Origin of the sequence: Polynucleobacter sp. MWH-Aus1W21, assembly GCF_018687275.1 — a bacterium.
Taxonomy (GTDB): Bacteria; Pseudomonadota; Gammaproteobacteria; order Burkholderiales; family Burkholderiaceae; genus Polynucleobacter.
The window spans coordinates 687,360-802,702 of the sequence record NZ_CP061287.1 but is presented as its reverse complement, the minus strand read 5'-3'; the positions used below and the strand labels follow the sequence as shown (position 1 = coordinate 802,702).

At 46.1% G+C, this 115,343-nt stretch carries 107 protein-coding genes, 1 tRNA gene, 1 other RNA gene and 1 pseudogene (2 of these 110 cut by a window edge); 30 read left to right on the top strand and 80 right to left on the bottom strand.

Translation table 11 applies throughout. The features are described from left to right. From trpB to ICW03_RS04080, 16 genes are all read right to left on the bottom strand, one after another. Nucleotides 1-360: the start of a tryptophan synthase subunit beta gene (gene trpB / locus ICW03_RS04155; RefSeq protein ID WP_068321388.1), read on the bottom strand. It extends 834 nt beyond the left edge of the window; 360 of the gene's 1,194 nt are visible here — the first part of the coding sequence; it begins with the start codon at nucleotides 358-360; its stop codon lies off the left edge, out of view. Between the two features lie 30 nt (nucleotides 361-390). Next, the gene (locus ICW03_RS04150) at nucleotides 391-1,068 is read right to left on the bottom strand and encodes a phosphoribosylanthranilate isomerase (protein WP_215349344.1); all 678 of its coding nucleotides are present in this window, start codon (nucleotides 1,066-1,068) and stop codon (nucleotides 391-393) included. Nucleotides 1,069-1,094: 26 nt separating this feature from the next. Continuing rightward, the gene (gene truA, locus ICW03_RS04145) at nucleotides 1,095-1,958 is read right to left on the bottom strand and encodes a tRNA pseudouridine(38-40) synthase TruA (RefSeq protein ID WP_215349341.1); all 864 of its coding nucleotides are present in this window, start codon (nucleotides 1,956-1,958) and stop codon (nucleotides 1,095-1,097) included. 3 nt (nucleotides 1,959-1,961) lie between these two features. Further along, the gene (locus ICW03_RS04140; RefSeq protein WP_251374463.1) at nucleotides 1,962-3,407 is read right to left on the bottom strand and encodes a FimV/HubP family polar landmark protein; all 1,446 of its coding nucleotides are present in this window, start codon (nucleotides 3,405-3,407) and stop codon (nucleotides 1,962-1,964) included. Further along, complete coding sequence (gene asd, locus ICW03_RS04135) at nucleotides 3,397-4,554, bottom strand: aspartate-semialdehyde dehydrogenase (RefSeq protein ID WP_215349338.1); 1,158 nt, start codon at nucleotides 4,552-4,554, stop codon at nucleotides 3,397-3,399. Before asd ends, ICW03_RS04140 begins: the two co-directional genes overlap by 11 nt. 59 nt (nucleotides 4,555-4,613) lie before the next feature. Further along, on the bottom strand, nucleotides 4,614-5,684 hold the full coding sequence (gene leuB, locus ICW03_RS04130; RefSeq protein ID WP_215349336.1) for a 3-isopropylmalate dehydrogenase: 1,071 nt from the start codon (nucleotides 5,682-5,684) through the stop codon (nucleotides 4,614-4,616). A 23-nt stretch (nucleotides 5,685-5,707) separates the two neighbouring features. Continuing rightward, nucleotides 5,708-6,355, bottom strand: a complete 648-nt coding sequence (gene leuD / locus ICW03_RS04125) for a 3-isopropylmalate dehydratase small subunit (protein WP_215349333.1) — start codon at nucleotides 6,353-6,355, stop codon at nucleotides 5,708-5,710. Nucleotides 6,356-6,379: 24 nt separating this feature from the next. Then, the gene (locus tag ICW03_RS04120) at nucleotides 6,380-6,586 is read right to left on the bottom strand and encodes a hypothetical protein (protein ID WP_215349330.1); all 207 of its coding nucleotides are present in this window, start codon (nucleotides 6,584-6,586) and stop codon (nucleotides 6,380-6,382) included. Nucleotides 6,587-6,599: 13 nt separating this feature from the next. Beyond that, nucleotides 6,600-8,009: a 3-isopropylmalate dehydratase large subunit gene (gene leuC, locus ICW03_RS04115; RefSeq protein WP_215349328.1), complete on the bottom strand. Its 1,410-nt coding sequence runs from the start codon at nucleotides 8,007-8,009 to the stop codon at nucleotides 6,600-6,602. A 17-nt stretch (nucleotides 8,010-8,026) separates the two neighbouring features. After that, a complete protein-coding gene (gene gltA / locus ICW03_RS04110; RefSeq protein WP_215349325.1) occupies nucleotides 8,027-9,340 on the bottom strand; it encodes a citrate synthase in 1,314 nt (437 codons plus the stop codon). Between the two features lie 82 nt (nucleotides 9,341-9,422). Beyond that, nucleotides 9,423-9,692, bottom strand: a complete 270-nt coding sequence (locus ICW03_RS04105; protein ID WP_215349323.1) for a succinate dehydrogenase assembly factor 2 — start codon at nucleotides 9,690-9,692, stop codon at nucleotides 9,423-9,425. Further along, nucleotides 9,689-10,393 (bottom strand): succinate dehydrogenase iron-sulfur subunit, encoded by a 705-nt coding sequence (locus tag ICW03_RS04100; protein ID WP_087909832.1) that lies wholly within the window; start codon nucleotides 10,391-10,393, stop codon nucleotides 9,689-9,691. The genes ICW03_RS04105 and ICW03_RS04100 overlap by 4 nt, the downstream gene beginning before the upstream one ends. Before the next feature lie 17 nt (nucleotides 10,394-10,410). After that, on the bottom strand, nucleotides 10,411-12,189 hold the full coding sequence (gene sdhA, locus ICW03_RS04095; protein ID WP_215349321.1) for a succinate dehydrogenase flavoprotein subunit: 1,779 nt from the start codon (nucleotides 12,187-12,189) through the stop codon (nucleotides 10,411-10,413). A 4-nt stretch (nucleotides 12,190-12,193) separates the two neighbouring features. Continuing rightward, nucleotides 12,194-12,559, bottom strand: a complete 366-nt coding sequence (gene sdhD / locus ICW03_RS04090; RefSeq protein ID WP_068321349.1) for a succinate dehydrogenase, hydrophobic membrane anchor protein — start codon at nucleotides 12,557-12,559, stop codon at nucleotides 12,194-12,196. 24 nt (nucleotides 12,560-12,583) lie between these two features. Further along, the gene (sdhC, locus tag ICW03_RS04085; protein WP_215349319.1) at nucleotides 12,584-13,003 is read right to left on the bottom strand and encodes a succinate dehydrogenase, cytochrome b556 subunit; all 420 of its coding nucleotides are present in this window, start codon (nucleotides 13,001-13,003) and stop codon (nucleotides 12,584-12,586) included. 144 nt (nucleotides 13,004-13,147) lie between these two features. Next, the gene (locus ICW03_RS04080) at nucleotides 13,148-13,876 is read right to left on the bottom strand and encodes a GntR family transcriptional regulator (protein ID WP_251374489.1); all 729 of its coding nucleotides are present in this window, start codon (nucleotides 13,874-13,876) and stop codon (nucleotides 13,148-13,150) included. A gap of 167 nt (nucleotides 13,877-14,043) precedes the next feature. On the opposite strand from ICW03_RS04080, the gene ICW03_RS04075 reads away from it, so the two are divergent. Both ICW03_RS04075 and ICW03_RS04070 read left to right on the top strand, forming a co-directional pair. Continuing rightward, a complete protein-coding gene (locus ICW03_RS04075; RefSeq protein ID WP_215349315.1) occupies nucleotides 14,044-15,033 on the top strand; it encodes a malate dehydrogenase in 990 nt (329 codons plus the stop codon). A 13-nt stretch (nucleotides 15,034-15,046) separates the two neighbouring features. Next, nucleotides 15,047-15,421: a hypothetical protein gene (locus tag ICW03_RS04070; protein ID WP_215349313.1), complete on the top strand. Its 375-nt coding sequence runs from the start codon at nucleotides 15,047-15,049 to the stop codon at nucleotides 15,419-15,421. Nucleotides 15,422-15,524: 103 nt separating this feature from the next. Here ICW03_RS04070 and ICW03_RS04065 read toward each other — a convergent pair whose 3' ends face one another. Both ICW03_RS04065 and yaaA read right to left on the bottom strand, forming a co-directional pair. Continuing rightward, nucleotides 15,525-16,736: a DUF2863 family protein gene (locus ICW03_RS04065; RefSeq protein ID WP_215349311.1), complete on the bottom strand. Its 1,212-nt coding sequence runs from the start codon at nucleotides 16,734-16,736 to the stop codon at nucleotides 15,525-15,527. After that, nucleotides 16,736-17,512 carry a peroxide stress protein YaaA gene (gene yaaA / locus ICW03_RS04060; RefSeq protein WP_215349309.1) on the bottom strand — a complete coding sequence of 259 codons (777 nt, stop codon included), beginning with the start codon at nucleotides 17,510-17,512 and terminating at the stop codon, nucleotides 16,736-16,738. The genes ICW03_RS04065 and yaaA overlap by 1 nt, the downstream gene beginning before the upstream one ends. Before the next feature lie 85 nt (nucleotides 17,513-17,597). On the opposite strand from yaaA, the gene ICW03_RS04055 reads away from it, so the two are divergent. The 13 genes from ICW03_RS04055 (at nucleotide 17,598) to ICW03_RS03995 (ending at nucleotide 29,391) form a co-directional block, all read left to right on the top strand. Further along, nucleotides 17,598-18,794, top strand: coding sequence for a pyridoxal phosphate-dependent aminotransferase (locus ICW03_RS04055; RefSeq protein ID WP_215349307.1), 1,197 nt, complete (start codon nucleotides 17,598-17,600; stop codon nucleotides 18,792-18,794). 8 nt (nucleotides 18,795-18,802) lie between these two features. Further along, on the top strand, nucleotides 18,803-19,531 hold the full coding sequence (locus tag ICW03_RS04050; protein WP_215349304.1) for a glutathione binding-like protein: 729 nt from the start codon (nucleotides 18,803-18,805) through the stop codon (nucleotides 19,529-19,531). Nucleotide 19,532: 1 nt separating this feature from the next. Continuing rightward, a complete protein-coding gene (locus ICW03_RS04045; RefSeq protein ID WP_215349301.1) occupies nucleotides 19,533-20,387 on the top strand; it encodes a 3-hydroxybutyryl-CoA dehydrogenase in 855 nt (284 codons plus the stop codon). 31 nt (nucleotides 20,388-20,418) lie between these two features. Further along, the gene (locus ICW03_RS04040; protein WP_251374462.1) at nucleotides 20,419-20,898 is read left to right on the top strand and encodes a DUF3429 domain-containing protein; all 480 of its coding nucleotides are present in this window, start codon (nucleotides 20,419-20,421) and stop codon (nucleotides 20,896-20,898) included. 4 nt (nucleotides 20,899-20,902) lie between these two features. Next, nucleotides 20,903-22,216: a replication-associated recombination protein A gene (locus ICW03_RS04035; RefSeq protein ID WP_215349298.1), complete on the top strand. Its 1,314-nt coding sequence runs from the start codon at nucleotides 20,903-20,905 to the stop codon at nucleotides 22,214-22,216. A 6-nt stretch (nucleotides 22,217-22,222) separates the two neighbouring features. After that, entirely contained in the window at nucleotides 22,223-22,849 is a 627-nt protein-coding gene (locus tag ICW03_RS04030; protein ID WP_215349295.1) for a 2-hydroxychromene-2-carboxylate isomerase, read from the top strand. An 82-nt stretch (nucleotides 22,850-22,931) separates the two neighbouring features. Continuing rightward, on the top strand, nucleotides 22,932-23,507 hold the full coding sequence (locus tag ICW03_RS04025) for a peptidylprolyl isomerase (protein WP_215349293.1): 576 nt from the start codon (nucleotides 22,932-22,934) through the stop codon (nucleotides 23,505-23,507). 24 nt (nucleotides 23,508-23,531) lie between these two features. After that, on the top strand, nucleotides 23,532-25,358 hold the full coding sequence (locus ICW03_RS04020; protein ID WP_215349291.1) for a bifunctional chorismate-binding protein/class IV aminotransferase: 1,827 nt from the start codon (nucleotides 23,532-23,534) through the stop codon (nucleotides 25,356-25,358). Between the two features lie 9 nt (nucleotides 25,359-25,367). Beyond that, entirely contained in the window at nucleotides 25,368-25,928 is a 561-nt protein-coding gene (locus ICW03_RS04015) for an NUDIX hydrolase (protein ID WP_215349288.1), read from the top strand. A gap of 9 nt (nucleotides 25,929-25,937) precedes the next feature. Beyond that, on the top strand, nucleotides 25,938-26,675 hold the full coding sequence (gene aat / locus ICW03_RS04010; protein WP_215349285.1) for a leucyl/phenylalanyl-tRNA--protein transferase: 738 nt from the start codon (nucleotides 25,938-25,940) through the stop codon (nucleotides 26,673-26,675). Next, nucleotides 26,672-27,418, top strand: coding sequence for an arginyltransferase (locus ICW03_RS04005; protein WP_215349282.1), 747 nt, complete (start codon nucleotides 26,672-26,674; stop codon nucleotides 27,416-27,418). The genes aat and ICW03_RS04005 overlap by 4 nt, the downstream gene beginning before the upstream one ends. A gap of 9 nt (nucleotides 27,419-27,427) precedes the next feature. Continuing rightward, on the top strand, nucleotides 27,428-28,462 hold the full coding sequence (locus tag ICW03_RS04000; RefSeq protein ID WP_215349280.1) for a quinone-dependent dihydroorotate dehydrogenase: 1,035 nt from the start codon (nucleotides 27,428-27,430) through the stop codon (nucleotides 28,460-28,462). Nucleotides 28,463-28,566: 104 nt separating this feature from the next. Continuing rightward, the gene (locus ICW03_RS03995; protein ID WP_215349277.1) at nucleotides 28,567-29,391 is read left to right on the top strand and encodes an IclR family transcriptional regulator; all 825 of its coding nucleotides are present in this window, start codon (nucleotides 28,567-28,569) and stop codon (nucleotides 29,389-29,391) included. A 2-nt stretch (nucleotides 29,392-29,393) separates the two neighbouring features. Here ICW03_RS03995 and ICW03_RS03990 read toward each other — a convergent pair whose 3' ends face one another. Together ICW03_RS03990 and ICW03_RS03985 are read right to left on the bottom strand one after the other, a co-directional pair. Continuing rightward, the gene (locus tag ICW03_RS03990; protein ID WP_215349274.1) at nucleotides 29,394-30,410 is read right to left on the bottom strand and encodes a serine hydrolase; all 1,017 of its coding nucleotides are present in this window, start codon (nucleotides 30,408-30,410) and stop codon (nucleotides 29,394-29,396) included. 121 nt (nucleotides 30,411-30,531) lie between these two features. After that, on the bottom strand, nucleotides 30,532-31,419 hold the full coding sequence (locus ICW03_RS03985; RefSeq protein ID WP_215349271.1) for a DMT family transporter: 888 nt from the start codon (nucleotides 31,417-31,419) through the stop codon (nucleotides 30,532-30,534). Between the two features lie 197 nt (nucleotides 31,420-31,616). Between ICW03_RS03985 and ICW03_RS03980 the strand changes: the two genes are divergently transcribed. Beyond that, complete coding sequence (locus ICW03_RS03980) at nucleotides 31,617-32,171, top strand: phasin family protein (RefSeq protein WP_215349269.1); 555 nt, start codon at nucleotides 31,617-31,619, stop codon at nucleotides 32,169-32,171. Between the two features lie 80 nt (nucleotides 32,172-32,251). Here ICW03_RS03980 and ICW03_RS03975 read toward each other — a convergent pair whose 3' ends face one another. From ICW03_RS03975 to ICW03_RS03950, 6 genes are all read right to left on the bottom strand, one after another. Further along, nucleotides 32,252-33,235, bottom strand: a complete 984-nt coding sequence (locus tag ICW03_RS03975; RefSeq protein ID WP_215349266.1) for a tripartite tricarboxylate transporter substrate binding protein — start codon at nucleotides 33,233-33,235, stop codon at nucleotides 32,252-32,254. An 8-nt stretch (nucleotides 33,236-33,243) separates the two neighbouring features. After that, nucleotides 33,244-33,918, bottom strand: coding sequence for an RraA family protein (locus tag ICW03_RS03970; RefSeq protein WP_215349263.1), 675 nt, complete (start codon nucleotides 33,916-33,918; stop codon nucleotides 33,244-33,246). Between the two features lie 8 nt (nucleotides 33,919-33,926). Next, nucleotides 33,927-34,946 carry an amidohydrolase family protein gene (locus ICW03_RS03965; protein WP_215349260.1) on the bottom strand — a complete coding sequence of 340 codons (1,020 nt, stop codon included), beginning with the start codon at nucleotides 34,944-34,946 and terminating at the stop codon, nucleotides 33,927-33,929. A 132-nt stretch (nucleotides 34,947-35,078) separates the two neighbouring features. After that, nucleotides 35,079-36,029: a tripartite tricarboxylate transporter substrate binding protein gene (locus ICW03_RS03960; protein WP_215349257.1), complete on the bottom strand. Its 951-nt coding sequence runs from the start codon at nucleotides 36,027-36,029 to the stop codon at nucleotides 35,079-35,081. Further along, entirely contained in the window at nucleotides 36,026-36,691 is a 666-nt protein-coding gene (locus tag ICW03_RS03955; RefSeq protein WP_215349254.1) for an RraA family protein, read from the bottom strand. Before ICW03_RS03955 ends, ICW03_RS03960 begins: the two co-directional genes overlap by 4 nt. A 21-nt stretch (nucleotides 36,692-36,712) precedes the next feature. Continuing rightward, nucleotides 36,713-37,681, bottom strand: a complete 969-nt coding sequence (locus ICW03_RS03950; protein ID WP_215349252.1) for a tripartite tricarboxylate transporter substrate binding protein — start codon at nucleotides 37,679-37,681, stop codon at nucleotides 36,713-36,715. A 142-nt stretch (nucleotides 37,682-37,823) separates the two neighbouring features. Here ICW03_RS03950 and ICW03_RS03945 point away from each other — a divergent pair, with 142 nt between their 5' ends. Continuing rightward, nucleotides 37,824-38,162, top strand: coding sequence for a hypothetical protein (locus ICW03_RS03945; protein ID WP_215349249.1), 339 nt, complete (start codon nucleotides 37,824-37,826; stop codon nucleotides 38,160-38,162). 83 nt (nucleotides 38,163-38,245) lie between these two features. Here the strand turns inward: ICW03_RS03945 and lpdA are convergent, their stop codons facing one another. Genes lpdA through aceE form a run of 3 tightly spaced genes read right to left on the bottom strand, consistent with a single transcriptional unit; the run spans nucleotide 38,246 to nucleotide 44,359 of the window. Further along, on the bottom strand, nucleotides 38,246-40,030 hold the full coding sequence (gene lpdA / locus ICW03_RS03940; RefSeq protein ID WP_215349246.1) for a dihydrolipoyl dehydrogenase: 1,785 nt from the start codon (nucleotides 40,028-40,030) through the stop codon (nucleotides 38,246-38,248). Between the two features lie 9 nt (nucleotides 40,031-40,039). Further along, nucleotides 40,040-41,647 carry a dihydrolipoyllysine-residue acetyltransferase gene (gene aceF / locus ICW03_RS03935; protein ID WP_215349243.1) on the bottom strand — a complete coding sequence of 536 codons (1,608 nt, stop codon included), beginning with the start codon at nucleotides 41,645-41,647 and terminating at the stop codon, nucleotides 40,040-40,042. 15 nt (nucleotides 41,648-41,662) lie between these two features. Then, on the bottom strand, nucleotides 41,663-44,359 hold the full coding sequence (aceE, locus tag ICW03_RS03930; RefSeq protein WP_215349241.1) for a pyruvate dehydrogenase (acetyl-transferring), homodimeric type: 2,697 nt from the start codon (nucleotides 44,357-44,359) through the stop codon (nucleotides 41,663-41,665). A gap of 205 nt (nucleotides 44,360-44,564) precedes the next feature. On the opposite strand from aceE, the gene ICW03_RS03925 reads away from it, so the two are divergent. From ICW03_RS03925 to ICW03_RS03910, 4 genes are read left to right on the top strand one after another with little or no spacing between them, the layout of a single operon-like run. Further along, the gene (locus ICW03_RS03925; RefSeq protein WP_215349238.1) at nucleotides 44,565-47,090 is read left to right on the top strand and encodes a PAS domain S-box protein; all 2,526 of its coding nucleotides are present in this window, start codon (nucleotides 44,565-44,567) and stop codon (nucleotides 47,088-47,090) included. Nucleotides 47,091-47,125: 35 nt separating this feature from the next. Then, entirely contained in the window at nucleotides 47,126-47,773 is a 648-nt protein-coding gene (locus ICW03_RS03920) for a response regulator transcription factor (RefSeq protein ID WP_215349235.1), read from the top strand. Nucleotides 47,774-47,788: 15 nt separating this feature from the next. Further along, nucleotides 47,789-48,643: a bifunctional methylenetetrahydrofolate dehydrogenase/methenyltetrahydrofolate cyclohydrolase FolD gene (gene folD, locus ICW03_RS03915; RefSeq protein WP_215349232.1), complete on the top strand. Its 855-nt coding sequence runs from the start codon at nucleotides 47,789-47,791 to the stop codon at nucleotides 48,641-48,643. 53 nt (nucleotides 48,644-48,696) lie between these two features. Beyond that, complete coding sequence (locus ICW03_RS03910; protein ID WP_215349229.1) at nucleotides 48,697-50,823, top strand: M3 family metallopeptidase; 2,127 nt, start codon at nucleotides 48,697-48,699, stop codon at nucleotides 50,821-50,823. Between the two features lie 114 nt (nucleotides 50,824-50,937). Here ICW03_RS03910 and ICW03_RS03905 read toward each other — a convergent pair whose 3' ends face one another. Further along, nucleotides 50,938-52,242: a lipase family protein gene (locus tag ICW03_RS03905; protein WP_215349226.1), complete on the bottom strand. Its 1,305-nt coding sequence runs from the start codon at nucleotides 52,240-52,242 to the stop codon at nucleotides 50,938-50,940. Nucleotides 52,243-52,456: 214 nt separating this feature from the next. Between ICW03_RS03905 and ICW03_RS03900 the strand changes: the two genes are divergently transcribed. Then, complete coding sequence (locus tag ICW03_RS03900; protein ID WP_215349225.1) at nucleotides 52,457-53,251, top strand: DUF4239 domain-containing protein; 795 nt, start codon at nucleotides 52,457-52,459, stop codon at nucleotides 53,249-53,251. Here the strand turns inward: ICW03_RS03900 and xth are convergent. From xth to hrpA, 10 genes are all read right to left on the bottom strand, one after another. Further along, nucleotides 53,248-54,096, bottom strand: a complete 849-nt coding sequence (xth, locus tag ICW03_RS03895; RefSeq protein WP_215349222.1) for an exodeoxyribonuclease III — start codon at nucleotides 54,094-54,096, stop codon at nucleotides 53,248-53,250. The two genes, ICW03_RS03900 and xth, sit on opposite strands and share 4 nt — an antisense overlap. Next, nucleotides 54,089-55,540 (bottom strand): nitrogen regulation protein NR(I), encoded by a 1,452-nt coding sequence (gene ntrC, locus ICW03_RS03890; RefSeq protein ID WP_215349219.1) that lies wholly within the window; start codon nucleotides 55,538-55,540, stop codon nucleotides 54,089-54,091. Before ntrC ends, xth begins: the two co-directional genes overlap by 8 nt. After that, on the bottom strand, nucleotides 55,537-56,658 hold the full coding sequence (gene glnL / locus ICW03_RS03885) for a nitrogen regulation protein NR(II) (protein ID WP_371819921.1): 1,122 nt from the start codon (nucleotides 56,656-56,658) through the stop codon (nucleotides 55,537-55,539). Before glnL ends, ntrC begins: the two co-directional genes overlap by 4 nt. Before the next feature lie 26 nt (nucleotides 56,659-56,684). Then, nucleotides 56,685-58,100 carry a type I glutamate--ammonia ligase gene (gene glnA / locus ICW03_RS03880; protein WP_215349213.1) on the bottom strand — a complete coding sequence of 472 codons (1,416 nt, stop codon included), beginning with the start codon at nucleotides 58,098-58,100 and terminating at the stop codon, nucleotides 56,685-56,687. Nucleotides 58,101-58,305: 205 nt separating this feature from the next. Further along, nucleotides 58,306-59,160 (bottom strand): molybdopterin-binding protein, encoded by an 855-nt coding sequence (locus ICW03_RS03875; RefSeq protein WP_215350174.1) that lies wholly within the window; start codon nucleotides 59,158-59,160, stop codon nucleotides 58,306-58,308. Between the two features lie 28 nt (nucleotides 59,161-59,188). Continuing rightward, nucleotides 59,189-60,058, bottom strand: coding sequence for an EI24 domain-containing protein (locus tag ICW03_RS03870; protein ID WP_215349210.1), 870 nt, complete (start codon nucleotides 60,056-60,058; stop codon nucleotides 59,189-59,191). Nucleotides 60,059-60,087: 29 nt separating this feature from the next. After that, complete coding sequence (locus ICW03_RS03865; RefSeq protein WP_215349207.1) at nucleotides 60,088-61,059, bottom strand: sterol desaturase family protein; 972 nt, start codon at nucleotides 61,057-61,059, stop codon at nucleotides 60,088-60,090. A 3-nt stretch (nucleotides 61,060-61,062) separates the two neighbouring features. Then, nucleotides 61,063-61,869 (bottom strand): polysaccharide deacetylase family protein, encoded by an 807-nt coding sequence (locus ICW03_RS03860; RefSeq protein WP_251374461.1) that lies wholly within the window; start codon nucleotides 61,867-61,869, stop codon nucleotides 61,063-61,065. Continuing rightward, on the bottom strand, nucleotides 61,860-62,894 hold the full coding sequence (locus tag ICW03_RS03855) for a cytochrome D1 domain-containing protein (protein WP_251374460.1): 1,035 nt from the start codon (nucleotides 62,892-62,894) through the stop codon (nucleotides 61,860-61,862). Before ICW03_RS03855 ends, ICW03_RS03860 begins: the two co-directional genes overlap by 10 nt. 59 nt (nucleotides 62,895-62,953) lie before the next feature. Beyond that, a complete protein-coding gene (hrpA, locus tag ICW03_RS03850; RefSeq protein ID WP_215349204.1) occupies nucleotides 62,954-66,988 on the bottom strand; it encodes an ATP-dependent RNA helicase HrpA in 4,035 nt (1,344 codons plus the stop codon). 65 nt (nucleotides 66,989-67,053) lie between these two features. On the opposite strand from hrpA, the gene argA reads away from it, so the two are divergent. Next, entirely contained in the window at nucleotides 67,054-68,418 is a 1,365-nt protein-coding gene (gene argA, locus ICW03_RS03845) for an amino-acid N-acetyltransferase (RefSeq protein WP_215349203.1), read from the top strand. Between the two features lie 32 nt (nucleotides 68,419-68,450). Next, nucleotides 68,451-68,723: an oxidative damage protection protein gene (locus ICW03_RS03840; RefSeq protein ID WP_068321192.1), complete on the top strand. Its 273-nt coding sequence runs from the start codon at nucleotides 68,451-68,453 to the stop codon at nucleotides 68,721-68,723. 235 nt (nucleotides 68,724-68,958) lie between these two features. Here ICW03_RS03840 and rpiA read toward each other — a convergent pair whose 3' ends face one another. Then, entirely contained in the window at nucleotides 68,959-69,669 is a 711-nt protein-coding gene (rpiA, locus tag ICW03_RS03835; protein WP_215349200.1) for a ribose-5-phosphate isomerase RpiA, read from the bottom strand. A gap of 93 nt (nucleotides 69,670-69,762) precedes the next feature. Between rpiA and tal the strand changes: the two genes are divergently transcribed. Continuing rightward, nucleotides 69,763-70,740 carry a transaldolase gene (gene tal, locus ICW03_RS03830; RefSeq protein WP_215349198.1) on the top strand — a complete coding sequence of 326 codons (978 nt, stop codon included), beginning with the start codon at nucleotides 69,763-69,765 and terminating at the stop codon, nucleotides 70,738-70,740. Between the two features lie 19 nt (nucleotides 70,741-70,759). Here tal and ICW03_RS03825 read toward each other — a convergent pair whose 3' ends face one another. The 4 genes from ICW03_RS03825 to rnr all read right to left on the bottom strand — a co-directional run bounded on the left by ICW03_RS03825 (nucleotide 70,760) and on the right by rnr (nucleotide 75,090). Further along, nucleotides 70,760-71,623, bottom strand: a complete 864-nt coding sequence (locus ICW03_RS03825) for a carotenoid biosynthesis protein (RefSeq protein WP_215349195.1) — start codon at nucleotides 71,621-71,623, stop codon at nucleotides 70,760-70,762. A gap of 83 nt (nucleotides 71,624-71,706) precedes the next feature. Beyond that, on the bottom strand, nucleotides 71,707-71,892 hold the full coding sequence (locus ICW03_RS03820) for a DUF2892 domain-containing protein (RefSeq protein ID WP_068321183.1): 186 nt from the start codon (nucleotides 71,890-71,892) through the stop codon (nucleotides 71,707-71,709). 15 nt (nucleotides 71,893-71,907) lie between these two features. Next, the gene (rlmB, locus tag ICW03_RS03815; RefSeq protein WP_068321181.1) at nucleotides 71,908-72,675 is read right to left on the bottom strand and encodes a 23S rRNA (guanosine(2251)-2'-O)-methyltransferase RlmB; all 768 of its coding nucleotides are present in this window, start codon (nucleotides 72,673-72,675) and stop codon (nucleotides 71,908-71,910) included. A gap of 33 nt (nucleotides 72,676-72,708) precedes the next feature. Beyond that, nucleotides 72,709-75,090: a ribonuclease R gene (gene rnr / locus ICW03_RS03810; RefSeq protein WP_215349192.1), complete on the bottom strand. Its 2,382-nt coding sequence runs from the start codon at nucleotides 75,088-75,090 to the stop codon at nucleotides 72,709-72,711. 157 nt (nucleotides 75,091-75,247) lie between these two features. On the opposite strand from rnr, the gene ICW03_RS03805 reads away from it, so the two are divergent. Beyond that, nucleotides 75,248-75,334 (top strand) — tRNA-Leu (locus tag ICW03_RS03805). Between the two features lie 87 nt (nucleotides 75,335-75,421). Beyond that, nucleotides 75,422-76,717, top strand: coding sequence for an APC family permease (locus tag ICW03_RS03800; protein WP_215349189.1), 1,296 nt, complete (start codon nucleotides 75,422-75,424; stop codon nucleotides 76,715-76,717). Here ICW03_RS03800 and ICW03_RS03795 read toward each other — a convergent pair whose 3' ends face one another. The 4 genes from ICW03_RS03795 to ICW03_RS03780 form a co-directional block, all read right to left on the bottom strand. Beyond that, nucleotides 76,718-77,218: a hypothetical protein gene (locus ICW03_RS03795; protein WP_215349187.1), complete on the bottom strand. Its 501-nt coding sequence runs from the start codon at nucleotides 77,216-77,218 to the stop codon at nucleotides 76,718-76,720. Nucleotides 77,219-77,235: 17 nt separating this feature from the next. After that, nucleotides 77,236-77,949: a DUF4239 domain-containing protein gene (locus ICW03_RS03790; protein WP_215349184.1), complete on the bottom strand. Its 714-nt coding sequence runs from the start codon at nucleotides 77,947-77,949 to the stop codon at nucleotides 77,236-77,238. A 98-nt stretch (nucleotides 77,950-78,047) separates the two neighbouring features. Continuing rightward, a complete protein-coding gene (locus ICW03_RS03785; RefSeq protein ID WP_215349181.1) occupies nucleotides 78,048-78,734 on the bottom strand; it encodes a dienelactone hydrolase family protein in 687 nt (228 codons plus the stop codon). Nucleotides 78,735-78,744: 10 nt separating this feature from the next. Next, complete coding sequence (locus ICW03_RS03780) at nucleotides 78,745-79,977, bottom strand: MFS transporter (RefSeq protein WP_215349178.1); 1,233 nt, start codon at nucleotides 79,975-79,977, stop codon at nucleotides 78,745-78,747. 92 nt (nucleotides 79,978-80,069) lie between these two features. Between ICW03_RS03780 and ICW03_RS03775 the strand changes: the two genes are divergently transcribed. Continuing rightward, nucleotides 80,070-80,585: a hypothetical protein gene (locus ICW03_RS03775; RefSeq protein ID WP_215349176.1), complete on the top strand. Its 516-nt coding sequence runs from the start codon at nucleotides 80,070-80,072 to the stop codon at nucleotides 80,583-80,585. Here the strand turns inward: ICW03_RS03775 and ICW03_RS03770 are convergent. From ICW03_RS03770 to ndk, 15 genes are all read right to left on the bottom strand, one after another. Beyond that, nucleotides 80,572-81,066 carry a hypothetical protein gene (locus tag ICW03_RS03770; RefSeq protein WP_215349173.1) on the bottom strand — a complete coding sequence of 165 codons (495 nt, stop codon included), beginning with the start codon at nucleotides 81,064-81,066 and terminating at the stop codon, nucleotides 80,572-80,574. The genes ICW03_RS03775 and ICW03_RS03770 overlap by 14 nt on opposite strands. 72 nt (nucleotides 81,067-81,138) lie before the next feature. Further along, nucleotides 81,139-83,352, bottom strand: coding sequence for a malate synthase G (locus ICW03_RS03765; RefSeq protein WP_215349170.1), 2,214 nt, complete (start codon nucleotides 83,350-83,352; stop codon nucleotides 81,139-81,141). A gap of 55 nt (nucleotides 83,353-83,407) precedes the next feature. After that, entirely contained in the window at nucleotides 83,408-84,748 is a 1,341-nt protein-coding gene (locus ICW03_RS03760; RefSeq protein ID WP_215349167.1) for an adenylosuccinate synthase, read from the bottom strand. A 65-nt stretch (nucleotides 84,749-84,813) separates the two neighbouring features. Next, nucleotides 84,814-85,977: an ATP phosphoribosyltransferase regulatory subunit gene (locus tag ICW03_RS03755; RefSeq protein WP_215349164.1), complete on the bottom strand. Its 1,164-nt coding sequence runs from the start codon at nucleotides 85,975-85,977 to the stop codon at nucleotides 84,814-84,816. Between the two features lie 20 nt (nucleotides 85,978-85,997). Continuing rightward, nucleotides 85,998-86,867, bottom strand: coding sequence for a protease modulator HflC (hflC, locus tag ICW03_RS03750; RefSeq protein ID WP_215349161.1), 870 nt, complete (start codon nucleotides 86,865-86,867; stop codon nucleotides 85,998-86,000). After that, on the bottom strand, nucleotides 86,867-88,345 hold the full coding sequence (gene hflK, locus ICW03_RS03745; protein ID WP_215349159.1) for an FtsH protease activity modulator HflK: 1,479 nt from the start codon (nucleotides 88,343-88,345) through the stop codon (nucleotides 86,867-86,869). Before hflK ends, hflC begins: the two co-directional genes overlap by 1 nt. Further along, nucleotides 88,335-89,540, bottom strand: coding sequence for a GTPase HflX (gene hflX, locus ICW03_RS03740; RefSeq protein WP_215350168.1), 1,206 nt, complete (start codon nucleotides 89,538-89,540; stop codon nucleotides 88,335-88,337). The genes hflK and hflX overlap by 11 nt, the downstream gene beginning before the upstream one ends. Nucleotides 89,541-89,568: 28 nt before the next feature. After that, a complete protein-coding gene (gene hfq / locus ICW03_RS03735; protein WP_011903125.1) occupies nucleotides 89,569-89,811 on the bottom strand; it encodes an RNA chaperone Hfq in 243 nt (80 codons plus the stop codon). Nucleotides 89,812-89,972: 161 nt separating this feature from the next. Then, nucleotides 89,973-91,337 carry a ribosome biogenesis GTPase Der gene (gene der / locus ICW03_RS03730; protein WP_215349156.1) on the bottom strand — a complete coding sequence of 455 codons (1,365 nt, stop codon included), beginning with the start codon at nucleotides 91,335-91,337 and terminating at the stop codon, nucleotides 89,973-89,975. Next, the gene (gene bamB / locus ICW03_RS03725; protein WP_215350166.1) at nucleotides 91,334-92,491 is read right to left on the bottom strand and encodes an outer membrane protein assembly factor BamB; all 1,158 of its coding nucleotides are present in this window, start codon (nucleotides 92,489-92,491) and stop codon (nucleotides 91,334-91,336) included. The genes der and bamB overlap by 4 nt, the downstream gene beginning before the upstream one ends. Then, a complete protein-coding gene (locus ICW03_RS03720; protein ID WP_215349154.1) occupies nucleotides 92,491-93,150 on the bottom strand; it encodes a tetratricopeptide repeat protein in 660 nt (219 codons plus the stop codon). The genes bamB and ICW03_RS03720 overlap by 1 nt, the downstream gene beginning before the upstream one ends. A 47-nt stretch (nucleotides 93,151-93,197) precedes the next feature. Next, complete coding sequence (gene hisS / locus ICW03_RS03715; protein ID WP_215349151.1) at nucleotides 93,198-94,526, bottom strand: histidine--tRNA ligase; 1,329 nt, start codon at nucleotides 94,524-94,526, stop codon at nucleotides 93,198-93,200. Nucleotides 94,527-94,564: 38 nt separating this feature from the next. After that, nucleotides 94,565-95,833, bottom strand: a complete 1,269-nt coding sequence (ispG, locus tag ICW03_RS03710; RefSeq protein ID WP_215349148.1) for a flavodoxin-dependent (E)-4-hydroxy-3-methylbut-2-enyl-diphosphate synthase — start codon at nucleotides 95,831-95,833, stop codon at nucleotides 94,565-94,567. Nucleotides 95,834-95,859: 26 nt separating this feature from the next. Beyond that, complete coding sequence (gene rlmN / locus ICW03_RS03705; protein WP_215349145.1) at nucleotides 95,860-97,068, bottom strand: 23S rRNA (adenine(2503)-C(2))-methyltransferase RlmN; 1,209 nt, start codon at nucleotides 97,066-97,068, stop codon at nucleotides 95,860-95,862. Between the two features lie 42 nt (nucleotides 97,069-97,110). Beyond that, complete coding sequence (gene ndk / locus ICW03_RS03700) at nucleotides 97,111-97,536, bottom strand: nucleoside-diphosphate kinase (RefSeq protein ID WP_068948326.1); 426 nt, start codon at nucleotides 97,534-97,536, stop codon at nucleotides 97,111-97,113. 260 nt (nucleotides 97,537-97,796) lie between these two features. Here ndk and ICW03_RS03695 point away from each other — a divergent pair, with 260 nt between their 5' ends. Next, nucleotides 97,797-98,498: a Bax inhibitor-1 family protein gene (locus ICW03_RS03695; RefSeq protein ID WP_215349142.1), complete on the top strand. Its 702-nt coding sequence runs from the start codon at nucleotides 97,797-97,799 to the stop codon at nucleotides 98,496-98,498. A 356-nt stretch (nucleotides 98,499-98,854) separates the two neighbouring features. Here the strand turns inward: ICW03_RS03695 and rlmD are convergent, their stop codons facing one another. The 15 genes and pseudogenes from rlmD to dnaX all read right to left on the bottom strand — a co-directional run bounded on the left by rlmD (nucleotide 98,855) and on the right by dnaX (nucleotide 114,853). Beyond that, on the bottom strand, nucleotides 98,855-100,282 hold the full coding sequence (rlmD, locus tag ICW03_RS03690; RefSeq protein ID WP_215350164.1) for a 23S rRNA (uracil(1939)-C(5))-methyltransferase RlmD: 1,428 nt from the start codon (nucleotides 100,280-100,282) through the stop codon (nucleotides 98,855-98,857). Further along, entirely contained in the window at nucleotides 100,275-101,096 is an 822-nt protein-coding gene (locus tag ICW03_RS03685) for a 3'-5' exonuclease (RefSeq protein ID WP_215349139.1), read from the bottom strand. Before ICW03_RS03685 ends, rlmD begins: the two co-directional genes overlap by 8 nt. A gap of 17 nt (nucleotides 101,097-101,113) precedes the next feature. After that, nucleotides 101,114-101,842 (bottom strand): peptidoglycan DD-metalloendopeptidase family protein, encoded by a 729-nt coding sequence (locus ICW03_RS03680; protein ID WP_251374458.1) that lies wholly within the window; start codon nucleotides 101,840-101,842, stop codon nucleotides 101,114-101,116. Between the two features lie 76 nt (nucleotides 101,843-101,918). Beyond that, nucleotides 101,919-102,542 (bottom strand): annotated as a pseudogene (locus ICW03_RS03675) (protein-L-isoaspartate(D-aspartate) O-methyltransferase); the annotation flags it as partial. A gap of 29 nt (nucleotides 102,543-102,571) precedes the next feature. Next, entirely contained in the window at nucleotides 102,572-103,366 is a 795-nt protein-coding gene (gene surE, locus ICW03_RS03670) for a 5'/3'-nucleotidase SurE (protein WP_215349131.1), read from the bottom strand. A gap of 41 nt (nucleotides 103,367-103,407) precedes the next feature. Further along, entirely contained in the window at nucleotides 103,408-106,485 is a 3,078-nt protein-coding gene (locus ICW03_RS03665; protein ID WP_215349128.1) for an efflux RND transporter permease subunit, read from the bottom strand. Further along, the gene (locus ICW03_RS03660) at nucleotides 106,486-107,757 is read right to left on the bottom strand and encodes an efflux RND transporter periplasmic adaptor subunit (RefSeq protein ID WP_251374457.1); all 1,272 of its coding nucleotides are present in this window, start codon (nucleotides 107,755-107,757) and stop codon (nucleotides 106,486-106,488) included. A gap of 9 nt (nucleotides 107,758-107,766) precedes the next feature. Next, the gene (locus tag ICW03_RS03655) at nucleotides 107,767-109,317 is read right to left on the bottom strand and encodes a TolC family protein (RefSeq protein WP_251374456.1); all 1,551 of its coding nucleotides are present in this window, start codon (nucleotides 109,315-109,317) and stop codon (nucleotides 107,767-107,769) included. A 185-nt stretch (nucleotides 109,318-109,502) separates the two neighbouring features. After that, nucleotides 109,503-110,918: a carbohydrate porin gene (locus tag ICW03_RS03650; RefSeq protein WP_215349125.1), complete on the bottom strand. Its 1,416-nt coding sequence runs from the start codon at nucleotides 110,916-110,918 to the stop codon at nucleotides 109,503-109,505. Between the two features lie 209 nt (nucleotides 110,919-111,127). Next, nucleotides 111,128-111,412 (bottom strand): type II toxin-antitoxin system YafQ family toxin, encoded by a 285-nt coding sequence (locus tag ICW03_RS03645; protein WP_215349123.1) that lies wholly within the window; start codon nucleotides 111,410-111,412, stop codon nucleotides 111,128-111,130. Next, nucleotides 111,399-111,665: a type II toxin-antitoxin system RelB/DinJ family antitoxin gene (locus ICW03_RS03640; RefSeq protein WP_068321091.1), complete on the bottom strand. Its 267-nt coding sequence runs from the start codon at nucleotides 111,663-111,665 to the stop codon at nucleotides 111,399-111,401. The genes ICW03_RS03645 and ICW03_RS03640 overlap by 14 nt, the downstream gene beginning before the upstream one ends. 256 nt (nucleotides 111,666-111,921) lie before the next feature. After that, nucleotides 111,922-112,140 (bottom strand): ParD-like family protein, encoded by a 219-nt coding sequence (locus ICW03_RS03635; protein ID WP_215349120.1) that lies wholly within the window; start codon nucleotides 112,138-112,140, stop codon nucleotides 111,922-111,924. Further along, the gene (gene recR, locus ICW03_RS03630) at nucleotides 112,141-112,755 is read right to left on the bottom strand and encodes a recombination mediator RecR (RefSeq protein WP_215349117.1); all 615 of its coding nucleotides are present in this window, start codon (nucleotides 112,753-112,755) and stop codon (nucleotides 112,141-112,143) included. It abuts the gene before it with no gap. A 24-nt stretch (nucleotides 112,756-112,779) separates the two neighbouring features. After that, nucleotides 112,780-113,103, bottom strand: a complete 324-nt coding sequence (locus ICW03_RS03625) for a YbaB/EbfC family nucleoid-associated protein (RefSeq protein ID WP_215349115.1) — start codon at nucleotides 113,101-113,103, stop codon at nucleotides 112,780-112,782. 67 nt (nucleotides 113,104-113,170) lie between these two features. Beyond that, on the bottom strand, nucleotides 113,171-114,853 hold the full coding sequence (dnaX, locus tag ICW03_RS03620; protein WP_215349112.1) for a DNA polymerase III subunit gamma/tau: 1,683 nt from the start codon (nucleotides 114,851-114,853) through the stop codon (nucleotides 113,171-113,173). Nucleotides 114,854-114,885: 32 nt separating this feature from the next. On the opposite strand from dnaX, the gene ffs reads away from it, so the two are divergent. Next, an RNA gene (gene ffs, locus ICW03_RS03615) (signal recognition particle sRNA small type) lies at nucleotides 114,886-114,984 on the top strand. Nucleotides 114,985-114,990: 6 nt separating this feature from the next. Here ffs and ICW03_RS03610 read toward each other — a convergent pair. Then, a protein-coding gene (locus tag ICW03_RS03610) for a linear amide C-N hydrolase (protein ID WP_215349110.1) crosses the window boundary here: on the bottom strand, nucleotides 114,991-115,343 show its final stretch. It continues 757 nt past the right edge of the window; 353 of the gene's 1,110 nt are visible here — the last part of the coding sequence; its start codon lies off the right edge, out of view; its stop codon occupies nucleotides 114,991-114,993.

Genomic DNA, 115,343 nt, shown 5'->3' with positions numbered 1-115,343 from the left:
AACGCCATGCTGCCCCGCCCCAGTCTCAGCAATGATGCGAGGTTTACCCATGCGCTTAGCCAACATAGCCTGACCAATCACGTTATTAATCTTGTGGGCACCTGTGTGATTTAGATCTTCGCGCTTAAGATAGATCTGCGCCCCACCGAGCATTTCGCTCCAACGCTTAGCGTGATAGACCGGAGATGGTCTGCCTACAAAGTGCTTGAGTTCGTAATGAAACTCTTCAATGAATTCAGGATCGTGTTGATATTTTGCATAGGCTTCTTTCAGCTCATCCAATGCATACATCAATGTCTCAGAAACAAATACGCCACCATAGGGACCAAAGTGTCCTCGTGCATCTGGCTTATCGTACATAACTACCTCTTTTGATTTGGTTACAGCAAATTATTGGGATGATGTTTTGGCATCTGCTGCGCGCACTGCTTGGATAAATTGAGCCATGAGCGCAGGATCTTTGACACCCCTGCTGCTTTCTACGCCACTGCTGACGTCAACTGCGCAAGGATGCAGACGTGCAATCGCCTCGCCCACGTTGTGCGCGTTCAATCCACCACTCAAAACGACCCGAGGCGCGTTTTCGCTTACCCATGTCTGTGGAATTCCTTGCCAATCAAAAGGAACGCCTCCGCCACCATATCCCTCAACGAGGGCATCTAGCAGAAAAGCATTTGCATCCCCATATTGTAGGGAAAAATCGTCAAAAGCGAAGCCAACTCCCACACGGGCAGCCTTCATCCAAGGCTCGCCTGCAGCAAGCTGAGCACAGCGTTCTGGGGTCTCATCCCCATGAAACTGCCATAAGGTAATCGAAGCAGCAGCCCGAATTGCGGCAAATTGCTCATCTGTAGCGTTTACAACGAGTCCAACGGCATCTACCCCTGCTGGGAGTCTAGAAATGAGCTGGGCAGCGATATTAGGACTTACAGCGCGCACACTTGGTGGGTAGAAGACGAAGCCAACTGCATCTACCCCTGCAGAAACTGCGGAATCGATATCAGCAGCAGTCTTTAAACCGCAGATTTTGACCCTAGTACGGCCCGGAGAATATGTCAGTAAGCCCATAAATGAATGATAAGGCCTAGGGCCTATTATTTCTTTTGCTCTTTATTTTGATCTTTAACTTGCTTCTCGATGACCTGAGCTGGTAGCCAAGAGTTTTCTAACCAAGGCCGTGGGATGGCAAATTCTTCCGGGTAGGTAATTTTGGCTAAATACAAGCCATCCGCCATAAAAGTAGGAGCGGCGGCTTGCCTATTTTTGGCAGCTAAGACTTCAGCCATCCAATCCGGCTTTTGTCTGCCCTGACCAATTTGCAAAAGACAACCGACAACATTGCGGATCATATGATGCAAAAAGGCATTCCCCCGAATACGAAAATATACCCACGGTTGATCGGAAATAATCTCAACGGAATAAAGCGTTTTAATCGGCGTCTTGCTCTGGCATTCGGATGAACGGAAGGAACTAAAGTCGTGTTCACCAATTAAGCACTCGGCAGATTTTTTAATTGCCTCAACATCAAGCCATTGATTTGGAGGCAGCATCAAATAACCAGCACGAGAATGCGACATCGGCGAGCGACATGGCCCAGCCTGCAATGCGTAAATATATTCACGCTCATAAGCAGAGAAGCGAGCACTAAATTCATTGCTAACTGGCTTTGCCCAATTCACCACAATCGATGGCGGCAGAAATGAATTCACCCCCCTCACCCACGAAAAGTCTTCACGCTCGACATTGACATCAAAATGCACAACCTGCCCTAAGGCATGGACTCCGGTATCAGTTCTGCCTGCGGTGATCGTTTGTATGGGTTGAGTTGCGCAGGCTTGCTCGCCAACAAAGGCACGAATGGCTTTTTCTAATTCGTCTTGTACCGTATTGTGATTGACCTGAGTTTGCCAGCCAGAATAAGGGCTGCCGTCGTACTGAAGGCCAAGGGCTATACGCATAGTTTAGGTATTGCGATGCGAAATCTCTGCCAACAAACCCTGTGCTTCAACGGTGATGACTGAATCAACCGATTTACTGATACGCAGCACCTCCTCAATCGATTTTTTAGCGGCAGAAAAGTCCTCAATGGTAATGTAAGCACGGGCTAAATTCAGCTTGACACGCAATGTATCTGTGTCTACAGGGGAAGGAGAAGCTGGAGCGCTCGCCACCGATGGCACTTCATTCGCAGACTTTGAAAGATCAAGATTGATTCCATCAAACAATGCTTTAGCACGAACAGGCATTTCAAAATGATGTGTTGTTCCCACTTTCTCATCTTTATCTAGATGCTTGTCCGCATCTTGATCCAGCGTAGTGTGATTTGGTGAAGCATCAAAGCCTGAAACTTCAGGTCGCCGGGCATTGCGAGCCAACCACCAGAGTAATAAAGCAGTTATGGCAATTAAAACTGCGGCTAATATAGTCGTAGCAAAACCACCTAAACCAAAATGTTTGCCTACCACCTTCTTCTCAACAGGCTGATCCAGAAGTTTTTGTAGGTCAGCAATATTCTTTTCTAATTCGGCAACACGCGCTTTAGTTTGCTCCAGCATCTTTTCTTGAGCAACCAATTCCTCTGTTTGGCGAAGTTTTTGGTCAGCACCATCAGCATTAGAGCCAATTTTTAAGATATCTTTTGGTGATGATTCGGTGACTTTAGGGTTAGCAGACTTTACAGGGTCAACAACACCGCTCTGTTTATCGGCATGATCTTGACGCCACTGCTCATTAGCCTCTGCAACAAACTGGTTTGCTTCAGCAGGACTGATTGAACGCAACAGAGCCTGACTCGGCTTAGATAATTCAACACCTGCAGCCAAGAGATTAATGTTGCCACTTGCAAAAGCATCAGGATTTGCTTTGTATAAAGCCATCATCGTCTGATCTAAAGTGGCACCATCCAACTCAGGCGCCATGAGGGCGGCGATCTCAGACAATGTTTGCCCAGGGCCCACCAAGACTTTTTGTGTGTCGCCCAGCAAGATCGTAAAGGCCTTATTCAGACTTCCGCTGGACCAATTGAGGTTAACCAAAATATCCAAGAATGGGTCATCAGTCATAGGGACAGAATTAACCGTCTCGACCAAGACCATTAATTGCTCTTGGCGATTGCGATACACCATTGCTTGCGGGTTAAGCTCCAGAATCTTTTGAGAGATTCCCAGGCGTTCATAAGTTGCCTTGTTAGGCATAACTACATTCAGGCTCGATAAAGCACTCTCCTCATCCGCTCCAACTCGAATAGGAATTTCAACGCGTAGTGGCTCGCCAGGGCGGGACTGTAGCTGGGGAGCGCCTAAAGAAATAGCACCGACCATAGTTGACCAGCTGAGCAGAACTAAGCTCAGTAGCGTTAGAAAGCCTGACTGACTCATACGAAACATAGAAAATGAATTAGTTCTCAAGAAGAATTCGCAGCATGCGGCGCAATGGCTCAGCAGCACCCCACAAGAGTTGATCGCCAACCGTGAAAGCACCTAAGTACTCTGGGCCCATCGCCATCTTATGCAAACGGCCAATAGGAACTGTCAAAGTGCCGCTGATCGCTGCTGGAGATAGATCACGCTCAGTAGTTTCGCGATCGTTAGGCACCACTTTGACCCACTGATTATCAGCAGCCAAAATTGCCTCGATCTCTTTGAGAGGAATGTCTTTTTTGAGTTTTACAGTCAAACCTTGTGAGTGGCAGCGCATCGCACCAACACGAACACATAAACCATCAATTGGAATACTGCCTGGTGTACGGAATGCGGGACGACCCAAGATCTTATTGAACTCAGCGCCACCCTTCCACTCTTCTTTAGTTTGACCGTTCTCAACAGGCACGTCGATCCAAGGAATCAAGCTACCTGCTAATGCGGTATTGCGGAAGTTCTTCTTCGGAAAATCTGATGAACGCAATGTTTCAGTAACCTTACGATCGATATCCAAAATCCAGGAAGATGGATCAGCTAACTCGGTAGCTACGCTATCGCGCAATGCGCCCATCTGCAAAAGTAGTTCGCGCATGTTTTGCGCACCAGCACCAGAGGCTGCCTGGTAAGTCATGGCGCTAATCCATTCAACCATGTCGGCCTTAACCAAGCCACCCATAGCCATCATCATCAAACTCACAGTGCAATTGGCACCAATCCAATTCTTACCACCGGCAGCCAAAGCTTTGTCAATAACTGGGCGATTGACCGGATCTAAGACCAATACGGCGTCATCTTTCATGCGCAATGCGCTAGCAGCATCAATCCAATGTCCATTCCACCCTGCTGCACGCAGCTTGGGGAAAATATCATTGGTGTAGTCGCCACCTTGGCAAGTCAGGATGATGTCGCAGCGTGACAATGCTTTGATGTCATTGGCATCTTGCAAAGTGCTTTCACTCTTAGTAACTTTTTTACCGTTAAGAAGTGGCACTTCGCCACCGGCTTGGCTGGTGCTAAAAAATACAGGCTCAATTAGATCAAAATCTTTCTCAGCGAGCATACGTTCCATGAGAACGCTACCAACCATACCGCGCCAGCCAACTAAACCAACCAAAGGTGTTTTTGAATTTGCCATGATGTTAACTATCTAATAAATGTGTTTGTTTTACTTCTTTGTTTTTTTATTTCGTTTTCTTACGCAAGCGCTGCAACTACAGCATCGCCCATTTCAACCGTTGATACCTTTTTCGTACCTTCGGTATAAATATCGGCTGTACGCAATCCTTGCGCCAATACTTTCTGAACCGCCCTTTCAATACGATCTGCTTCCGCCGGCATTGCCAAGGAATAGCGCAGCATCATTGCCGCAGACAAAATCGTTGCCAATGGATTGGCGATGCCTTTACCAGCAATATCCGGCGCAGAACCATGACTTGGCTCATATAAGCCTTTATTATTTTTATCCAAAGAGGCAGACGGCAACATACCAATCGAGCCAGTCAACATAGCCGCTTCGTCAGACAGAATGTCGCCAAACAAATTACCAGTGACTACCACGTCAAATGCCTTGGGTGCTTTAACCAACTGCATTGCAGCGTTATCGACATACATATGCGACAACTCAACATCTGGATACTCTTTTGAAATACGAATCATCACTTCACGCCAAAGTTGTGAAGTTTCTAGTACGTTCGCTTTATCCACGCTGCATACTTTCTTGCCACGCTTACGTGCAGCTTGAAAAGCAACATGTCCAATACGCTCTACTTCTGGCTCGCTATAGTGCATAGTGTCAAAGCCTTCACGAGCACCTTTAAACAATGGTAACTCTGAAGTGCGAATACCGCGCGGCTGACCAAAGTAGATATCGCCATTGAGTTCACGCACAATCAAAATATCCAAGCCACCGATAATTTCTGGCTTGAGGCTTGATGCAGCAGTAAGCTCTGGATAACAAATAGCAGGTCTGAAGTTAGCGAACAACTCGAGGTGTTTACGCAAACCTAAGATGGCCTGCTCAGGACGTAGTTCACGAGCAAGAGTGTCGTATTTCCAATCACCTACTGCGCCAAAAAGAATCGCATCAGCTTTTTTAGCCAATTCCAAAGTGGCCGGGGGCAAAGGATGGCCGGCGACGTCATAAGCGGCACCACCTACTGGAGCCTCTTCCAGATCAAACTTTGGACCAAGCGCTTGAAGCACTCGAACGGCTTGAGCAACGATTTCCGGGCCGATACCATCGCCCGGTAGAACTGCAATTTTCATGAAAGGCCTTTAAATCAACGAAATTACGGCAATTGTGTCGCAAGCCAAGGCATCTTGAGGATGCGCTCAGCTTCATAAGCCTTGATTTTATCTGCATGTTGCAGTGTTAAGCCAATATCGTCTAAGCCATTAAGTAGGCAATACTTCCTAAAGGGGGCGACATCGAAGCTATAAGCGGTGCCATCAGGGGCAACCACCTGCTGAGCCTCTAGGTCAATCGTTAACTGGTAACCATTGAAAGCCATGGTTTCATTAAAAAGATGGTCAACCTGCATTTCGGTCAAAACGATAGGTAGAAGACCATTCTTAAAGCAGTTATTAAAGAAAATATCTGCAAAGCTAGGCGCAATAACTGCTCTAAAGCCAAATTGGTCCAAAGCCCATGGAGCATGCTCACGAGAACTGCCACAACCAAAGTTTTTGCGGGCCAGCAGAATACCTGCGCCTTTATAGCGAGGTTGATTGAGGACAAAGTCTGGGTTGATTGGGCGAGTACTGCAATCTTGACCTGGTTCACCATGATCTAGATAACGCCATTCATCAAAAAGGTTTTGACCAAAGCCGGTCTTCTTAATAGATTTCAAAAACTGCTTCGGAATGATGGCGTCGGTATCCACGTTCTCGCGATTAAGCGGAGCAACTAAACCTTTGTATACCGTAAATTTATCCATGTTTCTGACTTTAACTCTAATTAATTACTTCACAGGGGTAACGACAACATCCTTACCCTTAGTTTGAGATTGGTTACTTTGCTGAGTGCTGCTAGATCCGCCCATGGAGTTACCCATTGTTTGCAAATCTTTTCCAACGCCTTCCATAGTATTGCTACAAGCTGAGATCACCAAGCCTGCAATACCTACGATTGCTAATTTTGAAATGAGAGAAACAGGTGAAAATTTCATTCTTTTATGACCTTTATGAAATCTTGCGAACGTCAACAAAGTGACCTTCGATTGCGGCAGCTGCAGCCATTGCTGGGCTTACCAAATGAGTGCGGCCACCATTACCTTGGCGACCTTCAAAATTACGATTAGAGGTTGAAGCGCATCGCTCTCCTGGCTCTAGGCGATCAGCATTCATCGCCAAACACATAGAGCAACCAGGTTCACGCCACTCGAATCCTGCGGCCTTAAAAATACGATCCAAACCTTCGCGCTCGGCTTGGGCTTTGACTAAACCGGAACCAGGAACAACTAAGGCTAATTTCACATTAGCCGCTACTTTTTTACCCAAACGATCTACCACCTTTGCGGCGGCACGGATGTCTTCAATACGGCTATTTGTACAGGAACCAATAAACACTTTATCAATAGAAATGCTACTGATGGGCGTATTTGGATTGAGGTTCATATACTGAAGCGCACGCTCCATTGCGGAGCGCTTATTCGGATCACGCTCTTTTTCTGGATCAGGAACGCGATCACTAATTGCCAGAACCATCTCTGGAGATGTGCCCCAGGTGACTTGTGGAGCAATCTCTTCTGCACGCAACTCAACAACAGCATCAAATTTTGCATCCGGATCAGAGTGCAAAGTTCTCCAATATTGCAAGGCTTGCAACATCGCAGGTCCTTTAGGTGCATACGGACGACCTTGAATGTACTCAATGGTTGTTTCGTCTACCGCAACCAAACCAGCGCGCGCGCCAGCTTCAATTGCCATATTGCAAAGTGTCATACGACCTTCCATCGAAAGGTCGCGAATAGCTTCGCCAGCAAATTCAATGGTGTACCCGGTGCCGCCAGCTGTACCAATCTTGCCGATTACGGCGAGGACAATATCTTTAGCGGTGGAACCTGGCTGTAGTCGGCCATCTACCTTTACCAACATATTCTTGCTCTTTTTCATGAGCAAAGTTTGAGTGGCTAATACGTGCTCAACTTCGGATGTGCCGATACCAAACGCCAAAGCACCAAATGCGCCATGTGTACTGGTATGAGAATCACCGCAGACCACAGTCATGCCAGGCAAAGTAGCGCCCTGCTCCGGTCCAATCACATGAACAATCCCTTGGCGGGTATCGTTCATTTTGTATTGCGTAATGCCGAAAGCATCACAGTTTTGGTCTAGGGTATCTACTTGCAGTTTCGATATTGGATCGGCAATACCTTCGGAGCGATCCGTTGTCGGAACGTTGTGATCAGAAACCGCTAAATTAGCGGAGATGCGCCAAACAGGACGGCCAGCTATATTCAAACCTTCAAATGCCTGAGGGCTGGTTACCTCATGAAGCAACTGACGATCAATATAAATCGTGGCTGTGCCATCCTCTTCAGAGTAAACAACGTGGTCATCCCACAATTTGTCATAAAGCGTACGAGACATGAGTGACCTTTAAAACCTTATTTACGAACTGTAATGTTTGGAACTTTGCGTGTTGTTTCGCCAACGTACAACTGACGTGGACGTCCAATCTTGTACTCAGGATCAGTAATCATTTCTTCCCACTGAGCAATCCAGCCTACTGTTCTTGCCAAAGCAAAAATACAGGTAAACATTTCTGTTGGGATACCAAGCGCACGTTGAACGATGCCAGAGTAGAAGTCTACGTTTGGATAGAGCTTGCGGCTAACGAAATAGTCGTCTTCCAATGCGATCTTCTCAAGAGTCATTGCGAGCTTGAACAATGGATCATCTTGGAGACCCAATTCATTCAATACCTCATAGCAAGTTTCCCGCATCAATTTAGCGCGTGGGTCAAAGTTCTTGTAAACACGGTGACCAAAGCCCATCAAGCGAACGCTAGAGTTTTTGTCTTTTACTTGGGCGATGAATTCATGAATCTTATCTACGCCACCTTGAGCTTGAATCTCATTCAACATCTGCAAACAAGCTTCGTTTGCACCACCGTGTGCTGGGCCCCAGAGGCAAGCAATACCGGCGGAGATAGCAGCAAATGGATTAGTACCAGAAGAGCCGCACAAACGCACTGTAGAAGTAGAAGCATTTTGCTCATGGTCAGCATGCAATGTGAAGATACGGTCCAAAGCACGTACCAATACTGGGTTTACTTTGTATTCTTCGCAAGGCGTTGCAAACATCATGCGCATAAAGTTTGCAGTGTATGACAAAGAGTTATCTGGATAGATAAATGGTTGTCCTACAGAATATTTATAAGCCATCGCTACCAGGGTTGGCATTTTTGCGATCAAACGAATCTGCGCAACTTCACGAGCATATGGATCGCTGTAATCAATTTCGTCATGATAGAACGCAGCCATTGCACCAACCAAACCAGTCAATACTGACATTGGGTGTGCGTCACGACGGAAACCACGCAAGAAAAATTGCATTTGCTCATGAACCATGGTGTGGTGCATAACCATTTCGTCGAAGTCTTTCTTTTCCTTCGCATTTGGCAATTCGCCATTAATCAAGAGGTAGCAAACTTCTAAGAAGTCACAGTTATTTGCCAAATCTTCAATTGGGTAACCGCGATAAAGCAACTCACCCTTGTCGCCATCAATGTAGGTAATTTTGCTATTGCAAGAGGCAGTAGATAAAAAGCCTGAGTCGTAAGTGAACTTGCCGGTCTGACCATAGAGCTTACGAATGTCAATTACGTCAGGACCAACAGTCCCTTTATAAATTGGCAGATCAATATCTGGTGTTCCATCTGAAAACGAGAGTTTTGCCTTGATGTCCGATTCAATCATTTCTAATCCTTAGTCATTCAAAATTATGATTAATACATTATTCGTTCACATGCTTTCACTACAACTACGCCAAAAGACCGAATTACTTCTCCCTCAGTCTTTGTAAAACTAACTTGAAAGAGCCTGCTTGCATCTCTTTCTCCAGGCTTGCTACAGAATCTTTGCGACCAATTAACAAATCCATTAAGTCGTTGTCATCTAAAGCCAATAACTGGCTTAATACTTTGCCATCCTCAACGCTTAACTGAGCACCATAGCGCTCAAAGAAACGCTGCAGAATTAAATCGTTTTCCAGCAAGCCCCTGCGAGCGTCACTTTTTAAACGATATAACTCTGCGTTTCCGAGGGTCATACTGCCCTACGAACCATCAACTCCTTGATCTTGCCAATTGCCTTCGTTGGATTCAAGTGCTTCGGACATACGTCCACGCAATTCATGATGGTATGGCAACGGAACAAGCGGTATGGATCTTCTAAGTTATCCAAACGCTGTGAGGTTTCCTCGTCACGACTATCAGCAATGAAGCGATATGCCTGCAACAAACCAGCTGGACCAACAAACTTATCTGGATTCCACCAGAATGATGGGCATGAAGTTGAGCATGATGCGCACAAGATGCACTCATACAAACCATTTAACTCTTCACGCTCTTCAGGACTCTGGAGACGCTCTTTTTCAGGAGGCGGATTATCGTTTACCAGGTAAGGCTTGATAGACAAGTATTGCTTGAAGAACAAAGTCATGTCGACAATCAAATCGCGCACAACTGGCAAGCCAGGCAATGGGCGCAATGTGATGACCTTAGGCAAAGTCAACATATTGGTCAAACAAGCCAAACCGTTTTTACCGTTGATGTTCATCGCATCTGAACCACAAACACCTTCACGGCATGAACGACGATAAGAAATCGTTTCATCTTGCTTCTTCAAAGAAATCAACGCGTCCAACAACATACGCTCACCAGTGAGTTCTAGCTCATAACGTTCCATGCGTGGAGCTGCATCGACATCTGGATCGTAGCGGTAAATTTCGAATATACGGATATCACTCATTTTCTATTTCTCTTCGCTTAGAAAGTACGTTCTTTAGGTGGGAAGGACTCAACTGTTAAAGGTTTTAATACCACTGGCTTGTAAGTCAAACGATTGCCTTCGCTATACCAAAGGGTATGCTTCATCCAATTTTCGTCGTCACGCTCTTGATGATCATCGTGCGAATGGGCGCCACGACTTTCTTTGCGAGCTGCCGCAGAAATCATGGTTGCGTTTGCAGTCTCAACCAAGTTGGCCACTTCCAAAGCCTCAATACGTGCTGTATTGAAAATTTCAGACTTGTCTTTAACCCATAAGTGCTTAGCGCGCTCCGTCAATTTAGCCATTTGACGAACACCCTCGTCCATCAACTCTTGATTGCGGAATACTCCAGCGTATTTCTGCATACACTTACGAATATCATTTGCAACGTCTTGTGCGTATTCACCAGAAGTGGAGTTATCCAACTTCGCAATGCGCTCCAATGTTTGCTCACCAGCATTTGCAGGCAATGGTTTGAATTCGCGATTCTTAAGGTCAAGGCCAACAATGTGATTGCCAGCTGCGCGACCAAATACCAAGAGGTCGAGCAATGAGTTAGTGCCCAAACGATTAGCGCCGTGAACTGAAACGCACGAACACTCGCCTATCGCATACAAGCCATTAACGATCTCATTGTGAATGCCATTAGCAGGCACAACAACTTGACCATTGATGTTGGTAGGAATACCGCCCATCTGATAGTGAATCGTTGGTACAACTGGAATTGGCTCTTTAGTCACATCAACGTTTGCGAAATTAACGCCAATCTCGTAAACAGATGGCAAACGCTTCATGATGGTTTCGGCGCCAATGTGTGTCAAATCGAGCACAACATAGTCACCATTAGGACCGCAACCGCGCCCTTCTTTGATCTCTTGGTCCATGCAACGTGAAACGAAGTCGCGTGGCGCCAAATCTTTATAGGTTGGCGCATAACGCTCCATGAAACGCTCACCATCCTTGTTACGCAAGATGCCGCCTTCACCACGGCAACCTTCTGTCAACAACACACCTGCACCAGCTACGCCAGTTGGGTGGAATTGCCAGAACTCCATATCTTCCAATGGAATGCCAGCACGAGCTGCTAAGCCCATGCCATCGCCGGTATTAATAAATGCGTTAGTAGATGCGTCCCAAATACGACCGGCACCACCAGTAGCCAACATCACAATCTTGGCTTCCAAGATGTAAACCTGACCTGTTTCCATTTCGAGAGCAGTTACACCAACAACATCACCATCATCATCACGGATCAAATCGAGCGCCAACCACTCAACGAAGAAATTGGTTTTTGCGCGGACGTTACGTTGGTACAAAGTGTGCAACATTGCATGGCCAGTACGGTCAGCAGCAGCACAGGCACGCTGCACTGGCTTCTCACCATAGTTTGCTGTGTGGCCACCGAATGGACGCTGATAAATCGTGCCATCTGGGTTACGGTCAAACGGCATACCAAAGTGCTCTAACTCATAAACAACTTTTGGAGCTTCACGACACATAAATTCGATCACGTCTTGGTCACCTAACCAGTCAGAACCTTTAATGGTGTCATAGAAGTGATAGTGCCAATTGTCTTCACTCATGTTGCCTAATGAAGCACCGATACCACCTTGTGCAGCAACAGTGTGTGAACGTGTTGGGAAAACTTTTGTCAGAACAGCAACATTCAAGCCGGCTTCAGCCAACTGCAATGAAGCGCGCATACCTGAACCACCTGCTCCAATAATCACCGCATCAAAACGGCGGCGTGGCAATGATTTTTTAATTGCAGTCATCGAATTACACTTTCCACAAAATTTGAACGGCATATGCCGCACAGGCTACGAGATACAAAACGGTTAACACTTGAAGTGTCAAACGAATGCTGACGGGCTTGATGTAATCCATCCAGATGTCACGCACGCCAATCCAAGCGTGATAGAACAAGCTGATGAAAGCCAAGAGTGTTAACAACTTCATTACTTGACCGCTGAACAAGCCAGACCAGCCCTCGTAGGAGGCGCTGCCGGTGATGCAGTAGTCAACTAACAAAACAATCGTAAATACCACCATCACAATCGCAGTAACGCGTTGGATGATCCATTCTTTAAGGCCGTAATGCGCACCGACAACTAAGCGCTTTGGTCCGATTTGATAAATAGGCATGAGATTTCCTTAAATGATTAGCGCTTAGTACAAGCCGAACATTTTGAGACCAACTACTGCAGTCAGAGCCAAGCCAACAACAAGCACAACAATGGCCGAACGATTAGCTTCAGACTTCTCTACGCCGATTTCTAAATCGAGCAAGAGGTAGCGGATACCAGCACAGAAGTGATGTAAAAAACACCAGATCAAACCGAGGCAAATAATTTTTACCAATATGTTGCCGGTAAAAGCCTGGAATTTTTGATAGCTCAACTCAGAGGCAACGCTCTGATCAAAGAGATACAAGATAAATGGCAACAAGAGGAACAATGCTGCACCGCTAATGCGATGAAGAATTGACACTTTACCCGCCCAAGGAAGGCGGTATTTAATCAACTGGGCAAGACCAATATTTTTGTAAACAGGTCTATCTTTTTTTACGTTTTGCTGTGAATCAACCATGGGTAATCTCTATCTTTAGGTGGAGGTTCAGTGTGGTTTTGTTGTATCGCAACATATTCTATTGGAAACCTTAGGGGTGGTGGGGATTTTTTAGTGTTTAAAGGGGTTAATTACTGGTTTTTACTAATTCGGCTCTATCAATGACTAGTTCAATTTGTTCTCATAATGCTGCTCTGAAGTGTCGTATCTAGCGTGGCGAATTTCTACTGGTTTATTCCCGTAGGTAAATGCCACCCGCTCTACAGAAAGGAGCGGCGCTCCTACAGACAAATGAAGATGCTTTGCAAGAACTTCGTCTGCAGCCACAGCTTTAATCTTTTCTTCCGCTCGCACCATATGCGTGGCGTACTGCCCCTCATAAAAGGCGTAAACGGGACCATGCCAAGCATTTAGAGCTTCTAAATCCAAACCCTTAAAGCGTGCCCCAGGAAGAAAAATCTCTTCAAAAACAATGGGTTTACCCGCAAAACTTTGGACCCGATCGATATGAATGATGGGGTCACCTGCCTTTAATTTGAGCAAATTAGCGACATAAGAGCTTGCTTTAGTCTTTTCGCAAGACAAAAACTCATTGGTGAGGTGAAATTTCTCGCCGGAATCGGGGGCTAAACGCAAAAAACGGTACTGCCAGTCATCTTCTTGATGGGTGGCAACAAAAGTACCCTTACCCTGGCGGCGAACTAAGAGGTTTTGAGCAGCAAGCTCATCAATTGCCTTGCGAACAGTGCCCTGACTTACGGCATAACGGGCTGCAAGCTCCATTTCGCTGGGAATAGCCTCCCCTGGAAGCCATTCAGAGGCTTGCAAACTAGCCAAAATCATCGCCTTAATCTGCTCGTACAGAGGGCTAAATGAGGCAACAGGCAAAGTCACATCAGACAAATTAACTCCAGTCCGCGTCAATTAGATAAAATTCTAGGTAATTCTAGTCTTATATAAGACATCTTTGACAGTGTAAAGCCAAAGTCCCTACACTTAAATGGATAATAGAAAAGTTTTCGTTAATTAACCCTCTTAACCTTCTTCTGGAGTTATTAGTAATGGCAAAAGCCCCAATGCGTGTCGCCGTAACCGGTGCAGCCGGTCAAATCGGATATTCCCTTTTATTCCGTATCGCCAATGGCGACCTTTTGGGCAAAGATCAGCCCGTAATCTTGCAATTGCTTGAGATTCCAGATGAAAAAGCTCAGAAAGCCTTAACTGGCGTAATGATGGAGTTGGAAGACTGTGCATTCCCACTCTTGGCTGGCATGACAGCTCACTCAGACCCAATGACTGCATTTAAAGATATCGACGTTGCTCTTTTAGTTGGCGCACGTCCACGTGGCCCTGGTATGGAGCGTAAAGATTTGCTCTCCGCTAATGCGCAAATTTTCACAGCCCAAGGTAAAGCATTGAATGCTGTTGCTAAGAAGACTGTAAAAGTATTGGTTGTTGGTAACCCAGCAAATACCAACGCTTATATCGCTATGAAGTCTGCTCCAGACATTCCTGCGAAAAACTTCACAGCAATGTTGCGCCTCGATCACAACCGCGCTCTCTCACAGTTGGCTAACAAATTGAATAAACCTGTTGCTGATATTGAGAAATTAGTTGTTTGGGGCAACCATAGCCCAACAATGTATCCAGACTATCGCTTTGCAACCATCGATGGCAAGTCAGTTAAAGACTCTATCAACGATGCAGCATGGAACAAAGATGTGTTTATTCCAACTGTTGGCAAGCGTGGCGCAGCCATCATTGAAGCACGCGGCCTTTCTTCTGCGGCTTCTGCAGCTAACGCAGCGATCGATCACATTCATGACTGGGTACTAGGTACTAACGGCAAGTGGGTAACTATGGGCATCCCATCCAAAGGTGAATACGGCATTCCAGCAGAAGTCATTTATGGCTTCCCAGTAGTTTGCGAAAACGGCGAATACAAAATGATCGAAGGTTTAGAGATCGATGAGTTCTCCCGTGAGCGTATGACACACACCTTAAATGAATTACTCGAAGAGCAAGCTGGCGTTAAGCACCTGCTCTCATAAGGAAATTTTGCACATGAAAAAAAATCTTCTCGCAATTAGCACAGTACTTGCAAGCCTTTTAGGTACAGTAAATGCTAGCGCTAATGAAGAAGTGGTTACATGGACTTGTCAGGAAAGCAAGCAGTTCAAAACTACTGGCACTACTGAAAAAGTTCGCTTAACTTGGGAATCAAGATCTTATGATTTAGAGCGCCAAACCTCATTGCCAGGCAGCCTTCGTTACAAGAACGCGAACTCTGGTTATGACCTAGTGGTGTTAGGTAACAAAGCTATGTTATTCAACATTAAAGCAGGTGTACGACTTGCTGATTTTTGTCAAACAGCAGACATGAAATCAGGCAAATTACCACACTTGTTTGCTGGCGCGGAACCATTTGTGCAGAATTAATTTCTCATATTGCATTAAATAAAAAAGCCGAGGATTCCTCGGCTTTTTTATTGATCAATCATTCAGCTTTTACATCGCATTGATTCAAAATTCTTCTTTAGCTCTAGTGGAATAAGGGCTGCTGTGAAGGTGCATCATCGGGCATTTCGGCATGCACTGCTTCACCAGAACGATCAGGAAATAAAGGTGCGCCGCAGTCATCACAGAGCTCAGGATCAAATAACATGGCATGACGGAAGACATCTTCCACTCCAGCGTCATGTAAGGCATCGCAAATCTTCTTGATCGGACTCTCGTCATCTGATAAATCATTTAAAGCATCACTTGCTACGCTCTCACGATCATAGAGTGGCCAGATCACGCCGTACATGACTTCCGAGGAGCCTTTTGCACTGAAAGAAATTCGGTATTCATCAGCCTGCTCTTCGCCAAACGCACCAACAACACATGAAAGACCGGCGGGAAGAATGCCTAGCGTACTCCCAAGAAAGTTCACTGCTGCACGAATACTTAATGGGCGCACATGCTTATCAGCCAAGCGACAGTTTGTGAAATACGCCTCTGGAAGTAGAAGCTCAAACTCACAACCAGGCAATAAAGAGGCAATCGGTTCTTGCATTGCGTTTTGCCAACCAATTAAACTCACGCCGCGCTCTTGGCGCGCTGGTGGCTCAGCCTGCCAACGGAAAATTGGTGAGCCAGCGGGGGCGCTTAGCGCAGCAATGATAAAACGTGGGTCAGCTAAAACGGCGATTGTTTCCGACATATCACGCAACTCAAGCTTGACGTCTTTTCCAGAAATAGCCGCACTTGCTAAGGACTCAGTCAGGATGCGAGTTTGACAATGCGAGTGAGGCATTTGATCAATGCTATATAGCCAGGGAACAATGGCTAGACGCGTATCTGTTGAGGCAATGGCGCTATGCAAGGCCTGTGCAGTTGATTCAATGATGGCAGCAGGTAACGGGCCTGAAGGTATTTGATAGCGTGTATGAGCAACGATAGGCATTGCCAAAAGCAACACGTCCCAATCTTGCCCCTCATGTTCAATCCTTAAGGATTCGGCTAAGGTTACTGCAATATCAGCGAGTACCTCAAAAGCCACTGTATTAATACGGAAGGTTTGATCTAGCGCAGCATCAATCACATTTTGATTTTGGCTTTTGAGCAGACGCATCAATCGCACATTCAAACGCTCTTCCCAAAAACGGTCTTCAACTTGACTTCCAGAAGCAGCCAAAGAAATAGCGTCAGCCACTAACTTCTCCACCTCAGGAGAATTACGTTGCGATGCTTTGGTGCGATGTACAGCCATTATTTTCTTTCTGCCCTTCTAAATACAGGCTTGTCGGCTTTAGATTCTGCTGCACAATATTTGTAGCCATCTAAATTAAAGCCTTTTAAATCCGCTGGATCAGTAATGCGATTTTCAACAACGTAGCGCGCCATTAGGCCGCGAGCACGCTTGGCATAAAAAGAAATGATCTTGTACTTGCCGTCCTTAGCATCCTGAAATACAGGCGCAATAACTGGGCAATCTAATTCCTTTGGCTGCAGTACTTTGAAATATTCTTCCGAAGCTAAATTCAGTAGTACGGGCTTCTTTTGTTTTTCCAAGACTTTTTTAATGGAATCGGTCACTCTGCTGCCCCAAAAGGCATAAAGATCCTTGCCCCTGGCATTCTTAAATGAAGTGCCCATCTCTAGGCGATATGGCTGCATTAGATCAAGAGGCTTCAATGCACCATAAAGGCCAGACAAAATACGCATATGGTCTTGAGCAAATTGAACGGATTTGGCATCCAAGGTTTTGACATCAAAACCGTCATAAACATCGCCATCAAAAGCGTAGATCGCCGGCTTGCTGTTTTCTTCGGTGAATTTCTTGGACCAATCCCGATAGCGACCCACATTCAAAGTGGCCAATTGATCGGATAAGCCCATGAGCTTGGCGACGTCTTGCGGCGCTAACTTCTTCAGATCAGCAATTAGCTTGGCCGATTCAGAGACAAACTCAGGCAAAGTTGGCGCCTTGACCTTGGCTGGGGTCTTGTAATTCAGGGATTTAGCAGGTGAAAGGACGATCAGCATGGCACAATTTGATTATGTATTTTTACCATTCTAGCGACTACCGGCCATATCCGCTCTAAACGACCGGCCATCACTCTTCGCCTCCATGAACCCGCTAAAGACCCCCTCTTTTCCAAGTAGCCTGCCAAAGGTGGGGACCACGATCTTTACGGTGATGTCAGCTTTAGCTGCTGAGCACAAAGCCATTAATTTGGGCCAAGGTTTTCCAGACTTTCCCTGCGATAGAAAACTGATTGCCGAAGTAAATGAAGCCATGCTGGCTGACCGCAATCAATATCCACCAATGACTGGTATTGCGGAGCTACGTAATGGCATTAGCCAGAAGATACAAAACCTTTACGGTCACCACTATGATGCCGATACTGAAATCACCATAACCGCGGGTGGTACACAAGGCATTCTGACAGCCATACTCGCTTGCGTTAGTCCAGGCGATGAAGTCATCATCATTGAACCGGCGTATGACAGCTATCGCCCATCCATCGAATTAGCGGGTGGCAAAACCATTGCCATTTCCTTAGAGGTGATTCGTGATGAGTATGGGCAAGTTGCCTCCTATGAAATTCCATGGGATGCATTAGCCAAGGCAATCAACTCCAAAACCCGTTTAATCATGATTAATACTCCACATAACCCCACTGGGATGGTTTGGAGCAAGGCTGACCTAGATAGTCTCGCGAACTTAGTTCGCAATACTTCCGTATTGATTTTGAGTGACGAAGTCTACGAGCATATGGTCTATGACGGAGCGCAGCACCACAGTGTTGCATCCCATGCCGAGCTTGCGGCCAGGAGCTTTCTGATCTCTAGCTTTGGCAAGACCTATCATGTCACTGGCTGGAAAGTAGGCTATGTGGCTGCACCACCGGCATTAACAAAAGAGTTTCGCAAGGTCCATCAGTTCAATGTATTCACCGTGAACACACCGATGCAATTTGGCCTAGCAACATATCTTGCAGATGCTGAACATTATTTAAATCTCCCCGCCTTTTATCAAGCTAAGCGTGATTTTTTTAGGGTGGGCTTATGCAAGACGAAATTTAAATTACTCCCTACTCCAGGCACTTATTTTCAGTGTGTTGACTACTCAGCATTAGGTATTCCCCAGGCAAAATTCAATGAGGCTGACTTTTGCAAATGGCTCACAACTGAAATTGGGGTGGCGGCTATACCAGTCTCTGCTTTCTATGAGCAAGCAACTGAATCTGGCGTCATTCGTTTTTGTTTTGCGAAACAGGATCAAACACTGACAAGCGCCTTACAGCGTTTAGAAAATATCTAGAGGACACCATGGCAAATAAAAAATCTACCGTAATTGATGTATACAGCTGGCCCACACCAAATGGCCACAAAGTACACATCATGCTGGAAGAATGCGGCTTTCGATTAGACAAGGATTGGATCGCTCACCCCATTGATATTGGCGCAGGAGATCAATTTGCCCCTGAGTTTTTAAATATCAGCCCCAACAATAAGATTCCAGCAATAGTAGATCCCAATGGGCCGGACGGCAAACCCATTAGCCTTTTTGAGTCGGGCGCGATTCTTCTCTACTTAGCGGGCAAGACTGGCAAATTCTTGCCTCAAGATACCCGTGGAAAGTATGAAGTACTGCAATGGCTAATGTTCCAAATGGGGGGTCTTGGCCCTATGCTTGGGCAAAACCACCACTTCCGCCTGTATGCACCTGAGAAAATTGAATACGCGATCAATCGCTATACCAATGAAGCTAAGCGAATCTACGGGGTGTTGGATAGCCAACTGAAAGATAATCCCTATGTGGCAGGAAAATCCTATTCGATTGCCGATATTGCGATTTATCCATGGACTCGTAACTGGAAGAATCAAGGCATTGAGATCAATGAGTACCCGCATTTCAAGCGTTGGTTTGAAAAGATTGGTGCGCGACCAGCAGTTAAGCGTGGTTGCGAAGTATTAACGGCATTACGCAAACCTTTGCACGATGCCAAGGCTAGAGAGCAATTGTTTGGTTCAACACAGTATCAAAAGAGGAAATAAGATGAGTATTCAGTCAGTCGGTGTAATCGGTGCAGGCACCATGGGAAATGGTATTGCTCAAGTATGCGCAGTTGCCGGCTTAGATATTGTCATGGTTGATATTAACGATGCAGCAGTTCAACGTGGCCTCGAACAAATAAGCAAGAGCTTAGATCGCCTTGTTAAAAAAGAAACCTTAACGATTGAAGCAAAAGATGCAGCACTCAAGCGCATTAAGGGTAGCACTTCATATAACGACCTCAAAGGTCTGGGTTTAGTCATTGAAGCTGCCACAGAAAATCAAGCGGTCAAGGAAAAAATTCTCAAGCAAGTAGATGAGATTGTCAGCAAAGACACCATCATTGCCACCAACACATCCTCTCTGTCTATCACTAAGCTAGCAGCCCTTGACTCCAATCCTGCGCGCTTTATTGGTATGCACTTTTTTAACCCACCACCCTTGATGGCTCTGGTGGAGGTGATTCGCGGCTTACAGACTAGCGATGCAACTCATGCCGCCATTATTGATATGGCCAAGCGCGTTGGCAAAGAGCCAATCACCGTTAAAAATTCTCCTGGCTTTGTAGTAAATCGCATTTTGCTACCCATGATTAACGAGGCCTTCTTTGTTTTGTCTGAAGGACTTGCTAGTCCAGAAGATATTGATGCTGGCATGAAGTTAGGTTGCAACCAACCGATTGGTCCCCTGGCATTAGCAGATCTGATTGGTTTGGATACCTGCTTAGCAGTAATGGAAGTCTATTTTGAAAACTTCAGCGACTCTAAATATCGACCTTGCCCACTGCTTCGTGAAATGGTTGCAGCTGGATATCTCGGTCGCAAAACAGGTCGCGGCGTTTATACCTACGATAAATAATTTTTTACTTAAATAACGAAACCATCTCATCGTGAACCCCATTCCACCTCTAGTACGCAAACTTGGTTATGCCGGCCTTATTCCATTTATTGGACTTGCTTTAATGGTGCAATTAGCACCCACACCAATAAACTACTTGAGCGCTGAATCCTTGGCTGGTTATGGGGCTGTAATCACTTCATTTATGGGAGCCTTACATTGGGGTGCTAATTTGCACCTATTGGGTAAAGCACCTGCTGGAGATCGCTGGGAAGACCGTAATGCCTGGATCTGGGGCGTTATTCCAGCGCTAGTTGCTTGGGTAGCACTGCATATATATATACCCGTGGGTCTACTCATACTTGCTTCCACACTGATTATTCAGCGCAATATTGATCAGAACACCTATCAATATTATTTTTCTGATGAAGCCACTCGTTCTGCATTTATGACGATGCGCAATCGCTTGACCTATATTGCAGCCGCATGCTTAACCTGGGCAGCTTTGGTAATTCTTTTTATTCAAGCATGATGCTATGAGCAGTCTTTTTGATAGCACTCCGCCACCTCCCTTAGCGGAAGCGCTGCGTCCAAAGACAATTGAAGAGGTGATTGGGCAAACCCACTTATTAGCTAGCGGTAAACCACTTAACTTAGCTTTTGCGTCAGGCAAGCCTCACTCGATGATTTTGTGGGGTCCCCCTGGTGTTGGCAAGACAACGCTAGCACGCCTTTCAGCAAAAGCATTTGATCGCGAGTTCATAGCTATCTCTGCAGTGTTGGCAGGCGTTAAAGAAATCCGTGAATCTATTGAGCAAGCTCAACAAAACATGGCTCAGTACGGTAAACAAACTATCTTGTTTGTGGACGAGATCCATCGCTTTAATAAAAGCCAGCAAGACGCCCTGCTACCCCACGTGGAATCTGGTTTATTTACCTTTATAGGCGCCACTACCGAGAACCCTTCTTTTGAAGTGAACTCAGCTCTCTTATCGCGAGCTCAGGTGTACGTATTGAAGTCTCTCACTCCAGAGGAGTTGAGATTACTTTTTGAACGTGCGCGTCAACACGCAATGCCTGATGTGCAATTTGAATCTGCTGCTATTGATACCCTTATCTCCAATGCCGATGGCGATGCAAGGCGTCTACTGAATCTGGTTGAGCAAGTACGTAATGCAGCACTCACACCGAATGCTGAACTCGAGAACGTAGATCAACAATTTATTGAAAATGCTCTAAGCGCTCAAGCACGACGTTTCGATAAAGGTGGCGATCACTTTTATGACCAAATCTCTGCCCTGCATAAATCTGTGCGTGGATCTAACCCAGATGCTGCTCTGTATTGGTTTTGTCGCATGCTCGATGGTGGAGCAGATCCTCGATATCTAGCACGTCGCATTATCCGTATGGCTTGGGAAGATATTGGCCTAGCAGATCCAAGAGCGATGCAATTAGCAAATGATGCTGCGCAAACCTTTGAGAGACTGGGCTCACCTGAAGGTGAGCTAGCCCTTGGGCAAGCCGTGGTTTATCTAGCCGTAGCTTCCAAGAGCAATGCCAGCTACAACGCTTTTAATGCGGCACGAGCTTTTGTGGCGCAAGATCAATCAAGAGGCGTACCCAATCATTTGCGTAATGCCCCAACAAAGTTAATGAAAGAACTTGGTCATGGCAAAGAATATCGCTATGCTCACGATGAACCTCATGGCTATGCTGCTGGTGAATCCTACTTACCCGAGGGTATGAAAGAGCCGCATTGGTATGAGCCAGTTGAACGTGGCTTGGAGGCTCAAATTAAGGAAAAATTGGCTTTCTTGGAAAAGCTCGATGAAGAGCATAAGAAGAAGTAAGGGGATATGGGTAAAAAGACTCCGGCTACTTTTTATTACGACATTGTTTCGCCATTTGCCTATCTTTATGTCAAACAAAGGCAACGCCTTGAGGACAAGCTAGATATCAAGCCTGTTCCTATTTTGCTAGGTGGACTTTTGCGTGCTACGGAAAACAAAGGACCTGGTGAAGTTGCTGCCAAGCGTCCACATACCTATCAGTTCTGCGTTTGGCAAGCAGAGAAGCTGGGCATCCCATTTCGCTTTCCAGAACATCATCCATTTATGACAGTTGCTGCGCAACGTCTTCTAGTTGAGCAGAATGCTGACTGGACAATGGTTGAGCGAGCCTTTGATTATGTATGGGTAGAAGGAAGAGATCCCAATCTATCTTGGTCAGAATTTTGCACATACTTAGATTTACCTGCTGACACTCCTAAACCTGAAAATCCAGAGGTAAAAGCAAAACTCATTGCCAATACCAACCAGGCCAAAGCTGATGGTGCTTTTGGGGTGCCTGCTCTGATAGTCAATCAACAGTGCTTTTGGGGAATCGATACGATCGACTGGGTCTTGGATTACCTTGCCAGGCCTGGCATGTTTGAAGAGGCTTCTTACGCCTATGCTGGCAATGTGCCTAATGGCCTGAGCTGACGATATAGCTTGATTCACCCATCATGCAGTAATGAGCAATACAATCAATTTAAGTCACTTTCATATTGTTTAAGGAGTTCATATGCGCAAGCTACTCGCCACACTCGTTATTGCCCTTTCTTGTTTTGCCAGTCAAGCTGTATTTGCAGGGCCGAAGGTGGAATTTAAGACGAATATGGGCAATTTCGTAGTGGAGTTGGATGACGTTAAAGCGCCCAAGACCACTGCCAACTTTTTAAATTATGTAAACAGTGGTTTTTATAACGGCACTATCTTTCATCGCGTGATTGATGGCTTCATGATTCAAGGCGGCGGCTTTACAGCAGACCTAAATCAAAAACCAACAAATGCTCCAGTAGTTTCTGAGGCGCAAAACGGTTTAAAAAATAATGTCTATACGATTGCGATGGCCCGTACATCTGATCCAGATTCTGCAACTGCGCAGTTTTTTATTAATGTGAAAGACAATGCAGGCTTAGATTATCCCAATGCGATGGGTAATGGCTATACCGTATTTGGCAAAGTGATCTCGGGAACACAAACGATTGATGCCATTCGCAAGATACCTACTATGGTTGCACCAGCGCCACGTATGGGCAGAATGGCTGATGTGCCAAGCAAGACTGTAACCATCGAATCCGCCACGATTCTGAAGTAATCTGAATTTACTGGGTCAGCCGCGATGATTTTGCTCGATGACGCGCAAAGTACTGCGGCCTCACCTACCAGTCGCCTTTATGAAAACGCGCTCCACTACTGGCGCGTTCTGCCAAGCGGTGATCAGACTGCTGATTTAGCAGCTACACAACAATGCTTTACTGAAATATCTTCTGCTCTCTCTAGAGGGGAATATGTTGTGGCTGCTTTTGCCTATGAATTGGGTAGGCAAATACATAAACTACCCCAAAGACTATCTTTAACCGATGATCCCCACCATTTAATTGAGGCCTGGTCTTTCTCGAGCTTTAAAAAACTCTCTAAACAAGATGTTGATACCTGCATCTCAGAAAAGCTGGCTTTGCTTGAGGGCTCACAACGTTGTGCAGGTGTAATCGATGTTCAAGAATCGATATCTGAGGATCGTTTTACGGCAGACATCGACACGATTCAGGAATACATTCGTAGCGGTGATAGCTACCAGATTAATCACACGTATCGGATTAAAGGCAAGACTTATGGGGCTCCTTTAGCTTTGTATGGTCGCTTGCGGGATAGACAACCCGGTCGATTTGGCGCATTCATAGAACATGAAAGCAAATTTCTGCTATCACAGTCACCAGAACTTTTTGTGGCGCGTGATGGCGATACTTTGAAAGCGATGCCAATGAAAGGCACTGCTAGCGCATTATCTGCAGTTGCCAGCGCTTTATCTGACGATCCAAAGAACCAAGCAGAGAATGTGATGATCGTTGACTTACTGCGTAATGATCTCAGTCGTATCTCTTTGCCAGGTACCGTAACGGTACCCAATCTTTTTGAGGTAGCAAGACATGGCGATGTTTTGCAGATGACATCTACCGTGCAAGGCCAAATTAAACCCGATGTCAGCCTCTTTGATATTTTTAAGGCTGTTTTTCCGTGTGGCTCTGTTACTGGCGCTCCAAAGAAGCGCAGCATGGAGATTATTCAAGAACTTGAATCCGAAGATCGCGGTTACTACTGTGGCGCTTTAGGGTGGCTTGATCCCAATGGCAACTTTGCCTTTAGTGTACCTATTCGGACTGTTGAAATTGCTGCGGATACTCAATCTCACGCTTCCACTTTCACTTTGGGTGTAGGTGCTGGCATCACCAACGACTCCGATGCCAAACAAGAGTGGCAAGAATGTCATATTAAATCTGCCTTTCTAATGGATCTGCCAAGTGCTACTGGTTTGTTCGAAACTATTGCAGTGATACACGGTGAGCCACAGAGATTGAGATCACACCTAGAGCGCATGCAAGCATCTGCTTTGGCTTTGCGAATTCCCTTTGAATCTGTGACTGCAGAAAAGTTGGTTCTGGACGCTTGTGCGTCGTTTGATAAAAACGTGTCGCATCGATTAAGACTAGATCTCGCAGCCAATGGAGCGCTTTCTGTTTCAAGCGCCGTTATTCATCAGACAAATGAACCAGTCAAAATATTCTGGGCTAAAGATATCCTGCCTGGTGATGTAACGATGCATTCAGGGGATGCGCTACTGCGACACAAAGTTAGCAAACGAGGTCTTTATGATCAAGCATGGCAAGAGGCAACTAAGCTAGGTGGTTTTGATGCCCTCTTTTGCAATGAGCAAGGCTTTGTGACAGAAGGCGGCAGAACTAGTATTTTTGTTAAATCCAAAGGTAGTCCTGAATGGCTTACCCCACCAGTCTCAGCAGGTCTTCTGCCAGGAGTCATGCGTGCCGCCTTGCTTGCCGACCCCAAGATGAATGCCCGTGAAGCTAACCTGACTATTAATGATGTTTCAATGGCAGATGAGATTATCCTTAGCAATGCCCTTCGTGGCGCTATCAAAGCCCATTTTTAGAAAGTCAGTATGAAGTATTGCCCTAACTGCGCTGCTGTATTGACGATCAAAATTCCAGCTGATGATTCTCGTGAACGCCATGTATGCGAAGCCTGTGGCAGCATTCATTATCAGAATCCTCGCAATGTAGTGGGTAGTATTCCTGTGTATGGACAGCAAGTACTCTTATGTCGGAGAGCGATTGAGCCTCGTCATGGTTATTGGACACTTCCTGCAGGCTTTATGGAGTTAGGAGAAAGCACGAGTCATGGTGCCGCTCGCGAGACTCTCGAGGAGGCTGGTGCAGAAGTGAATATTGGAGCGCTCTACTCTCTTCTTAACGTGCCACATGCCGAGCAAGTGCATCTGTTTTATTTGGCGACGATGAATACACCAGAGTTTTCCGCTGGTGAAGAAAGCCTTGAAGTTGCACTCTTCAATGAGAATGACATACCCTGGAATGAGCTAGCCTTCCCCACGGTGAAGCAAACCTTGGAATGGTTTTTTGCCGATCGTGCTGCGGGCAACTTAGAAGCTGACAAAGAGTTTCATGTGCGCAGTCGTGACATCTTGCCATCTGAAAGAATTTAAAGAACTACTATGGGTCAGATTGCCTGGCTAGGGCCACATGACCCTTTCCCAAACCCCCTGCTAGAGGCTGATCCAGATCCTAGCGTTCCTGGTTTAATTGCAGTTAGCGAACAAATATACCCAGGGCAACTTGCACGCGCCTATCAACAAGGTATTTTTCCTTGGTACTCAGACAACCAGCCGGTGTTATGGTGGTCACCAGATCCAAGGATGGTTTTAAAGCCAAGCGACTTCAAATGCAGCGATTCCTTACGAAAAATTATTCGCCTCTTTTGTCAAAATACCCAGGCCCAAATAGAAGTAGACGGTGATTTTGGTGCTGTCATCCGCTCTTGCGCTACTAGCGCTCGTAAAGATCAAGATGGCACATGGATCACCCATGAAATTATGGATGCCTACACAGCGTTGCATGAGCAAGGCAACGCTCACAGCATTGCTGTCATTGAAGATGGTCATCTAATGGGCGGACTGTATTGCGTTTCTTTTGGAGGTATGGTTTTTGGGGAATCCATGTTCAGCCGCAAAACCAACGCGTCCAAAATCGCCTTAGCATCCCTGAGCGCCTGGTGCCTGACTAATGAGGTGTACATGATTGACTGCCAGCAAGAAACGGCGCATCTGCTTTCTTTGGGCGCCGCACCCATACCGCGTAAAGAGTTTTTAGAGCAACTGCAAGTTTCTTTAAATCAAACTAAGATTGATAAATCTTGGACTTTTGACAAAACAATCTTGCATCACTGGCTATGACCCAGCTCAAAGAACTTCCTCTAACCACCTTGCAGTTTTATGCAACTGCTCCATATGCTTGTAGCTATTTGCCTAATAAGACTGCTCGCTCTCAAGTTGCTACGCCATCCCATTTGATTCATGCAGATGTCTACAGCGATTTATTAAATGCCGGATTTAGACGTAGCGGTTTATATACCTATCGACCCTATTGTGATGAATGCAAAGCCTGTATTGCGACACGTATCTTGGTAAATCAATTTATTCCCTCACGAAGCCAGCGCCGCGCCCAAAAGAAACATGCCGGTCTTAAAACTTCAGTTTTAAATCTGGGCTACCAAGAAGAGCATTACCAACTTTATCAACGCTATCAACATGAGCGGCATGAAGGTGGAGATATGGATAGTGATGATCAAGACCAGTACATGCAATTTTTATTGCAAAGTCGAGTGAACTCGCGCATTGTGGAATTTCGGGATGGCCCTCACGACCCACATCCTGGTAGATTACGCATGGTTAGTATGATCGACATCCTGGAACAAGGCATCTCCTCGGTTTATACCTTCTATGACACCTCAAGCCATGCTGCTAGCTATGGTAGCTACAGCATTCTGTGGCAGATCGAGCAGGCACGGATCTTGGGCTTGCCCTACCTCTATCTGGGCTACTACATCCAAGAAAGCAACAAGATGTCGTACAAGATTAATTATCAGCCCATGGAGGGGTTGATCGACGATCATTGGCAACCGTTGTCTGAGTCATAATATCTACCCATGATCGATCGCTACTCCCTTCTACGCCCTTGGCTCTTTTGTATAGACCCCGAAAAAGCCCATAACCTTACTCTAAGCAATATGGATCGCGCGCAGCGCTGGGGATTATTAGAGCGATTGGTAACTAAGCCGATTAACGATCCACAAATACTTTGCGGCATCGAGTTTCCAAACCCAGTTGGTCTTGCTGCCGGATTGGATAAAGATGGCAAACACATTGATGCATTGGCCGCATTGGGATTTGGATTTTTAGAAATTGGCACAGTGACGCCACGCCCACAACCTGGCAACCCAAAGCCTCGTATGTTTCGCCTACCTGATGCGCAGGCAATCATCAATCGTATGGGCTTTAACAACGATGGTGTTGATGCTTGCGTCACCAGAGTACGCCGTTCAAAATTTTGGCAGAATGGTGGTGTACTTGGTATGAATATTGGCAAAAATGCCAGCACACCAATCGAAGAGGCTTCCCGTGATTACGTTTTGGCCATGGAAGCCGTCTACGAAATCGCGACTTATATTACCGTCAATATCTCCTCCCCAAATACTCAAAATCTGCGTGCTCTACAAGGCGAAGAAATGCTCCGTGAATTACTCGGCAGCCTTGATGAAGCTAGAAAGCGTTTATGCGATCACCATGGCGTACGCAAACCACTCTTCCTGAAAATCGCGCCGGACTTAGATCATGGCGATATCAATCTCATTGCTGATCTATTGCTCGAATTTGGTATGGATGCAGTCATTGCTACCAACACAACCATCTCCCGCGACGCAGTCAAAGGTATGGAATTCGGCGAAGAAACCGGTGGCCTATCTGGCGCACCCGTTCGTAATACTTCGAATATCGTCATCAAAACTTTGAAAGCCAGACTTGGCAATCAACTACCGATCATTGGCGTTGGCGGCATCATGTCCGGTGCTGATGCTAGAGAAAAGATCATGGCTGGCGCCAGTCTAGTCCAACTCTATAGTGGCTTAATCTATCGCGGCCCAGACTTGGTCAACGAGTGCGCCACCGCCCTCAGGCAACCCTAAAACACCTTTAAATAGCCCCAATTCAGGGGCATTTTTTATTGGTTGCCCCATAAAATGGCATTTCACAATATGCAATTTGATCTGGAATCGCTACAATAAGGTCTATGAGCACTAGCAAACCCATCAAACCCCCCAAATCTACCGGAGAGGTTGGTAAAACTGCCATCCAGGTAGTTGAGCGCATGATGAATTTACTGGATGCGCTAGCCGATCAAGAGGACTCAAGTAGCCTCAAAAACCTTGCTGAGCTGACTGGTCTTCACCCTTCTACCGCTCACCGCATTTTGAATGACATGGTTGCATGCAGACTGGTTGAGCGTGGCGATGGTGGCACTTACCGTCTTGGCTTAAAGCTCCTAGAGCTCGGCAATCTAGTGAAAGCAAGATTATCAGTACGTGAAGCGGCGCAGTTACCAATGCGTACCCTACACAAGCTCACCGGTGAAACAGTAAACCTATCCGTTCGCCAAGGCGATGAAATCGTTTACGTTGATCGTGCCTATAGCGAGCGATCAGGAATGCAAGTAGTCCGCGCTATTGGCGGTCGCGCTCCTCTGCACCTCACCTCAGTTGGCAAGCTCTTTTTAGCTAGCGATGATCCAGGTCAGGTTCGTGCCTATGTTACGCGCACTGGCCTGTCTGGACATACTCGTAATAGCATCACCGAATTAGGGAAGCTCGAAGCCGAACTCAATCAAGTACGCAAAGTGGGCAATGCTCGTGATGATGAAGAACTAGAGTTGGGCGTGAGCTGTTTGGCTGCAGCCATCTTGGATGACACCGGAAAATTGGTTGCCGGCCTCTCTTTGAGTGCCCCCACTGACCGCATTCAGGCGGATTGGCTGCGTGCCCTACAAGAAACTGCCCTACAGATCTCCAAAGGCATGGGCTTTAAACCTAAGTCTGCCGAACCCGGCAGCGCAAACTAGCTTTACATTAAGCGACGTATTGGCTGTGCGCCGGACGGCATACGCTCATACCAATCACGCACACGCACGGCGTCAGCAAAACGAGATTGTGTTCCAACAGAATCCAGGAACACTAATAGCAATGGTGTGTTGTTTACTCTAGCCTGCATCACCAAACATTTACCAGCAGCATTAATAAAGCCGGTTTTTTGCAGACCGATATTCATATCACCAGAGCGCACTAAGCGATTAGTATTCAAAAATTTCTGTGGACGCTTTGCAATCACCATCGTTAAATCTGGCCAAGTTGAAAACTCGCGAATAGTTTTATATTGATATGCGGCGCTGAGCATGCGCGTGAGATCTTCTGCTGTTGCAACGTTCTCACTCAAGAGACCAGTTGGATCTGCAAAATGAGAGTGCTCCATACCAAGCTCTTTTGCCTTGCGATTCATGGCACCTACAAATGCTGGAACACCGCCCGGGTAATTTCTTCCCAAGGTATATGCAGCGCGGTTCTCAGAGGACATTAAAGCCAGTAGTAAGGCTTCTTCACGAGTTAATACGGTGCCGCCAGCCAAACGTGAAGTGCGGTAAATCTGTACATCTTCAGAGTTGATAACCAAAGTTTCATCTAGTGGCATCTTGGCATCTAACACCACCATCGCTGTCATTAACTTTGTAATAGAAGCGATTGGCAAGCTAACTGAGGGGTTCTTTTCAAAATACACTTCTTTAGTATCTTGATTAACTACCATCGCTACGCTAGATTTGAGATTGAGGTCGTCATGTTGTCCGCGCAATCCCAATGCGGTTGCAAGAGATGGTCTTGCAGGTACGACCGGCTCTGTTGAGCGCGTCACTGTAACGCGCACGGTTTTAGGCTTCTTGGAAGTCTTGGCGCTTGTCTTAGAAGCTGTTTTGGTGGTGGATTTGGCTTGCTGTTTATCTTTATTAGCAGCAATTGCAGGTGCATTCGCCATAGCGCCAACCGCAAAAATTACTGCCAAGGCAAAAAGCCACAATCGATTCAAACGCATCCCAAAATACCTTCCAAAACTTTCAACATACGGAATGATAATTAATTTCCTAGAGCAAGGCGGTTTTATTCGCCCCAATCTAGGTATTCCGCTCACCAAAATCTACTTTTATTAATACGCTCTACTCTGCAATTGTTGCCACTGTATTAGCCTGACGCGCATTTACCAGCACTACCCCCGTCATCGTTAGGCATAGACCAACAGCCATTAACAAGGTAAATGGCTCATCAAATAACAGCCAAGCCATTGCGGCAGTTGTCGGTGGCACTAAATAGAGAAAGCTGGTGACTTTGGTAGCAGCCCCCTTGCGAATCATCATGAACAACAAACTGATTGATCCTATCGATAAGGGGAAGATGGCCCAGAGCAATGCCCCAATAACGGAAGGGTTCCAAACCATCTCACCCGATTCAAACAAATACATACAGATAAAGCACAGCGCCGCTGAAACACCAAACTGAATAGAGGAGCCGGCACGCAGGTCAAATACTGGACAGAATTTCTTTTGATAAAGGGTGCCAAAGGTTATCGAGAGAAGACCTCCAAATGCGAGCGCGTAACTCGTCAAAGGAATAGGCGTAAAACCAATCTTTTCAACCACTACTAAGGCGACACCAGCAAAACCAAATCCCAGACCAATCCATTGGCGTGGCGATACCTTCTCTGATATCCAAGCAGCAAACCAGGCAGTCACAATTGGCTGAAGTCCAACTATGATGGCAACCAACCCAGCCGTCATTCCCAATCTGACAGCAAACCATACGCCGAGTAAGTAACCAAACTGAAGCAAGATGCCAGCAACGGCGATATGCTTGATTTGAGACCAGCTAGGCCAAGTGATTCTCCACACCAGACTAAACGCCGCCATCGCAGCTAGAACCCCTGAAAATCGCCAAAATAAGAAGGTGGCTGGCTCTACGTAGGGCATCGCTAGGCGCGCAATCACAAAGCCCGTACTCCAAATGAGCACGAATATCGGGGCAATGGCATTGTCTAGCGAGAGCTTCATGGATAACTAACTGAAAATATTAAGAATTTTTACTGTGTGCCTAATTTTAGGCTCTTTTCCAATAGGCACTTCCCAGCTCTGCCCAATGGAACTTATGCTGCAACGCAATATATATGCAATATACTGATGCAAAGAGAGTACATTAGATAAAAGACTAAAGTCAGAATACAAAATAGTTAAAAGAAAAGAGATAGCAAATGAACTTAACTCCAGAACAACTTGCCGCAGCACAAAAAGCCAACTTAGAGACCTTGAGTGGATTAACCAATCAAGCGTTGCAAAGTATTGAAAAATTAGTTGAACTCAATATGCAGATTGCTAAGCAAAGCTTAAGCGACAGCATGAATAGCGCCAAGAAAGCATTAGAAGTAAAAGACATTCAGCAATTGCTCGCGCACCAAGCAGAAGCAGTGCAACCAATGGCAGAGAAAATTATGGCTTACAGCCGCCATTTATATGAATTAGCCCACGAAACACAAAACAGCTTTACGCAGTCCGCTGAAAAAGAATTACAGGCTGGTCAACAGAAGATGAATGCTCTAGTTGAAGAGTGGACAAAGAATGCTCCAGCAGGTTCTGATGCTGCCGTACAAGCTATGAAACAAGCGATTGCTTCTGCAAACAACGTATTTGAAACTAGCCAGAAGGCAGTAAAGCATGCAGTTGAAGTAGCTCAAACTAACTTAAGCAGTGCCTCTGAAACGGTGATGAAGGCAGCAGATACAGCAAGTAAAGCAAAAAAGAAAAAATAAGCACCGCAGAAAATCTGCTAATGAAAAGCCCCGATTACTCGGGGCTTTTTTATGCCTGTTGATCTATTTTAGGTTGAAGTTTATTCAGCAGTAGCACCAGATTGCTTCACTAGAAGTTCCCAGTAAGGAATCTCCTTTTTAATGAACGCAGCAAATTGCTCAGGCGTTTGCTCGCTATTTAAAGATCCCATTTTAGATAGACTCTCAGCAACATCTCCTGACGTTAAAATTTTATTGATCTCTTTATTTAATTGGTTAACTAATGCCGTCGGCGTTTTAGCTGGCGCAAAAATTCCATACCAATTTTCTACAACAAATTTAGGGTAGCCAAGCTCTTTCATAGTAGGAACGTCTGGCAAATTTTTTGCCCTGACAGCCCCGGTAGTGGCCAATGCCCTTACCTTGCCACTATTTAGATGGGGAACCATTGCGCCAGTGGATTCAAATGCCATAGGCACTTGTCCTGCCAGAACATCTGCAATTGCGGGTCCAGAGCCTCTATAAGGTATGTGGGTCATATCAAGCTTTTGTTCTAGCTTGAGCAGCTCCCCCAAAAGATGATGAGTACTGCCACTGCCAGGAGAAGCAAAGCTATATTTTCCGGGCTCCTTTTTTATTAACGCAATCAATTCAGCAAACGAATTAGCAGGAACTGAAGAGTTAACATACAAAACCATTGGCACTGCAGCAACTTCAACAACAGGCTTCAAACTCACTATAGGATCATTTCGCAATTTATATAAATTTCGATTAATGACAATACCCGTGCTATTGCCAAGCAAGAGTGTGCAGCCATCACCTGCAGCACTAGATACAAATTCGGTACCAATATTGCCACTAGCTCCCGTTTTATTCTCCACAATTACATTTGTATTTAGTTGTTTAGATAAGCCTGGAACTAGCATTCTTGCCAAAACATCACTTGCACCACCTGGTGGATAAGGAGAGATAATTTTGATGACGGGGCATGGATACTGGGCATTAGCTAACTGAGCAGCCATTCCAAAACAGATTAAGCCTAGAATATTCAAAAATATTCTTCGGGAAATGTACGTTGAACTCATATCAGCTCCTAACTTTTTAACATCTGCTCGTAATTAAATTGCTTATCAACATCAATAATTGATTGCCCCTCTCTTAGGGCATCAACCATTGCCAACTCTTTCGCAGCAATAACCTCTGCCGCATCCAATACTTCACTAAGCTTAGCAGCAGGAATGGCCACTACTCCATTAACATCAGCAACAATCACATCGCCAGGCAGTACGGGAATATTCCCGACCCTTATAGGGATATTCCATGCCTCCTGAACAATTCGACCTCGAGCAGTAATTGGAACTGTACCCCTTGCATGCACTGGAAAGCCAAACTCTTCACAGGTATCTACATCACGAACCGCACCATCAACTATCACGCCAGAGATCTTCTTTTTCAAAGCTCCCATTGAAAGAATTTCACCCCAGCAGTTATTATTCAGATCTCCGCGGTTATCAATCACAATGACATCCCCAGGGGATGCGGAGAAGATAGCATCGACACCAAGATGCGCCTTGCTTTGCGCTGCACCAGCGGCAATCATGCGAATCGTAATTGCCCTACCAATTACTTTAGTCTTGCCCCATTGAGGAATAATGCCGATCACGGCAGCAGTGATTCCAAGCCTATCCAATGCATCACTTAAATTGGAGGTCGCTAATTTTTCTAAACGCCCCCTATAAATTTGATCAAACTCTTCGGATCTCATCATGCTCCAACTCAATTTGAAATTCTGTTATTAATTCTAGAAAATATCTTGCGAGCGTTACCTTCAAAAATCATTTCCTTTTCTTTGTCGCTTAATCCATCAACAGCATTGAGATAGCGACGGGTATCATCAAAAAAGAATCCAGTATCGGGATCGATATCTTTGACGGCTCCAAACGTTTCTGATGCAAATAGAATATTTTTAACTGGAATAACCTCTGTCAGCAAGTTGATGCCCGGCTGGTGATAGACGCAAGTATCAAAATAAATATTATTAAGAAGCTTCTGGTTAATGTCTGGGATATCCATATCCTTTGCCAGACCCCTAAATCGACCCCAGTGATAAGGCACCGCCCCACCCCCATGTGGAATTAAGAATCGTAAGGCAGGAAACTGCTCAAACAAATCAGAAGTTAAGCATTGCATAAAAGCTGTCGTATCAGCATTTAAATAATGCGCACCAGTGGTATGGAAGCAGTCATTACAACTCGTACTCACATGAATCATCGCGGGCACATCCAAGGCAATCATTTCTTTGTAAATCGGATGCCAGTATTCATGGCTTAGTGGCGGGTCCCGCCAATGTCCGCCAGAAGGATCAGGATTGAGATTAATGCCTACAAAGCCATACTCCTTAATACATTTACGCATTTCAGGCAAGCAAGTGCTGATATCCACGCCAGGTGACTGAGGCAGCATTGCCGCCCCAACAAAATTTTGGGGAAACAATTGCGTTACTCGATAGACGAGTTCATTACAAAGGGCTGCCCAAGTTGCCGAGGTATTAAAATCACCGATATGATGAGTCATAAAGCTTGCCTGGGGCGAAAAGATCGTGACATCAATGCCCCGCTCTTTCATTCTAGCTAGTTGATTTAATTCGATAGATTCCCGAATTTCATCATCACTTATTTTTAAATCCGATATCTTAGGGCCCAGCTCAGGTGTATTTAAGTTAGCAACCTGCGCATCGCGCCAAGCTTTCAATGCTTTTGGCGCTGTAGTGTAATGGCCATGACAATCAATAATCATCTATTTTTTCCTTTAGGGTGATCATAGTTAGTTAGGCGAGAACTCCTCTCAAAGATATTGCCCTGAGGGATAAATTTAGTTTCTCTAAATTTTCCGCAACTATCAATCTGAAATCAATTTCCTTCTTTGAATTTACTCTTTAGGAGCCCCTGACATCTTGACAATCCCTTCATAGCGCTTAATTTCAGACTGTGAGAACTTTGTAAATTCAGCAACCGTTCCTCCATCTACCTGAGCGCCGATTCCCTGAAGACTTTTACGTACCTCGGGATCTTTCAAAACCTTATTGAATGCCGCATTAAGTTTTTCTGTAACGTCTTTTGGCGCACCCGCTGGCAACATAACGCCATACCAGGCATTAGCTACCATTGGTACTCCGGCTTCTTTCATCGTTGGCACATTAGGTAACTCAGGAATACGCTTATCTGAAGCAACACCTAACGCCTTTAACTTGCCGCCTTTTATATTGGCCATAGAGCCTGTATCTAGCATCATATCAATATGACCTGCCATGAGATCCAAAGCTGCAGGACCGCTACCCTTATAGGGCACATGACGAATATCCAAACCCGTCACCGTTTTAAATTGCGCACCCGCCAGATGTTGTGAGGCACCAATACCAGCAGACCCGTAAGTAAACTTGCCTGGGTTTTGTTTTGCATCGGTCATCAAATCTTTAAGACTATTCCAGGGTGAAGAGGCTGGGACAACCATAATATTTGGAATGGTGCAAACCAAAACCACTGGCGTGAAATCTTTAGAGGCATCAAACCCTTGATTTGCAAACAGGTGTGGACCCGCCGCATTCGTAGAGCTAGTTGCCATCAAAATTGAATAGCCATCCGGCTTATCTTGTAAAAATGCTTGAGTACCAATATTGCCGCCGGCACCACCCTTGTTTTCTACAAACACAGAAACACCAAGCTCCTTGGTTAGCGGTATTGCCAAAATGCGTGCTACTTGATCGGTTGCTCCGCCTGGAGGCCAGGGAACTAAAAACTTAATCGATTTATCTGGATATGCAGCCAGTGAATTTAAAGCAAGCGCACTCAATAAGATTGAAAAAAGAATTCTTAGCTTCATAGCACACCCTTTTGCTTCAAGCTTATATCCACCCATGAATCATCATATTTACCATCGTGAATTAATTGAATTGTTTTACGCTCGACAGCCTCTTTCTCCCGACCAAGTCGAACAGCCTCCATCACTAGTCCAGGAGGCAAAGCAATAATTCCATCGCAATCGCCAAGAATGATATCGCCAGGATTAATAACCATTCCCCCAATAGCAATCGGAACATTTATGCTGCCAGGGCCATCCTTATATGGTCCACGCATATTGACCCCGCGAGCCCAACAAGGAAATTGATGCCTCTCAAATGCTTCCACGTCTCGTATAGCAGCATCCAATACTGCGCCAACAGCCCCTCTTGATTTAGCGACTGTCATCATGATTTCACCAAACAAAGCTCGTGAAATATCTCCACCCCCATCCACCACCAGAACATCGCCTGGCTGAAGGATTTGCAGCGCCTTATGAATCATCAAGTTATCACCTGAACGAACACTAACAGTAACCGCATTGCCACAAACAGAAACTGGTGACTTATTTACCGGCAAAATATCAACCGCGCCAATAGTTCTACCCAATACATCGCTAACAATAGAGGTTGCCAATCCTGTTAAGGCTGCAATGCCCTCTTTAAAAGCTTCTTTTCTAGGTTGGATTTCGTATCCATTATTCATGTTGAATTCCTCTTAAATTATTCAATCAACCGTTGCGCCAGTGCGTTTCACCAATGATTCCCAGTAAGGGATCTCTTTATTGATAAATTGGGTAAATTGTTCTGGTGTACCCGCTACGTCACTTGATCCCATCTTGTTAAGACTTGCAGCAACTTCTGGCTCTTTCATTACTACATTAATTGCCTTATTTAATCTAGCAATCAGAACAGATGGGGTTTTGGCTGCTACGAATATTCCATACCAGTTTTCAATGACAAAGCTGCTGTAGCCAAGCTCTTTCATAGTTGGTACATTTGGAAAGTTTTTGGGCCTTACCGCGCCGGTGGTTGCAAGTACTCGTATGCGTCCAGATGACATCTGAGCGGCAATCGCGGTTGTTGTCTCAAATGCAATTGGTACCTGCCCAGCGAGGACGTCAGCCATCGCTGGGCCCTGACCTCTATAAGGTATATGGGTAAGATCAAGTTGCTTTTCTAACTTTAGCATCTCCCCCATTAAGTGTTGTGGACTGCCACTACCGCCTGAAGCGTAGCTATATTTACCTGGATTATTTTTGATTAGCTCAATTAGCTCGTTGACATTATTTGCTGGGACTGATGAGTTCACATAAAGAACCAGAGGAACCGAGGCAACCTCTGCAACTGCTGCCAAATCTTTTGAGGGGTTAATTTTTAGCTTATATAAATTTTGATTGATTACGATGCCAGTATTGTTCCCAAGCAAAAGCGTACAACCATCTGAGGCTGAATTAGCCACATACTCTGTTCCAATGTTGCTACTAGCGCCACCTTTATTTTCAACAATAACGTTAGTGCCTAGCTGTTTAGCCAAACCTGGAGCAAATATTCTTGCCAAGATATCGGTTGTTCCCCCGGGAGGGTATGGCGATACAAATTTAACCGTTGTACACGGATATGAGCCTTGCGCTATTACGTTGAATGCCAATAGAGATAAGTAAATCCCTACCCCTAGAAATATCTGTCTCTTCATTTTTATAGTCCCTCTTTCTCGCCTATTTAGTTCATGTATAGGCTAAGATCTGTTCTTTAGTAAAAATATACCTCACTCAGCACATTTTTATACAAAATCTCCTTAAATGCCCAAAAGCCTCAACAGAGAAGAGCTACTAAACGTGGCCAAGTCTTTTGACTCCAAAGATAAATGTCCTGACTGCCAATCGCTGAGCTGCGTAGGCTGGGAAAGTGTCCCTGGTGGTTTTCTAACAGATTCTCTAGAGTGCATCGGGACTCTTAGGGTGGAGGATGCCCCAGAGTGCTGGGAGGAAGATCTCTCCAAGGGAATGACGATCTGGTCTAAGGATGCCCCTATCTCAATCCCTTATCACCCGTATAACAAGTCTGATGTGTATGTATGCAAGCATTGTGGATGCAAGTACCTTCGATATACAGAATGCGGAGGCTACTATGTGGATGAGCGCATTCGTGAGCTAAATGCCATGCTCATCTCATAAAAGCTTTATTCACCATAGCCACTTAAATTGAAGTAAAAAAGCCCCGATTACTCGGGGCTTTTGTTTTGTGCATATAGCGTGACTTAGGATTTCTTTTTCACTGGTGGCAGGTCGGTGCAATGACCGTGTGCTGCTTCAGCTGCTAGACCTACTGATTCGCCAAGCGTTGGGTGTGGATGAATAGTCTTACCAATATCCACAGCATCAGCGCCCATCTCAATAGCCAAACATACTTCACCAATTAAATCACCAGCGTGTGTGCCCACAATACCGCCGCCAATAATGCGATGGGTAGTTGCATCAAATATGAGTTTAGTAAAACCTTCATCACGTCCATTAGCAATTGCGCGACCACTAGCTGCCCAAGGGAATAAGCCCTTCTCGTAAGCGATGCCTTGAGCCTTGCACTGCTCTTCTGTCAGACCGGCCCAAGCTACCTCAGGATCAGTATAGGCAACCGATGGAATTTGCTTCGCATCGAAATAAGACTTTTCGCCAGCAGCTGCTTCGGCAGCAACGTGACCTTCATGCACTGCCTTATGAGCCAACATCGGCTGACCAACTAAGTCACCAATTGCAAAAATATTGGGGACATTAGTACGCATTTGCTTATCCACTGGAATAAAGCCGCGCTCATCTACCTGCACGCCTGCTTTACCAGCATCAATCTTCTTGCCATTTGGAGTGCGTCCTACTGCAACTAATACCAAGTCATAGGTTTGCGGTTCAGCTGGCGCATTCTCACCCTCAAAGGAAACTTGAATACCATCCGGCTTGACTTCAGCTTTCGCTGCGCGAGTCTTGAGCATGATTTTTTCAAAACGTCCGGCGTTGAACTTCTCCCAGACTTTTTCTAAATCACGATCTGCACCAGCCATAAGGCCGTCCATCATCTCGGCAATATCAATACGTGAGCCCAGCGTGCTGTAAACAGTCGCCATCTCTAGACCAATAATGCCACCACCGATTACCAACATACGCTTTGGGATACTCTTGAGCAATAGTGCGCCCGTACTATCCACAATACGTGGATCTTCTGGCAAGAAAGGCAACTTCACTGGCTGACTACCAGCAGCGATGATGGCCTTCTGAAAGCGCACCACTTCTTTTTTACCAGTGAGGTCTTGGCCAGTACCGTCGGTTAACTCAACCTCGACATGGTTCGCATCTAAAAACTTACCCAGGCCACGAACTACTTTGACTTTGCGAGCCTTTGCCATTCCAGCAAGACCACCAGTTAATTTGGCAATGACAGATTCTTTGTAACCACGCAATTGATCAATCTCGATCTTCGGCGCGCCAAAGGTAATGCCATGCTTTGCCATGGTCTTCACTTCATCCATCACTGAAGTGGTGTGGAGCAATGCTTTAGATGGAATACAACCGACATTCAAGCAAACGCCACCCAAAGTTGGGTAACGCTCTACTAAAACGGTATTCATACCTAAGTCAGCACTACGAAACGCTGCGCTATAGCCGCCAGGACCGGCACCTAGAACTAATACTTCGCATTCATGATCTACCTTGCCGCTGTACTGCCCTGCTACTGGTGCAGGTGCGGCGGTCATTGTTGGAGCAGCGGGAGCTGGTGCCACAGGAGCTGCAGCAGTTTTAGCGGTAGGCGCCGCACCACTTGCTTCGATTTCTGCAATCACAGAACCTTTGCCAACCTTATCGCCCAACTTCACTGCAATACTAGTGATAGTGCCTGCAGCATCTGCTGGCACTTCCATTGTTGCTTTGTCTGATTCGAGCACCAAGAGTGGTTGCTCTTTTTCAATAACGTCGCCGACTTTCACCAGCACTTCAATGACAGGTACATCGGAATAGTCACCAATATCTGGAACGAGAATTGTTTGCTTAGCCATGAATTCCCCTTACAGACTAGCGCGACGGAAGTCGGCCAAGAGCTGAGCAATGTAAACATTGAAGCGAGTAGCCAAAGCACCGTCAATCACGCGATGATCTGCTGACAAAGACAATGGGCAAATGAGGCGTGGTACAAACTGCTTACCATCCCATACCGGCTTCATTGCAGCCTTACTAACGCCCATGATGGCTACTTCAGGCGCATTAACGATGGGTGAGAAATACGTACCACCAATACCGCCTAGTGATGAAATCGTAAAGCTCGCACCCTGCATTTGATCGGGCTTTAATTTGCCATCACGTGCGAGCGCTGCTAGCTCTGAAGTTTCTTTAGCCAATTCAAAGATACCTTTTTTATCCGCATCTTTAATTACCGGAACAACTAGACCGGTAGGAGTGTCTGCAGCAAAACCGATATTGAAGTATTTCTTCAGAATTAGATCATCACCATCTAATGAGCTATTGAACTCGGGGTATTTTTTCAATGCTGCTACTGCGGCCTTCATTAAGAAAGCAAGCATCGTAATCTTGACGCCCTTCTTCTCATTCTCTTTATTGGTGAGAACGCGGAATGCCTCTAAGTCGGTAATGTCAGCATCTTCGTGATACGTCACAGCTGGAATCATGACCCAGTTACGGCCCAAATTGGCTGCTGTGAGTTTCTTAATACGATTTAGTGGTTGACGCTCAATCTCACCAAACTTCGTGAAATCGACTTTCGGCCAAGGAATGAGATTCAAGCCACCTAAACTGCCACCACTAGAGGCTGCCGCAGGACTTCCCGCTCCGCCACTCATCGCCGCCTTGACAAATGCTTGCACATCTTCTTGAGTAATGCGGCCTTTAGGGCCCGATCCTTTAACTTGATCAATCGTGACGCCTAGCTCGCGCGCAAACTTACGCACAGAAGGGCTAGCGTGACTCACCGCTGTTTCTACTGGCGGAGGAGTGTTGCTCAGCGGAGGCGGTGCTGGCGCTCTTGCAATCGGAGGCTCAACAGCTTTAGCTGCTGGTACCGCAGGTGCTGCGCTGACAGCAACTGGAGAGGGAGCGGAAACAGAAGACCCACCTTCCAAGATCACAACCACTGATCCTTCAGAAAGATTGTCGCCAACTTTAACTTTGACTTCTTTCACAACGCCAGAGTGTGATGAAGGAACGTCCATAGTGGCTTTATCAGATTCAAGCACAACGATGGACTGCTCTTTTTCAACCTTGTCGCCGACCTTTACCAAAACCTCAATTACCGGTACATCTTTGTAGTCGCCGATATCTGGAACTTTGATTTCAATTGGCGATCCGCCAGTGCTGACTGGTGCCGCAGCTGGTGCTGCTGCGGGAGCGCTAGCTGCTGGTACTGATGCAGCAGCTGCTGCACCCTCTTCCAAGGTAATGACAACAGAACCTTCGGAAAGGCTGTCCCCTATCTTTACTTTGACCTCTTTGACGATGCCAGAGTGTGATGAAGGAACATCCATGGTGGCTTTATCAGATTCAAGTACCACGATGGATTGTTCTTTCTCAATCTTATCGCCTGCTTTAACCAATACTTCAATCACCGGTACATCTTTGTAATCGCCGATATCCGGAACTTTGATTTCAATTATTTGACTCATAGTATTTATCTCTTATCAAACCGTCATTGGGTTTGGTTTAGTAGTATCGATGTCGTATTTCTTAATCGCTTCTGCCAACTTAGAGCGATCAAGCTGACCAGAGTCAACCAATGATCTCAATGCAGTCAGAACCACCCAACGGCGATCCACTTCAAAGAAATCACGGAGTTTTTCACGGGTATCTGAACGACCAAATCCGTCGGTACCAAGCACTTCATAGCGACGACCCATATGCTGAATCGCTGGACGAATTTGCTCTGCAAATAAACGAACATAGTCAGTAGCAGCAATGATCGGACCGGAGGTGTCTTTTAAACACTTCTCAACATGAGAGAGGGTTGGCGCAGCAGCTGGGTTCAATAGATTGCTGCGGTGTGCTGAAGTCCAATCGCGGCCGAGCTCAGTAAAGCTTGGGCAACCCCACAAGTCTGAAGCAATGCCCCAGTCTTTATGCAAAATCTCTGCCGCTTCGATAACTTCGCGGAAGATTGTTCCAGAGCCTAAAAGTTGTACGCGCAGCTTTGCGTTGGCGTCGCCAACAGACTTCAGCTTATACATACCCTTAATGATGTCTTTTTCTGCACCCTTAGGCATTGCTGGATGTGCGTAGTTCTCATTCATCAAGGTGATGTAGTAGTAAACATCTTCCTGAACCTCCAACATACGACGCATACCATCCTGAATCACTACCGCCAATTCAAATGAGAATGTAGGGTCGTAGCTAATACAGTTAGGAACTGCGCCACTCCACAGATGGCTATGGCCATCTTCGTGTTGCAAGCCTTCGCCGTTCAGGGTTGTTCTACCAGCAGTACCGCCCAACAAGAAGCCGCGGCTACGCATATCGCCTGCAGCCCAAGCTAAATCGCCAATACGCTGGAAACCAAACATGGAATAGAAGATGTAGAAAGGCAACATCGGTACGCCATGCGTGGAATAAGAAGTGGCGGCCGCGATCCAATCGCACATACCACCAGCCTCATTAATACCCTCTTGCAAGATCTGACCAGTCTTATCCTCTTTATAGAACATCAATTGGTCGTGGTCTTCAGGCGTATACAACTGTCCTAATTGATTCCAGATACCCAATTGGCGGAACATACCTTCCATACCGAATGTACGCGACTCATCAGGAACAATCGGAACAACACGCTTACCGAGCACCTTATCGCGCACTACCGTGTTGAGCATGCGTACAAACGCCATCGTTGTGGAGATCTCGCGACCCTCTGTAGTTGCCTCAAGCAATGGTGCAAAAGTTTCTAGTGAAGGAACAGGTAAGCTTTCCGCCTTGGTGCGACGCTGCGGTAAATAGCCACCTAATTCATGACGGCGAGCCTTCATGTACTCGAGCTCTGGACTACCATCAGCAAATTTCACTAGGGGCATATCATCTAACTGCTCATCCTTAACCGGAATTTCAAAGCGATCACGGAAGCGACGAACGTCATCAGCATTCATCTTCTTTGCCTGGTGGGCAATATTCATCGCCTCGCCTGAGCCGCCCATACCATAACCTTTAATGGTGTGAGCCAAGATCACTGTTGGCTGTTCTTTATGATTTACCGCTGCATGAAACGCTGCAAAGACTTTATGAGGATCATGGCCGCCACGATTGAGCTGCCAAATCTCATCATCACTCCAGTCGCTGACTAAAGCCTTTAATTCTGGGGTGTTGAAAACGATCTCGCGAACGTAGGCGCCATTCTTAGACTTCATTGTCTGGTACTGACCGTCAACGATTTCGCCCAAACGCTGCATCAAGATGCCTTTTTTATCGCGTGCAAATAAAGCATCCCATTGGCCGCCCCACACTACCTTGATGACATTCCAGCCTGAGCCACGGAACTCACTCTCAAGCTCTTGAATAATTTTTCCGTTACCGCGAACTGGTCCATCTAAGCGCTGCAAGTTACAGTTGATAACAAAAATCAGATTGTCGAGTTTTTCACGGCCAGCCATACCAATCGCACCAAGAGACTCTGGCTCGTCGGTTTCGCCATCACCCAAGAAGGCCCATACCTTACGACCCTGCTCTTGAATAAAGCCGCGATCTGTTAAGTACTTCATAAAGCGCGCTTGGTAAATCGCCATGATTGGACCCAAGCCCATCGATACCGTTGGGAACTGCCAGAAGTCTGGCATTAACCAAGGATGTGGATAACTAGAGATGCCTTTGCCGCCCACTTCTTGACGGAAGTTATTGAGCTGACCCTCTTCGAGACGACCCAACATATAGGCACGGGCATATACGCCTGGAGCTGAGTGGCCCTGTACAAATATCAAATCACCACCATGCTCCGGAGATGGTGCATGCCAGAAGTGATTAAAGCCGACGTCGTATAAAGTCGCTGCTGATTGGAAAGAAGAAATGTGGCCGCCAACGTTGGTATCTTTATTAGCGCGCAATACCATCGCCATGGCATTCCAACGAGTGTAAGAACGAATACGGTGCTCCACGTTCTGATCACCAGGCAAGCGTGCTTGGTTTTCAACAGGAATCGTATTGATGTAAGGAGTCTCGGCATGGAATGGCTGAACCACCCCGTTCACGCGCGCATGAGAAATTTGTTGATCAATTAAATAAGCAGCTCTTTCTGGGCCCTCATTGCGAATCACACCATCGAGCGCCTGCAACCATTCTTGAGTCTCGCCAGGATCGGCGTCCTGAGCATTCTGTTTGCCTAATACTTGGTCTGGAACCGCTGCCATCTTTAGTCTCCGTTAAATAGTGCTTTATTTGTCATTAACTCTATAGGCAATATTCTAGGAAGGTATATGGGTGTAAACAAGCAATTTTCCACATAATGATAATATTTCTCATAATGTGGTAATTTATTGCGGTGCAAATAAGAATGGCTAATCAGGCCAGAAATAGCATTTTAAGGGTCGCAATAGGGCAAAATGCTTCGTATTCATGAAAGTATCAGCCTCCACCAATCTTTTCCTTCGGCCATTGAAATGGCTCCGCAAAATACGCGGATTTAGGCTTGTTTACACCCCACTGATTGCGATTGTGATCTTTACGGCAGTCATGGGCATTATTTTGGGCACCCTACACTTACAAGAAAAGACACAACAGGAAGCTGCTCTATTTAGGGAGCTCTCTTTTGCCAAGCAGCGCATTCAGTCTCGGTTTGCTAGCAATCTAGATGCATTAACCACGATCAATCGCGAAGTTGCAGCAAGCGAAGATCAAGTCAGACTCAAGCAAATTGCCAAAGAACAGGCAGATGATCTTGCTCTTAACAATCATGAAATCATCAAAATAATCTGGCTGAACAATCAAAGTCAACGACAGTGGGTTGCGCCAACCGAAATTGGCAAACCAGACTGGATTACTAAGAGTCAAAATGATCAACCCGTTAATTCCAGTCTTACATCCACCATTGAATTAAGTAGAGTAACCAGTAGAGCTGCCTTTAGTCCTTTTATTTCCCTCAATCTACCGGGCGATGAGCCAATCAATGCGGAGAGAAAAATCGTTTTCTGGCAAGTAGTTCCCAATATAGTAAGCGGAGAAATTGTGGGTTACTTGGCGGCGCTCTACACCACTCAAGGGATTTTGGATGTCATTCCTGGAGAGCTCAAGTCCCACTATCGGTTTACCCTCATCACCGATAACGAAAAAGTCCTAGCAATCTCCTCTGATAAAGGAACTCCTAAAAGAGCATTTAGCAATCAGACTAGCTTAGATATCGGCGTCTTAAGCCCGAACCTCACGCTGCGGATTGACACCTATCCTCCGCCTACCAACCTCACCTTCAGGATGTTAATTGGCGTTGTATTGGGATTAAGCATCTTCGTGATTTGGAGTTTGTGGTCAGTGCTCAAGCAAATGCAAGTGCGCCAGGAAGCAGAAGCAAGTCTGCGCACAGAAACCAGCTTTCGTAACGCAATGGAGAACTCCACTCCAGTGGGTATTCGCGCTCACGATATGGAGAAGCGAATCACCTATGTCAATCGGGCCTTTTGCGAAATGACAGGCTGGACCTCGGAAGAGTTAATGGGCCTCACCCCACCATTTCCATTTTGGCCAGATAGCAGAAGGGATGAGCTTGTAGAAAAAATGAATCGTGCCCTGAAATCCGATATCAGCGGCAGCATGAAAATTGGTATCGAGGGTGCCATTCTGAAGCGCGATGGAACCCTGATCCAAACCCGTACATTTATTGCACCCTTGATTAATGAAAAAGGTAAGCAGACTGGCTGGGTAACTTCCTTAATCGATATTTCGGAGCCAAAAAAGATTCGTGAAGAATTGGCTGCATCACAAGAGCGATTTACTACCGTTCTAGAAAGCCTAGATGCAGCAGTGTCTGTTGTCTCCTTGGAAACTGATGAACTACTATTTGCAAACCGCTTCTACCGAGAAAATTTTGGCAATGATTCCAGGGGGCACTTTCAATTAGCTCACCAAGATAATGAAATTGCGACTTTGCACAATATTGCGCAGGATCTACAAGACTACATACGTGATGGCATTCCAACCTCATTTCTTTATCAAGAATCAGAGTCAGAAGAAGTGCAATTGACTGATAGCAGCAATAAGTGGTTTGAGGTCAGGCGACGCTTTATTCCATGGGTAGACGGCCATCTCGCACAATTACTAGTTGCTACCGATATCACCGCTCGTAAAGAGGCTGATGATTTAGCGCTCCAACAACAAGAGCGCATGCAGTTTACTAGTCGCCTCACCACCATGGGTGAAATGGCCTCTTCGTTAGCCCATGAATTGAACCAGCCACTCTCCGCGATTTCAAATTACTGCAACGGAGTGGCAAAACGCTTAGATGGCAATTTGGATCCCTCCATTACCAAAGATATACTGCCAGCGCTGGCAAAAGCCTCTGAACAAGCTCATCGTGCTGGCACCATCATTCAACGAATTCGAGGCTTCGTAAAGCGCAGTGAACCTCAGCGCAAGGCAGCAAGCGTTTCTGAAATCATTAATGACGCAGTTGGTCTGGTTGAAATTGAGGCGCATCGACACCGCTTGAGCATTACCTCGGAGATTGCTGAAAATCTTCCGGTAGTCAATCTCGATCCAGTCCTCATTTTGCAGGTCGTGGTCAATCTCCTGAAAAATGCTCTTGATAGCGTGCGTGAGGCATACCCCCTCTCCTCGCGCTGGTCAGCTCCGACAGTGAAGATTGCTGTTGATTTAGACACCAGCATTTTCCCCGCCATGCTCCGAATTCAAGTCACCGACGGCGGGGGCGGAATACCTGAAAATGTCCTGGAACACATGTTTGAGCCCTTTTTTAGCACCAAATCCGATGGCATGGGCATGGGACTCAATATCTGCCGCTCTATTATTGAATCCCACCATGGCAGGCTTTGGGCCACCAACATCAAAGACTCGGAACAGACCAAGCTGGCTGGCTGCACCTTTACAATACTTCTACCCCTGGAATCCCCTGAAACCAAGGCCATTACTTAATATTGAATTTATAGGTTTACCTCGCGAGAACTGATATGAACTTAAGTGCCACTGCAAAACCAAACCAAGCTGAAGTTGTCTACGTTGTGGATGATGATGAAGCAGTTAGAGACTCCCTCACTTGGCTTTTAGAAGGCAACGGCTATGTTGTGCGTTGTCATGCAAGTGCTGAACGTTTCTTGCAGTCTTTACAAAGCACCGATAAGTCCACTATCTCTTGCGCCATTTTGGATGTGCGTATGCCTGGTATGTCTGGTCTTGAATTACAAGAGCGCCTTACTAGTGAAAACTTGCCAATGCCTGTTGCCTTCATTACCGGTCACGGCGATGTTTCCATGGCAGTCTCCACCATGAAACGCGGTGCTGTGGATTTCATTGAAAAACCTTTTAAAGAAAATGATCTTTGTGGTTTAGTAGATCGCATGCTTGCTAAAGCTCGCATTGATTACTCGCAAGCAAGCCAACGCAAAATTACTCAAAGCTTACTCAGCAAGCTGACTGGTCGTGAACGTCAAGTGCTCGAGCGTATTGTTGCCGGCCGCTTAAATAAACAAATTGCTGACGATCTTGGTATTTCTATCAAGACTGTTGAAGCACACCGTGCCAATATCATGGAAAAGCTCAACGTCAATACTGTGGCAGACCTGCTCCGTCTGGCTTTATCCGACCCACAACCTAATTAATATCGGGATATTGAGATGCCAGCGCAATTATTAGACGGCAACGCACTTTCTAAGAAGCTTCGTACAGAGATTGCAGCGCGTGGTGCAATCGTTACTGCCAAAGGCACTCGTCCTGGCTTAGCCGTGATCGTAGTTGGTGATAATCCTGCCAGCGCTGTGTATGTCCGCAATAAAGTCAAAGCCTGTGAAGATGTTGGTTTTCATTCTGTTTTAGAGCGCTACTCTGCTGAGCTTGGCGAGGAAGAGTTACTAGCTCGAATTGCAACCCTGAATGCAGATCCGGCGATCCATGGGATCTTGGTACAACTGCCATTACCAGAGCACATCGCATCCGAACGCGTCCTTGAGGCGATTGCTCCTGAGAAAGATGTGGATGGCTTTCACGTTGCGAATGCCGGTGCATTGATGGTTGGTCAACCAGAATTCAAGCCATGCACGCCTTATGGCTGCATGAAGATTCTAGAGAGTATTGAGTATCCAATTCGCGGCGCTCGCGCTGTGATTGTGGGTGCATCGAATATCGTAGGCAAACCAATGGCCATGTTGCTATTACAAGCTGGTGCAACTGTAACCATCTGCAATAGCAAAACACGTGACCTGGCACACCATACAAAGGATGCCGACATCTTGGTGGTTGCCACTGGCAAACCAAAGATGATCACTGGTGACATGGTCAAAAATGGTGCGGTAGTGATTGATGTAGGCATTAATCGCCTGCCAGATGGCAAGCTTTGTGGTGATGTTGATTTTGATACAGCCAAATATGTTGCCGGCTGGATAACCCCGGTTCCTGGTGGCGTCGGCCCTATGACCATCACGATGTTGCTGATGAATACCTTAGAAGCAGCTGAAAAGGCATCAAAGCACTAAGGATTTGACTGGGACTTTTGGCAAAATTGCTCCCAGTCCATTAAGCTAGAGGGATGACTATATCCCTCACTAATACCCTCCCCGCTGAATTACAAAACAATCCTCTGGTTACTTTTGGACGAGGCATTGCCGCCTACTCTGAAGTAAAGCCTGAGCATATTGCCCCTGCAATTGAATACCTTTTGAAGCATGCGCAGGACGCAGTGGATGTTGCAGTAAATCCAAATACAGTGACATCTTGGGATGCCTTGGCTGAGCCATTGGAAGACGCTACAGAATCTTTAGGTAGATCCTGGGGTGTGATCTCTCACCTCAATAGTGTTGCTGATACACCAGAATTACGAGCCGCCTATGGCGCAATGCTACCTAAAGTAACTGCTTTCTTTTCGAGTCTTGGGCAGAATTTAGATCTCTACAAAAAATTCAAAGAACTCAGTAAGTCTCCTGACTTCGCAAAACTGAGTTCAGCACAGAAGAAAGTTATTGAAAACTCATTGCGCGATTTTCGCTTGGGCGGCGCAGAACTGAGTGACGCAGACAAACCACGTTTTGCCCAAATCCAAGATGAGCAAGCAACCCTAGGCAAGGCCTTTTCTGACCACGTCTTAGATGCAACCGATAGCTTTGTGCATCTTGTAACCGATAAGGCTGATCTGGTGGGACTGCCCGAGGATGCTATTGCTGCAGCTGCAGATACTGCTCAGCAAAAGAATCTGCAGGGCTGGGCATTCACACTGCACTTCCCCTCTTACTACCCAGTCATGCAGTACTCAGAAAATCGCGCGTTGCGTCGCTTGATGTACGAGGCCTATGTCACGCGCGCTTCAGAGCTGGCTCCACAGTACGGCAAAGGCAAGCTGGATTTGGATAATACAAAAAATATGCTTGAGCAACTCAGACTGCGCGATGAAGAAGCGCGAATGCTGGGATTTAAGAACTATGCTGCGCTGAGCTTGGCGCCGAAGATGGCCAATAGCGTTGAGGAAGTGGATTCCTTCTTAACCAATTTCACCCAGAAAGCAAAACCATTTGCACTCAAGGATTGGCAAGAACTTTCCGAGTTTGCCAAAACTGAACTTTCAATTACGGATGGCTTGGAGCCATGGGATGTTGCATTTGCTTCTGAGAGATTGAAGCAAGAGCGTTACTCATTCTCAGAAAATGAACTCAAACAGTATTTCCCATTACCCAAAGTATTGGATGGACTCTTCCAGGTTATCCAAACTTTGTTTGGTGTGAAGATTGAAGCGGCTAACCTGCCTACATGGCATGCTGACGTGCAATCCTTCTCAGTAAAGAATGGTGCGGGAAATATCGCGGCCTATTTCTATCTCGATCCCTATGCTCGCCCCGGCAAGCGTGGCGGCGCTTGGATGGATGATGCCCGCGGTCGCAGAGTATTACCCAATGGAGAGATCCAAGTACCTGTAGCGTATTTAGTCTGTAACTTTGCGCCTCCAGTGAAGGTTGATGGCGTCTTGCGTCAGCCCACCATTACACATGATGATGTGATTACGCTCTTCCATGAGAGTGGACACGGGCTACATCACCTCTTAACGCAAGTGAGCGCCTTGGGTGTTTCAGGAATCAATGGGGTTGAATGGGATGCGGTTGAGTTACCAAGCCAGTTTATGGAAAACTTCTGCTGGGAATGGGAAGTCTTAGAAAAAATGACTGCACACGCTGAAACTGGCAAACCACTGCCGCGTGAGCTCTTTGAAAAAATCTTGGCTGCCAAGAATTTCCAAAATGGCTATATGACTCTGCGCCAAATTGTGATGTCATTAACCGACTGGCGCCTACACTCCAGCTTGGATACCAAAGACGCAAAAGATCAAGCGGTACTCGACTTATCGAGAGCGATTGCCGATCAATTTAATGTCATCCCACAGCCCGCTATCTCTCGCTGGATTAATACCTTCAGCCATATTTTTGCAGGAGGCTATGCAGCAGGTTATTACAGCTACAAATGGGCAGAAGTTTTATCTGCAGACGTCTACTCCGCTTTTGAAGAAGCCGCCAAGCTAACTGGCAGCGTCCTAGATGAAAAAACAGGTACTCGTTATCGCGAAGAGATATTGGAAGTGGGTGGCAGCCGTCCGGCAGCTGAATCATTCAAGGCCTTTAGAGGTAGAGAACCAAGTATTGATGCCCTGCTAAGGCATGGTGGTTTAGCTTAATTGATTTACTAGATTACACAAATAGAAAAACCACCCTCGGGTGGTTTTTCAGCTTCTTGAGCTTTGAATCCCAAGAGTTCATTTTTTAAATTAATTGCTGATTTAGTTTCTGCTTTAATTTTTTGGGCAAGCATTCTCTAGCGGCTTACCTGCTACGCGATCCTTAACCCAAGATAAATAGAATGGCTTAGATGATCCAGGGGTCGTAAAGTGAGACTGCTCGCCAGGTAATTGCATCCTTCCAACATTCCCGCCAAGTTTGCAAACTTGATCTTGGTAGAGCTTATGCATCATTGGAGGGACGGCGGTATCTTTAGTGCCAAAGTAAATTTGTACTGGGGCAACAGGCCTTGCTACAGGTACACCACCCTTTAGCATTGCCTGTGCCCAAGCAAGAGTATTGGTAGGCGTTGACTTTAATAAGCTAGCGTAGTTTGCACCGTAGTTAAAGTTAAAAGTGTCACTAGCAGCATGCATACATTTATTGCTGTAAATATCGTTAGCCACTTTCACACCCTCATCGGTAAAGAGGTCTGATAATTTCAGATTAGAAAAGGCAGCTTGAGTTCCCCAGTAATACATTGTTGCATGGGTGAAATTAAAGACGTTATCCAAAAACATCTTTTGGGAGCCTTGCAAATATTTATCTGCTGTTGCTTGATCGAGTTTGCCTGCTGGAGCCAATATGGAAATATCTTGCGGTGCTAGAGCCACAAATCCAACAATATCCACACCATCGAACGCAGTGCCAGCTTGCTTAATGTAGTCAGACATTCCAGCCAATGCAATGACCGCCCCGCCGCCTTGTGACCACCCATAAACAATGGTCTTCTTACTGGCGCCCGTCTCCTTCATAGAGCCAGCGGCACGAGCAGCATTAAGCGTATCCATACCGTTAGTCGCTGCAACGCTGTATTGATGCCTACCGCCACCACCCAAACCTTGGTAGTCGGTTGCAACCAATACATAACCCTCTTTAATAAATTCTTCTACTGCTGGAATTCCATAATCTGTCCAAGAATTTCCGCCAACTAAGAAATACTCGTTCAAAGGAACTGCTGGATCAATAACCTGTGATGGGCCACAATTTTGCGCCGCACCTGTTGTTCCATGCGCCCATGTCATCACTAGACGACCACCTGCAGGAGCCTGACCTACTGGCGCGACCACTAAGCCAGTTGAAATATTTTTGCGGCCAGCAACATCGGATGAAATATAGGCAATTCTCCAGGCTTGAGCGCCTTTTACGGATGTTTCAATTTTTTCCTGCTTGATCACCTGCCCCAATTTACCTTCAGGGGCCATCTTCATTACTGCCGCATAAAAAGGCTGCACTGGAGGGTCAGCAAATACAGCGGTAGATAAAACTCCGAAGGCGGTACCGAGTGCCAGAACTGAAAGACGAGTGATTTTTTTCATGGATGTGATGAAATGAGGTTCTAAAACCTATATTAGACACCATGCCATGCAGGATCCATATTTAATTAGACGCATGCTTTTAGGTTCAGGGCTCTCTATTGGCGATCTGGCAATGCAGTTATCTTATGGCGGCCCACAGATTGCTTCCTGGAAATATTGCCCTATAAAGGCTTTATGATTGTGACTTTCAATTCAAGGCTTTAGGATCAATCTCATGAGCGCCTACTCACTCGAGCTAGCGGAATTTTCCATTGCAGCTATTGCAATTACCGCCATCACTGCATATGCGATTTACTGGACCCTTAATGAATCACCTATATCTCGCTGGCTGCATGATTCCGATGCGGTTGTTCCGTCATTCTTATCAATTACCTCTTTTATTTTCGGTCTTGCAATCTCGACTTTAGCGGGTAATTCTTTTGATCGACATCAGCATGCCATTACAAACCTAATAACTGAAACAAGCGCAATTGAACTAATTGTTAGTACTGCAACAGCTTTACCCAATCAGGATCAATTACAAATTAGTTCAGCTGTAAAAAATTATGTAAGCGCAGTTATCGATAAAGAATGGCCCGCCATGCAAAGCAATGATGCCAGCAAGCGTGATATTGCTTTACCAGAATTTTTAGCATTAAATAAAATTGTGAATCAAATTGCTTTCCAGCCAAATCAACGTGGCGCTATTCAAGAACAGTTGTTATCAGCGATTGCAACCATTCGACATGATCGTCAAATTAGGCGGTCCATAGCATTCGACAATGACCACATCTCGAAATGGCCATCGATTCCTGTATTTTCATTTTTATTGCTACTCTCAGTTGGAATTGTGCATCTTGGAAGCATTAAAGCTATGAAGGTATCCCTATCAATAGCATCGGTATGCGTCATTATGTCGGCGGTGTTTCTCTTTATTAGCATCTCTCCATATCGAGGATGGAACCCCGTAGAGCCTCTTAAATTACAGAACTCTCTACAAAGGTTGGAAGCAATCAAGCAATCAACTTAAGTTTTCTTAATTGTTGCAATCACTGGAGCATGGTCAGAAGGCTGCTCCCAGGTTCTGGGCTCTTTATCGATCACGCTAGCAGTGCATTTTTCTTGAAGCGCTTCACTGAGAAGGATGTGATCGATACGCATGCCGGCATTTCTTCTGAAACCCATCATGCGATAGTCCCACCAACTAAAGGTTTTTGGTGGCTGCTCAAACATTCTGAAAGAGTCTGTTAATCCCAATTGAACCAACTGTTGGAAAGCTTGACGCTCCTCTGGAGAAACCAGGTTCTGCCCGATCCACTTAGAGGGATCATGCACATCCGAATCGGTAGGTGCAATATTGAAGTCCCCTAACAACGCTAAACGTGAGTTCTGCTGGAGCTCTTCGCCTAACCAAGTTTGCAATGCTTTAAGCCAACTCAGCTTATATACGAATTTATCGCTATCGGGTGATTGCCCATTTGGAAAATATGCAGAAACTAACCTCATTGGCTGGGTTCCCGCAAAGGGAATGGTGGCAGCTAAGATTCTCTGCTGCTCATCTACATGGTTTGGAATGTTTCTAGTGGGTTTTAGAAAGCTGGTTGCTACATCAGATGCAATCGGCGCTAAGGCTGCCTTGCGCACAATGATCGCCACACCGTTATAGGTCTTTTGGCCTGCAGCCAGACTTAAGTAGCCAGCATCCTCAAGCTCTTGATGCGGGTACTTATCATCTGTGAGCTTGAGCTCCTGCAAACACAATGCATCAATAGGGTGCTGCTTTTTTTCCTGATCCTGCAACCAACGCAGGACTTGTGGGAGGCGAACCTTTAATGAGTTCACATTCCATGCGGCTATGCGAACTGAATCAGTCATCGATTCCCAGCTCTTGCAACTTACGGGTAATCGTATTGCGTCCAATACCTAGACGTTGAGCGGCCTCCACTCTTCTGCCGCGCGTGACTTCAAGCGCAGCTTGTAATACCGCCTTTTCAAAGCGTGCAGTGAGAGCATCAAAGACTTCCTTATCGCCATCTTGCAGCATCTTCACAGCAAGACGTCCTAAGCCACTCTCCCAATCACCTGAAGTAACTTTAGTCGTAGCGGGATTACTTGGCGAGGACTCACCATGAAGAATCACGGGTTGCTCGCTAGCCTCTGCAACGATATCGGCAGGCAGATCGCTTACGCCAATCACATTGGCAGGCGTCATTACCGTTAGCCAATGACACAAGTTCTCTAATTGGCGCACGTTGCCTGGAAATGGCATTGCGCTGATTTCTTTTAATACTTCATCAGATAGCTTTTTAGGATCAACTCCTAAAGACTTAGCGCAACTGAGCATGAAATGCCGAGCCAACATTGGAATATCTTCGTTACGCTCACGCAATGAAGGCATGCGCAAACGAATGACATTCAGGCGATGTAATAAGTCTTCACGGAAGAGCCCTGCTGCTACACGAGCATCTAGGTTCTGATGGGTAGATGCGATAACGCGTACATTGGCCTTAATCGGATCTTGACCACCGATACGATAAAAATGGCCATCCGACAAAACTCGCAGTAAACGGGTTTGCAAGTCAAATGGAAGATCGGCTACCTCACCTAAAAACAGAGTGCCTCCATCCGCTTGTTCAAAGCGACCGCGACGGAGTGTTTGCGCACCAGGAAAAGCACCACGCTCATGGCCAAACAACTCAGACTCCAACAAATCTTTTGGTACAGCTGATGTACTCAAAGAGACAAATGGACCTTTAGCGCAAGGGCTGTGCTTGTGCAATGCATGAGCTACCAACTCTTTACCAGTACCAGACTCGCCAGTAATGAGGACTGTTGCATTTGATTGAGCCAAACGACCAATCGCACGGAAGATTTCTTGCATGGCTGGGGCTTGACCAATGATTTCAGTCGCATCTTGGCGCCATGCGGTTAATTCTTTAGAGCCAGAGTCATTGCGAATACCCTGCTCTACTGCGCGATGGATCAATTCAACGGCTTTTTCAACGTCAAATGGTTTGGTGAGGTACTCAAATGCACCGCCTTGAAATGAAGATACAGCTGAATCCAAATCTGAATAAGCCGTCATGATGATCACAGGTAAATTCGGATGGCTAGCCTTCACATGCTGCAATAGATCCAAGCCATTACCGCGTGGCATCCGGATATCTGAAATAAGCACCTGAGGAGATTCTTTTTCCAAAGCATTGAGAACATCATTTGGATTGGAGAAACTCTTATGCGGAATATTCTCACGCGATAATGCCTTTTCTAAGACCCAACGAATGGATTGATCATCGTCGACGATCCAAATTGGTTTCATGATGCTTTCTCCTGCCTACGGTATGGAATTTGAATATGAAAATCGGTGCGGCCAGGGCGGCTATTACAAGAAATAAAGCCCTGATGCTGCTGAACAAAGGTTTGTGCCAAAGTGAGACCAAGGCCACTGCCACCCTCTCTACCCGAAACCAGCGGGAAGAAGATGCGTTCAATAATCTCCTCTGGAATGCCCGGACCGTTATCAATCACATGCAGATCCATCGCCAACTTATAGCGATGCTTAGCAATTGTCACTGAACGTGCCACACGGGTCTTAAGTTCGATTTGCGCAACACCACTTTGAATCTCTTCGGAAAGAGCTTGTGCTGCGTTGTGAACAATATTGAGTGTTGCCTGAATCAGCTGCTCTCGGTCTCCCAATACATCTGGCAGACTCGTATCGTAATTACGAATAATTTTGAGCCCCTTTGGAAACTCAGCCAAAACTAAACTACGTACGCGCTCCAAAGCTTCGTGCACATTAAAAGACTCCATGACATGCGCCTTGCGATGAGGCGCTAAAAGTCGGTCCACCAGAGTCTGTAGGCGATCTGATTCTTTAATAATGACTTGCGTGTACTCTCGCAAACCTTTATCCGGTAGCTCAAACTCAAGCAACTGAGCTGCCCCACGAATTCCACCCAATGGGTTTTTAATCTCATGCGCTAAATTGCGCATCAACTGTTTGTTTGCCTCAACCTGCTGCGTTACGCGTTCATCGCGCTCACTACGCAACTGCTGATCAATCGGAAACCACTCCATCATGATGAGGGCGGGATCCTCCAAAGCGGCTATTACAACGTGTGCCGGAATGGAATCTTGATGAATACTGCCAGGCAAGGAATGCAAGATCATTTCTTGGCGCTGCGCTAGGACATGTCCTTGCTTCACTTCACCAATCATGACTCTTAATGCTTCGTTATCGCCAAATAAATTGTGCACAGACTGACCCTCAAGTGATTTACGTGAAAGGTCTAGAGCTGACTCAGCAGCTGGGTTCACATACACCAATTGTTGGGTCTCAGCCTCAAATACCACGATGGCATTGGGCATCTGATCAAGCAATGTCGGAAAAAAAGGAGCAGCCGAAGCTGCTCCCTTGAACGAATTGCGCAACAGACCTGCGCTCAAGTTCTCTCCTTCGCTTACAGGGAGTAGTACATATCAAATTCGATAGGATGAGTAGTCATACGGAAACGTGTGACATCTTCCATCTTCAAATTGATATACGCATCAATCATGGACTCAGTGAATACACCACCGCGAGTCAAGAACTCGTGATCTTTCTTCAATGCTTCCAATGCCTCTTCCAAGCTCGCGCAAACGGTTGGGATCTTTGCATCTTCTTCTGGTGGCAAGTCATACAAGTTCTTGTCAGCAGCTTCGCCTGGATGAATCTTGTTTTGAACGCCATCCAAACCAGCCATCATCAATGCAGAGAAGCAGAGGTATGGGTTAGCCAATGGATCTGGGAAACGAGTTTCAATACGACGACCCTTTGGACTTGGAACGTGTGGAATACGGATAGAAGCAGAACGGTTACGTGCTGAGTAAGCTAACTTCACCGGAGCCTCAAAGCCTGGTACCAAACGTTTGTATGAGTTTGTACCTGGGTTAGTAATCGCGTTCAATGCCTTAGCGTGCTTGATGATGCCGCCAATGTAGAACAATGCGAATTCTGACAAACCAGCGTAGCCGTTACCAGCAAACAAGTTCTCACCGTTTTTCCAAATAGATTGGTGAACGTGCATACCAGAACCGTTATCGCCAACTACTGGCTTAGGCATAAATGTTGCTGTCTTGCCGTAAGCGTGAGCTACGTTTTGAACAACATACTTCTGCCAGATAGTCCAGTCAGCACGTTGAACCAATGTGCTGAACTTAGTACCCAATTCGTTTTGACCTTGGCCAGCAACTTCATGGTGATGCACTTCGACTGGAATACCCAATGATTCAAGAATCAAACACATTTCAGAGCGCATGTCTTGGAATGTATCTACAGGAGCAACTGGGAAGTAGCCGCCTTTTTTACCTGGGCGGTGACCAGTGTTGCCGCCTTCGATTTCTTTTGATGAAGACCATGGAGCCTCTTCGGAATCAATCTTCACGAAGCAGCCCTTCATGTCAGCACCCCAACGAACGCCGTCAAAAATAAAGAACTCTGGCTCTGGACCAAAGTAAGCTGTGTCGCCCAAGCCAGTGCTCTTCAAATACGCTTCAGCGCGCTTAGCAATAGAACGTGGATCACGGTCGTAACCTTTGCCATCAGCTGGCTCGATCACGTCACAAGTCAACACTAAAGTTGGCTCTTCATAGAATGGGTCGATATAAGCGGCTGTTGGATCTGGTTTGAGCAACATGTCTGATGCCTCAATACCCTTCCAACCAGCAATAGAAGAACCGTCAAATGCATGACCGCTCTCAAATTTGTCTTCGTCAAAAGCAGAGATAGGAACTGTCGTGTGTTGTTCTTTACCCTTTGTATCCACAAAGCGGAAATCAACGAAAGTAATTTCTTTCTCTTTAACTAACTTCATCACATCAGCGACGGTCTTCGTCATGCAAATCTCCTCTATTAACTAAATTCGGAATCAAAACTTAAGGCATACACCCTTGTTTATTCCAGGCACCAAACATGCCTAATGGATGTATGTAATTTACTGAAGCAAACAAATGGGAACTCTCATTATTGCACTGTTTAAGTGCCCAAATACCCCTCATACAAGCTCAAATACCCCTATTTGCACCTTTTTAGTGCATATAGTTTCAACTGATATCGTGGATTTCGTAGCCCAGCTCTTGGGTGCCCGTTCTGAGAGCAATCCAGGCGCTTTCCAGGAGATTGGCATTGCCTTTGATACCCAGTTCAATATGGCGCTGAGCGTACACACCTCCCCTTGAGGCATCTCCCACTGACGGAAGACTGAAGACCTTCACCCCTGGAAAATTAGCTTCTATGCGCTCCATTAAGGGGGTCAAAGTCGATTCAATACCCTTGGGAACAATGAAACTCTGCTCAGCCCAGTTCTCTTGATGGAATAGATCCTTGTAATGGGTATCCAAGCACCAAGCCATCATCGGCGCAGCCATCACCGGAAAGCCCGGCACAAAGTGATGCTCTTGAATTCGAAAGCCTGGAATTTGATTGTAGGGATTGGGAATGATTTCACTTCCAATGGGGAACTCACCCATTTTGAAGCGATGCTGGTTTTCTGGAGTATTAAGATCAGCCTTAATCGGATCACCCTCTGCCATCGACTGAATTCTGCCGGCAATTAACTCTTTTGCAGTTGGATGTAATTCAATTTTTGTACCGAGAGCTAAAGCTGCGCATTGACGAGTGTGGTCATCAGGTGTTGCGCCAATTCCGCCAGTACTAAACACGACGTCCCCACTTGCAAAACTCTCTTTCAGCGTAGCGGTAATTTGCTCTGGATCATCAGCAACATATTTAGCCCATGCAAGACTCAGACCGCGCTCATTTAAAAGCTCTATTAGCTTGCTCATGTGCTTATCTTGACGACGTCCTGACAAGATTTCATCGCCAATCACGATTAAACCGAAGCGACGCTGCGCTGCAGCCGTTACATCTTTTGGTTCGTCTATTTCAACTTTTTTCATTTCATCAACAATCTCATTAGCCATCGTATTAACTGTGATATGGAAGTTCAATATCAACAACACGGGATTCCACTGTCAGCGCTTTGTCCAACTCCTCTTGTCTCAGTTGCTTAAGTGCATCCAGTAGGAAGTAACTAAACCACAAAGCAGCAAAGACAAAAATCAGAGAATAAATCCAAAGCGCTATAAAGCTTACGATTGGAAACAGCACTAAAGCCAATGCCGAGGTAGCCCAAAAGAATGTAGGCACCGCCCCTAGCATCCCCGATGCGATGCCCATGCAGAGCAAAGGCCAGCGATATTTTTCAAGCAAGAGATCGCGCTCTTCCATGCTGGCATGTTTAGCCAATACATCGTAGGACATGAGTCGCATGGTTAGCCAACCCCAGAGCAAGGGAGGCAAGACAGCCACAAGTGGAGGCACCCACCAAACCGGCAGAGTCAACATCACGAGAGCTAGGCAAATAATGGCCGACCACAATGAGTAAATCAAACTACCGAAGAACCCGCCACCTTGTTTACATTCGAGATCATGAAATTGAGAATTTCTTGAAGCAATTTTGACAATTGCAGGGACGGTTGAAAAGGCAATGAATACGAGCAAGCTAATTGTGATCAGCGGAATGATCAACATGACAAAAAATAATGGCGCTATCCATGCTCGCGCGTTATCAAATCCTGCCCAAACAAGCCCTTCTTGAATCCAGCTGGTAAATATCGAAGTTGTCAGAAAGACACTTAATGCTTCGAGTGCAGGCGTCCATGTAAGCCAGATAAGACAGCCCCACAGCACGGAGACAATTAGAAATGGTCTTAAGCTGAGCCACAACATCCGTGGATGCATAGTTCCAACCAAGGCCATGCCAAATGATTTAAATACCTGCTGCAAGCCAACCATACAACTCCTATCGCCTTCAGACCTGAAGTCTACTTAGGCATGATTTCTTTAAAGGCATGAACCAGGCCTTGCCACTGTTGAGTAAGGATATTTTGCGAAACCGTTAAATTTCTTACCCCTGTAGGATAGACCTCTTTAGGGAAGATGGCTGTTCTAAACAACATATCCCACCATGGAAACAAAACACCAAAGTTGCAGCCGCCTAAAACACCGGGCTTACCTTTGGCTTCATGACCATATCCAACGGCATGGTGCATGCGATGAAACATGGGTGATACCAGTAAGTATTTTGCAGGGCCTAAATGGGTTTTGATATTGGCATGCTGCCAACTTTGTAGAAATTCACTCAATGCAATCAGCAGAATAAATTGGCCTGGAGAAACTCCAAACATCAAAGCAACAAAAGACATCACCACAGCCCGCATGATGTCATCTAGTATGTGATTGCGATTATCAGACCATGCGGTCATGACTGTTTGGCTATGATGCAAGGCATGCAATTGCCACCACCAGTTAAATACATGGGATGCGCGGTGGTAGAGATAGTCAACAAAATCCAGCAATACCAAATAAATCAAGAAGCTCACAACTGGAATAGAAGTTACGCCAGGCCACCATGACTCGACGTTCAGGCGATCGAAACGGAAATCATGCAGGATGGAGTCGACTCCGAAAAAGAATCCAGACAAGGCGATGAATACTAGGCCATGAAAAATTCCCAGACGATGAAACAAGGTGTACAAGACATCTGCCCTACTTGCTTTTGCAAAACGATCCTGCTTTTCTGCTGGGGCGAGACGCTCCCAAGTTCTTAGGACAATAATGATTAAGAAAATTTGGATGCAACCAAATAAAAACCAATCAAGCCCATCAAATACATCTTCAGCCCAAGCCATTAAATCGAATTGATATAAAACGGGGGCAACTATATTTGCAAACAGAAACTCCTGAACGCTAGCGTACCCGGCTGAAATGGCAGAAGTGATGGCATTGAAATCCATGCTTTATTTTGACTGATTTACGGAATTCTTGGGCAGCAACCCAAAGCAGAATCCGCGAGCCTTCAGATTGACAATAAGCTGCTCTAAAACGGCAGGCGCCCAAGGGTCTTTTCTAGACCATATACCCAAATGAGCCATGGTGATATCGCCATCCTTAATGTTGCGGCTTGCCTTGTCCAAAAGAGCGCCATTGGGGTGCTTATCGGAGTTGAGCTCATCACCCAGAAAGCCAGCAGGATCCCAACCTATGTACTCATATCCACACATATTCCCCATACGGATCAAGGTTGGGGAAGTTTTACCGCCAGGTGCACGCCATATCTTTTGAATCGGATGATCGGTGAGCTCATGAAATCGCTGATCTACACGGCGTATTTCCTTGCACATTGTTGCTTCGTTATAGAGGACTGTCATTCCTGCCTTTGGTCCAAACTGAGGCTTTTCAAATACCTCGCCCTTAGGTCCGTCTTTAACAAAATAGGTATGGTCGTAGGTATGACTACCAAAGCGATGCCCTTCTTTAACGCGTTCTTGCCAATAAGTCTTCCAAGAATCATCTAAAGAAAAATCGCCGCGGAATGTTTTCTCATTCGCCAAGAAGAATGTGGCTTTTACATTTTGTCGCTTCAGAATTTCCGCCACCTTTTCAGCAACTGCCATATTGCCAGTATCAAAAGTAAGGTAAACCTTTTTATTACATTCTGCAGGCTGAGCAGAGGCGCCCAAAGAAAAACAGCCGAGCAATAGCGCGGCTGTAATACGTATGAATGCGTTATGACTCATGCGCTTCATGATGATGATTACTCCCATCCAGCCCTTGGAGCAAAGAAGACTCCATGAGGCGACTTACCCACTGGAATAACAGTAACTAACTTCATTGTTGGGATATCGATTACTCCAACCTTTTTTGAGAAACGCAAGGTAACCCAGAGCGTTTTTCCGTCAGGAGTAATTTCCATATCATCTGGTCCAGCTGGAAGACCGGTGATGTCGCCAACCTTTTCCAGGGTTTGCATATTGATCAGGCTGATTGTGGAAGCAATACGGTTACTCACAAATACATGTTTCTTATCCCCAAGAGGGCGGAAGTTATGGGCACCCTTCCCTGTTGGGATGCGCTTTACTTCTTTGCGATTTTTCCAGTCGATAACCTGGACATTGTCTTCTCCAGTAATGCCAACCAACAAGTACTGATCACCAGGCGTCATCCATAAGCCTGCAGGCACTTTACCTGTCGGCATTACCCACAAGACCTTTTGTGTTTCAAGATCAATGGCAGCAAGCTCGTTTGAGTCCTGCAAAGTAATGAATGCAATTTTGCTATCTGCCGTGAATGCAATATGACTTGGAGTCTTTGCCAATTTCACGGTCTTCGCTAATTTCAGATTTGCGCCATCAGCAGCATAAATATCAACACGGTCTAAGCGATTGCCGTTTGCCACAAACCATTTGTGATTTGGAGAATAGCCAATTTGGTATGGATCAATGATATTTGGAATTTTGCCGGTTAACTCACCTGTCGTTGGGTTCATTAAGGCAACATCATTGCCTGCCGCATTTGCAATCAGCAAAGTCTTTTGATCAGGAGTCAACATCAGATGGTGGGGTTCTTTACCAACCGGAATCGTCTTAATGACCTGGCGAGTAGTCATGTCAATCAAACTGACTGAAGCTTCGCCAGAATTGAGAATGACCGCCAACTTTGGCTGATTAGCTGCTACTGGTGTTGATGCATTACCAGCTTGCGCAAATGCATTTTGATTGACTAAAAGGAGAGTCAATAAAGCGGAGGTCGCAATTGTGCGAAAACCTCTAATCTTGATAAATGTATACATACCTCCATTGTAAGCAATCGGGAGGCCCAAAATGACCTCTAGGCTGCAATGGATTTGACTTAGCGCAAACTGGCTAAAACCTTTTCAAGGCGCTTTAAGGACATTGGGGTTGGTGTTTTCAGTTCCTGGGCATATAAAGCCACCCTCAGCTCTTCCAGTTGCCAACGAAAATCCGTTAAGGCTTGGTCTTCAGCCATGGCGTAGGAGGAGCCACCCTTGTTACCCTGTATTAGCTTTTGCCATGGATGCGCAACCGATTCCCAATCTTTTTGACACTGGGCATCGCGACTTGGATTGGATCGCAACTTATCAATCCGCATGGCAATGGCTTTTAAGTAGCGGGGTACATGAACTAGTTGGCCATAAGGTATCTCTGCCACAAATTTAGGAAATATCAAGCCTTGCATCTGTGCCTGAATATCTGCATAAGCACTCGGTGATGCGGCTTTTGCACTGGCGATCTTTTTCTGCAAATCTGCGTGGGCTTGCAATGCATTTAATGCGTGACGAGAAATCTCTTGGGCGATGAGTGCCAATCTTGGTTTTCCTGCTTGTAAGCGTTCCGCAAATTGCTCAGCATTGACTGGCAATGGCTCAGTCATATAAGCACGCTCAAGAGCTAGATTCAAAATCTGATCAATCAATCCCTCTACTGAGCCCACATTAATAAAGAGCAGGCCTAATTCACGAATTCCCGGTAACTGTTTTTGCAAAGCCTTGAGCGTATCTTTATTGCTCAGAGCAAATAGACGTCGCAGCCCTAAACCATGTTGTTTACGAGCTTCCTCTAGGTCATCAAACACCTCAAGATCGCAGAAGTCGACGCGATCTACCAAAGCCGGATAACCAAACAAGGTTTTATTGCCTTTTTGTATTTCTAATGTTTCAGGTAGCTCACCAAACTCCCAGGTACGGTAACCACCCTGCTCTACTTTGCGTGTTGCATCAATGGCGCCTGTACCGCCATCTGAATTGGCTTTAGTTTTTTCGCCTACTGAAGGCTCCATACCTAACTCGACCTGCGCAGCTTCCTGAGCAATTGCTTGGAAAGCGTTTCGGGCAGTCTGCCCATACTCAGAACGTAAGCGCGCTAAGTTGCGCTCCACTTCTAACTGTCGACCATACTCATCAATCAAACGGAAATTCATAGACGAGTGCAAAGGCAAAGCCTCTGGCCTGAAGTCCGTGCGCTTAATTTCCAATCCACGCTCTTTGCGAATATCTCCGATCAAACTATCCAAGAAGTCGCCAACACCAAATTGCTTCTCTTCTAGCTTGCGCTCCAGAAAAGATTTAGCATAATCTGGCAGCGGCACACAATGACGGCGAAGTTTCTGAGGCAAAGATTTAAGCAGGAGAAGCACTTTCTCCTCACACATGCCGGGTACCAACCACTCGCAACGACGTCCATCCACTTGGTTTAACTGCGTCAACGGAACCACAAGTGTCACACCATCTTTAGGGCTTCCAGGTTCAAAGTGATAAGTCAGACTGAGCTGTGCCCCGCCCACCAGCATCGTCTTAGGATAACGATCGACAGTAATGCCTGCCGCCTCGTGGCGCATCAGGTCTGCTTTTTCTAGGCGAAGCTGAGCATCCAGTTCACTTCCCTGATTTTTATCATCTCCGCTTTTTTTAGCCAACCACGCTTTAAGACTTTCTCGACTGCATACTCCTTTTGGAATACGAGACTCGTAGAACGCAAATAGCAACTCATCATCCACCAAAACATCTGGCCGACGTGAGCGATGCTCTAAGGCTTCAATCTCTTTAATAAGGCGACGGTTATGCCAAAAAAATCCAAACAGATTTGGGTATTTTTTCTTGGCATCAGTTTCAGTCTCGCGTTGCAATGCTGGCGTATCCATACGCCCAAACATTTCTTCTTGCACTAAAGCCTGACGAATGAATAGCTCTCTTGCTTCATCGGGGTTATGAGGTTCATAACTCACACGGCGGCCATGGTAGATCGGTAGGCCATATAAGGTGCCACGTTCAAATGCCATGACCTCGCCCTGACGGTTATCCCAGAATGGATCGCTCAAAGACTTAATCAGGCGATGCGCAGCAACCCGTTCTACCCATTGCGGCTCAATCTTTGCAATGGTTCTGGCATACATGCGATTGGTTTCTTGCAGTTCACCAGCCAAAATCCAGGCACCTGCTTTTTTGCCAATGGTAGAGCCAGGCCAGATAAATGGACGTATACCTCGGGCGCCAACGTAACCACCGGTCTTGCTATTTCGATCCTGGGATTTTTCATCCTCTTCTTTTTTGGCGACATACCCAAGTAAGCCCGTTAATAAAGAGAGGTGGACTTGTTCATAAGTTGCGGCTAGACCATTTTCTTTCCAGCCCTTCTCGCCCAGCATCGTATGGAGTTGACCATGGACATCGCGCCATTCGCGTAAGCGACGGGGTGACAGAAACTTACTCTTGCAAAGATTCTCTAGCTGACGATTGCTATGCTTATGTTGCAAAGCGTCCTGATACCAATTCCAAAGCTTTACGAAACTCAAAAACTCAGAGCGCTCATCAGCAAATTGCAAATGCGCTTGATCTGCAGCAGCTGCCTGATCCATAGGCCGATCACGCGGGTCTTGGGTAGCTAGCGCTGATGCAATAATGGTTACTTCCTTTAAAGCATTCTGCTCTTTTGCAGCCAGCAACATACGTCCAATACGAGGATCTAACGGCAAGTCCGCTAACTGTTTACCAATAGCAGTGAGTTTGAAGCTGTTGTTGATATCTTTACCGTCCACTGAATCAGATTCATCAAATTCAATTGCACCTAATTCATCTAAAAGCTGTACGCCATCTGTAATTGCCCTGCCTAGTGGTTTATCAATAAATGGAAAGTGCTGAATCTTCGGCAAGCGTAAGGAGCTCATGCGCAACAACACTGCCGCTAATGAACTTCGCAATATTTCGGGGTCGGTAAATTTTGGACGACCTTGATAATCTTGCTCGCTATACAAGCGCACGCAGATGCCATCCGATACACGACCGCAACGCCCCGCCCTTTGATTAGCAGCTGCTTGAGAGATCGGCTCTATTTGGAGCTGCTCAACCTTGTTGCGATATGAGTAGCGCTTTACTCTCGCTAGGCCGCTGTCTATCACATAACGAATATTGGGAACCGTTAATGAAGTTTCCGCAACGTTCGTGGTCAGGATGATGCGTCTCCCATTACCCGGACTAAACACTTTTTCTTGCTCGGCCACGGATTGGCGTGCAAACAAACTCAGAATCTCCGGATGAAAGCGCTGCTGCAGGACATGATCTTTACGCAAAGCTTCTGCACAATCACGGATCTCGCGCTCGCCCGGCAAAAATACCAATACGTCTCCAGCACCTGCAGCGCCTTCACGCCATAAACTAGCAATCTCTTCGGTAACGGCATCCGGAATTTCTTTGGCAGTCTTGGATTCTTTTTTACCATCAGGCTTGGCATCTGGTTCCAGCGGCGCATAGCGCTGCTCGACCGGAAATAGTCGACCACTCACCTCAATCACTGGCGCCACCCTGCCATTCATGGCAAAGTGCTCTGCAAATCGCTGGGCATCAATCGTTGCCGAAGTGATGATCAACTTAAGATCGGGTCGCTTCGGTAGGAGCTGACGCAAATAACCCAATAAGAAATCAATATTGAGACTGCGCTCATGCGCCTCATCGATGATGAGCGTGTCATAAGCGCGTAGCTGTGGGTCACGCTGAGTCTCGGCTAGCAAGATGCCATCCGTCATCAGCTTGATAGAGGCTGTATTGCTGGTCTTGTCGGCAAAACGCACTTGGTAGCCAACATCCTGACCAATGGGTGAACCTAGCTCTTGAGCAATGCGCTTGGCTGTGGCAGTCGCTGCGATCCTGCGCGGCTGGGTGTGGCCAATGAGCTTGCCACCATTAATGGTGCCTCGACCCAGATCCAAACAGATCTTTGGCAGCTGCGTGGTCTTACCTGAGCCCGTCTCTCCGCACACAATGACCACCTGGTGGCTCTGCAGGGCATCCTTGATCAGCTGACGCTGACCAGAGACCGGCAATTCCTCAGGAAAGCGAATTTCTAGCTTGCGCGAGGTGTTGGAAGCAGGCACAGGCTTTGGGATTGCTTTGGGTTTTTGTTGGTTTATAGGCTCTTGCACCCTATAATTTTCTCACTATGCCGACAAATGCACCAAACCAGGCCTCATTGGCCGAAGAAACGACCTCCAACTTCCCTTTTGTAGGGTGGCTGCGTGATGTTGCGCCCTATATTCACAGCTTCCGCGAAAAGACCTTTGTTATCGCCTTTGCGGGTGAACTCGTACAAGAAATCGGTCTTGAGAACCTGATTGAAGATATCGCCATGTTGCATGCCATGGGCATGCGTATTGTTTTGGTTCATGGCATTCGTCCGCAAATTGAAGAACAGCTCATGCTTCGCAAGATTAAGAGCAAGTTCGGTAAAAGTGCTATGCATAGCTACCGGATTACCGATGCTGCTGCACTAGAGTGCGTCAAAGAAGCTGCCGGCGAATTACGCCTGGACATTGAAGCAGCATTTAGTCGTGGTCTTCCAAACACACCAATGGCTGGTTCACGCATTTCAGTGATCTCTGGCAACTTTATTACTGCAATGCCGGTAGGTGTTGTCGAGGGCACTGACTACATTCATACAGGACTAGTTCGCAAAGTAGACTCCGGTTCGATTAGACAGTCTCTGGATAGCAACAAAATTGTTTTGCTTTCACCTTTGGGTTTTTCACCAACGGGTCAAGCATTCAACTTGGCATATGAAGATGTAGCGGCATCCACTGCTGCAGCACTCAAAGCAGATAAGCTGATTTTCTTGAGTCCATATGCCGGCCTTAAAGATGCTGAGGGCGACTTCATCACTGAACTGTCGATGCCACAGCTACAAGAATATGTCGCACAGAACAAAGATATGGACCTCGGCATGAAGGGTCTATTGAATACTGCTGGTAGAGCGATTCGTGCTGGCGTTAGCCGTGTTCACTTCCTCCCATGCAATCAAGATGGCGCCCTGCTGGAAGAGCTCTTCACCCATGATGGTATTGGCATGATGCTAGCTTCATCCGATATTGAGAACTTACGTGAAGCTAACCAAGATGACGTTGGTGGCATTTTGCAATTGACTATGCCTTTAGAAGATGAAGGTATCCTGGCTGCTCGCGGTCAAGATGTCATTGAGCGTGATATTCAGCGCTTCTCCGTCATTGAGCATGATCGTGTTCTCTTCGGTTGCGCCGCACTCTTCCCATTCCCGAATGGCGTTGGTGAGCTGGCATGTCTTGCGGTTGATCCAGATGTTCAAGGATCAGGTGACGGTGAGCGTCTGCTAAAGCGTGTTGAGATGCGCGCCAAACAAGAAGGCATCAAAAAATTATTTGTTCTCACGACAAGAACCGAGCATTGGTTCTTAAAGCGTGGCTTTAAACGGGCGTCAGTGGATGACTTGCCTGAAGAAAGAAAACAAATTTATAACTGGGACCGTAAGTCCATGGTTTTAACTAAAGATCTATAAGAAACGCTAGAAATACTAGAAAGGCATTACAGATGGCACGCATGGTTCAATGTATCAAACTCAATAAAGAAGCTGAAGGCATGGATTTCGCCCCTCTTCCTGGAGAGCTGGGTAAAAAGATTTGGAATCAAGTTTCAAAAGAGGCTTGGGCTGGCTGGTTAAAGCAGCAAACCATGTTGATTAATGAAAACCGCCTTAATATGGCGGACCCACGGGCACGCCAATACCTCTTAAAACAGGTAGAAAAGTATTTCTTTGAGGGTGGCGCAGATATGGCTCAAGGCTACGTGCCTCCAGCAGAATAAATATTCATTACCTTTTAATTAAATATTGATTTGGGGTGTTGACACCACCAAAGATAAGCGTAGGATGAAGTCGTGGTGAGGCAGTTATAGTGCCCTGCCACATTGGCGAAAGCCGATCTTAATAAGTACATCTATGTGCTTATAGGCTAAGGAACTAAATACCTTCCGAGCGCCTGCGCCATGCAAACCATGGCAAACAAACCCGATGGGGATACCCCGTCGGGTTTTTTATCCCCTAAAGAACAATACGCTCAACGCCTGCAGCATTGCTAACTAGCAATATATTGGCCTTTTCTTTGGCAAACAGGCCCACGGTGATTACGCCGGCAATTTGATTGATTTGCGCTTCCATCTGCATGGGGTTGGCGATCTTTAAACCTGCGACATCAAGGATCCATCCACCGTTATCAGTCACAAATGGCTCGCTAGGTGTTTGATTGAGATCGGCGCGAGTATTTTTTGCTAAACGTAGAGTTACCTTGCCGCCAAACTTTTCCAATTCGCGGCTCACGACACCTTGAGCAAGGGGAATGATTTCTACTGGTAGAGAAAAGTTACCTAGCACCGGCACTTGCTTTGATGAGTCACAAATGCAAATGAATTGCTTTGCCATAGAGGCAATGATTTTTTCTCTTGTGAGCGCCCCGCCGCCGCCTTTAATCATATGCCCAGCAGGATCAATTTCATCCGCACCATCAACATACGCAGGTAAGCCTTGCACATCGTTTGGGTCAAGCACTTTAAAACCGTGTTTTAGCAAACGCTCAGTGGTTGCATTGGAACTAGATACCGTACCTACAAAATGATCTTTATGTGGAGCTAGTGCATCAATGAAGCAATTGGCTGTAGAACCGGTACCTACACCCAAAACCTGTCCAGCGGGCAACTTGAGAACTTCGTCTCTGGCCGCCTCACCTACCATTTGCTTGAGTTGATCTTGATTCATATAGCTATCAAACGCCTTTACTGGAACTGATTAATTAATCCATCTATCATATGATATTCATAAGTAAACCACTTTAGAGCATTGAGCAAGCCCATGAATAGCACCGCCTCAGCATTAAGCCAGTTAGAACAACTCAAGAAACTCACTACGGTTGTAGCTGATACAGGCGATTTTGAGCGTATGCAGGCCTTCCAACCGCAGGATGCGACCACTAACCCCTCACTCATTCTGAAAGCTGCTCAGCAAAGCAATTACCAGGATTTAGTAAAGTCAGTTAAAGCAGCCCATCCAGGCATGAGCCCAACCGACCTCGTAGATTACATCTTGGTTGCCTTTGGCTTGGAGATTTTGAAGATTGTCCCTGGTCGCGTTTCTACAGAAGTAGACGCCAGACTCTCTTTTGATACCAAAGGTACTGTTGCCAAAGCCAAGCATTTAATTGCTCTATATGAATCTCATGGGATTGATCGCAAGCGTATTTTGATTAAGCTAGCCGGTACGTGGGAAGGCATCGCTGCAGCAAAAGAATTAGAAGCTCAAGGCATTCATTGCAATATGACCCTGCTCTTCTCTTTAGTTCAGGCAGCTGCTTGTGGCGCAGCCAATGCCAAATTGATTTCTCCATTCGTAGGTCGCATTACTGATTGGAATAAAGCTAAGCTTGGCGCCAACTGGAGTGATGCCGCCAATGGTGGAGCAAATGATCCTGGCGTGACTTCAGTAAAGAGAATTTTTCATTACTACAAGCACTTTGGCATCCCAACTGAGATCATGGGTGCAAGCTTTAGAAACACCAGTCAGATATTGGAGTTGGCAGGCGTCGATTTACTGACCATTAGCCCTGAACTTTTAGCCGAACTTCAAGGTAGCAATGCGTCTGTTGAGAAAAAACTTAATCCTGCTAATGCTCAAGCTGCATTGCAGGCAGAAGGCATTACACCCCTTAAGCTCGATGAGTCCAGTTTCCGCCTGCAGCTCAATAACGATGCCATGGCGACGGAGAAATTAGCTGAAGGTATCCGGAACTTCTGCGTAGATACTGAGAAGCTAGAAGCGTTGCTCGCTAAATAGTTTCGATTCACCCAATCACTTACTGCAAATTGTCGTTCTTCTGCACCTTGAAAAAAGATAAGCAAATTACAAAAAGCATCGTAAAAATAGATACCAGCCCCAACGTTTCATAAAGCGCCTTCAAAGGCCAAACCTGGGAAGTGGCATCTGTAATGCTGCCACCGCTATTTGTAAATACAGCAGCAATAGGCCCCAAAAAAATGGTTCCGTAGATAACAATCACAAGATACCAACTCGATTTATTGTTGTCCTCAGCACAGTTTTGTATTTCATTTGTGCGCATTAAATAGATCGCCCAAAATTGGAAGATGGTATAGACACAGAGAAACCACCCCATGAAATTAGAAAAAGGGACTCCGAAGTATCCCCCTCCGTCACGCCAAATCCACTCATGCTTAACTGTAGATGATGCTGGATCGATGCTCATATCCCACATAACCATAATAAAACTGGCAATGATGGGGATTGCAAACATCAAGCTCTTCGGAATTTTGAGATCGAACTTATCCAATAGAACATGAGCTAAAGCCCAAGCGAGGTAGCACACGCCAAAGTAGGATGGCATGATCATTAGCGGAACAGCACCAATCTTTGGCCCTAATTCAGACGTGTAAACGTAATGACCAAAAGGGAAGCCAGTCGCAATACTTAAGGATTCATAACACCAGCTAACAATGCATGCAATACCAAACATAATTCCGAGCCTGCGCCAACCCAATCGCTGGGAGCCGTGAATTAACGCAAAAAGTAATCGCGCAGAAGTTGCGCTAATACTCAATATTCCAGCAATACTGACTGCAAATGGCATTGCACCAATGATCGATAGAGCAGCAGAGATGGCAACCAGCAGCCAGAGAATGAATTCATTATTTTTTTTAAACATAAAAGCCCATAGAACAACTTAGATATCTTGCATATTTACCTGGAGAATAGACCCTGATGATTAGCAATGAGAGGTGTGATGACCTACTTCTTGCCAGTATTAATGCCCAGTATTGAGTAAGCCGGGCAATTACCAATCATTCCAGTTAATAGCGGAATCACGCCTATCCAGGCCCAGGGGCCGGTAATCCCAAAACCAGCTAAACCCATCAGGGTTACGCCAACAGTCATTCGCAGAACGCGATCTGTATGTCCCATATTGCATTTCATATGCAGCTCCTTGTTTTACTTGGCAGCTTTGTCAGATACTTTGGCTAGGCGCTGTCTTAATGCCTCATACAAGCATACGCCACTTGCAACAGAGACATTCAAACTGGAGACCACACCCTGCATTGGAATGCGGACCAGCTCATCACAGTTTTCTTTTGTGAGGCGACGCATGCCCTCACCTTCGGCACCCATGACAATGCCAATAGAGCCTGTGAGATCAATGTCATAGATCGACTTAGTCGCTTCATCATCCGTACCAATCAGCCAAACTCCCGCTTCTTGCATTTCTTTCATGCTACGAACAAGATTGGTAACAGTAATTACCGGCATGACTTCAGCTGCGCCACTAGATACCTTGCTTACGGTGGCGTTAATGGATGCAGAGCGATCTTTAGGGATCACAACAGCATCTACACCAGCACCGTCTGCTACGCGCAGACATGCTCCAAAGTTATGGGGATCAGTTACACCATCTAAAACCAAAAATAATGGTTTCTTCTGCGCGCCCTCAGCATCTTCAACCACCTCAGTAATGGTTCTTGCAACAGTCATTTTTTCTGCCAAAGCAACTACGCCTTGGTGACGGTCATGCCCAGTTAACTTATGCAAGCGCTCTGCGTCAGCCGCATGCAAACGCTCACCCAAAATCTCTTCGGCCTGCTTTAAGAAATCACCCATGCGTCTGTCGCGACGACCAGAATCAAAGTACACCGACTTTAAGCTACCTGGGTCTACCCGCAAACGCGCTTGCACTGCATGGAACCCTACTAATATTTGTTTCATTTTCTTTTCTAACTTAATTTCTACAGAGTGTCTTTATTTGCGGCGCGCTTTGGTGCTGCGAACTGGAGGCTTGCTACCAGCTGGTTTGCCAACAGATCTTCCAGGCTTGCTGTTCTTGCCGCTTTTACGGGCCGCTTTGCTCTTAGACTGGTTAGCGCCTAGTGTGCCTGCAGATTTAGCTGCATTCACGTTGATCCCGCTGGGTTTTTGCGGAATCTTATTATCTGGGCGGCTCTTTTTAGAGGCAGCTTTTTTATTAGGTCTACCGGTATCGGTTGCTAACACGAGCTGCCGACGATTGGATGATCCGCCAGGTTCTGTCCCAACAGATTTAACCAAGCTAAATTCAATTTTGCGAGCATCTAAATCAACACGACTTACCAATACATGCATGCGATCACCTAAGCGATAACGTATTCCGGTACGTTCGCCACGCAATTCCTGGCGCGCTTCGTCATACTGGAAGTAATCACCGCCGAGCTCGGTGACGTGCACCATACCTTCGACAAAAAGATTTTCCAACTGAATGAATAAACCAAAGTTAGCTACGCCAGTGACTGTACCCGCATACTCTTGACCCAAATGGTCACGCATGTAGTAACACTTGAGCCATGCTTCAACATCACGAGATGCTTCATCAGCACGACGCTCATTGGATGAGCAGTGAACACCTAATTGACCCCAGATTGGCAATGCGGCATTTGCGCCTTTAGGTGTCTTTGCACCCTTGACCCCTGCTTTGGCATCGCTTTGGGATTTCTTGGCATTGACTGCATTCTCACGACCCTTACCTTTGCGTGGCAGAGTGAGGTTGAGAGGCACCTTCGGCGGCAAAACTGGTACGTAGGGCTTTTTCTGGAGGATTGACTTGATCACGCGATGCGTTAACAAGTCAGGATAGCGACGAATAGGGCTGGTGAAATGAGAATACGCTGGATAAGCTAAGCCAAAGTGGCCTTCGTTATCTGGCTGGTACATCGCCTGCTGCATAGATCGCAGTACAACGGATTGCAGCATATTGGCATCTGGTCGCTCCTTGATTTCACGCATCAATTTAGCGTAATCGCGTGGCTTAGGTTTTTCACCGCCGCCCAATGAGAGACCGGAGGTTCTGAGAACTTGGCGCAAGGTAACCAACTTCTCTTCCGATGGTTCACCATGCACTCGGTAGAGACTGAGATGTTTATTTTTATCAATGAAGTCTGCAGCACAAACGTTGGCAGTCAACATGCACTCTTCAATTAAGCGGTGCGCATCATTACGAATGCGTGGCTCAATGCGCAGAATCTTACCAAGCTCATTACTAATGATTTGAGTCTCAGTTGTTTCGAACTCAATAGCACCACGCTTCTCACGGGCAGATAAGAGAATCTTATACAACGAGTAGAGATTTGTTAGCAAAGGACGGAACTGAGCAAAGCGTGTTGCCTCTGGTCCCTTGCTATTTGAGAGAACTTCCCAAACAGTATCGTAAGTAAACCGTTGTGCAGAGTGCATTACTGCTGGGTAGAACTGGTATGCCAGCACAATACCGTTGTTGTCCACAACAGAATCGCAAACCATACACAAACGATCTACACCGGGATTAAGAGAGCAAAGACCATTGGAGATCTTCTCTGGCAACATTGGGATCACACGTCTTGGGAAATACACCGAAGTAGCGCGCAACAAACCTTCATCATCCAGTGGCTGGCCTGGTTTGACGTAATGAGATACGTCAGCAATCGCCACGATTAAACGCCAAGCCTTAGTCTGGCCGTACATGACCGGCTCACAGTAAACCGCATCATCAAAATCTCTTGCGTCAGCGCCGTCAATGGTGACTAATGGCACATCACGCAGATCAACGCGACCCTCTAGATCAGCCTGCTGCACTGTATCCGGCAAGGCTGTCGCTTCTTTCATAGCAGCAGCAGAAAACTCATGAGGCACGCCATACTTACGCACAGCGATTTCGATTTCCATACCGGGATCGTCAATCTCACCTAAGACCTCTACTACTCGCCCAACTGCTTGGCGATAGCTATCTGGGTAATCGATAATCTCGACGCTCACCACTTGGCCTAATTTGGCATTGCCCTGACCTTTTGGTGGAATCAAAATGTCATGACCGATGCGCTTATCTTCTGGCGCAACAATCAGGACCCCGTTTTCATTTAGGAGGCGGCCAATAACTACTTTATTGGCATGAAGAACAACTTCAACGATTTGACCTTCAGGACGACCGCGGCGATCTGTACCAAGAACCCTAACATTGACTCTATCGCCGTGCATGACGCGAGACATTTCTCTTTCAGATAGAAAGATATCCTCACCACCATCATCGGGAATAACAAATCCAAATCCATCTCGATGCCCTTGAACTGTACCTAAACGGTCAGCTTCACGCGGCACCAAGTCTTTTGCTTTACGCATTTAATTCCTTCGGCAATACATGCCCTGTCTATATATCTAGAGATATCTATTTTTGTTATGAATAAGGCTACTGTATCAAACCACCAAGTCCGATGGGAAAAAGCCAAATGGGGCCAGAAATGACCTAGAAATGCCCATCCCTCTATAATAAAGGCATGCCCAGGTGGCGAAATTGGTAGACGCACCAGCTTCAGGTGCTGGCGATCGTAAGGTTGTGGGGGTTCGAGTCCCTTCCTGGGCACCAAATAGCTTAAAGTCACCCTCAAGAGCCTTAATATAGGCTCTAGACTCAATTACTGAGCCCCACTAATAAAGAATCATCCATAGCAAATTGAATTCCGCCTTACTCAAAAACTCCAATAAGCAGGATAAAGGGATTAGCCTTTTTTCAGCCACTGCCCTAGGTATCGGTGGGATGATGGGTGCAGGCCTATTCTCTCTATTGGGCACTGCAAGCGCTCATGCCGGATCACATATACCGCTAGCCTTTTTACTTGGCGCAATTGCTGCTTCATTCTCCGTCTACTCCTATGCCAAATTAGGCGCTACTTTTCCCAGCAGTGGAGGAGCGGCGACATTTACAGTAATGAGTTTTGGTCCAGGCGTTATTTCTGGTGGTCTCAATATATTTCAATTCATAGCCTACTTGATAGCTGCTGCGCTTTACGCTGCTGGTTTCGCTGAATATGCCAACACTTTACTTGGCGGTAATTTATCTCCGCTAGAGGTAAAGCTTATTGGCGCTGGCATAGTTATTTTTTGCGCTGGCATTAAATTACTGGGCACCAATTTTGTTGGCAAGGCAGAGGCACTTGCGATTGGCTTTGTGACGATTGCTCTTTTACTCTTTTCAGTGGATGGCATTCATGTTGCAGACCTTGGTGCATTTCAGATGTCGAGCTGGTCCATCAATGGGATTGCTATAGCTACCGGTATTTTGTACATCAACTACCAAGGCTTTGGCGTAGTTACCAACTCTTCTAATGCTATGCAAGAACCCAGAAAAGAACTGCCGCTTGCGATGTTTTCAGCGCTTGTACTGGTAACCATTGCTTACGTTCTGGTGAGTACCGCCGCCATCCTACTGCTATCCCCGGCACAAATGGCTGTTTATAACGGCCACGTATTAGCCGATGCAGCCAAAATCGTAGCCGGAAAGACAGGCTTTGTTGTGATTGGAACATCTGCCCTCCTCGCTTGCGCTGCCGCCCTAAATGCCACGATCTTTGCTGCATCCAATATCGCTGCTGACATGGCCAATAAGACTTCAATCTCCAAAGCACTTGGCGAGTCCGTCCTAAAAACAGGCTTACGCTCTTTAACTGTATCTACCGTTTTAGTTATTGCGTTGGTTTTGGCTTTCCCACTAGAAGTGGTTGGGAAAATGGCTAGTCTCGCCTTTTTATTGGTCTACGCCGCAATCACCTATGGGCATATTCGTGTGAGGAAGCAAACTGGCGCCAAGCTTTGGCCGCTCGGGGCAGCAATCGTCATTAACTTGAGCTTGTTCACTACTTTATTTATCAATGTAATTGAGAGCGCCCGAGGAAGCGCTATCGCCCTCATTGTTGCCTTAATCGGATCTTTTGCTATGGAAGCAACTTCTCGAAAATTTCTGAGAAAGTAATTACAAGCCCATTGAGCGGTGCAGGATTTTTGCTTTCATTTCTAACCAGAGACTTTCAAAGTCTTCAGTCTTTTCTTCAGATAACTGAATAGGAGCAAAGAGACCTCCAAAAATAATGGAGCTCTTCTTGACCAGAGTCTTCTCAAACTCTCCCAAGCCAATTGGCTTATCGTCCATATCCCTAGTCAGCTGAGCAGAACAGACAATCGCTTCAGCATCATCCCTATCAATCACGGCAAACTCAATATATTGCTGATTTTTTTCAACAATCACCAGAGTGCCACGAGCATAGCAAACAGCATCATGCTGCTGAACGATATAGGCCAGAAATTGGTTCTTTTCTCCCTCTTTCTCAAAAGGGAGATCATCTATAAAGAAAAGATATTGATCACCCTCGCCATTTACCAAAGTAAATACCTTTGGCACTACTCCATGACCCAAGGCCAAATTACGATAGTAGGATGAAATTTCTACCGCAAGATTTTCAGAAAATAAGTGCATAGCAATTTAAAAGAGGCTTACTCTTTACGAGTTTTAATAGATTCAATGATTTTATAGAAGGCGTCGGGCTGTACGGAGTTCTGTCCTTTAAAAGGTTGATCCGTAATGACCAATAGAGAAATCAAAGCACCCATTGTGACAGGCAGAATCTTTAAGCCAAAGAAGAAAGAATCAGATGGTAGGAATAAGGTATTAATGCCCATGAGTGCAAACATACAAATCAGAATGACTACCCAAAATAAACCAGGCAACCGGATAGAGGCGCGCTCTATACGAGCCTCCCTGCTTTCTGCCACCTCTTCTGATTTCTTAATGATGTCTGTATACATCGCTGTTTGCCGATTGGTATGAGGCTCAATCGCCATAAGCTTTCGAGAAATACTCCGCCAAAGCATGTGTGTCTTAGAGCTCCCCTCGCCCTTTTGTAATAAATCCCATTCGTCATTAACAATTGAATTCATATACTCGAACAACTCGGCGCGAACAGACGCAATGGCCGGATCACCAAAGCGGGTCAACAAGCGATCCAAGTTATTAATACGTCCCGCCTCCTGCGAAACCAAAGTCTGAACCTCACGAAAATTAGTTTGCGCTTGATTTAGTAAAAAACCAATCAATAAGCCGCTTAAAGTAATGATGGAGCCGAAAAGACCCAATCCTAATCGAGTGCTGTCTTGGGTTGGAGCAAATATAGGAATACATTGCAGCAGACGCGGCAATATATCAAGCATAGTTACAAAAAAGATAATCAGTATCAATAAGATTTGGACATTACTTTTTTTGTATATCCAATTGAAAAATGCATCTTCACGTCGAGTTTTCATAGGGCCTAGTGATTTATGTTTTTGTTTAAGAACTGGAGTGTTCGCTCCCAGGCCAATTGAGCAGCTTCTGCGCTGTATTTCAGAGGAGATAATCCGCGGGCATCTGATTTCGGATTCGCAAATGCATGTTTAGTGTCATAACGATAGAACTCATAGTGAACGCCTGCTTGTCTTAACTTCTCCTCCAGCTGATCCACTCCAGAGATCGGGAAGAATTCATCATGCAAAGCCCAATGCGCTTGCATCGGCTTGGTAATTGCTTTTGCATCCACATACTCGAGGGGTGGGTTGCCATACCAAACTATAGAGCCATCAAGCTCAGGTACATTGCAGGCAGCCAAGATGGTAAGTGCGCCACCCATACAGAATCCCGTTACCGCAACTTTGGCACTCCCGGTAGCTTTTAGGTACTGAACGGCGCCACGAATATCTTGACCGGCAGCATCACCAAAGTTGAGATCGCCCATCAAATGCTCTGCTTCATTAGCCTCTAATGCCAGCTTGCCACGATACAAGTCTGGCACCAACGCCCTATATCCCGCTTTTGCAAGACGGTCTGCCACTGCTTTTACTTCATCATCAAGGCCCCACCATTCTTGAATGACTACTACTCCGGGAGCATTTGACTTGTCACTTGGCTCAGCAAGGTAACCATTGACTGCCGCTCCATCAGGTCTCTTAAATTCGATCATGGGGATCTCCTTATGCTTTTTTCGTATCAGAATGAATATATCCTACCAGCCAGAAAGTGAGCAATCCACATATGGCAGCACCATAGCCAACTAGGTTGTAGTGCTGCATCATGCCATCAGGACCGATGGTGACTACCCAGCCAGCTAAAACTGAAGCAATACCTGAGGACAGCATTTGCACAGAACCTACCAAGCTCATAAACGTTCCGCGAATTTTGTTTTCAACTACTTGACTGACCATGGCCATTGCCGGAATCATACGCCCGGATACCAAGATAAAAAATGCTGTTGAGTTAATCAACACAATCCATAGCGGGGTTACCGGCAAATTAGTTGTTACCAACAGTGGCACAAGGCTAACAATGGCTAGGACTCTGAAAACAGTAACTTTTCCATACTTATCAGACATGTGCCCTATAAAACGAGAGCTCATCAGGGTGGCTACACCACCGCATAAGTAAATCAACGATATATATGAATTATTAATTCCGACATTGGATGTGAGGTATAGCGCGATATAGGGGATCACCGAGAATCCCGTAATCATAATGAGCGCCATAAAGATAAATGCCTTGATATGCTGAGGGGCAATCAAGATCTTCCAAACCTGATTCAGTCGACTGCCCTCGTGAATATGCCCCAGATGTCCTGCAATTTTGGGAATATTGCGAAAACCTAAGTAAAGAATCAGACTTGAAATTAAGGCAATAAAAAAGAATGGTGCACGCCAGCCTAGACTTGGAATATGGTTCGCAAGAAATAATCCTAGGGGAACCCCTGCAACTGTCGACACCGAAAATGCAGCCATTACCGTTCCGAGCGCCTTACCTCTTCGCTCAAATGGAATTGAGTCAGCAACTATGGTTTGAACCAGAGACCCCAAGATACCACCAAAGGCACCGGCAAATGCGCGGGCGATAAAGAGGGCTTCGTAGTTGGGCGCTAAGCCACAAGCAAAAGTAGCGATGATAAAAAGTGCATACAAACTTAAAAGAAGCTGTCTGCGCTCAAATCGATCTACATAATAAGTTGCCAAAATACCAGCTGCAGCTGCAGCAAAAGTATAAGAAGAGAGTAGCAAACCAAATTGATGCGTATTGATATTGAGCTCCCGAATAAATTCAGGGCCCAATGGCATCATGATCATGAAATCTAAAATATGGGTGAACTGAATGCCCGCCAAAGAAAACAAAAAGAAGCGTTCTCGCTTTTTGGTTTCAACAGTATGGGTGACGGTATTCAATTGGGCGCTTTACTTGGGATAATCAATGTGCCATTATCAACCCTGATATGGAATTTTGCCTATCTTGAACCGCCTAAAATCTGACTAAATACATGTCTATTGCTACTGACCTCATTACCCAATCAACTCTGGGCGGAATACCGCTTCTGCCACTGCTAAGAGATACTCTTTATGGCATATTAGGCCTGATCTTAGTTCTGCTATTTCATGGCAGCTCGATTAATTTCATCATGCTGCGCTTTGAAAGATTAACGAATGGAAACCTGAAGTTAAAACAATACAACCGCGTATTTTTTCATTTTTATGCATCCTTTTTCTTTATCGCGCTAATCCACATTATAGAAATTATTATCTGGACTCTTTATGTTGTGGCGCTCGGCATCATGAGTGACGGCATTCAGACTTTGCTTTTCGTAGGAAGCTGCTACACCACTGTAGGCTTTGTTGAAGATATTTTGCCGGCCGGCTGGAAGAGTTTGGCCTTCTTCATTTCTTTTTCAGGGTTATTTTCTGTGGCTTGGACAACCTCCACCATGATAAGCATGACCAATTCATACAAATCTGCTTGGAATCTCAAGCACCACCAAAAAGATCCTAGCGCTTCTTAATATAGTACCCATATACGCAGCGATTTCCGCCGCGTGATGGGTCGTGTGTATCCTGAATTACGCCATCAATGATGGTAGTGAGATGTTTAGATACTTTTACTATCAGAACCCCGCCAGGCAACTCATCTGGTCTCAAATGAACTTGGCAGCCTGCCCCTATCTGCATTGTGGGCACCCACTCAAACCCCTGGGCTAGGATGTAGTCATGAAAGACATTACGGTGATTACCATTCCTAGGTGAGGCCCCTTTGATGCTTAGTCTCTTGGCAAGACGATCGTTTTTGACTAGCGCATATCTTTCGTTGGCAAGCCTGAGATCTTCATACACTTGCATGTAGGGAAGATTCGCTGCAATCGCAATAGATCTAACAACGCAATCCCCTGCCCCACCCTTAAAGCCAGCCTTCTCCCTACCGCCATCATTTAATTGAAATGAATACTTGGAGCACGTTTTAGAGAAGGGGTTCAGAAATCCAAACATAGACATGGGCTAATAAAAAAATGGATTTGCTTTGTGGGCAAATCCATTCTTATCTAGAGCGCTAAAGAAGTATTAAGCGTGAACCTTCTTCACCTCTAAACGCCAAGCGTGCAACAAAGGCTCGGTGTAGCCATTAGGCTGCTCAAGACCTTTGAAAATCAAGTCACTAGCTGCTTTGTAGGCGTATGAATCTTTGTAATTTGGCATCATTGGCTTGTACAAAGGATCGCCCGCATTCTGGCCATCCACCACTTTAGCCATACGCTGCAAAGTTTCATTCACTTGGTCTGCTGTCACGATACCGTTCAGCAACCAGTTAGCGATATGTTGACTAGAGATACGCAAAGTTGCACGGTCTTCCATCAAACCTACGTTATGAATATCAGGCACCTTAGAGCAACCTACGCCTTGATCGATCCAGCGAACCACATAACCCAAGATACCTTGGCAGTTGTTGTCCAACTCTTGCTGAATCTCTTCTTTAGACCAGTTTGCCTTTTCCACTACTGGAATGGTCAACAAATCATTGATTAAGGCTTCGGCTTCAGCTTGAGTATCGAGCTTTTCCATTTCTTTTTGGAGCTCAGCTACGTTTACTTGATGGTAATGAAGTGCATGCAAGGTTGCAGCTGTTGGAGACGGAACCCAAGCAGTGTTTGCACCTGCTTTGGGATGAACGATCTTCTGCTCAACCATGGCTTTCATCATGTCTGGCATTGCCCACATACCTTTACCAATTTGAGCGCGACCACGCAAGCCGCAATCCAAGCCTGCAAATACGTTACGACGCTCATAAGCAGATAACCATTTGCTAGTCTTCATATCGCCCTTACGCATCATTGGACCCGCATACATTGCCGTGTGCATCTCATCGCCAGTGCGATCCAAGAAGCCAGTATTAATAAAGGCAACACGAGCACCAGCAGCAGCAATCGCCGCCTTGATGTTTGCGCTCATACGGCGCTCTTCATCCATGATACCCAGCTTCACAGTATCAGCCGGCAAGCCGAGCAGCTTTTCAACACGGCCAAACAATTCACCTGCAAAAGCCACTTCTTCCGGGCTATGCATTTTTGGCTTAACGATATAAACAGAACCCTTACGTGTATTGCCAATCGCTTGGCTTGCTGGACGATTGATATCGTACAAAGCAATCAATACAGTCACTACCGCATCCAAGATACCTTCGTAGATTTCTTTTCCTTCGCCGGTAATGATGGCCGGGTTAGTCATCAAATGACCAACGTTGCGGAGGAATAAGAGTGAACGGCCATGTAATGTCACAACGCCATCTTTTGCATCTACAGCACCAATGCCGGCTTTGTATTTGCGGTCCGGATTAAGTGTACGAGTAATCGTCTTGTCGCCCTTCTTCACTTCCTCAACCAAAGTTCCCTTGAGGATGCCTAACCAGTTTTCATAGGCAAGAACCTTGTCATCGCCATCCACTGCAGCAATAGAGTCTTCCAAATCCAAAATTGTGGAAAGCGCGGCTTCCAATACAACATCATTGATACCAGCAGGATCGCTTGCACCAATCGTTTTGCTCTTATTGATTTCGATATCAATATGAATACCGTTATTACGCAACAAGATAGAGCTTGGTGCTGAAGCCTCGCCTTGATAACCAACAAATTGCTTCTCATCAGCCAAACCAGTTGTTGTGCCATCTTTTAACTTCACAGAAAGCTTATTGCCATCAACTGTGTAGGCAACAGAGTCACGGTGTGAGCCTTTAGCCAGTGGCGCTGATTGATCCAAGAAGTTGCGCGCATAAGCAACTACCTTTGCACCACGAATTGGGTTGTAAGCACCAGCCTTGGTAGCGCCATCTTCTTCTGAGAGAACGTCAGTACCGTAAAGGGCGTCATATAAAGAACCCCAACGAGCATTAGCAGCATTTAATGCATAGCGTGCATTGAGAACTGGAACCACTAATTGAGGACCAGCTTGCAGAGCCAACTCATCATCAACGTTCTTCGTTGTTGCAGTGATCTTTCCTGGAACATCAACCAAGTAATCAATCTCTTTCAAAAACTTGCGATATGCAGGCATATCGGTGATTGGGCCTGGATTGGCTTGGTGCCATTTATCCAAATCCAACTGAATGCGATCACGTTTAGCTAGCAAAGCTTCATTTTTTGGGGTGAGATCTTTAACGATTTCATCAAAACCCTTCCAAAAGTCAGCACTCTTAATACCAGTACCTGGAAGTACTTTGTCTTCGATAAAACGATATAAAGGGGTTGCCACTTGAAGGCTATTGCAGGTAGTGCGCGCAGTCATGTTGTTATCTTCTTATACAAAAGTTAATAAATAAAATTGAATCAGTTATTTCCTATTAATCCTTAAAAGGATGCTGGAGGAGAATGGTTTCATCGCGCTCCGGACCAGTAGAGACCATCGCAATTGGCTTGCCAGCCACTTCCTCAATACGACGTAGAAAGTTTTGTGCCTCTACAGGCAGCTTGCTCCACTCACGGATACCAAAGGTTGTGCCCTTCCAGCCAGGGAAGTCTTCATAAATTGGTTCGCAGCGGGCTACTGTTTCTGCACCGCGTGGCAATACATCCAACTTCTTACCATCAAGGTTATAGCCAACGCACAAACGGATAGTTTCAAAACCATCGAGAACGTCTAACTTAGTAATACAAAGTCCTGACAAGCCATTGATCTGAATGGAACGCTTTAATGCAGCAGCATCCAACCAACCAGTACGGCGTGGACGTCCAGTCACAGAACCAAATTCTTTGCCTACTTCAGCTAAACGTACTCCTACTGGATCTTGTTTAGCAGGATTGTCGTGGTCATAGAGCTCACTTGGGAATGGTCCAGCACCAACACGGGTGCAATAGGCCTTGGTAATGCCCAAAATATATTGCAATGAATCAGGCCCTACACCTGAACCAGCAGCAGCATTACCTGCTACACAGTTACTGGAAGTGACGTATGGATAAGTACCGTGATCAATATCAAGCAATGTACCCTGCGCACCCTCAAACAACAAATTCTGGCCAGATTGCTCAGCGGCATATAAAGCACTGGAGACATCCACTACCATAGGCTTTAGGCGCTCTGCATAGGACATTGCTTCAGCCAATGTCTTCTCATAATTCACTGGCTCTGCATCGTAGTAATTGGTGAGCATGAAATTGTGATACTCCAAGTTCTCACGCAACTGCTCTGCAAATTTTTCTGGGTAGAACAAATCTTGTACGCGCAATGCACGACGCGCCACTTTATCTTCGTAGGCTGGTCCAATGCCGCGTCCAGTGGTGCCGATCTTCGCTTCGCCGCGCTTCTTCTCACGTGCGTGGTCGATTGCTACGTGGTACGGCAAGATCAAAGTAGTTGCTTCAGAAATCTTGAGTCGTGATTGCACATCTAGACCAGCAGCCTCTAATTCGCCAATTTCTTTAAATAGGGCTTCTGGTGAAAGAACAACACCATTACCGATATAGCAAATAACAGACTTATGCATAATTCCAGATGGAATCAAACGCAGAATTGTTTTCTTATCGCCAATGATCAATGTATGACCGGCATTGTGACCGCCCTGAAAGCGAACCACTGCCTGCGCATGATCAGTTAACCAATCTACTACCTTGCCTTTGCCTTCATCACCCCACTGGGTGCCAATGACAACTACGTTACGACCTTTAGCTTGCTGCTTTGAAGACATAATGAAATCCAAAAAGATAATTACAAAATAAGTTAACTGTTCGCTGCTTTAATTTAATTACTGCCCTACTTCTTTTTTACTTCCCAAGAGTTGCCCTGCTTGACTAACTCTCGGTCACATTCGTATTCGGCAGCCTCAAGCGTTGTTCCCGCGGGAACTTGTATCACAACCTCACCCTTTTCTCTGAATGCGGCGATAGTCTTGCTTAATTCAGCATCCTCAATCCAAGGAGCGATGATTGCCAGCTTACGAACATTTAATGGTGACAAGCTTGCTAGCGTTAACAGGTCCAAAGAAAAACCAGTAGCAGGACGTGGACGACCAAAGGCTTGACCAACATGATCATAGCGACCGCCTCTTGCAATCGGCTGCGGTAATTGATCAACATAAGCGGCAAACATCACACCACTGTGATACTGATAGCCACGCAAATCAGCCAAATCAATACTGAGCTCTAAATTGCCAGATAGCTTTGCTGCTGCTGACACTAAACGCTCAAGATCCGCTAAAGCCTGATCAATAGCAGCGTGCTTAGGCAGGTCTTTTTTCGCCTTTGCCAGCACCTCTGCACAAGGTCCATTCAACTCGGTCAAAGTGATGAGTGCTTTTGCAATATTGGTTGGCAAGCAAGCTGCCCACTGCGTCAAGCGTGGACGATCCTTACTTTGAAGTAGGCCATACAGAGCTTCAACAGTTTCTTTACTTAAGTTTTGGCCATCTAGGATGCCAGCCAAAATGCCAGCATGGGAAAGATCTAAATAGCACTTATCTAAACCGGCGACTGATAATGTTTTAAGCAAAAGGGTTATAGCTTCTAAATCAGCTTCCCAAGTAGAACATCCATAAATCTCAGCGCCTAATTGCAATTCTTCACGCGCGGAGCTGCCCACTGGAGTACGGGCATGTGCGACAGAACCCGCATAACAAAGACGAGTGACCCCAGCACGATTTAAGAGGTGCGCATCAATGCGAGCCACCTGTGGTGTCATGTCCGCACGCAATCCCAGAGTGCGTCCAGATAATTGATCTACCAACTTAAAGGTCTGCAGATTGAGATCAGAGCCAGTACCGGTTAACAAAGAGTCCAAGAACTCCAAAATTGGAGGGGTAACTAGTTCATAACCATAAGACTGATATAAATCTAAAACAGCACGACGCAAAGACTCGACTTTGCGAGCCTCGGCAGGCAAAACATCTGCAATATCTTCAGGAAGTAACCAGCGATTCATGATGTGAACAATTTGCTTTCTTATTTTTTATGCAGGAACTTGAAGAACTCGCCATTAGGCTCCACTACCATGATGTCTTTCTTATCCTTGAAAGAACTTCTGTAAGCTTCAAGACTTTGATAGAACTGGGCAAACTGCGGGTCGCGGCCAAATGCCTCTGCATAGAGTGCAGTCGCTTTAGCATCGCCTGATCCCTTAATTTTTTGGGCATCACGATAGGCTTCGGCCAAAATCGTATCGCGTTGACGCTCTGCATTGGCACGAATCTTGTCTGATTCAGCGGCACCCATAGATCGCAACTCATTGGCAACACGCTTGCGCTCTGCTTCCATACGGCGATAAACAGAATCACTAATTTCAGCCAATAGGTCAACACGCTTTAAGCGCACATCCACAATCTCAACGCCTATATCAGATGCATCATCTGCAACCTTCTTGCGTATACCCTGCATGACCTCTTCACGCTGATCGGAAATCAGCTCGCGAACAGTACGCTTGGTGAACTCTTCATTTAAGGCGGAGCGAACCAATTGTGTTAAGCGATCCTGCGCCAAGCGCTCGTCACCCTTAAAGCTAATGAAGAACTTACGTGGATCGACAATGCGCCATTTCACATAAGAATCCACCAATAAGTTTTTCTTCTCAGCGGTAATGAAACGCTCTGCCTCTGGATTATCAATTGTCAAAATACGACGATCAAAGAAGCGGACGCTTTCAAATGGTGCTGGCAGCTTTACTTGAATGCCAGGATTCTCAATCACGCGAACAATCTGACCAAACGAAAACACCACAGCAAACTTACGCTGATCAACTACAAAGATGCTTGAGGACAATACATAAATGAGCGCAACAAAGCCGATGGCTGCTGCAATTAAACGATTTGCATTCATTATCTTGCCTCCCTATCGCGACTACGGAGGCCATCACGCTTGTCTGAAGAGCTATTGTTAGTTGGTGTAGCACTAGAGGATGGGCTCGATGCGCTTGCACCAGTAGCGCCACCCACTGTCACACTTCCTGTTGGAGTACTTGTACCGGATTGAACCTGTGCGTTGGCGGCTTGAGCACTTTCTGCGCTAACCTGTGCAACGATCTTATCTAACGGGAGATACAAGAGGCTATTGCTCTTGGTTGTATCAACCAAAATCTTAGTAACGTTGTTGTACATCTCGCGCATGCTGTCGATATACATACGATCACGCGTCACCTGAGGTGCCTTAGAGTACTCAACTAAAACCTGTTTAAAGCGCGTTGCATCACCTTCAGCAGTGGCTACTACTCGCGCCTTATAGCCTTCAGCCTCTTGAATCAGACGTTCTGCGGTACCTTTGGCTCTAGGAATAATGTCATTCGCATATGCCTGACCCTCACTCTTTAAGCGCTCTTGGTCTTGACCGGCTTTCACTGCGTCATCAAAAGCTGCTTGCACCTGCTCAGGCGGCTGAACGTTTTGCACAGTCACACTAGTTACATAAATACCAGTCTTGTAGCTATCCAAAATCTTCTGAATAGAGTTCGCTAAATCAACACCAATCTTTTCGCGACCTTCATACAGCACAGTATCCATCTTGCTACGCGCAACAATTTCACGGACAGCTGTTTCAGCGGCCTGCACTACTGCAGTATCAGGATCACGGTTGTTAAATAAATAATCGGTAGGATCTTTCAAACGATATTGCACAGCAAAGCGCACATCGATAATGTTTTCATCCTCAGTCAGCATGGAAGAATCTTTTTGATTCGTCGCCTTAATTAAGACCGGGCGACCTACCTCAACAGATCGAACGCCTGATAAGTTCACAGTCTCTTCTGACTGAATTGGCCAAGGCATACGCCAGTTAATACCAGGCTTGGCAGTGTAGTCATACTTACCAAAAGTAAGAATGACACCAGCTTGACCCTCTTGAATAATGAAGAAGCCACTGCACACCCACATAAAGAAAACAACTGCGCCTGCAATCAGGAAGCTTGCCTTCGACCCAAATGGATTACTGAAATTGAAATTAGGCGTATTAATACCGCCATTGCCACCACCACTGCCACCGCCACGTTGTGAAGGCGGAGGAATATCAGTACTGCTCGGTTTATTAGACGGCCTGCTACTTGCGCCAGGGGATTTTTTGCCGCCAAAGATGCCGGCAATTCTGTCGTTGAAATCTCGCCAGAGCTGATCCAAATCCGGGGGACCGTCTGGCTTAGCAGGTCGGTTATTAGGCTGGGTCTCTGCCGGCTTATTGGTTTCTGGATCAGCTTTTGGAGCTTGATCGCCTCCCTGCCCATCTTTAGCATCTTTGGATCCGCCGGAATTGTGGCTGTTGCCCCAACCGGGATCGTTGACCGAAAACAGTCCTAGAAATTTACGCGTCATTAGAAAAATAGCTCGGGTTGGAAATCGGATTAAATTCAGAAGTTTCTGGTCGTTCAGGTAAAGGCTCTAAAAACTCATCCGGGGCCAATTGTTTCTTGGCACGGTTGTGCTCGACCCTTATTCTATCAGTCATTTGAGAGCATTCGGCGAGGGCCGAACGAAGTAAATCAAGGCCCAAGCCGGACTGGGCTGACAGGAAAACCTGGCTAGGAAAGCCCTGGCCATCTCGCTCCAAAACAGCCCCACGGGTAAAGGTTTGAGGCATGAGGTCTATTTTGTTCATGACTTCGATCCTGGGGATATCGTCGGCCCCAATTTCCTCCAAAACAGCCTCAACTTCAGCCTTTTGCTCCCTGGCCACTGGGCTGCAGGCGTCAATAACATGCAAAATCAGGTCAGCATGGATGGTTTCATCCAAAGTGGCCCTAAAGGCCTCCACTAGCTGGTGAGGCAAATCCCGAATAAACCCCACCGTATCGGAGACCACGATCGACCCTACCCCATCCAGGTGCACCCTTCTGGAGGTGGTATCGAGGGTGGCAAAAAGCTGGTCGGCTGCGTATGTCCCTGCTTTGGTTAGGGCATTAAAGAGGGTTGATTTACCCGCATTGGTGTATCCCACTAAAGAGACTGAAAACACATCCTTGCGATTTCGAGCACGTCTTTGGGTTCTTTGTTGGCGCTGTAGCTTTTCTAACTCATTCTCAAGGCGCTTTGCCTTGGTCGCCAACATCCGGCGGTCCAACTCCATTTGAGTTTCACCAGGGCCACCACGTACACCAATACCTCCACGTTGACGCTCTAAGTGACTCCATGCCCTTACTAGTCGAGACATGCGATAACGTACTTGAGCAAGCTCAACCTGCGTCTTACCGATATGACTTTGTGCTCTTTGGCTAAAGATGTCCAAAATCAAACCCGTGCGATCCATCACATGAAAGCCAATGTGACGCTCTAAATTTCGCTGTTGAGTTGGTGACAGAGGATGATTGAAGATGGCCAGCTCTGCGCCTTGCTCTTCCATCACTCTTTTGAGTTCATTAGCCTTACCTGAGCCTATGAATAAAGCGGGATCGGTTCTGCCTTTGCGGGCGATAACACTGGCTGCAGGTATAGAGCCAGCGCTATCAGCCAAAAGACTGAGCTCGGCCATGCTGTCTGCAAAATCTTCGCGTCCTGTATCCACTCCAACCAGAACAGCGCGTGCCGCATCTACCCCAGTTTTATACAGGGCTAGCTTCTTCTAAACGGAAGTCAATCGCACGAGCAGGAACAATCGTCGAGATTGCATGTTTGTAAACCATCTGCGTCACGGTATTACGCAAAAGGACAACATACTGATCGAAAGATTCAATATTGCCTTGTAACTTAATACCATTTACGAGATAGATCGAAACAGGTACATGTTCTTTGCGCAATGCATTGAGAAATGGATCCTGAAGTAATTGAATTTTGTTGTTATTCATACTGCCCCTTATTTATCTTTTCTGAACTACTTTTTTTCGGAGTCTTGCTTTTTTAATTAAATATCAATCTTTACTACAACTTCTACTTAAGCCCTCTATATTGGGCTGATTTTCGAAAAAATCAAGCCTATATCAACTTGAAGGTAAAAGCTTATCCCAAATTAACGCTTTTTGCCCTTTTTGCCCTTATCAGCATCCACGTAGGGGTTTTTGGCCGTATTCATCTGAATCCGCAAAGGCGTGCCGCGTAACTTAAAGACATCCCTAAAGCGACCTTCTAAGTATCGCTTGTAGCTATCAGTTACCCCGCTCAATGATGTGCCATGAATGACCACAATTGGAGGGTTCATACCCCCTTGATGGGCATAACGCAATTTAGGACGTCCCATGCCAACGCGTTTTGGCTGCTGATGCTCAATTGCTTCTTGCAAGATACGGGTCAAACGTGGGGTCGGCAACTTAGCCATAGCTGCAGCGTATGCAGAATCCACATCTTTAAATAGCTCTTTTAGACCTGTGCCTTTTTTGGCTGAGATCGGATGAACGTTTGCGAAATCTAAGAAGCGTAGTTTTTGTGCAATCTCTAAGCGAGCGCGCTCTTTTACATACGCATCAATACCATCCCACTTATTGACTGCCACCACTAGCGCACGGCCAGCTTCAACAATAAATCCTGCTATATGGGCATCTTGCTCAGAAATATCTTGCTGAGCATCCAACATCAAGATCACAACATTACAGTCAGCAATAGCCTGCAATGTTTTAACAACAGAAAACTTTTCAATTGCTTCAAACACTTTGCCACGACGGCGAAGACCTGCGGTATCAACCAGTATGTAAGGCTTACCATTGCGCTCAAAGGGAACTTCAATTGCATCGCGCGTTGTACCTGGCATATCAAAGGCAATCACGCGCTCCTCACCGATCAACTTATTGATCAATGTGGATTTACCGACGTTTGGACGACCTACCACCGCAATCTTCATTGGGCGATTTGGATCGCTTGCTAATTCATCTTCGTCTGGCTCTGCGATGCCTAAAGAATCCAATGCATCATCAATCAAACCACGCACACCATCACCGTGAGCAGAAGAAATTGGGAAAGGCTCACCTAAACCCAGCTCATGAAAGTCTGCAGTAACAACGCCGGCCTGCATGCCTTCGGTTTTGTTTACAGCCAGAATGACTGGGCGCCCGGTCTTGCGCAAGAAGTCTGCAATCACGCGGTCTTGCGGCGCCATACCTAAACGACCATCCACCAGGAAAATGACGATATCTGATTCAGCAACAGCCTGCTTGGTTTGCTTCGCCATTTCGGCAACAATGCCAGTCTTGGCAACTGGCTCAAAACCACCGGTATCTACGCAAATAAACGCGCGCTCACCAATGCGTCCTTTGCCATAGTGTCGATCCCTGGTTAAACCAGAAAAATCTGCCACCAAGGCATCACGTGAACGCGTTAAGCGATTAAAGAGGGTCGACTTCCCCACGTTGGGACGGCCGACAATAGTGATGACTGGATTCATTTTGGACTGTACGCCGCTATTTTTCCACCTTGAGATTGAACCAAGATGAGGCCACCTACCGCTATAGGGGCAGCCGAGATTGGACTACTGTCATGACGAATACGTGCAACCATCTCACCATTCGCCTGTGAAAATGCATGGATATACCCTTGAGCATCACCCATTAATAAAACTCTACCTACTGCAAGCGACTCACCCACATCGCGGAAAGTTAAATCAGTATTTTCCCAAACCTGAGTGCCATCCTTGGTTGCAAAAGCAGTCACATGAGATTTTTCATTGGCTGAGAAAACCATATCCGTACTTTGGGATGTACCGGTATAGCTTGAGTAATCCTTAAACCATAAAAGATTGCCTGTTCGCGCCTGACCACAACCAATGCGGCCTTGATAAGAAACTGCGCAGAGAATCTCTCCTTCCATACTAGGCTTAGCGGTAACATCATTCAGGCGTTCAATTTCTGAAAAGCCTTTTGGAAAAGAAACCGGGGTCTCCCAAACTAAGCCACCATTGGCAATCGCAATCATGCCAAAACGTCCACCCGTAAAACCGGTAACAATGACTTCGTTACCAATAGGCAACATGCCATAACCTACACGCAATGACAGGGCCGACTGCTGGCGCTGATATGTCCACTTACGTACGCCAGTTTGAGCATCCAAGCCAACAAAACGATTGTCTAGCGCTCGCACTATGACTATGCCGCCAGCAACTACCGGCTCGCTCAATACTTCGCTGCCGACACTGACTTTCCAAATCTGTTTGCCTGTGTCGTCATAAGCATAGACAGTGCCTTTGATAGTCACTACAACAGTGGTGCGGCCATCGGATCCGGGGCCAACAGATAAACGCTCTGGCACTGATGCTTCCCACACTTTGTTACCTGATGCCAAATCAATTTTAACTAAGTTACCTCGATGAGAGGCAACATATACCGCATCGCCAGCAACAATGGGATGGAAGTTAAAGCCTTCTGATGAACCCACATTAGTGGACCATACCGGCTGCATATCAAATTGATTCGTAACCGCCGTCAACTCAGAAGGCTTTCTCACGCGAGAGCTGCCGGAGCAAGCAACTAAAGCTATTACCACGGACCCCAATACCAAGGCGGCGCCTATACGCATCGGCAAACGCTTCATATCTTTAGTCATCACTGAGCAACTCCTCCAACGGCATCCAATTTAACCTTTAAGAGACGACGCGCCTCCTCCGGAAATTCTTTTGCTTGATCTAATTTCTTCCAAGCTTCTTGATAACTCTGCTTTGCTTGCTCATTTTTCTTTTGTGCCAAATACCAATCGCCACGACGCTCAAGCCAGAGGGACTCAAAACCAGCGATAGGCTTCTGATTGAGAATTTGATCTGCCTCAGCAAAATCTTTTTCCCCACCCTGTTCAATGAGCTGTGTCACTAAACGTAACTTAGCCAGCGCTAAATATCCGTCATTTGATGCATTCTTAGCAGCCCAACGCAGATACCCCATAGCTTTATTAGCGTCACCAGCATCTGATGCAATACGCGCAGCAATTAAACTAGACATCGCTGCATAGGGTGTGCGACCAAAATCTTTTTGCAAATCATCTGCGGCACGCAAGGTTTGATCTTTATCACCTTTTGCAATTGCGCCGACCATCGTTTCATAGAGCTTAGAAGCTTCAAGTGCCTGGCTATTGCGCCACCACTGATACCCACTATAAGCAGCATAGGCCAATAAAGCGGCAGTAACCACGCCTGTAATGAGATTGCGATATTTTTGCCAAAACGCTTTGAATTGGTCTAATTGTTCTTGTTCTTCTAGATCTAAAGGCATGTCAATCCAAACTAATTAATAAGTTATTTATCGGTATTAGGTTAATTCTATTCGGAGGCGCCTACCAGGGCATCAATTGCTGCCCCTAGGACATCATCCAAAGGCACGGACTTTTGTTCACCGGTTCCACGCAAGTCCTTGAGTTGCGCCTCATTCCTCGCCAATTCATCAGGACCAATAATGACCGCAAAAGCAGCACCACTACTGTCGGCCTTCTTCATTTGAGACTTGAAGCTAGCAGATTGACCATCTGGAGGGCAGAAAAGAATCGTATCGATTCCGGCGCTGCGTAAACGCTCGGCAATAATCATGGCGGCCGTCAAAGTCTCACCACCTTGATGCAAAACAAAAATATCACACTGAGCTTGCACTTCCGGCAAAGAACCAGAAACTTTCATGAGCTCAAGCACACGCTCCATACCCATTGCCCAGCCGCAAGCAGGAGCGGCTTTGCCACCCATACGCTCGATCAATGGATCGTAACGGCCACCACCTGCGATAGTGCCCTGAGCACCTAATTCATCTGTCACCCACTCAAATACAGTGAGGTTGTAATAATCCAAGCCACGAACTAAACGGGGATTAATTTTGCAAGGGATGTTATTGGCTTTAAGCAATGCTTGCACCGCATTGAAATGCTTCAGTGACTCTTCGCCCAAGAAATCTAATAATTTTGGCGCGCCCTCGATCAATGCCTGCATCTCTGGGTTTTTAGAATCCAAAATACGTAATGGATTTGTAATCAGACGGCGTTGTGAGTCCTCGTCTAACTGTGTTTTGTTCTTCTCAAAGTACGTTACCAGGGCCGCGCGATGCTCTGCACGCTCAGGCGCCTGGCCCAGGGAGTTAATCTCTAAACGAACGCCCTTCAGACCCAGCTCATCCCATAGGCGTTGACCCATAAGGATGATTTCTGCATCGATATCAGGACCGGCAAAGCCTAAGGCTTCAATACCAAACTGGTGGAACTGGCGATAGCGACCACGCTGTGGACGCTCATGACGGAACATCGGACCTGTATACCAGAGACGCTTTGGTCCTTCGTACAGCAAATTATTTTCAATAACGGAACGCACTAATGCAGCTGTACCCTCAGGGCGCAAAGTCAGCTGTTCGCCATTCAATCGATCTTCAAAGGAATACATTTCCTTCTCAACGATATCGGTCACCTCGCCAATGCCGCGCTGAAATACTGCCGTCGCTTCCACAATAGGCGTTCTCAAAAACTCATAACCATAAGCGCGAGTGAGGTCACGCAAAACATGTTCGAGGTGAGCCCATTGAGCAGCATCAGCTGGCAGCAAATCATTCATGCCGCGCACACCGTTAATTTTCTGCGTCTTTTGAGCTTTATCTTTTACGTTTTGATCAGTCATTTTTATTATTGTTTTGTTATTACTTCAATTAAAACTATTTAATTCTTGGCCGCATAGTTTTGTTTCACGTATTCATCAACAATCACTTGGAACTCTTCAGCAATTCTCTCACCACGCAATGTTTTTACCTTAACGCCATCCACAAATACAGGGGCAGCAGGCGTTTCACCCGTTCCAGGCAATGAAATGCCAATATTGGCATGCTTACTCTCACCCGGACCATTGACGATACAGCCCATTACCGCCACATTCATATTCTCTACGCCTGGATGGGTTTTCTTCCAAACCGGCATTTGTTGACGTAAGTACGACTGAATATTGGCTGCCAATTCCTGGAAAGTAGTACTAGTTGTTCTACCGCAACCAGGACAAGCAATCACCATCGGCGTGAAATTACGTAAACCCATGGTTTGCAGTATTTCTTGCGCGACGATCACTTCGTTTTCGCGAGGAGCGCCTGGGTCGGGCGTTAATGAAACGCGAATCGTATCTCCAATACCCTCTTGCAACAAGATACCCATTGCAGCAGTTGAAGAAACAATTCCCTTGCTACCCATACCCGCTTCAGTTAAACCTAAATGCAGTGGATAGTCAGAGCGACGAGTGAGGTCGCGATATACAGCTACGAGGTCCTGCACATTACTTACTTTGCAAGATAATAAAATTTGATCAGGGTTCATGCCCAACTCAACTGCTTTTTCTGCAGACTGCAACGCAGATTGAATCAAAGCCTCAATCATCACTTCTTGCGCAGTCTTTGGAACTGCTAAAGCCGCATTGCTATCCATGATGGAAGCCAAGAGCTCTTGATCTAAGCTACCCCAGTTCACACCAATCCGAATCGGCTTGTCGTATTTACACGCGGCTTCGATCATTTGGGCAAATTGCGGATCACGCTTAGCGCCCTTACCCACATTGCCCGGATTAATACGATATTTAGAGAGCGCCTTTGCACACTCTGGAAAATCATTTAATAAAGTGTGGCCGTTGTAGTGAAAGTCGCCAATCAAAGGCACCAACACATCCATCTTATCTAACTGCTCGCGAATATAAGGAACTGCAGCAGCAGCTTCTGGCGTATTGACAGTAATGCGAACCATCTCTGAACCAGCGCGCGCCAATTCCTTGACTTGAATTGCTGTACCAACTGCATCGGCAGTGTCAGTATTCGTCATCGACTGTACGCGCACTGGAGCATCACCACCCACAGTAATGATGTTGGTTTTCCAGGCGACAGTTGCCTGACGGGTTGCTCTCTTAGGAGAAGGTCCCAGTGGAAGTGGTGGTAAAGAATTATTAGAGCTCATAGAATCTACTGACTAGGATCTAGTCTTTAATTTAATTTTTTGAGCCACTCAATGGGGTGCTCATTTGACTGTTTATCGGATAACACTTCTTCGATTTCGATCTCGGCACTGTGGACATCGCGTTCACGAACTCGAGTGCGGTCGACCACGTCCCCCGCTAACTGACCGCAGGCTGCAGCAATATCATCACCGCGAGTCTTGCGAACTGTCGCTACCATACCGGCATCAAGGAGAATGCTGGCAAACGCATTTACACGCTGCGCTGACGAGCGCTTTAGGCCAGACTCTGGGAACGGATTAAATGGAATGAGATTGATTTTGCACTTAATGTTTCTCAGTAAGCGCACTAATTCCTTTGCTTGGATGTCGGAGTCATTTACACCATCGAGCATGCAATATTCAAAAGTTAGAAAGTCTCTTGGCGCAAATGGTAAGTAGCGCTCACAAGCATCCAGCAATTCACGCAGAGGATATTTTTGGTTCAGTGGCACTAGCTGATCACGCAATGCATCATTCGGCGCATGTAAGGAAACTGCCAATGCCACTGGACAATCTTGTGCCAGACGATCAATCATCGGCACCACGCCTGAAGTTGAAACGGTCACACGACGGCGGGACAAACCATAAGCCCTGTCATCAAGCATGAGACGCAATGCAGAAAGAACGTTGTCGTAATTAAGTAATGGCTCGCCCATTCCCATCATCACCACATTTGAAATCACACGACCCGTATGTTCCCAGCCTGGAGTAGGAAATTTTTCAATACGACGAATGGCCTCGGGGTCGTTGCGTAAAAGATGTTCGGCGAACCAAAGTTGTCCAATAATTTCACCGGAAGTGAGATTGCGCGAGAAGCCTTGATGCCCAGTTGAGCAAAAACGGCAATTAACTGCGCAACCTGCCTGAGAAGAGATACATAAAGTGCCTCGATCATCCTCAGGAATAAAGACGGACTCCACCGCGTTACCAGCACCCACGTCCAGCAACCACTTACGGGTGCCGTCTAGCGCATGCTCATCTTTAATTACGGGGAGAGAAAGTACCTCTGCTTTATCTAGCAAAGTCGCTCTAAAGCTTTTTGCTAAATCACTCATGTCATTAATGTCTGATACACCACGTTGATGTATCCACTGCATGAGTTGCTTAGCCCTAAAGGGCTTTTCATTCAACCCCGCGACATACGCTGCCATTTGGTCAGCGTCAAAATCTAAGAGATTTACGCGCGGGGAGGTCAATGCGACTACTTATAGATAAATAGCTAATCGATTAATCAGTGATTAACGATTGAAAACATTCATGCCAGGGAAGAAGAAAGCAACTTCCACAGCAGCTGTTTCAGGAGCGTCAGAACCGTGAACAGCATTTGCATCAATACTGTCTGCAAAGTCAGCACGGATTGTGCCTTTTTCTGCCTTCTTAGGATCAGTAGCGCCCATTAAGTCACGATTCTTAGCAATAGCGCCTTCGCCTTGCAATACTTGAATCATTACAGGACCAGAGATCATGAAGTTCACCAAGTCTTTGAAGAAAGGACGATCTTTGTGAACACCATAGAACTGCTCTGCTTCGTTTTGTGACAAATGCGCCATTCTGGAAGCAACGATCTTCAAACCAGCAGATTCGAAACGGTCATAGATTTTGCCGATGACGTTTTTAGCGACAGCATCAGGTTTGATAATAGAAAGGGTGCGTTCAATTGCCATTCAAGACTCCAATAGTGATTTCAAAGGTATTTGCCAGTCCGGGGCTATAAGCCACCCCAGTCCAGCGACCCCCAAATTATACATTGCCTGACAGTATTTACCCCTATGTCCGTAGGGCTAAGCCCTTGAATTTACAGGGCATAAGCCTTTAATTTGTAGGTCTTTTTGATGGGGGCTTGAAATTTAGGTGTTTTGTCTATACTTAGTGTCAACAGCCCTACATGGGCTCTTGTAATAACCATTAAAAAGAAGGAGTCAACATGAGTGATCTGAACTCTTACGGCTTTGGCCAGGCCGGCTCAATTAGTACCATCCAGGTACGCAACCGCGTACTCCGCAATACCTATGCGCTCTTAGCGCTATCCATGGTGCCTACTGTCATTGGTGCCTGGCTCGGCGTTGCCATGGGATTGAATCTCTTCGCAGGTAGCCCATTCATCGGCTTTATCGTGTTCATGGCAGTTGCCTTTGGCTTCTTTTGGGCAATTGAAAAGAATAAAGATACTGGTGTAGGTGTACTTCTACTCCTAGGCTTTACCTTCTTCATGGGCATCATGATGTCTCGCTTGGTTGGGTTTACGCTAAACAGCTATAGCAATGGCGCAACTCTCATCATGTTGTCATTTGGCGGCACTGCTGCAATCTTTGCCACTATGGCAACCATTGCAACTGTAAGTAAGAGCGACTTTGCTGGCATGGGTAAGTGGCTCATGGTTGGCGTGCTGCTCTTGATCGTTGCCTCTTTGGCAAACATCTGGTTGCAACTACCTGCTTTGATGCTGACTGTGATGGTTCTAGCTATCGCAATCTTCTCAGCCTTTATCCTGGTTGATGTACAGCGCGTGATCAACGGCGGCGAGACTAACTACATCATGGCTACATTAGCTATTTACCTGGATGTGTATAACGTCTTTACCAACTTACTTGCCCTCTTGGGTATTGTTGGCGGCAATAGAGATTAAGTAATACTAAGAACTGAAGTGTGATGTTCTCTGAAGGCGCCTGCGGGCGCCTTTTTCTTTACCGTGATTCTGCTAACGCGCTTGCAGTTAAACAATTAAGCCGCTACGAACATGCTTACAGCGTAAGACAGTGCCATCAAAATCAATAAGAGGGCAAAACTATCTGAGGCTTTCATGACAGACTCCCAAAAGTAATGTAGAGGTTAGGCAGCAACATAACTCTGCGCAAGTTCAATTTACTCCTGGGTGGGGATGAGATATTTATTGGACGCACTGGATTCAGGCTCTAGGCACTAAATTGGGGCAATCCATGGTATTCAATGGGGAGGATGCCCTTGAATAAATGCTTGAGACTATTACAACCGATCAAATACCGCCATAGACTCCACATGCGAAGTATGGGGAAACATATTAATAATTCCCGCACTACTTAAGGAGTAGCCTGCTTGGTGGCAGAGAATTTCCACATCCCTTGCTAGTGTTTTGGGGTTGCATGAGACATACACAATGCGCCGAGGGAGCAAATTGCTTTGCTGTAGATGCAATTCAGCTAGCGCCTTACAAATCTCCATCGCACCTTCACGTGGCGGGTCCATTAACCAGCGCTCCGCTTTTCCCCAAGACTCAATCGTTTCTGTTGTCACATCAAACAAATCACTTTGCATAAAGCTGGCCTTATCAACTAGGCCGTTATGTTCTGCATTTTCTTTTGCTCTGGTGGTTAAGCTTGCTAAGCCCTCAATGCCTAAAACCTGTTTTGCTTTTCTAGCAAGCGGTAATGTGAAGTTACCAATGCCACAAAATAAATCGAGCACACGATCGGTTGAGCCCACCTCCAGCAAGCGAATCGCCCTACTCACTAATGCCCGATTCATCATGTGATTGACCTGAGTAAAGTCTGCGGGCTTAAAAGGCATTTCGATTTCAAATTCAGGTAGTCGGTAACAGAGCTTACCGGTCACAGGATAAAACGGTGCTACCGTCTCAATGCCTTTAGGTTGGAGCCAAATCCAGACCTGATGCCGATCTGCAAACTCTCGTAACAGCTGTTCGTCATCTGCTGTCAGGGGCTTGAGATTACGGAACACCAATGCGGTCACTGGCTTTGATTTTGTAGGATCTTCTGATGTCGAATCCTCTGGCTCGCCCACTGCAATTTCAATCTGCGGCATGCGATCGACAATAGACAATCCCATCACCAATTTGCGCATCTCAGGCAATAAGTCAGATACATGCTTTGGCAGAATCTCACAGGCGAGCATGTCAGCAACATAGCCGCTCTTACCTTCATGAAAGCCGATCAATACCGTGCCTTTTTTGATAGAGCGATTAACGGCACTTAAGCGTGCACGATGGCGGTATTCCCAAGTAGGCCCACCCATCGGGCGCAGAATTTCTCCTGGTTTTACTTTTGCGATGTGTTGCAAATCGTCTTCGAGTACACGCTGCTTCATAGCAACTTGCGCACGTATATCTAAATGCTGCATCGTGCAGCCACCGCAAATACCAAAGGCTTTACATTTGGGCTCGGCCCGAAATACTGCAGACTTGAGAATCTCACGTACTTTGGCTTTGCTAAAGCGAGCTTTGTCACTGGTGATGGTGTAAGTCACCAGCTCAGTTGGCAATGCACCTTTAATAAATATGACTTTGCCACTTTGACCCTGGGCTAGCTCTTCCTCATTAGGCGTTAAACGCGCAATTCCTTGAGCATCGAGATCTAAGGCTTCAACTTTGATTGGCTCAGTCACCTCAATATTGACTGGCTTATCCCCTCTACGCATCAGCTGAGAAACCCTGAAGATATTCTTGCCATTGACCGCCATTCGGCTCTTTAGATTCTTTTTCTAAATAGGCTTTTACAAACCCAATCTCCTCTTGGTATTCTTCCAGAGAGAAGCCACCACGTAGTAACTGAAAGCGGCAGTACATGAGATAAGTATTGACCACATCAGTCTCACAGTAACGGCGAATGTCATTAATCTTGCCACCCTGATAGGCCGGCCATACTTGACTGCCGTCCATACCCATCTTGCCGGGAAAACCACACAACTTAGCTAAACCATCTAATGGTGCATTGGCGCGACCATTAAATTTGGCAAGCAAATCCATCATATCCAGATGACGCATGTGATATCGACTAATGTAGTTATTCCACTTAAATTCACGACTATCAGACTCTTGGCTCTCGCCCATCTCCCAATAGCGTGGCGCTTGAATATGGTTAGCCAAAGCGCGATAGTGCAATACCGGCAGGTCAAAGCCGCTGCCATTCCAAGAAACCAATTGCGGCGTGTACTTTTCGATTAAATCAAAAAAGGCTTGAACTAAAACCTTTTCATCATCTTGAGGGGTGCCCAAGGTACCCACTTTAATTTGTGGCAAACCTTCCTTGGTGGTTCTACGAATCACACAAGATATCGCCACAATCTTTTGTAGAAACAAGGGCAAAAATTCACTACCGGTTTTAGCAGCACGTTCTGCCATAACTTTGCTAGCCACATCGGCATCACTCATTGAGTCTGGAAGATCTTCCAGACGGCGCAGCCCTACTACATCAGGAATGGTTTCAATATCAAATACAAGGACGGTGGCCATACGTGCTTACTACAAAGTTACTGCAAGTAGGGCGTTGGATTAACTGGTTTTCCGTTAACGCGTAGCTCAAAATGCAACTTGATTGCGTTGGCATCTGTATCGCCCATCTCAGCAATTCTTTGGCCCTTACGAACAGAATCACCCTCTTTTACTAAGAGCTTACTATTGTGAGCGTAAGCAGTGAGATAAGTGTTGTCATGTTTAACAATGACTAAATTGCCATAACCACGCAAGCTATTGCCGGCGTAAACCACTTTGCCATCAGATGCTGCAAGAACAGGTTCGCCAACTTTGCCGGCAATATCAATACCTTTATTGGTCTCACTAAACTCAGCAATGACCTTACCCTTTGCTGGCCAAGATAAACGAATGCCTGGCTCAGCAACGACTTCCGTTTTTGCTGGCTCCGGGGTGGATGCTGTAGCTGAAGTACTTGGCTTATCTGCTACAAGCTTTTTATCAACCACAACAGCAGGCTTTGAACCTCCAGGCGCTTTAATCAAAATCAAATCACCCACTTCAATGACATTCGAATTAAAGCTGGGGTTAATGTCTTTATTCCACTGAGCAACATCACGCGGCGCCTGACCATGATCTAGAGCAATACGTGCCAAGGTGTCGCCTTTTTTAACTCGATAGTAACCGGCCGGCGTTGGCTCACTCGACCCACCACTGCGATCAGTCACGCTAGCAGGCTTCGCACGCTGCGTGGAACAACCCACCATCAACATCAAGGATGCTGACATGAGGGCTATAAGAAAAGATTTAAATAAGGTACTTGGCATTAAATTGGGTTCTGAATTATTGAATTCATCATAGATCTCATACTACCCCTGATTGTAAGGGGACAAAAAAGACCTCGTCCAGCACCGTTCTTTGATAGCGCTGAGAACTCATCCTCTCCACCATAACAAGCTGTTGCTCTTTGTCATTTTTGGCAACTGGAGCAACCAGGCGACCGCCTATCGATAGCTGGTCAAGTAAGGCATCCGGAATCCCCAAGCCTGCTGCAGCCAAAATAATCCCGTCAAATGGCGCAGCTTGAGGCAAACCTAAGATGCCATCACCATAAATCAAACGCAGATTATTGATTCGAAATGGGCGCAACTTTGCCCTCGCCATATCATGCAGAGAGCGTATACGCTCAATAGAGTAAACCTCATCCGCTAGCAAACTGAGAACAGCCGCTTGATAACCGCAACCAGTACCTATCTCCAGCACTTTGCCAAGCTTATGCTTAGGTTTATGCAGCAATTCAATCATGCGCGCCACTACAGATGGCTTGGAAATGGTTTGCTCATGACCGATTGGCAAGGCAGTGTCTTCATAAGCCTGGGCATGCAATCCTGCATCCATAAAGGCGTGCCTTGGAACGGTAGCGATTGCTTCTAAAGTTTTACCGTGCTTCACGCCACCTGCATGCACTTTTGCAGCAAGTGCTTGCCGATAGGCGGCAAAGCGTTCTGTCGGAGCCTTCAACCGCGATCCCATCCATTTGCGCGCATCGCCGCTAAACGCGCATGATGAGTTAAATCCAATTGCATCGGCGTGATAGAAATACAGCCTTCAGCAACCGCATGAAAGTCAGTACCTTCGGAGCCTTCTTTAACATCACCTGCAGCGCCAATCCAATAAATCTTATCGCCGCGGGGGCTATCTTGCACCACTACAGGCTGCGAATGGTGGCGATTACCCAGACGGGTTACGCGCCAACGATAAAGATCAGCGTAAGGACGATTTGGAATATTGACGTTGAGTAGTGTTGCTACACCATCAGCATGATTTTTACTTAAAGCTGAAACCAGCATTTGTGCCACTACATCATGCGCTGCTTTGGCAGCATCCTCAATGCGATTCCAGCCACGATCAATTTGTGAGAAAGCAATGCCTGGCACTCCAAACATCACACCCTCAACCGCAGCGGCTACCGTACCAGAGTAAAGGGTGTCTTCACCCATGTTCTCGCCTTGGTTAATGCCTGAGATCACTAAATCTGGCTTCTCATCCAGAAAACCAGTCATCGCAACGTGCACGCAATCCGTTGGCGTACCATTGATAAAGAAGAATCCATCACGCTCGCCACCGGCCACTCGATGTATTGAGAGAGGCCTTGAAAGCGTCAAAGAATTAGATGCGCCGCTATGGTTTTGCTCGGGAGCAATCACCGTAATACGACCCAAAGGACGTACCGCATTTACTAAAGCCAATAATCCAGGAGCTAAATAGCCATCATCATTGGAGACCAAGATGTGCGGTTGACGATTGCTCATGACGATTTAGCTCTTTCTATTGGCTAATGAATTAAAAACGTTTAAATATTGCTTGCTGGAGTCAACGAACGAGCTCGAAACCAGCCATAAATAACTGGCAATACCAATAGAGTCAAGATCGTGGTGGTTACCATGCCACCCACAATGACCAATGCCAAAGGCCGTTGCGCCTCTGATCCAATAGAGTGGGATAAGGCAGCTGGTAAAAGACCTAAACCTGATAGGGCTGCGGTCATTAATACTGGGCGAACGCGCAACGAAGCGCCCTCCACCATGATGTCTTTCATCTGGCCATGTTCAGTAGCGGCTGTCTTATTAATAAAAGAAATCAGAATCACGCCGTCCTGAATGGCAATGCCAAAGAGCGATAAGAATCCAAAGAATGCAGAGATACTTAAGGTCTCGCCTGCAAGATGCAATGCAATCACACCACCAATTGCGGCAAATGGCACATTGATCATGACAATGAAGGCATCGCGGAAGTTGCCAAATGCACTCACAAGCAATAAGAAGATGCCCAACAATGCCAGTGGCACGATCAGCATCAACTTCTTCTGAGCTTGCTTCATTTGATTGAATTGGCCATCCCAGCTAATTGAATAGTTTGGCGGCAAAGTAATATTTTTCTCAACTAAGAACTGGGCATCCTCTACAGCGCTACCCAGATCGCGATTACGAACGCTAAACTTGATCGCAATATAACGCTTGCCTGCTTCGCGATAGATGAAGAATGGGCCATCCGTTAAACGAACGCTAGCCACCATCGACAAAGGAATCTTAGTGCCATCGGGCGCCTCCACTAATAATTGGCCAATATCAGCCACGTCATTACGGCTACCCTCATTCAGCCTCACAGCAATACCAAACGTTTTTTCATCTTCCAGTAAATTGGTCACTGCAGCGCCGCCAATAGCGTTTGCAACCACGGTCTGAATATCGTTGACATTAATTCCGTAGCGAGCTGCGCGATCACGATCAATCTGAATATTCAGAGTGGGCTGACCTAACTCTTTCAGAATGCCCTCATCTGCTACACCACGAACTTTTTTGAGTTGATCAATGACTTCATGCGCTTTTTGATCCAATACCTCAAGGTCAGTACCGTAAATTTTGACCGAGTTCTCTCCCTTAACACCTGATAGAGCCTCGTTAACGTTATCTTGAATATATTGAGAAAAGCTATAGGTAACTCCAGGAATCTTATTGAGCTCAGTTTCTAGATTTGCAATCAAATCCTTCTTGGAAGACCCGCTAGGCATCTTGTCCGGGCTCTTTAAGTAAAGACCATATTCCTGGTTAAACACGCCAGTAGAGTCGGTGCCATCATCAGGGCGACCAATCTGTGCAGCAACCTTATCAATCTCTGGTTGCTTTAAAAAGGTTTCACGCAATTGATTGGCTACCTTTACCGAGTAATCCAGATCCACAGTATTGGGTAGCGTTACGCGCAGCCAGATATTATTTTCTTCTAGAGTTGGCAAGAATGCGGTACCCAGACGGGTCATACTCAAGAGTGTGATTCCTAATACAAAGACTGCCACTGAAAATACAGTTAATGGACGATCCATCCACCTTCTGAGTAAAGGCTTATAGCCATCCAAAATCTTAGTAATGAATGATGGTGGTTTGTGATGTAGATTTTCACCAAACACCAATGAAATCATCGCCGGCAAGAATGTCAGACTCAAAACCATGGCCGCGATCAAAGCAAAGCCCATCGTAAATGCCATTGGCTTAAAGATGATTCCTTCTACGCCACCCATAAAGAACAATGGCGAATAGGCAACAATGATGATGCCGGTAGAGTAAATCATGGCACGCTGCACTTCACTGGTTGCCAAAATGATGCTTTGATTCAGACGCTTACCACCCTCCTCCAGGTGACGCATGACGTTCTCCGTCAGAATCACTGCTGAGTCAACGATGACACCAAAGTCAATTGCCCCCAAGGAGATTAAATTGGCAGGCACGCTCCATAAGTGCATTTGAATAAACGATACGCACAGCGCCAAAGGAATTACTGCAGCAACCACAGCGGCTGCACGAATATTTCCCAAGAAGAAAAAGAGCACTGCCAATACCAATGAGATGCCGAAGAACAAAGTATGTTTAACGGTACCGATCGTGATATCTAAAAGTACCTGGCGATCGTAGAAAGGCTTGACTTCGATACCAGGAGGAAGAACGTGCCTATTAATATTCTCCACCGTACTGCGTACACGTGCCAATACTTCAGTAGCATTCTCACCACGACGCAGATAAACAATGCCCTCAACCGAATCAGGATTGTCATTGAACTGGAACATGCCAAGACGTGGGGCATTACCAATCTCTACTCGCGCGACATCGCCAATCCGAATTGGCACGCCATTATTAATAGTGACGACCACCTGCTTAATGTCATCGATGCTTTTCAGTAGACCTACGCCACGCACTACAAACTGCTGTTCACCACTAGGTAATAAGCCGCCGCCAGCATTGCTATTGGCATTAGTTAACGCGGTAATCAGCTGATTTACAGAAACACCTTTGGCCTGCAAACTGTCAGGACTCACAATCACTTGATATTGACGAACCTTGCCACCAAAAGAAGAAACATCGGCGACGCCTGGTGTTTGTTTGAGCTCTTTATAGATCTCGTAGTTTTGTAAAGTCTTTAATAAAGTTGAAGATGCATAGTCAGAGCGCACCTCGTAACGCATGATCTCACCGGTTGCATCCGAGTCTGGGCTAATACTAGATGTAACGCCTGGTGGAAAAGCAACGTTTGCTAAGTTAGCTAAAAAGGTTTGGCGAGCCTTAAATGGATCAGCCGTGTCGTTAAATTTGAGAGTAACAACAGATAAACCAAAAAGCGATACCGAACGGAACGCCTGCAACCCTGGAATACCTGCCAAAGCATTCTCAACAGGAATAGTGACCTGCTGCTCTACTTCGGTAGTGCTTCTTCCGGGCCACTGAGAAATCGCCTGAATGGTTAATGGCGCTACGCCAGGATAAGGCTGGATTGGCAGCTTACTCAAACTGAGCATGCCCAAGCCAAGCAATACGATGGACGCAAAAATGACAAGCGCACGCTTCTCAACTACCCCTCGAATAAAGGAGGTGAAAACGCTCACTTAGTCCTCCTGCTTTGCAAAACGATCGTTTAATAAAACTGCGCCTTCGGCCAATATCTGCCAACCCTGCTCAATGCCTTCAGTAATTGCAAAGCTCTTGCTATTAAGGTCATAGCCTTTAACAGGGATGCGACGGAATGTATCTGGGCCAACTTTAACAATAGCGTATCGGTTTTCACGAATTCTCACAATAGCTGATTGTGGAACCACTACAGCATCCGCTGTACCCGTGGTCAATGATGCTGAGGCATACATATCAGGGCGCAGGAGATCATCAGTATTTTCAACATCCGCACGAATCAATAAAGCGCGCGTTTGTGGGTCCACAGTTGGTGCAATGTAGTTAGCGTATGCAATGAATTCTTTTTCTGGATAAGCCTCAAGTCGCAAGATCATCTTTTGACCTTGCTTAATCAAGCGAAAATCTTGTTCGAAGACATTACCCAAGAACCAGAGTTGCTTAGGGTCAGCTAGAGTAGCAATGACATCACCAGAGCTCACAGCAGAGCCTGGCTCGACATTACGCTTCACAACAACCCCTTTTAAAGGAGAACGCATGATTAAATTATTGCTTGTCTTGCCGGTAGTTTCGATGCTCTTGATATCGCCATCGCCAGCGCCCAGATTTCTCATGCGATTTGCGGCAGCTTGCTGAGTAATGCGTGCATCACCCAACAAATCGCTCATGGTTTTATTTGCCTCAAGCACCTTGGCCGTCTTGGAGGATAACAAATACTCTTGCTGCGCAGACAAAAATTCTGGGCTGTACATCTCGACAATTGGGGAGCCAATCTCTACTTGGGCGCCGTCGAAAGCATAAATACGCTCTACACGACCGGGTGCGCGTGCTGATAGCACCTTAGATTTTTCTGCATTAAACGCTAGACGTCCTGGCACTTTGATGTTAACCGGCACCTGTACTTTTTCAGCAGTTTGAAATACATAAATCTCTGGGTTTAACTGAATGCCAGGTAACTTCAATTCAAGCACACCCGTTTTTTCTACTTTAAGCGCTTTGTCGGAAGCCTCAATTTTCACGGTGCGGTTCACATTGGTCGCGCGACCTAATACGATACCCAAAGAAAGAATGGCAAAAGCGAAGGCCGCAAGACGAACGCGATAACGATTTTGCGGCGATAGATTCCAATACAGACCAGCCAAACCTGCAGCAGCTACTTTGATATGGCGCGAACCATGATGCGTGCCCTTCTGCAAATGCGGCTTCAGCTTATCTGAAATTTGTTTTAGAAACGAAAGAATTTTGTCTTTCAAAACTACTCCTTAAAAGGGTTCTTTACCCGCTGAAACCATTAAAACCGCTTGCGCTTGCAGTAGATTCGCCTCGGACTGAGCCAAAGCAATCTCTAAATTACGTAACTGCGTTTGTGCAGTCAATAAATCATTAAAGCCTTGGCCATTATTTGAGTACTGAGTTAAGCCAACCTTATAAGCCGCATCTGCTTGAGGGACTTGGCGATCTTTCAAAAACTGGGCTTGATTCTTGGCTTGCTCGTAAGCAGCATAGGCAGTGTTAACGGCTAATACGATTTGCTGGCGGTTAGAGAGATTGCCCGCTTCTGCAGCTGCTTGATTGCGCTGCGCCTGCTCTATTCCGTACCTCTCTTTAGTAAAGAAGTACAAGGGAATAATCAGATCTAACTCAAACTGATAAAACATCGCGCCATTATTTGCGGAGAATGGTCCACGTGGCGTATAGGATGAGCCAATTACTTGGAAGTCTGGTAGGTAGGCTTTCTTTGCCAAATCCACACCTTTACGAGCTGCATCCAATTGAAGGGCTGAACTCTTCAAAGATGGATGACTATTTTCTGCGTAGTCTTCCAGTTCAATTAAGGTTGGAACGCCACTCATGGCACGACGGACATCGCCGCGTAATACCAATTTTTCTCGAGAGTGGCGACCAACCAAAGTATTGATATTGTGCAAAGCCACATTGAGCTGACGCTCCAGATTGAATTGATCTGCTTGAGCGGCACTCTGCGCCACTTGGGCATTTAAATATTCAACATATGCTGCAGCGTTGTTGGTATAGCGTGCTTTTGCTACATTCTTGATCATTTCTAAACGAATGACAGATTCCCTTAGAACTGCTAATTGCTTTTGTGAAGACAAGGCGCTGTAGTACAAAGTTGAAAGCTGGGCGCCCAATTGCAAATAGGTTGACTCAGAGCTGGCCAGCAAAGCCTCAGCATTCGTATCGGCAATATCTGCAGCCAGACTCTTCTTGCCTGGAAACTGAAAAGGTTGCGCTACTGAAATAGCGTTATTGCTACTAATGCCGCCAGGGTATTGCTGCGATGGCGCATTTGCCCCACCCAATGCAAATGGAGAATTCACCGGCATGCCGGACCAGACTAATCCCACCTGTGGATTAGCCGGCGCATTAATCTGAGGAACAGTTGCTTTGGCAGACAAATATGATTCACGCAATGAAGATAGCTGTGGGTTATTAACCTTGAGCTCATTCCATAGCTGACGCAAATCCATCTCTGTTGGACCCGATGAAATTGGCCTTGTATAAATCTTTGGAGTATTTGCTTTTGTTACTGGAGCAAATAATTCTGTTGCCTTAGAGTTTGTGCCCGCCTTTTGCTCCTGTGCACCCAGTTGAGCACCAATCGATGGTGGCGTAGTCAATGAGGCATCACCAGATTGAACACTAACGCTTGCTGGCACATCACTCATTGATGACTGAGCAGAGGCTAAAAACGGAGAGACGGAAACGTAAACAACACAAGCCATTGCCGCAAACGGAATCTTGTTTTTGAGCGGATTAGCTACGCCAGTTGTATGTTTACCGAGAATCAACAAATGCCACTGCCTCTAAATCAATTAAATGCTGTTTTTATAGCCCTAGATACAGATTTAGATCAAATCTAAGCCTGATTCAGGGGGTTTTTAGGATTATAGGGGACAAAGGCCAAAAGTCGAATTATTTAGAATCTCTATCTTATTGATTTTAAAAATAAAAATTATCACTAAAGTCAGTAAAATGCTTAAAACTCAGCATGAATCCTAAAAGACAGGATATTCACAGGCCCACGAGCAGCGTTATAGGCGGGATTAGTAATGTGCTGAAAGTTCAAACCGGCCAAGACATTCTTAATCACGGTGGCGTTGTAATACACCTCGCCAATGCGCTCTGGACGATAAGAAATTGTCTGACCTGGACCAGCATAGTCGCCAATGAAGTAGGACACACCACCTGCCTGCAAGTAACCCCTTCTCAAACTAGACAGACCGTTTTGCATCATCGAAATACCAACACTGTCTTTTGGGCGACTCCAGCTTGTGCCATTCATACCCAAACCTACTGATATTGAATTGTCTGCTTCAGTAAAAGACATTGTTTCTGTGTGACCATCAGAAGTAAAGGCGCGACCATAGATACCCAAATCTTTAGTTAAAGCTTGTTCACCATGAATACCAATACCAGTTTTGTATTGGTAGTTATTGCGTACATTATTAATGGCTTGCGTACCTTGCGCATTATTGGCAATCACATAATTTGTTGCATCCTGAAAACGAGCCAAGATCATTTTGTTGCGATAAGCCAGTACCGAAACCTTGCCTGGCAAGTCGGCAATATTATGTTGACGCTCTACTTCAATTTGATCGCCATAGGTATTGAATATCTGCCAATTGAGATCGCGGCCATTAGGGGACTTTGGAGCCAGCATACGAGAAGCTCTCATAACCCAATTACTGAGGTACCATTCGCCCGCTAAGCCAGTACTGTAGCCACGTGCGTCGGCTGCGTAGTCATAGGCTAGATAGGTCATATTGCCCCAGTTCATGAACTGAATACGAGGGTCTTTAGCGTAGCGACTATCGTCAAAAATATCTAAAGTAGAAAACTGTCCGGCAGTGACTACTACACGATTACTGCTAACAGTTTGTGTGATTTGATTAGCTTCGTTTTCGAGAACAACTTTATCGCCCTCTTGATTAATAGTTTGACGCAGAAATGCGCGAGCAGAATAAAACTTTGCATTAAGCCCAGCTGCTTTTGTCGCCTCACCGTTAGAAAATCCGCCAAGACCAACTAAATCAGAAAATGGCACGCCAGATACCACCTCTGGATTGAAATAGATATCTGTATTTGGGGCTAAGCGTGCACCAAAAAACAAAGTGCCTGACCAGGTATAACTCATCGACTTCGATGAAGAAAGACTATTTTCCCCAGAGTAGCTAGAGGTAAAGTTGTTGTAGCGCTGATTAATATAGGTAGTTTGGCCGTGAACGTTTACTGGCAAACCAAAGATAGCGCCCTCTGTTGGCAAGTCGTCAATTGGGGCTGCAAAACTCGCTATTTGATCCGAGCCTGATCCCGCCTTCTGCGCAAATGCAGTTGCTCCGAAAAACGTGCAAATTATGCTTAGCAGGAGGAGTAGATAAATCTTGCGGGTCATTCACAATTTCTAATTGGGTCACTAGTGCAATGAACTAACAACATGCCGATGGGAAAACGAGGCAAACACAGCTTGGGATTGAAGCACAAGGGTGGCGCAGACCAAATTATCCCCAAAAAGAGGCAATTTACCTAGTCTTTATGTCCTGGAGATGACATATCGGGGAGATTCACCGCGAAACAAGGTTATGTCTGTACCCGGAAAACAACTTATCCAAATAAATCACTATGACTACCTAGTCGCGCAAGGTGCAATAGTTGAGGATCGGGCTTTTTATAAATTAGCAGAACATCCGGCTTGATATGGCACTCACGATGCCCTCGCCACCGACCAATCAGATCGTGATCTCTCAATTTGAACGGTAAGACCCGATCCAATACCAATAAATCTATCGTCACCAACAGAAGCTCTTCAATGTCCTTCTTATGCCGAGGGTTTGAATATATTCGCTTAAAGTCTCTTTTAAATACTGAAGATCTCTCAATCTCCCGCATGCAGATCCGCCATCAAATCCTTGCTGGTTTTAAACCGCTTGCCTTTGCCCGCCTCAAGCTCTGCTATGGCCTTTTTTGTTTTGGCGTTAGGAACCTTCACTGAAAAAGGCAACTGCTTTTCATCTGCTATTCGCAACATCAGCATACGAATAGCGTCTGAAATGGATAAACCCATTGCCTCAAGTGCGTCAGAAGCGCGATTTTTGGTTGCCATATCTATTCTGGCGCGTACATATGTATCTGCAATAGTCATGCGAGTCTCCCACTAAAAGCATTGAATTATATTGTAGTCTCAATGTAACTACATTTTACCAGAAAATGGGAAATAAAAAAGGGGCTCAAATGCCCCTTTAATTGCGATTTTCGGTGATGCTCAGCGCTTTAAATCACGATAGAAGTTTTCATGAACTCCATAAGCCATTAACACTAGCTGAGCACCATCGAGGGTATTATTTAGTCCGTTGTTATTTTATTAATGACCCTATCGAATCAAGGTGTTGTAGATACGATCATCCGAAATTATATGGATTGAGATTGCCGGCTTTTACCTCCTCAATGCTGACAAACATATCTTGGAGCATATCAATTGGAAGATCAGTATTTTCTACCGCAACCTTACCTAAACGAGCCCAATGCTCAATCTGCTCTGGAATACTTCTGCCTGAAATCTCAGAAGCAGATTTAGCATCATGGACTAATGATGCTGATAATTGAACTTTGATCGACATTCAACGACGATCCATCAAGGCTCTAGCTAAAGTGCCAGCATCAACATACTCGAGTTCACCGCCCACCGGAATGCCGCGCGCAATGCGAGTCACCTTAATGCCTTTGGATTTAAGGACCTCGCCAATGTAATGGGCAGTTGCTTCGCCCTCACTGGTGAAGTTGGTGGCCAAGACTACTTCCCGAATTGGAACACCGGTATCAGGAGTCTCAATACGATTGAGTAGGCGATCAAAGCCGATTTCATTTGGGCCCATGCCATCCAGCGGTGAAAGGCGTCCCATCAATACAAAGTAATTGCCTTTGAAGCTGAGAGTCTGCTCCACCATGACTTGGTCAGCTGGTGTTTCCACAATACACAGAAGTGATGGATCGCGACGCTCATCAGAGCAAGTGCTGCAAATCTGTGTTTCCGAAAATGTATTGCAACGAGCGCAGTGCCCTACCGTTTCAACCGCTTCGCCTAATGACTGAGCTAGTACAGCAGCGCCATTGCGATCATGCTGCAGTAGGTAGAACGCCATGCGCTGGGCAGACTTAGGGCCTACTCCAGGAAGCACGCGCAAAGCCTCGATCAATCGACCGAGTGCGTCTTGAGGTGCCTCTATACGTGCCATTCAGAATTCAACTAAATAATGAAGTTAGAACGGCAACTTGAAGCCAGGAGGCATTGGCATACCGGCAGTGGCGCCAGACATCATCTGCGCGCTAGCGGCTTCTACTTGCTTAAATGCTTCTGTATAGGCAGTCACGATGAGGTCTTCCAACATCTCGCGATCATCCATTGCGCCTGGATCAATTTGCACACGCTTAAGTTCGTATTTGCCAGAGATCGTTACTTTAACCAAGCCACCAGCCGCTTGGCCAGTCACTTCCAACGCAGTCAATTCAGCTTGCGCAGTTTTCATCTTCTCTTGCATCTGCTGAGCCTGTTTCATGAGGCCAGCAAGTCCACCTTTCATCATCGCTTTATTTCCTTAGTGCTTTTGAATATTGATATTTAAATTAAAGAGCTTGTATTGAGTGATCAAATTAAAGTGGTTTTACTGAGCCACCAACAACTTTGGCACCAAACTCTTTTTCTAATTGCTGAATAAAGGGATCGGCAGCAATCATTTGTTCAGCGTTCATTCTTTTCTCTTGATGAATCTGGGCATCAACCTTAGCTACGGTTTTTCCCTCTACCTCACCCTTTTCAATCACGATCTTCACCGGCTTACCAAAGTGTGCAGTCAGTGCATCGCATAAACGACCAACAGAAGCTTCGGAAGCCAGCTGGGGCATTGGCGTCACAATCGTTGCACGCACTCCAGCCGCTGAATCATTCCAATCTTGTAACTCCGTCTGAAACGCCAACTGTTGCACTAAGCCTTTAACTGGCAGCTGACGCATCAATGCATGCCAATCGGGACGTTCTGCTGAGTTACCTGCAGCAGCAACCGGGGCTGAAGCAGCAGATGATGGTACTGGAGAAGCAGGTTTTGCTGCAGGCGCAGGAACAGCCGTTCTGGCCGCTGGTGCGGATGATTGCGCAGCAGGTGTTGGGCGAGCAGAGCTTACTGGTGGAGCCGAAGGTGATGAGGGTACTGTAGAGCCGCCGCCTCCACCATTATTGTTTCCCGGACGAAATGCCAACATACGCAAGAGTGTCATGGCAAAGCCAGTTTGCTCATCCGGTGCCAGCGACAAATCTGGACGACTTGTAATGGTGATTTGATAGAAGAGTTGCGCTTCTTCTTTGGTGAGTTGACCAGCCAAACGACGAATCTCACCTGCTTCTGGCCAATCATCCAATATAGACTCTGGAACAACTTGTGCTGCTGCAATCTTTTGCAACAAGCTAGAGAGATCTTGCAATGCTAATGAGAAAGACATGCTGCGCTCGCCCATTTCATTTGCAACAGAGAGAAGGCTTGCGCCATCTTTAGCAATTAAGCAATCGAGAATGCGAATGAGATAAGCATCATCTAATGTGCCGAGCATGCCGCGCACAGACTCTTCAGTCACTTTGCCGGCGGCATAAGCAATAGCTTGGTCTGTAAGTGACAAGGCATCACGCATAGAGCCTTGGGCTGCTTTAGCCAAGACACGCAAGGCATTGACTTCGTACTCGACTTTTTCTGATGCGAGTACTTTTTCTAAATGCTCAACGATGAGCGGTACTGGCATTTGCTTGAGATTGAACTGCAAGCAGCGTGACAAAATAGTTACAGGGATCTTTTGTGGATCGGTTGTAGCCAAAATAAATTTAACGTGCTCTGGAGGTTCTTCCAAAGTTTTGAGCATGGCATTAAAGGCATGATTGGTGAGCATGTGCACTTCGTCAATCATGTAAACCTTATAGCGACCATTACTTGGTGCATAAGCTGCTTTTTCTAGGAGAGAGGCAATATCGTCAACACCACGATTACTTGCAGCATCCATCTCGATATAGTCAACAAAGCGACCGGCATCGATTTCCATGCAAGCTGGGCATTTTCCGCATGGCTCTGAAGTCATCTTGCCGGAACCATCGGATCCCGTGCAATTGAGAGCTTTGGCCATAATTCTGGCAATTGTCGTCTTGCCTACCCCACGGGTACCCGTAAAGAGCCATGCATGGTGCAGGCGACCCTGATCCAAAGCATGGGTTAATGCCTTAACCACATGGTCTTGGCCAACTAATTCAGAGAAGGTTTTGGGGCGCCACGAACGGGCCAATGCCAGTGCTGTCATGTCTTACATTCTAACAAGCTAAAATGGAATTGGATGGGCCTCCCCGCATGGTGGGTTGGATAACCTGGTCAGGTCGGGAACGAAGCAGCCAAACCCAATTTCTGCCAGTGCCGGGGGTTTGGCTCATCCACCCTACTTCAGTTAAGCGGAAGCGTTAATTTAGGCTGATTTAGCTTCACTGACTTGATCTCTTTAGCGTTTACGTCCAACTTTTTAAAGTCAAATACATAGATATTGGTGTTTTCATACATCTTGACGCTGTAAGTCATATTCTTATTGTTGGCTACGACACTCCACTCAGTGACTTCGTAGCCACCAACACCACCACCGTAAGGATTGCTTGCAGGCAATGTTACAGAGCCAGGTGGAATATCAAAGCTTCCCAGAATATGCCAAGCAGCATCACCCATTTGCGCAGTTGTAAAACTGGTTGGTACTGAGTTAGATAAAAACAGTGCACGAATAAAACGACTTGTGCTTAAGAAATCAC

Coding starts and splice junctions, on each gene's coding strand:
- aat (WP_215349285.1), top strand. CDS start 25,938: ATGGGTCAGATTGCCTGGCTAGGGCCACATGACCCTTTCCCAAACCCC.
- ndk (WP_068948326.1), bottom strand. CDS start 97,536: ATGGCAATTGAACGCACCCTTTCTATTATCAAACCTGATGCTGTCGCT.
- sdhA (WP_215349321.1), bottom strand. CDS start 12,189: ATGACTGCAATTAAAAAATCATTGCCACGCCGCCGTTTTGATGCGGTG.
- ICW03_RS04055 (WP_215349307.1), top strand. CDS start 17,598: ATGAACCCGCTAAAGACCCCCTCTTTTCCAAGTAGCCTGCCAAAGGTG.
- ICW03_RS03865 (WP_215349207.1), bottom strand. CDS start 61,059: ATGGATTTCAATGCCATCACTTCTGCCATTTCAGCCGGGTACGCTAGC.
- ICW03_RS03820 (WP_068321183.1), bottom strand. CDS start 71,892: ATGAAATGCAATATGGGACATACAGATCGCGTTCTGCGAATGACTGTT.
- ICW03_RS03785 (WP_215349181.1), bottom strand. CDS start 78,734: ATGATCGAATTTAAGAGACCTGATGGAGCGGCAGTCAATGGTTACCTT.
- folD (WP_215349232.1), top strand. CDS start 47,789: ATGCCAGCGCAATTATTAGACGGCAACGCACTTTCTAAGAAGCTTCGT.
- ICW03_RS03910 (WP_215349229.1), top strand. CDS start 48,697: ATGACTATATCCCTCACTAATACCCTCCCCGCTGAATTACAAAACAAT.
- argA (WP_215349203.1), top strand. CDS start 67,054: ATGCCGACAAATGCACCAAACCAGGCCTCATTGGCCGAAGAAACGACC.
- ICW03_RS04075 (WP_215349315.1), top strand. CDS start 14,044: ATGGCAAAAGCCCCAATGCGTGTCGCCGTAACCGGTGCAGCCGGTCAA.
- ICW03_RS04035 (WP_215349298.1), top strand. CDS start 20,903: ATGAGCAGTCTTTTTGATAGCACTCCGCCACCTCCCTTAGCGGAAGCG.
- tal (WP_215349198.1), top strand. CDS start 69,763: ATGAATAGCACCGCCTCAGCATTAAGCCAGTTAGAACAACTCAAGAAA.
- ICW03_RS04020 (WP_215349291.1), top strand. CDS start 23,532: ATGATTTTGCTCGATGACGCGCAAAGTACTGCGGCCTCACCTACCAGT.
- rpiA (WP_215349200.1), bottom strand. CDS start 69,669: ATGAATCAAGATCAACTCAAGCAAATGGTAGGTGAGGCGGCCAGAGAC.
- ICW03_RS04120 (WP_215349330.1), bottom strand. CDS start 6,586: ATGAAATTTTCACCTGTTTCTCTCATTTCAAAATTAGCAATCGTAGGT.
- ICW03_RS04000 (WP_215349280.1), top strand. CDS start 27,428: ATGATCGATCGCTACTCCCTTCTACGCCCTTGGCTCTTTTGTATAGAC.
- sdhD (WP_068321349.1), bottom strand. CDS start 12,559: ATGCCTATTTATCAAATCGGACCAAAGCGCTTAGTTGTCGGTGCGCAT.
- ICW03_RS03990 (WP_215349274.1), bottom strand. CDS start 30,410: ATGCGTTTGAATCGATTGTGGCTTTTTGCCTTGGCAGTAATTTTTGCG.
- ICW03_RS03770 (WP_215349173.1), bottom strand. CDS start 81,066: ATGTTTGGATTTCTGAACCCCTTCTCTAAAACGTGCTCCAAGTATTCA.
- ICW03_RS03650 (WP_215349125.1), bottom strand. CDS start 110,918: ATGACCCGCAAGATTTATCTACTCCTCCTGCTAAGCATAATTTGCACG.
- ICW03_RS03755 (WP_215349164.1), bottom strand. CDS start 85,977: ATGAATCGCTGGTTACTTCCTGAAGATATTGCAGATGTTTTGCCTGCC.
- ICW03_RS03995 (WP_215349277.1), top strand. CDS start 28,567: ATGAGCACTAGCAAACCCATCAAACCCCCCAAATCTACCGGAGAGGTT.
- rnr (WP_215349192.1), bottom strand. CDS start 75,090: ATGCGTAAAGCAAAAGACTTGGTGCCGCGTGAAGCTGACCGTTTAGGT.
- leuD (WP_215349333.1), bottom strand. CDS start 6,355: ATGGATAAATTTACGGTATACAAAGGTTTAGTTGCTCCGCTTAATCGC.
- ICW03_RS03825 (WP_215349195.1), bottom strand. CDS start 71,623: ATGTTTAAAAAAAATAATGAATTCATTCTCTGGCTGCTGGTTGCCATC.
- ICW03_RS03695 (WP_215349142.1), top strand. CDS start 97,797: ATGAGTGATCTGAACTCTTACGGCTTTGGCCAGGCCGGCTCAATTAGT.
- ICW03_RS04100 (WP_087909832.1), bottom strand. CDS start 10,393: ATGAGTGATATCCGTATATTCGAAATTTACCGCTACGATCCAGATGTC.
- ICW03_RS03640 (WP_068321091.1), bottom strand. CDS start 111,665: ATGACTATTGCAGATACATATGTACGCGCCAGAATAGATATGGCAACC.
- rlmB (WP_068321181.1), bottom strand. CDS start 72,675: ATGAAACAAATATTAGTAGGGTTCCATGCAGTGCAAGCGCGTTTGCGG.
- glnA (WP_215349213.1), bottom strand. CDS start 58,100: ATGACGAAGACCGTCGCTGATGTGATGAAGTTAGTTAAAGAGAAAGAA.
- ICW03_RS04070 (WP_215349313.1), top strand. CDS start 15,047: ATGAAAAAAAATCTTCTCGCAATTAGCACAGTACTTGCAAGCCTTTTA.
- ispG (WP_215349148.1), bottom strand. CDS start 95,833: ATGAGCTCTAATAATTCTTTACCACCACTTCCACTGGGACCTTCTCCT.
- hfq (WP_011903125.1), bottom strand. CDS start 89,811: ATGAATAACAACAAAATTCAATTACTTCAGGATCCATTTCTCAATGCA.
- ICW03_RS03955 (WP_215349254.1), bottom strand. CDS start 36,691: ATGAATAATGGATACGAAATCCAACCTAGAAAAGAAGCTTTTAAAGAG.
- ICW03_RS04005 (WP_215349282.1), top strand. CDS start 26,672: ATGACCCAGCTCAAAGAACTTCCTCTAACCACCTTGCAGTTTTATGCA.
- ntrC (WP_215349219.1), bottom strand. CDS start 55,540: ATGAAACCAATTTGGATCGTCGACGATGATCAATCCATTCGTTGGGTC.
- ICW03_RS04065 (WP_215349311.1), bottom strand. CDS start 16,736: ATGGCTGTACATCGCACCAAAGCATCGCAACGTAATTCTCCTGAGGTG.
- ICW03_RS03790 (WP_215349184.1), bottom strand. CDS start 77,949: ATGCTTGATATATTGCCGCGTCTGCTGCAATGTATTCCTATATTTGCT.
- surE (WP_215349131.1), bottom strand. CDS start 103,366: ATGAGCAATCGTCAACCGCACATCTTGGTCTCCAATGATGATGGCTAT.
- ICW03_RS03635 (WP_215349120.1), bottom strand. CDS start 112,140: ATGTCGATCAAAGTTCAATTATCAGCATCATTAGTCCATGATGCTAAA.
- ICW03_RS03925 (WP_215349238.1), top strand. CDS start 44,565: ATGAAAGTATCAGCCTCCACCAATCTTTTCCTTCGGCCATTGAAATGG.
- ICW03_RS03840 (WP_068321192.1), top strand. CDS start 68,451: ATGGCACGCATGGTTCAATGTATCAAACTCAATAAAGAAGCTGAAGGC.
- der (WP_215349156.1), bottom strand. CDS start 91,337: ATGAATCCAGTCATCACTATTGTCGGCCGTCCCAACGTGGGGAAGTCG.
- xth (WP_215349222.1), bottom strand. CDS start 54,096: ATGACTGATTCAGTTCGCATAGCCGCATGGAATGTGAACTCATTAAAG.
- recR (WP_215349117.1), bottom strand. CDS start 112,755: ATGGCACGTATAGAGGCACCTCAAGACGCACTCGGTCGATTGATCGAG.
- ICW03_RS03765 (WP_215349170.1), bottom strand. CDS start 83,352: ATGACTGCGCGCACTACCTGCAATAGCCTTCAAGTGGCAACCCCTTTA.
- bamB (WP_215350166.1), bottom strand. CDS start 92,491: ATGACTAAAGATATGAAGCGTTTGCCGATGCGTATAGGCGCCGCCTTG.
- ICW03_RS03680 (WP_251374458.1), bottom strand. CDS start 101,842: ATGTCAGCATCCTTGATGTTGATGGTGGGTTGTTCCACGCAGCGTGCG.
- ICW03_RS03905 (WP_215349226.1), bottom strand. CDS start 52,242: ATGAAAAAAATCACTCGTCTTTCAGTTCTGGCACTCGGTACCGCCTTC.
- yaaA (WP_215349309.1), bottom strand. CDS start 17,512: ATGCTGATCGTCCTTTCACCTGCTAAATCCCTGAATTACAAGACCCCA.
- ICW03_RS03975 (WP_215349266.1), bottom strand. CDS start 33,235: ATGAGTTCAACGTACATTTCCCGAAGAATATTTTTGAATATTCTAGGC.
- ICW03_RS03960 (WP_215349257.1), bottom strand. CDS start 36,029: ATGAAGCTAAGAATTCTTTTTTCAATCTTATTGAGTGCGCTTGCTTTA.
- ICW03_RS03985 (WP_215349271.1), bottom strand. CDS start 31,419: ATGAAGCTCTCGCTAGACAATGCCATTGCCCCGATATTCGTGCTCATT.
- ICW03_RS03720 (WP_215349154.1), bottom strand. CDS start 93,150: ATGCCTTTAGATCTAGAAGAACAAGAACAATTAGACCAATTCAAAGCG.
- ICW03_RS03860 (WP_251374461.1), bottom strand. CDS start 61,869: ATGGGAGTAATCATCATCATGAAGCGCATGAGTCATAACGCATTCATA.
- leuC (WP_215349328.1), bottom strand. CDS start 8,009: ATGTCTCGTACGCTTTATGACAAATTGTGGGATGACCACGTTGTTTAC.
- hflK (WP_215349159.1), bottom strand. CDS start 88,345: ATGACGCGTAAATTTCTAGGACTGTTTTCGGTCAACGATCCCGGTTGG.
- ICW03_RS04150 (WP_215349344.1), bottom strand. CDS start 1,068: ATGGGCTTACTGACATATTCTCCGGGCCGTACTAGGGTCAAAATCTGC.
- aceF (WP_215349243.1), bottom strand. CDS start 41,647: ATGAGTCAAATAATTGAAATCAAAGTTCCGGATATCGGCGATTACAAA.
- lpdA (WP_215349246.1), bottom strand. CDS start 40,030: ATGGCTAAGCAAACAATTCTCGTTCCAGATATTGGTGACTATTCCGAT.
- ICW03_RS03970 (WP_215349263.1), bottom strand. CDS start 33,918: ATGATGAGATCCGAAGAGTTTGATCAAATTTATAGGGGGCGTTTAGAA.
- ICW03_RS03760 (WP_215349167.1), bottom strand. CDS start 84,748: ATGTCTTCAAAGCAGCAAGCTAAAGGTCGTAACGTAGTTGTCATTGGC.
- ICW03_RS04050 (WP_215349304.1), top strand. CDS start 18,803: ATGGCAAATAAAAAATCTACCGTAATTGATGTATACAGCTGGCCCACA.
- ICW03_RS03980 (WP_215349269.1), top strand. CDS start 31,617: ATGAACTTAACTCCAGAACAACTTGCCGCAGCACAAAAAGCCAACTTA.
- ICW03_RS04025 (WP_215349293.1), top strand. CDS start 22,932: ATGCGCAAGCTACTCGCCACACTCGTTATTGCCCTTTCTTGTTTTGCC.
- hflC (WP_215349161.1), bottom strand. CDS start 86,867: ATGAATGCAAATCGTTTAATTGCAGCAGCCATCGGCTTTGTTGCGCTC.
- ICW03_RS04015 (WP_215349288.1), top strand. CDS start 25,368: ATGAAGTATTGCCCTAACTGCGCTGCTGTATTGACGATCAAAATTCCA.
- ICW03_RS03625 (WP_215349115.1), bottom strand. CDS start 113,103: ATGATGAAAGGTGGACTTGCTGGCCTCATGAAACAGGCTCAGCAGATG.
- ICW03_RS03855 (WP_251374460.1), bottom strand. CDS start 62,894: ATGTATACATTTATCAAGATTAGAGGTTTTCGCACAATTGCGACCTCC.
- rlmD (WP_215350164.1), bottom strand. CDS start 100,282: ATGCGTAGAGGGGATAAGCCAGTCAATATTGAGGTGACTGAGCCAATC.
- truA (WP_215349341.1), bottom strand. CDS start 1,958: ATGCGTATAGCCCTTGGCCTTCAGTACGACGGCAGCCCTTATTCTGGC.
- ICW03_RS03795 (WP_215349187.1), bottom strand. CDS start 77,218: ATGCACTTATTTTCTGAAAATCTTGCGGTAGAAATTTCATCCTACTAT.
- sdhC (WP_215349319.1), bottom strand. CDS start 13,003: ATGGTTGATTCACAGCAAAACGTAAAAAAAGATAGACCTGTTTACAAA.
- ICW03_RS03920 (WP_215349235.1), top strand. CDS start 47,126: ATGAACTTAAGTGCCACTGCAAAACCAAACCAAGCTGAAGTTGTCTAC.
- ICW03_RS03775 (WP_215349176.1), top strand. CDS start 80,070: ATGTCTATTGCTACTGACCTCATTACCCAATCAACTCTGGGCGGAATA.
- ICW03_RS03685 (WP_215349139.1), bottom strand. CDS start 101,096: ATGGCCACCGTCCTTGTATTTGATATTGAAACCATTCCTGATGTAGTA.
- dnaX (WP_215349112.1), bottom strand. CDS start 114,853: ATGACAGCACTGGCATTGGCCCGTTCGTGGCGCCCCAAAACCTTCTCT.
- ICW03_RS04105 (WP_215349323.1), bottom strand. CDS start 9,692: ATGACCCTCGGAAACGCAGAGTTATATCGTTTAAAAAGTGACGCTCGC.
- ICW03_RS03950 (WP_215349252.1), bottom strand. CDS start 37,681: ATGAAGAGACAGATATTTCTAGGGGTAGGGATTTACTTATCTCTATTG.
- leuB (WP_215349336.1), bottom strand. CDS start 5,684: ATGAAAATTGCAGTTCTACCGGGCGATGGTATCGGCCCGGAAATCGTT.
- ICW03_RS04045 (WP_215349301.1), top strand. CDS start 19,533: ATGAGTATTCAGTCAGTCGGTGTAATCGGTGCAGGCACCATGGGAAAT.
- gltA (WP_215349325.1), bottom strand. CDS start 9,340: ATGATTGAATCGGACATCAAGGCAAAACTCTCGTTTTCAGATGGAACA.
- ICW03_RS03965 (WP_215349260.1), bottom strand. CDS start 34,946: ATGATTATTGATTGTCATGGCCATTACACTACAGCGCCAAAAGCATTG.
- ICW03_RS04030 (WP_215349295.1), top strand. CDS start 22,223: ATGGGTAAAAAGACTCCGGCTACTTTTTATTACGACATTGTTTCGCCA.
- aceE (WP_215349241.1), bottom strand. CDS start 44,359: ATGGCAGCGGTTCCAGACCAAGTATTAGGCAAACAGAATGCTCAGGAC.
- ICW03_RS03870 (WP_215349210.1), bottom strand. CDS start 60,058: ATGGTTGGCTTGCAGCAGGTATTTAAATCATTTGGCATGGCCTTGGTT.
- asd (WP_215349338.1), bottom strand. CDS start 4,554: ATGGCAAATTCAAAAACACCTTTGGTTGGTTTAGTTGGCTGGCGCGGT.
- ICW03_RS03875 (WP_215350174.1), bottom strand. CDS start 59,160: ATGAAAAAAGTTGAAATAGACGAACCAAAAGATGTAACGGCTGCAGCG.
- ICW03_RS03645 (WP_215349123.1), bottom strand. CDS start 111,412: ATGCGGGAGATTGAGAGATCTTCAGTATTTAAAAGAGACTTTAAGCGA.
- ICW03_RS03900 (WP_215349225.1), top strand. CDS start 52,457: ATGAGCGCCTACTCACTCGAGCTAGCGGAATTTTCCATTGCAGCTATT.
- hisS (WP_215349151.1), bottom strand. CDS start 94,526: ATGACTGATCAAAACGTAAAAGATAAAGCTCAAAAGACGCAGAAAATT.